The organism is Streptomyces sp. NPDC111628 (assembly GCF_055635195.1).
Genome location: NZ_JBVKBZ010000004.1, coordinates 1 through 111,359, shown reverse-complemented (window position 1 = coordinate 111,359; position 111,359 = coordinate 1). Strand labels below are relative to the sequence as shown.

Genomic DNA, 111,359 nt, shown 5'->3' with positions numbered 1-111,359 from the left:
CGGGGAGGAGGGGGGAACCTCGCGGAAAAAGCATTTGGTGAACACCAACACGCACTTTGGGGGGGCGCCCCCCCGATCCCGGGTGACCGCCCCACCGGCGTATAGAGGAGCGCCCCAAAGGGGCGCGGGGAACTGCGCGACCAGCCACAACGGGCCCGCAGCCGCGAAACGACCGCATCCCGAACGAACGATCCGCGCAGTCCCCGGCACTCCAAGCGGAGCGCCTACTTGCCCTTGGCGGCTTCCTTGAGCTTCGAGCCCGCCGAGACCTTGACGCTGTAGCCGGCCGGAATCTGGATCGGCTCGCCGGTCTGCGGGTTGCGGGCGGTGCGAGCGGCACGGTGGGTGCGCTCGAAGGTCAGGAAGCCGGGGATGGTGACCTTCTCGTCGCCCTTGGAGACGATGTCGCCGACAACCTCGGCGAAGGCGGCCAGCACGGCGTCGGCGTCCTTGCGGGTCACCTCGGCGCGGTCGGCCAGCGCGGCCACCAGCTCACTGCGGTTCATGTTGTTACTCCCGTGTTCTTCTTGCCGTTGAGGCGTGCCACGCGGCGGAGCCGCATGTTGGGCACAGCGATGCCGATGCTGCCAGGGCCCTCTGACATTCCCCGGACCCGGGTCGGTCGTCAGACCCTCGCGCCCAGGGAGGCATCCTGCCTCCACCTGCGGCGGTAAAGCCAATCCGGCACCCCCAGGAGTCGTGAGAACACCCTTGGGAGTCACACGCCGAGAGGGCCTGAGCCTTGCGCAACCCTAGAGGGCGATCCGAGGCCCGACATCCCGCGACGCGCCGGAGGGGCGGCCCGCCGTGGTGATCCTCACCACCACGCCACGGGCCGCCTTCCCCCGCCGGGGGAAACTACGCCACCACTCCGGCGGCCTTCGCCGCGTCCCGCACGGCGCCCGCGACGGCACCGGCGACCTTGTCGTTGAAGACGCTGGGGATGATGTAGTTCGGGTTGATCTCGTCCTCGGTCACCACGTCCGCCAGCGCGTGTGCGGCCGCAAGCATCATCTCGGTGTTGACGGTGCGGGACTGCGCGTCCAGCAGGCCGCGGAAGACGCCCGGGAAGACCAGCACGTTGTTGATCTGGTTCGGGAAGTCGCTGCGGCCGGTGGCGACGACCGCGGCCGTCTCGCGGGCGATCGCCGGGTCCACCTCGGGGTCGGGGTTCGCGAGCGCGAACACGATCGCACCGTCGGCCATGGCGGCCACGTCCTCGCCGTCCAGGACGTTGGGGGCGGAGACGCCGATGAAGACGTCCGCGCCGTGCACGGCCTCCTTGAGGGTGCCGGTGAGGCCCTCGGGGTTGGTGTTGTCGGCGATCCAGCGCAGGGCGGACTCGGGCGCGGCGTCCACCAGGTCGGCGCGGCCCGTGTGCACGACGCCGTGGATGTCGGCGACGACGGCGTTCTTCACACCGGCGGCGAGCAGCAGCTTGAGGATGGCCGTACCCGCCGCGCCGGCGCCGGACATGACGACCCGTACGTTCTCGATGGGCTTGCCGACCACGCGCAGCGCGTTGGTCAGCGCGGCGAGGACGACGATGGCGGTGCCGTGCTGGTCGTCGTGGAAGACGGGGATGTCGAGGGCCTCGCGCAGCCGGGCCTCGATCTCGAAGCAGCGGGGCGCGGAGATGTCCTCCAGGTTGATGCCGGCGAAGCCCGGGGCGATGGCCTTGACGATCTCGACGATCGCGTCGGTGTCCTGGGTGTCCAGGCAGATCGGCCAGGCGTCGATGCCGGCGAACCGCTTGAACAGGGCCGCCTTGCCCTCCATCACCGGCAGCGCGGCCTTCGGGCCGATGTTGCCCAGGCCCAGCACGGCGGAGCCGTCCGTCACGACCGCAACGGAGTTGCGCTTGATGGTCAGCCGCCGGGCGTCCTCGGGGTTCTCGGCGATCGCCATGCAGACCCGCGCCACGCCGGGCGTGTAGACCATGGACAGGTCGTCGCGGTTGCGGATGGGGTGCTTGGACTGCATCTCGATCTTGCCGCCGAGGTGCATGAGGAAGGTACGGTCGGAGACCTTGCCCAGGCTGACGCCCTCGATGCCCCGCAGCTGCTCCACGATCTCGTCGGCGTGGGCGGTCGAGCCGGCCGCGATGGTGACGTCGATGCGGAGCTTGTCGTGGCCGGAGGCCGTGACGTCGAGGCCGGTGACCGAGCCGCCCGCGGACTCCACCGCCGTGGTGAGCTGCGAGACGGCGGTTCCGCCGGCGGGCACCTCCAGTCGGACCGTCATCGAGTAGGAGACGCTGGGCGCCGTTGCCATGGCCGACTTCCTCTGCTTTCACCGTGTAACTGGGTTGTGCCGTCCGATCGTCGCACCTACCACTGGGTACGCGGTAGCCGCCCCGGATTGCGAACTTTTTGTTCGCTCCGGTTTCGGAAAACGACTTCCACCATACGAGAAGTAGCCCGTCGGGGGAAGGCCCGCCGGAAGACTCGGGCGGGGACGCGGCACGATCGCGGCGCGATGGCCGAAGGAACCCGCGGGACGGGAATTGTCTTGCGGGGATCGTTTGTTACCTTGGACGTGGCACCGGCTCGATCCAAGCCCCCGGGCCCAACCTTCGTCGCTACGAGCGACCACTTGCCGCGAGGCGAGCATGGCGGGTCGGTGCCACTTGAACAGAGCGGAAGGCCCGCGCCGTCGACGGCGCGGGCCTTTTGCACGTCTGCGGCCGGTTCCCCCGGCCCGGCGCTCAGTCGCGCAGCAGGTCCGGCACCCCCGAGGCGTCCGGCTCGTCCCGTTCGCTGGAGACGACCGTCAGCTGCTGGGTGGCCCGGGTCAGGGCGACGTACAGCACGCGCAGTCCGGCGGGCGACTCGTCGGCGATCTCGGCCGGGGAGACGACCACCGTGGCGTCGTACTCCAGGCCCTTGGCCTCCAGGCTGCCCAGCGCCACCACGCGGTCGCCGAGGCCGTCCAGCCAGCGCCGGGCCTCCTCGCGCCGGTTCATGGCGACGACGACGCCGACGGTGCCGTCGACGAGGCCGAGCAGCCGGTCCGCCTCCGCGCGGACCGTCCGGGCCAGGGACTCCTCCACCACCGCGAAGCGCGGCTGCACACCGGTCGAGCGTACGGCCGACGGGGACGGCGAGCCGGGCATGGCCAGTGCCAGGACCTTCGCCGCCAGCTCGGCGATCTCGGCCGGGTTGCGGTAGTTCACGGTCAGCTCGAAGCGGCGGCGCGGGCGGGTGCCGAGGGCCTCGTCACGGGCGGCCGCCGCCTCGTCGGGGTCGGACCAGGAGGACTGCGCCGGGTCGCCGACGACCGTCCAGGTGGCGTGCCGGCCGCGGCGGCCGACCATCCGCCACTGCATGGGCGTGAGGTCCTGCGCCTCGTCGACGATGACGTGCGCGTACTCGGTGCGCTCCTGCGCGAGGCGCTCGGCACGCTCCCACTGGGTCTCCTCGCGCTGCGGCATCAGCTCCTCCAGCCCGGTGAGCTGGTCCAGCGGGTCCTGCTCGCGCCGCTTGCGGGGGCGGGCCGGGGTGCCGACGATCGCCTGGAGTTCGTCGAGCAGGGCGATGTCGTGCACGGAGTAGCCCTCGCGCCGCAGCGAACGGGCGACCTTGCGGACCTCGCCCGGGTTCAGCACGCGCCGGGCCCAGCGGCCCAGGCGGCGCTCGTCCGCCATGGCGGCCAGCACGGCGCCCGGGGTCAGCTCGGGCCACCAGGCGTCCAGGAAGCCGGTGAAGGAGTCCTCGGAGCTGACGTCCTCGTCGAAGGAGGAGCGCAGCTCGGCGGCCAGCTCGGGGTCGCTGTGCCGGGTGCCGGCGCCCGACTTCTCCCACAGGGCGTCCAGGAGCAGCCGGCGGGCGCGCGGACGCAGCAGGTTGACGGGCGCGGTGCCGCCGAGGACGGTGCGGCGGATGCCGGCCAGCTCCTCGCCCTCCAGCTCGAGGCGGCGGCCGAAGGCGACGACCCTGAGCAGCGTCGGCGAGTCGGCCGGCTCCAGCGCTCCGCGCGCGGCCCTGCGCAGCACCCTGAGCATCCGGGCGGAGCCCTTGGCCCGGGCGGTGGCCGGGGAGTCGTAGAGGGTGGCCTCCGCGCCCGCCGCGTCGTCGGCCAGTGAACCGATCGCACGGATGGCGACCTGCCCCTCCTCGCCGAGCGAGGGCAGCACGCCCTCGGTGTACGCCACCAGCAGCGGCGTCGGCGAGACGATCAGGATGCCGCCCGCGTACCGGCGCCGGTCCTGGTAGAGCAGGTACGCCGCCCGGTGCAGCGCGACGGCGGTCTTGCCGGTGCCGGGGCCGCCCTCGACGTAGGTCACGGAGGCGGCGGGGGCGCGGATCACCTGGTCCTGCTCCGCCTGGATGGAGGCCACGATGTCCCGCATGGAGTGGGTACGGGCCTGGCCGAGGGCGGCCATCAGGGCGCCGTCGCCGACGACGGCCAGCTCCTCGCCGTCCAGCCGGGCCGTGATCTCGGGCCGCATCAGGTCGTCCTCGACACCGAGGACACGCCGCCCCTTGGAGCGGATCACCCGGCGGCGCACGACCCGGCCCGGGTCGACCGGCGTGGACCGGTAGAAGGGGGCGGCGGCGGGCGCCCGCCAGTCGATGACCAGCGGCGCGTAGTCCTCGTCCAGGACGCCGATGCGGCCGATGTGCAGGGTCTCGGCGATGTCGGCGGTGCCGTCGGGCCCGAGGGCGCCCTCGGCGGGCTCGACGGCCGTGTACGCGCCGTCCGGGCCCTTCTTGCCGTCCTTGCCGAGGAGCAGGTCGATGCGGCCGAACAGGAAGTCCTCGAACTCGTTGTTCAGGCGGTTGAGGTGGATGCCGGCCCGGAAGACCTGCGCGTCGCGCTCGGCGAGGGCGCCGGGCGTGCCGACGTGGCCGCGCTGCGCGGCGTCGTGCATGAGGAACTCCGCCTCGTGGATCTTCTCCTCGAGGCGCCGGTACACCCGGTCGAGGTGCGCCTGTTCCACGTCGATCTCTCGGTCGCGCACGGAATCCTCCCGCGCGGAGTCCCCTCGTACAGGTCGTACGGGGTCGTGCTCCGAGTCGACCGCTGAATCCTGTTGAGCCTGTGCGGCCACCGGGCCCCCTTCTGACGTGCTGGGCAGCCGTCAAAAATACGCGAAGGGGGCCCGGGAAGCTACGGCGCGCCTGCGGCCCGCGCTACGCGTCGACCTCCACGAGCCGCTTTCCGTCGAAGGTCATGACCTCGAAGTGGGAGATCTGGTTGGGTTCGAAGGCGGCGCCGCCGTGCACGTAGAGCGGCTTCTTGGCCTTCTCGGTGGTGGCGCCCGGGATGCCGTACCCCCAGTCGGGGACCGTCCAGGAGGTGAGCGTCTCCCGCTCGCCGTTCTTGCCGACGGCGATCAGGGAGCACTTCTGGGGGCCCTTGAGGTTCTTCAGCTCCAGGACCGTTTCGGTGCCCCAGGCCTTCTTCTCCAGGGCCACGGTCGCGCTGACCTGCGTGCCCGGGTCGGTGGCGGTGACCCGGTCCGGCATGGCGGCGAAGGCGGACTCGGCGGGGCTCGCGGCCTGCTGCGTCGCCTCGGCCCTGCGGCCGCCGCCGTCGTCACCGCCGCCCCCGCCGCCCGTGGTCGCCACGGCGGCGAACGGGCCGCCGATGATCAGCGCGGCCGCGGTGCCCACCAGGTAGAAGTTGCGGCGGCGTTTGCTCGCGCGGCGTTCGGCGACCTCGTCGACGAGCTTCTCCGAGAGCCGTGCGCTGGGCTTCACGGTGAGCGACTCGGCGACCGCGGGGGTGCCCGTGCCCGGCAAGTCCGCGAGCGCCGCCATCATCGGCTCCATGCCGGCCAGCTCGTCGAGCTGCTGGGCGCACCACTCGCAGGTGGCGAGGTGGGCCTCGAAGGCCGTCGCCTCGGCGTCGTCGAGGATCCCGAGGGCATAGGCGCCGACGGTCTCGTGCTCGTTCGGCGCCGGTGTTCCCTGCATGGGGACAGAGTTACCCGTGTCCCCCGGGCCGAATCCCTGGACGCCCCCGTACCCGCTCATCACGCCGTCACCCCCCGCTCCTCCAGAGCCAGCTTCATCGAACGCAGGGCGTAGAACACCCGGGAGCGAACGGTGCCGCTGGGTATGCCCAGTGTCTGCGCCGCCTCATTGACGGTACGCCCCTTGAAGTACGTCTCGACGAGGACCTCCCGGTGGGCCGGGGTCAGGTCGTCGAGCGCGTCCGACAGCGTCATCAGCCACAGCGCCTTGTCGATCTCGTCCTCCGCGGGGATGACCTCCAGCGGCGACGGATCGACCTCCTGCGGCCGGGCCTGCCGGCTGCGGTGGCCGTCGATGACGATGCGGCGTGCGACCGTCACCAGCCAGGGGCGTACCGATCCGGTCGCACGGTTGAGCTGACCGGCGTTCTTCCAGGCACGGATGAGCGTCTCCTGGACGACGTCCTCGGCGCGCTGGCGGTCCCCCGCGACCAGCCGCAGCACGTAGGCCAGCAAGGGGCCGGCGTGCTCGCGGTACAGCGCGCGCATCAGCTCCTCGTCGGGTTCCGAGGACGACTGCGACATGCGATGTCGGGCCCTCGCACCACGTTCATTGGCCACGACGGAATCCTTGCGCACGCCCACCTCCGATGTCCGGGGGTTCCCCCAGTCGGTCGCTCGCCCATTCGGTACGGACGCGAAGTGCGGCGTGTTCAAAACGAGATGAGGGATTTCTCGAAGGCGCCGCACGAAGGGGGCGCGGGCGGACTTACCGGGACAGCGCGACGCGGCGGCGGTGCCGGGCGACGCGCTCGCGGTTGCCGCAGATCTCGCTGGAGCACCAGCGCCGGCGGCGGCCGCGGGAGGTGTCCACGTACACGATGGGGCAGTTGTCGCCCGCGCACTGCCTGAGGCTCGCCCGCGCGACGGGGTCGGTGAGCAGTTCCACGGCGTCCCGGGCCAGCGCCCCGAGCAGCGCGGCGCACCGCGGTGGCCCGGTCAGCTCCCGCACCAGGGTGCCGTCCTCGCCGGGCACCGCACGGGGTGCGGGGGGTGCGGCGAGGGCGAGTTCGTTGACGCGGGCGAGGGCGAGTTCGTAGGGGCGGTTGCGGGGCACCGGCCTGCCGCGCACCAAGCGGGCGGTCTCGCCGCGCAGTTCGCGGAAGCCGGTCAGCCAGGAGAGGTCGGCGTGGGCCAGCGGGGTGCCGGGCGGGACGAGTCCGGAGCCGGTGATCCAGGCGCGCAGGGCGTCGACGGAGTCCAGGCGTTCCGCAGGGTGGGTGGTGGCGATGAGGTCCAGACTGATCCGCCCGGTGTCGAACCGCAGCTCGTACGGGTCGGTGGCCGTACCCAGTGCCATGTTCCTGTCACCGCCTAGGGCTTGCCCGCTCAGGCACGGGCCCGGAAAGGGGAGCAGGGAGACCGCGCGCGGACCGCTTGCGGAGCGCTCCCCTCTACAGTGCCTGCCCGCACCCGCGCCCGGAACCCCTCGTACCGCCCCCTCGTGGACGCTCGCGTATGCGCCCGCGCGCCCGGGCCATGTCCGGCGCGCCGCGGGGCCCGTTGGCTGGACGCATGACAGACATCAACGGGGAACGGCGGGCCCGAGCCGCCGGTGGAGTACTGGTCGCGGCCACGGTCGCCGCGGGTCTGATGGCCGGGGCCTTCTACGTCTTCGCCTGCGCCGTGATGCCGGCGCTGGCGCGCAGCGAGGACCGGGTGTACGTCGACGTGATGCGCGACATCGACGACGTGATCCAGAACCCGGTGTTCCTGCTGGTCTTCATGGGCGCACTCGCCCTCGCGGGCCTCGCGGCGTGGCAGTCGCGCGGGACGCCGGGCAGCCGGTGGATCTGGGCGGGCGCGGCGGCGTACGTGCTCGCGTTCCTGGTCACCGTGGTCGGCAACGTCCCCCTCAACGACGCCCTGGCCCGCCCCGGCGACCCGGCGACGCTGCGGGAGCGGTTCGAGGACCCGTGGGTGGCCTGGAACGTCGTCCGCGCCGTGCTCTCGACGCTGGCGACGGCCTGCCTGGCCGCAGGCCTGGCGACACGCGTCCGACGACCGGCACAGTCCACGCCCCGCACGCCCCGACAGCCCACGGCGACCCACGGCACACCCCACCCGACCGGCCACTGAGCACGGGCCCAGACGGACACCTCACGTCGGGCACCCGCAGCCTGCCTGACCGCCAGCCCTACGACACGGTGCCACCAACCGCCCTCTGACGTCCCGGACGCCACGGCGACCCACGGGACACCCCCACCCGTCCGGCCACTGAGCACCGGGCACCGCGGGCGTCTCGCCGGTGGGCGGCCGGTCCGCGGTGTGGCCGCCGGCCGGCCGCGTCGTATCCGGCCTGGAACGACCGTGCCGCGCAGGGCTCAGTCGGTCGTGTACTTGGCGTCCGTGGCCGGGTCCAGGGCGAGGCGGTAGCCGCGTTTGACCACCGTCTGGATCAGCTTCGGGGTGCCCAGGGACGTGCGCAGGCGGGCCATGGCCGTCTCGACGGCGTGTTCGTCGCGGCCGGTGCCCGGCAGGGCCCGCAGCAGCTCCGCGCGCGGCACGACCCAGCCGGGCCGCCGGGCCAGGGCGCGCAGCAGGGACATGCCGGCGGGCGGCACGGTCCGCAGCTCCCCGTCGACGAGCACCGCGTGGCCGCGGATCTCCAGCCGGTGCCCGGCGACGGGCAGGGCACGGGCGCGGGCCGGCAGTTCCTGGCAGAGCAACTGGACGAGGGGCCCGAGCCGGAAGCGCTCGGGCTGGACCGTGTCCACGCCGTGCGCCTGGAGCGGCACCGCGGTGACCGGCCCGACGCAGGCGGGCAGCACGTCGTGGCCGAACGCGGCGAGCAGCTCCGGCAGCAGGCCCCGTTCCTCGGCCCGGCCCAGCAGGGACACCGCGGCGGGCGCGCTGGTGAAGGTCACGGCGTCCACGCCCCGCGACACCGCGGCGTCCAGCAGCCGGTCCACCGGACCGAGGTCCTCCGGCGGCAGCCACCGGTACACGGGCACGCCCACCACCTCGGCCCCGCCCTCCCGCAGCGCCTCCACGAACCCCGGCAGCGGCTCGCCGTGCAGTTGTACGGCGATCCGGCGGCCCGCCACGCCCTGCTCCAGGAGCCGGTCCAGGACCTCGGCCATGGACTCCGAGGCGGGCGACCACTCCTCGGTCAGCCCCGCGGCCCGTACCGCGCCCTTGACCTTGGGCCCGCGCGCCAGCAGTTCCACCGTGCGCAGCCGCTCCAGCAGGGTGTCGCCGAGCCCCCAGCCGTCGGCGGCCTCGACCCAGCCCCGGAACCCGATGGCGGTGGTGGCGACCACGACGTCCGGCGCCCGGTCGACGATCCGCTTGGTCGCGGCCATCAGCTCGCCGTCGTCGGCCAGCGGCACGATCCGCAGCGCCGGCGCGTGCAGGACGGTGGCCCCGCGCCGCCCGAGCAGCGCGCCCAGTTCGTCGGCCCGGCGGGCGGCGGTCACGCCCACGGTGAACCCGGCCAGCGGGCCGTGGCCGGGCCGCCGCGCTCCGTCGTCCACGCCACCCGCGCCACTCACGTCGCTTACGTCGTCCATCGCTCGCCGCGCTCCGATCCGTTCACACCCACGTGCACAGTCACGTGGCGACCGAGCCTGTCAACCGTGCGTGACGGGCTCGGTTCCGCCTCATGTCACCAGTGTTACGTCACACCTCGGCGTAGCTGCGCCGCGTCTCCGCCTCCGCCGGTCCCACCCTCGTCCCGCCGCGCACGGCGGGACGGCGGAGGTATACCGACCAGGTCACCACGATGCACACGGCGTAGCAGGCCAGGAAGGCGACGAAGGCGCCGGTGCCCGAGCCCGAGGAGAGGAAGGACTGACGGAAGGCGAGGTTGATCCCGACGCCTCCCAGGCCTCCCACCGCGCCGATGAGCCCCATCGACGCACCCGACAGCCGCCGCCCGTGCCGTACGGCCTCCTCTCCCGTCAGCCCCCGGGCCAGCGCCTTGGAGTGGAAGATGTGCGGGATCATCTTGAACGTCGAGCCGTTGCCGAGCCCACTGAGCATGAACAGCACCACGAACACGGTCACGAACAGCGCCAGCGACTTCTCCCTACTCGCCACGACGAGGACGGCGGTGGCCGCGGCCATGGCGACGAAGTTCCACAGGGTGATCCTCGAACCGCCGTACCGGTCGGCGAGCCTGCCGCCCAGCGGGCGGACGAGCGAACCGAGCAGCGGTCCGACGAACGTGAGGTAGGCCGCCTGCAGCGGTGTCCGCCCGAACTGGGTCGTCAGCACCTGTCCGAAGGCGAAGCTGTAGCCGATGAAGGAACCGAAGGTGCCGACGTACAGCACCGACATGATCCAGGTGTGGGCGTCCCTGGCCGCGTCCTTGGCCGCTCCGGTGTCGTTCTTCACCGTGGTGAGGTTGTCCATGAAGCGCGCGGCGAGGACGGCGGCCACGAGGATCAGCGGAATGTAGATGCCGAGCAGCACCCGGGGCCCGCCGCTCGCCCCGATGATCGCGAGCGCGACGAGCTGGATGACGGGCACACCGACGTTCCCGCCGCCGGCGTTGAGGCCCAGCGCCCATCCCTTCTCCCTGAGCGGGAAGAAGGCGTTGATGTTGGTCATGGAGGAGGCGAAGTTGCCGCCGCCGATCCCGGCCAGCAGCCCGACCAGCAGGAACGTCGAGAAGGACGTCCCGGGCTCCATCACGACGAAGGCCGCGAGCGTCGGGACGAGCAGCATGCTCGCCGAGACGACCGTCCAGTTCCGTCCGCCGAAGACGGCCACCGCGAAGGTGTACGGCACCCGTACGACGGCACCGACGAGGGTCACCACGGACGTCAGCAGGAACTTGTCGGCCGGGGTCAGCCCGTACTCCGGGCCCATGAAGAGCACCAGCACGGACCACAGGGTCCAGACGGAGAACCCGATGTGCTCGGAGAGCACGGAGAAGAAGAGGTTCCGCCGGGCCGTTCGCCGTCCCGTCTCCTTCCAGAAGGTCTCGTTCTCGGGATCCCAGTACTCGATCCAGCGTCCGCCACGGGCTTTCATCGCGCCTCCACGGTGCTCCACAGCTCGGTGGCACCGACGCTAGGCAGGACGCGTTTCGGGCCGGTGGGGCTGTGGATGACCGGGAGGGAACGTCGCTCTCACCCGGCTCGGGCGCGGGGTGAGAGATCGCGGTCAGCCCTGCGGGGGCCGGGGCTGCCAGTGCGGGTTCTGCTGCGGGTGGCCCTGCGGCGGGTACGGCTGCTGCGGCTGCGGTTGCTGCGGCGCGTACGGCTGCTGCTGCGGCTGGGCGTGCGGCTGCGGGGGCTGCTGCGGCGGATACGGCTGCTGGGCCTGCGGGGGCGCGTAGGGCTGCTGGGCCTGCGGAGCCGCGTAGGGCTGGGCCTGCGGAACCGGCTGCGGGGCGTACGGCTGCTGGACCTGCTGCGGCCCGCCGTACGGCTGCTGCTGCGGCGGCTGGGCGGCGTACTGGCCGGGGGCGGGCTGTCCGTAGCCCCCGGGCACGGCACCGAACGGGTTCCCGTGCCCCGGCAGCTGCCCGCCGGGCGGCAGGTACCGCATCCGCCCCGTCTCGTCGGCCATCGGCACGAACCCGGCGGCCTGCAGCCGGGCCGCGAACTTGGCGTTGCGCTTGCGGGTGACGAGGAAGCCGATGCCCAGGGCCGCCATGAGGACCAGCCAGATGATCCCGGAGAGGACGAAGTCGTCGGACGAACCGCCCTCGCGGAAGGCGATGGCCACACAGGCGACGGTGCCGCCGAGCGCGCCGTAGCCCATGTTCTTCTGGGCGTTCTTGCCGGTGAGGTCGAAGTTGATGCGCGCCTTGAGGAGTTCGAAGGCGTCCGGCACGAGCGGCGGCAGCGACACGCCGTCGCCGGCGTTCGGGTACTGCGCCCAGTTCTGCGCGGCCCGGGTGCGGGCCTGCGGGCTCGGGTCGGGGACGAGCAGCATGGTGAGCGCGGCGTTGTTCCCCCCGCTCTGGCGCACGTCGGCGTATTCGTACCCGAACTGCTGGGCGACGAAGGCGAGCTTGGCGAGCTTCTTCACCGAGGACATCCGGCTGGTGAGCTGGACCGGCTCCCCGCTCGCCATCAACTCCAGCATCTTCCGCGTCTGCCGCTTGCTCATCCCGCTGCTCCCCCTGACCGGCTCACGCCACCCTGTTCACTCCCGCAACCGGGGCAGTCTCGCACGGGACAGGACGGGACGGTACCGGCGGGCAACGCGAACCACGGACGCGCTCCGGGCCGTCAGCCCGCCGCCCACATGCGCCGCGCGACGACCAGCCGCCGCCCCTCCGTGAGCAGCGCCGTCCCCACCAGCGCCGAGCTGCCGAGCGGCAGGGCCAGCCAGGGCCAGGCCACGGACCGCGGGTCCACGAGCGCCTGGGCGACCTGCACCATGAGGGTCACGGACATGGCGGCGGCCATACAGATCACGGCCGTCACCGACGCCCGGTAGCGCCACCGCTCGCTGTTCTGCCGGGCCAGGCTGCGCACGCCCTTGGAGAACACCCAGGCCAGCAGCGCGCCCACGATGGTCAGCAGGGCCGAGACCCCCAGCACGTTCGCCGCGACCTCGACTCCGGGCGAGGGCCGCGGAAAGGGGTCGCGCACCCGCTGGGAGAGCACCGCCCACCAGGTCGCCACCAGAAGGGGCACGCCGAGCAGCACCACCGTGCCGACCCGCTTGCCCGTGGCGTGCAGCGCGGCGCGGGCGTAGGCCCCGGCGACCACCCGGGCGCTGCCCCACTCGGTGATCGCGGTCCGCTGCGCCGCCGTCGGGTTCATGCCCTGCTCCCGGCAGGCGGCCGCCGTCTCGGCCAGGCCGTCCCGCACCTCCTCGACGATCTCCTCGCGCCATCTGCGTGACCCGCACAGACGGGCCGCGACGTCCCTGAGGTAGTCGTCGATCAGGCCGGGGTCTTCGTTCGGGCCGGGGTCGTCGGTCAGGTCGAGACGGTCCATGTCCCGGGTCCCCCCATTACACCGGTGATCACTTCGGCGGCTCGGTGCCAGGCCTGGCGCCGTTCCTTCAGCGCCTCGACCCCGGAGGGGGTCAGTTCGTAGGTCCGGCGCCTGCGTCCCCCGACCTCGCTCCAGCCGCTGGAGACGAGACCGGCGCTCTCCAGGCGGCGCAGGGCCGGGTAGATCGTGCCGGACGGCAGCGACACCTCGCCGTCGCTGCGCTCCCGCAGCGTCTCGATGACCGCGTACCCGTAGGTCGGACCGGACTCGAGGACGGCCAGGATCATCCCCTCCAGGTGGCCCTTCAGCACTTCAGCCCTCATAGATAGCCACACTACATGAGCAGGGAGGACCAGTCGATGCCCTCGTCGTGGCCGTCGCGCTCGCCCCGCCCGTCGCTCACGCTCCGGTAGGAGCCGCCGTAGTAGAGGAGGGGACGCACGGCCGGTCCGTCCACCGCCTTGGTGGCCCTCCTGACCCGCCCCACGACGATGTCGTGGTCCCCGGCGCGCACCACCTGCTCGGACCGGCACTCCAGTACCGCGAGGGCCGCCGGCAGCAGTGGGGTCCCGTCCTCGCCCGACCCGAACTCCTGCCCGTCGAAGCGGTCGAGGCCCGGGGCGGCGAAGCGGGCGGACACCTCCCGCTGGTCCTCGCCCAGGACGTGCACCGCGAACGGGCCGGGCCGGGTGAACGCCGCGTGCTGCGAGGAGGACCGTGCCGCCGCGAACAGCACCAGCGGGGGGTCGAGCGAGACGGACGCGAAGGAGTTGACGGTCATGCCCCGCGGCCCGTGCGGGGTCATCGCGGTCACCACCGCGACGCCGGTGGCGAACCGGCCGAGGACACGGCGCAGGGCGCGGGCGTCGTCCACGGGCACGTCGACGACGGCGGCCGCGGCTCCGGTGCTCACGGTCACGGCCGGACCACCTCGGTCAGCCGGTGCACGACGCCGTCCAGGCGCGGCAGGGCCCGGAACTCGTCCCCGACCCTCCGGACGGCGCGGCCGAAACTCTCCTCGGTCAGCAGCCGGCGGACGCCCGACCGGACGGCGTCGGGGTCGAGGCGCTCGGGGTCGAGCACCGGGAAGGGTCCCTTGGACGCGTTGGTGCAGCAGATGCCCATCCCCAGGTTGGCGAGGTTCATGCCCACCACCGGCTGGTCCGCGCCCAGCGGGAGGGTGAGCATCGGAAGCCCGTGCGCGATGCCGTTGAGCACCGAGGTGTAGCCGGCCTGGTTCATGAAGACCGAGCAGTGCGCGAGGAAGGCCCGGTGATCGATGTACGGCACCAGCCGGGTGTTCGCGGGCAGGGCGCCGAAGCTCTCCGGGTCGGAGCCGCGGCCCGTGCCGACCACCAGGTCGATGTCGTCGTCGGCGAGGGACCCGACGACGGTACGGATGACCCGGCGGCCCGCGTCGCTCGCCACGAAGGTGGTACCCAGGGACAGGTGCACGACCGGCCGGTCCCCCAGAGCGGCGACCCAGTCCGGCAGCTCTCCTTCCCTGCCTTGGCCCGCGTTGTCGAACTCCGGGGGGCAGTAGCGGAACTCCTGGGGATAGGGCTCCCCGAAGGGGAAGTCGAGGACGCGGGGCCTGCGGTGCACGTAGAGGTAGCCGTAGAGCCTGCGCAGTTCGGGGTCGGGGTCCAGGCCGTAGCGGTTCGTGAGAGCGGACACCGCCTCGCCGGCCATCGCCAGCATGACGTTGCGCTCCGCCCCCATGCCGGGGGTGAAGCAGGCCAGGGCGACGCCGGCCCGCTCCGCCGCCACCCAGGCCCCGAACTCCAGGGCGTCGCGGACGACGAGATCCGGCTTGAAGGCGTCGATCACGCCCGCCAGGTCGTCGACCATGCCCCGGGTGGCGACCTCGGCGAACGCCGCGAGTTGCCCGTCGCCGCCGTGGCGGTGGAACTCGGGCAGGGAGCCGGGGTCCGCCTGGGACCAGTCGGCCCCCGCCCCCACGGCGGGGATCCGGCGAAGCGTGAAGTGCTCCTGGAAGGAGGGTGCGGTGGCGACGAGGACGGTGTGCCCGGCCCGCTCCGCCGCCCGGGCCAGGGGTGCCATGGCGTGCAGGTGCGCGATGCCCGGCACGCAGGTGAACAGGATTCTCATCTGATGTCCGTTCCTTCCTGTGCTCAGACCGACAGCCGGTAGGGGACGAAGGTCTCGGCGTACCGCATTCCGAGGGAGCCGCCCGCCGCCGCGTCCACGCGGCGGACCTGGGCGATGCTGCGCGGGTTGCCGTCGGACCGCATCTGGGTGCCGTAGGCGCGCAGGGCCTCCTCCTTCGCCTCCCAGTGCGCGGAGATGTCGACGTGCACCCGCCACGGCTCCGCGTGGGAGGACCAGGCCTCTTCCGCCCCGCTGTACCCGAGCACCGCACGGGGGGTCGGCTTGAGGTCGGGGCTGTGCACCCGGCAGGCCGCGAACGCCGCCCGGTGGACGGCCTGGTGGTCCTGGTGGAAACCGCCGGCCGCCGGGATCAGCGCGGTCGCCGGGCGTACCGCGGCGAGGGAGACGGCTGAGTCCCGCTCGATGAGGTTGACCAGGTCACGCTGGCGGGTGGTGATGTCGAGGCTGCCCTCCTCGTCCCGCCAGGCGAGCTCCGCGGAGGTGACGCCGAGCGCGGCGCAGGCCAGTTTGAACTCCGAGGTGCGTACGTCGCCGTCGCTGTGTCCGCCCCACATGCGGCCGACGCGGACGGTGACCGCGAGGACGTGGACGCGGTGGCCGGCGGCGGCCAGCCGGGCGATGGTGCCGCCGCAGCCCAGGGTCTCGTCGTCGGGGTGCGGGGCGATCACGAGCACGTCGGGGCCCGGCAGCATGGAGAAGTGGTCGCCGGGCGTGCCGTCCCGGACGGGCGCCGGCGTGGACGAGAGGTCAGACATGCGGTCTTCCTTCCGTTGGGTTGCCCCGTGGGTTCCCCTGCGGGTCTCCCGGTGGGCTTTCCTCCGGGCTCCCCTTCGGGGGAACGGACGGTTCGAGGTCGGGGCCCGCCTCGGCGTCCAGGCCCTGGCGCAGGGCGGCGACCGCGGCCACGGTCAGCGCGGCGGCGGTGCCCGTCTGTGCGGCGACGGCCACCGGGGCGTTCCAGGTGTCGGCGGCCCAGCCCGTCAGGTAGGCCCCGAGGGGGCGGCTGCCGAGGAACACCATCAGGTAGACGGCCATGACCCGGCCGCGTACCACCGGCGTCGTGGCGAACTGCACGTAGGTGGCGGCGGTCGAGACGAAGGCGAGCTGGGTCGCGCCGACCACCGCCATCAGTACGGCGAACACCCACAGGGACGGCGACAGGGCCGCGACCAGCTGCACTCCGCAGAACAGCAGGGCGCACGTCACCAGCCTGCGCAGGGTCACGGAGGACCTGGTGGCCGCGACGGCGGCCCCGGCGAGCGAGCCGACGGCCATGCAAGCGCCGAGCAGCCCCAGCTGTCCCGGTCCGCCGCCGAACTCCTGGGTGCCGATCAGGGTGATGACCAGCTGGGAGTTGAGGCCGAAGGCCGCGACGGCGCCGACCACGGCCAGCACCAGCCGTATCTCGCGGTGCCCGCGGACGTAGGCGAGGCCGCCGCGCACCAGCCGCCCGCCGGTGGCCCGCGGGCCGGGCCTGAGCGCGGCCCGGTCCATGCGGAGCAGCGGCCACACGGAGGCCGCGATCACCAGCCCCGCGACGAGGAGCACGGGACCGGTGCCCCAGAGCCCGATGAACAGCCCGCCGGCCCCCGCGCCCAGCAGGCGGGTGACGTTGAACGACCCCGCGCACAGGGCGACCGCGCTGCCCAGGTCCCGCGGCGGCACGGTCTCGGGCACGAACGCCTGGGCCGTGGGCTGCCACAGCGCGTTGCAGGCGCCCATCAGCGAGGCGATCGCGAAGACGTGCCAGAGCCGGCCGGCACCGGCGGTCACCAGGAGGCCGAGGGTCAGCCCGCCGAGGGCGGTGGCGAGTTGGGTGGCCACGACGGTGGCCCACTTCGGGTAGCGGTCGGCGACCACGCCGCACAGCGGGCCGAGGACGAGGAAGGGGACGAACTGCAGGGCCGTGACGACGCCGAGCGCGGTGCCCGAGCCGTCGGTCAGTTCGAGCACCAGCCAGTCCTGGGCCAGCCAGTGCACCCACAGCGCGGAGCTGCTGAGGGACAGATGGGCGAACCAGTACCGGAAGTTCGGCCGCCGCAGGGCCCGCAGTCCCGCGTCGCTCATCCGGTGTCCGCTCCCGCCCCGCCCGGTCCGCGCAGCACCGCGGCGGCGTTGAAGCCGCCGGTGCCGCGCGCCACCACCAGGGCGGTGCGCAGGCCGGGGACCTCCCGGGGCGAGACGACCAGGTCGAGGTCGGCGTACTCCGCGGCGGGGTCCAGGTTCACCGACGGGGGGATCACCCGGTGGGCGAGGGCGAGGGCGGCCCAGGCGATGTCCAGTGACGCACCGCCGCTGCACAGCCGCCCCGTCATGGTCTTGGGGACGGTGACCGGGACGGGGCGCGTGCCGAACACCGCCCGGACCATGTCGGCCTCCTGCCGGTCTCCCACCGCCGTGCCCGCGCCGTCGGCGAAGATCACGTCGATGTCGTCGGGAGTGCGGCCGGCCTGGCGCAGGGCCTCACGGACCGCGCGGGTGAACTGCGCGCCGTCCGGGGACGGCTCGGCCGGGTCCCAGCCGTCCTGGGTGGCGGCGGTTCCCAGGATCTCGGCGTAGACCCGCAGGCCACGGCGGCGTACCCGCTCCTCGGACTCGACCACCAGCATCGCCCCGCCCTCGCCGGGCACGAACCCCTCGCCGCCGAAGGGCCGGTAGGCCGTCAGCGGGTCCGGATCACGGCTGATGCCGGGCTGGTCGGACTGGCAGACCAGCGCGTACGGGGAGAGCGGGGCCTCGGTGCCGCCGACCAGGACGGCGCCGGTACGCCGCCGGATCAGGCGACGGGCCTGGGCGAGGGCGTCGATGCCCCCCGCGCCGTCCGACACCAGAACGCCGCAGGCGCCCTTGAGCTGGTGCCGGATGGAGATCTGGCCGGTGCTCGCCGCGTAGAACCAGCCGATCGACTGGTAGGCACTGACCTTGCGCGGCCCCTGGCTCCACAGTGCCTGGATCTCCCGCTGGCCGAAGGCGTTGCCCCCCGATCCGGCGGCGGTGACCACGGACAGGTCGAAGGGGAACTCCTGGTCCGGGGTGAGCCGGGCGTCGTCCAGGGCCAGCCGGGCGGCGGCCAGCGCCATCCACGTCCCCCGGTCGGTCTGCACAGCCAGCCGGCTGTCGACGAACGCGTCGGGGTCGAAGCCGGGCACCTGCCCGGCCGTGCGGACGGGGGCGGGGTGGCCGCCCGCGCCCGGCTCGGGCAGGGTCCCGATGCCGGACGCTCCGCGCAGTGAGTTCTCCCAGTGCGCCGTGGTGCCCACTCCGGTCGGCGCGACGACGCCGAGACCGGTGATGAAGGCGCGATTCGTCCTCATGCCGCCTCCCCGAGACCGGAGAAGACCATCGCGGACTGGAAGCCGCCGAAGCCGGAGCCGACCGACAGGGCGTGGCGGACATCGGCGTCCCGGGCCTCCAGGGGGGTGTAGTCCAGGTCGCACTCGGGGTCGCGGGTGGTGAGGTTCGCCGTCGGCGGGACCGTGCCGCGCTGGATCACCAGGGCGCAGGCCGCCATCTCGATCGACCCGATGGCTCCCAGCGAATGCCCCACGACCGATTTGATGGAGCTGATCGGCACGTGGTAGGCCGTCTCGCCCAGGACGCGCTTGTACGCGGCTGTCTCGTGCCGGTCGTTCTGCCGGGTGCCGGAGCCGTGGGCGCTGATGTAGCCGAGGCCCTCGGGGGCGAGACGGGCCCCGTCCATCGCGTGCAGGATCGCCTCGCTGAGTTCGAAGCCGTCCGGGCGCAGTCCCGTCATGTGGAATCCGTTCGCGCGGGCGGCGTACCCGGTGATCTCGCAGTAGATCTCCGCGCCGCGTGCCCGGGCGTGCTCGTACTCCTCCAGCAGGAGTACCGCGGAGCCCTCGCCGAGGACGAAGCCCGAGCGGTCCGCGTCGAAGGGCCTCGACGCCTGCTCCGGCTCGTCGTTGCGGTTGGTGGTGGCCCGGATCGCGTCGAAGCACGTCACGGTGATCGGTGAGATGGGCGCGTCGGACGCGCCGGCGATCATGACGTCGGCGGAGCCCTCCTCGATGACCATCAGGGCGTGCCCGATGGAGTCGATGCCGGAGGTGCATCCGGTGGAGACCACGGCCGCCGGTCCGTGCACGCGGTAGCGGGCGGCCAGTTCGGCGGCGGCGCTGGAGGGGACGAGCGACTGGTACATGAACGGCAGCACGTGGCGCCCGTCGACGTGCCAGTCGGCACCGTGGTTGCTGGCGACGACGTACTCGTCCTCCAGCCGGATGGTGGCGCCGACCGCGGAGCCGAGGGTGACGCCGATCCGGTCGGTGTCGGTGGCGGCGGCCGCGAGGTCGAGTCCGGAGTCCTCGAGCGCCTCGTCGGCGGCGGCCACGGCCAGCTGCACGAACCGGTCCATCCGCCGGACCTCGCGGGCGGTGAGACCGTGGGCGGCCGGGTCGAAATCGCACTCGGCGGCTATCTGCGAGCGGTACGGGGACGGGTCGAAGGCCTGGATACGGCGGATCGCGGGCTTTCCGTCCACGATCCGCGCCCAGAACTGCTCACGGCCCGGGCCGCCGGGTGCCATCACCCCGACGCCCGTGACGACGGTGCGCCTCATGCCCGTTCCCCCTGTGCAGGGGCGGCGGCCGGTGCGGCGGCCGGTGCCGCGTCGCCCGGTCCCGGTTCGGTGTCGACGTGCCCGAGTTCGGGACGCGGGGCGAGCGGGCTGAGCTGGAAGACGGCCAGCGTCTCGCCGGCGGCCGTGCTGGTCAGCCGGTGACGGACGTTGCGCGGGATGAGGAGGGCATGGTCTTCGGCCACCTCGACCGCCTCGCCGTCGAGTTCGGCCTTCAGGCGGCCCCGGGCCACGTACAGGTACTCCTCGGAGTAGGGGTGGTAGTGCTCGGTCACGGTCTCGCCGGGTGCCAGCCGCACCGCTCCGCAGAAGCCCGAGGAGCTGCCGGCGGTGACCGGGGTGACCATGGCGCGCAGGTCACCTCCGCGGCGGGTGTTGGCGGGTACGTCGTCGAAGCCGACGACGGTGCGCCTGCGCGCTTCCAGACGGTCCTTGAGGATCTTCATCTGGACGACGCTGTTGCCGTTGATCCGGTCGGTCATGGCGGCGGTGTCCAGGGGCGCCTCGGGGCGCATCCAGAAGTCCTGGGTCCAGCGCATGACCGTGCGGTCGGGTGCCTCCTCGTGGAAGGTCCACACGATGTTCATGAACTCGAAGGGGCCGGTCTCCACCCGGCGCGCCCGCACCACCCGCCGTTCCTCGTCCCAGTGCCGCTCCGACACCCAGGACCACACCCGGCCCTGCTCGTCGGGGTGCATGGTGAGCCGGAAGCGGACGGAGTCCGCGCTCTCGGCCAGCACTTCGACGGACGCGTACTCGGTGAACAGGTCCGGCCAGGACCGCACGTCGTTGAGGTGCGTCCAGACGAACCCGGCCGGTGCGTCGACGGTGATCTCGTTCTCGGTGTGTCCTATCACGGTCGGTTCCCCCTTCACGCCGCGGCGTCGGCGAGACGCCGGGCTATCCCGCGCTGCAGCGCCCGGGGACTGGTCTGCGGGCCGATCTGGTCCTCCATGTCGAGGCCGACCAGGTCCTGGACCCGGGTGGCGATCTCCAGCCGGGCCAGCGAGTCGAGACCCAGCTCCTCGAAGGTGCGGGCCAGTTCGGCGTCGGTGATCGACGGATTCACCCCCGTGGCCACCAGGGCGCTGCGCAGCTGCTCGTCGGTCAGAGGCTGATGAGTCATCGCGGTACTCCTTGCGTGTGTCGGGCGGGACGGGGGTCAGGGGGTCGGGCCGGCGGCGGCAGCGGCGGCGCGGAGCTTCTCGTACTTGGGGCCCTCGGCGAGGTAGCGCAGCTCGGGCGGCCCGTCCACGGCGAGCCAGCGGACCATGTCGTCCAGGGAGCCGGGGTCGGGGTGGATGAAGCGGCGGTCCCGGTCGCCCAGGCCGATCCCCGGGATCACGCCGTCGGACTGAGCGACCCGCTTCATGAGTTCGCGGCCCGCGTCGGCGGCGTCCCGTTCACCGGCGTCGACGGCGTCGCACAGCCGCACCATCTCGTCGAACAGCCGCTTGTGGGGGTGGTTGTCGGGCACGAGGTAGCCGAGGTACGGAACCTCTTCCATCTCCTGGAACAGCCGGTCGTCGGGGTGCTCCCGGTAGCGCTCCAGATAGCGCTCGAACCGGAGGTTGACCGGTACCTCGGCGGCGCCCCACACCCGGTAGACGGCGTTCCACAGCTCGTAGTCGCCCAGGCCGACGAACGAGCAGTTGACCAGCTCGTCGTTGTACTTGATCAGGCCCTTCTGGAGCCGGTCGACGTACGCGAAGCGCTCCTCGGCGAAGTCGTCCTCGCGCAGGGCGTCGAGCAGCCGCCGGGCGAGCGCGTTGATGACCTCGCCGGTGTTGGTGAGCCCGCGGGAGTAGAGCGGGTCGATGAAGCCGGCGGCGTGGGACATCAGGCACCAGCGGTGTCCGACGGTCTTGGTCGAGGAGTACTGGAGACGGTCGGTGGAGACCCACGGCCGTACGGTCTTGGCGTCGGCGAAGATCCGTTCCAGCACGGGGAACCGGCCCGTGAAGGCGCGGAACTCCTCCTCGGGGGTGACGCCCTCCGTCTTGGGGTAGCGCCGTTCGTCGTAGGTGAGGCCGACGCTCACCAGCGGGTTCTTGGAGCGCGGCTCGTTGTTGAACGGGATGATCCAGAGCCAGCCCCGGTCGAAGGTGTGGTGCATGGTGCCGTCCACCCAGGGGATGGGCGGCAGCTCCTCGGCCGGCATGCGCAGGCAGTCGTCGGTGGGGCGCACGTCCAGCATGTGGGTGAACAGTGAGCGGGAGTGGTGCTTGAGGTCGTTCGGCTGCCGGCGCAGGCCCAGCTTCCGTGCGACCGGCGAGCGGAACCCGCTGCCGTCGACGAGGTAACGGGCCGTGTGGCGGGAGCCGTCCTGGCCGACGACCGCGACCTGGTCCGCGCCCAGCTCGACCTCGGCGACCCGGTAGGCCTGCTTGGCCACGCAGCCGTAGCGGACGGCCGCGTGGAACAGGTACGCGTCACTGTCCTGCCGGTGCAGGTGGCTGGTCTGGAGCAGCGAGGACGGCGGGGCGAACTGGTTGACCTCGCGCGGGTCGGGCTCCTCGCCCTCCCGGTGCAGCATGAAGCCGAAGTGCCGCTTGCGTCCCACGCTCGGGCCGATGTGCTCCAGGCAGCCCTCGACGGTGGAGAACGGCTCCAGCTCCGGGATGCCGTACCGCTCGGCGAGCACCCGGAAGACGTTCAGGGTGTAGAGGGTCGTCGACTCCCCCACCGCGAACCGCGGGTGCACCCCGGCGTCGACGAGCAGCACACTCGCACCGTTCTTCGCCAGAATCGCGCCGAGCGTCGAACCGGCGATACCGCTCCCCAGAATGATGACGTCGAAATCGTTCCCGGCCGTCCTCGGGTGCTGCGAATTCTGCGAGTTCTGCGGGTTCTGCGGGTCTTGCGGCATGTCAACTCCTCTCGTTCTCCGCGGAATGTGCGGGCCATTCGAATGGGCCGGGCGTCACGCTAAAAGGTTCGGTGCGGGGCGGTCTTCCACCGCCGTGATGAGAATCCGCCCCGGCTCCGGGAGGAGGACGCAGCACCCGGGACGAGGCCGCTCTCCCTCCGCCGTCGCCGCCGGCCCGGTCCAGGAGCGCCAGCAGCGGGCCGGTCATGACGGTGGTGGCGACCGCCATGATCACCAGCGCGGTGAACATCCGGCTGTCCAGGGCCCCCAGCGCCAGTCCGACGTTGAGGATGATCAGCTCGGTCAGGCCCCGGGTGTTGAGCAGCACCCCCAGCGTCGCGGCCTCCCGCCGGGTGGCACCGGTCAGCAGGGCCGCTCCCGCGGCCCCCGCGAACTTTCCGGCACAGGCCACCGCCAGCACGGCCAGCAGGATGAGCAGACCGCGCCCGCCCAGTCCCGTGACGTCGACCGAGAGCCCGGTGACGACGAAGAAGACCGGCAGCAGCAAGAGACTGGTCTGCTCGATGCGTTCGGGCACCTCCGGGGTCGCGGCGTCGACCGAACGGCGCGGCACGACCGCACCGAAGGCGAAGGCGCCGAAGACCGCGTGCAGCCCCATCGCCTCGGTGGCCCACGCGCTCAGCAGCAGGCCCACCAGCAGTACGGCGTGGTTCACACCGCCACCGGACCAGCGCCGTCCGGGGGCCAGCAGCCAGTTCAGGCCGGGACGCGCGAGCGTGAGCAGACCGCACACGAACACGCCGGAGACGAGCAGCATGCGGGCCACGGGCCAGGGCCCGGTGCTGTTCGCCAGGGCGACGACCACCGCCAGCACGCCCCAGGCCAGCACGTCCTGAATCGCCGCGCAGGCGACGGCCACGGCGCCGACGCGCCGCCTCTGCAGTCCACGCTCGACGATGATCCGGGCCAGTACGGGGAACGCCGTGATGGACATGGCCGCCCCCAGGAAGAGGGCGGGCACCAGGAGTCCCGACGTGCTCATCTCCGCGGTGACGAACCAGGGCCGCAGCACCCACGCGAGCGCGGCGCCGAGGGCGAACGGCAGTGTGAGCGACGCCAGCGAGGTCGCCACGACCTGACGTCCGTGCCCCCTGAGACGACCGGCGTCGAACCGGTAGCCGACGCCGAACATGAAGAGCACCAGGCCCAGGTGCGCCAGCACCTCCAGGGCGGACCGGACGTCCGCGGGGAACAGGAGGGCGACCGGGTCCCCCGGCAGCAGCCCGAGGAGGCTGGGGCCCAGGGCGAGGCCGGCGACGATCTCGCCGACGACGGCCGGCTGACGCATCCGCCGGGCCAGCCGGGAGAACAGCGCGGCCGCGGCGAGGATCAGTGCCACCGCCGCGAGCAGGCTCCCGGTGGCCGCCTGCGGTGCGCCCGCGGCCGACAGCTCGGGCACCGCCCTCAGCCGGCGGGCCGGGGCGGCACCGCCGAGGCGGTCCAGGAGTAGAACTCCTCCGCCATGGCCGACTCGGGGCCGCGCCAGGTCGCCGGTTCGAAGGGCAGCACGAACGGGCTCAGTTCCTCGCTGAGCCGCTGGAAGTCCGCACGGCCGCGCGCCACGTCCACCGGATCGGTGTGGGTGCCGTCGAATTCGACGAGATGGAAGTACAGGCCGTGATAGCGAAAGAGCCGACGCCCGCGTACGCCGAGGTCGTGCGGCAGCGAAGTGGCGTCCGAGGCTGAGAACAGCCTCGACACTTCCGAGGAATTCGCCGCGTCCATCCGCGCGACGACCAGAGCCGTCCTGCGGGCCGTTTCGTTCGTTTCCGACATCGAGCATCTCCCCTGTCCGGGACTTCGGGACAGGGGAGATGCTAGGAAGGAGTTCTTCGGCCGTCTTCCACCGCGGAGGGGAGAAGGACAGCCCTCAGGAGGAGAACCCGTTCACCCGGAAACGGGGTACTCGGGCCCCTGCCCTCCGGGTTGGACCAGGCCATTCTCGTAGGCATAGATCACTATTTGCACGCGATCACGCACACGGAGCTTCTGATAGAGGTGCTGGACATGGGATTTGACGGTACTTTCCCCCAGGACCAGCATCCGGGCGATGTCCTCGTTCTTGAATCCACGGATCAGCAGCTTGAAAACGTCGAGTTCCCGATCGGTCAGCTGGTCCAGATCCGGGGCCGCACCGGCCAGCATGGGCCGGCGGGCGAACTCCCCGATCAGCCGCCGCGTTACCGACGGTGACAGCAGGGCCTCGCCGAGGGCCGCCAGCCTGACCGCCTCGGCCAGCATCTCGGGCGGACTGTCCTTGATGATGAACCCGCTCGCACCGCTGCGCAGCGCCTCGTAGACGTGCTCGTCCTCGTCGTACATCGTGAGGATGACGATCCTGACGTCTTCCGCACCGGAGAGCTCACAGATCTCCCGGGTGGCCTCGAGGCCGTTCATGTGGGGCATGTTGATGTCCATCAGCACCACGTGCGGCCGCAGCCGGCCGACCAGCCGGACCGCCTCGCGGCCGTTCACCGCCTCGCCCTCGACCCGGATCCCCGGCTCGGGGCTGAGCGTGGCCCGCAGCCCTCTGCGGACCAGCGGCTGGTCGTCCACGATCACGACGCGTATATCACCGGGCACGCCGGCTCCTCCTTCGGGGATACCGCTCCGGTCACCGGCGGCCGGTCCGGCAGTCTGCCCTTGAGGAGGAATCCCCGGCCGCCCGCCACCGGCCCGCAGTCGAAGGATCCGCCCAGGTCCGTCAACCGCTCGCGCAGCCCGGTCAGCCCACTGCCGCGCAACGGCCGTTCCATGGCCTCGGGCACCGCGTGGAGCTCCCGGGCGTCGCCGGTGAGCACGGTGACGACCACACCGGTGCCGTACTCCACGACCACGTGGACCGGGCTGTCACCGGCGTGCTTCATCGCGTTGGTGAGCCCCTCCTGGACCAGTCGCAGGGCGGCGTGGCGCACCGCCGGGTCCAGCTCCCGCTCCAGTCCCGCGATCTGCAGGTCGACGGTGAGCGCGCGCCGCGGCAGCCGGTTGATGAGGTCCGCCACCTGGCCCGACAACGGGCGCCTGGACATCCTCGAAGGCGCCGGCACGGCCCGCAGCACGCCGACCATCCGGCGCATCTCGGTCAGGGTGTGGTGCACGGTCTCGTCGATGGCCCGGGCCGTGGGGCCGTGCTGCGGCGACTGCGCGGACAGGCTGCGGGAGTGCATGGCGATGACGAGCAGCCCGTGCCCGACGCCGTCGTGGAGCTCGCGGGCGATGCGGCGCCGCTCCCTGATCAGGGTGTCGCCCGCGGCGCCGGGTGCCCGCCGTCCCGCGCCGGACGCCCTGCGGCGGCGCCTGGACGTCAGCATGATCATGCCGCCCACTAGCAGCCCGACCAATAACTCCGGGTAGTCGACTTCCTGGTATGCGACGCTGATCACTCTGGTCTCACCCGCAGTGTGTTGTGTGGTGATGCGGCCATTGCTCCCCCTCGCATACCTGCACACGCCGAGCGCGGACGGAGAATTGACCAAAGCCGGGCCAAGGCTTTTGAACTCCATTCAGACCCGGTGGTGCGGACTTGGTCCGTCGAGCAACTCAGCGTTCCCCCGTACGAGTTACCCTCAAGTGAGGACTCGCGTTTATCCTACGGGACCATCCACGGCAAGGCAAAGATTTGTTCTGCCAAGTACTGAACGAAACGTTCCGTATTCTTCCGAAGAGAAGACGGCACAGGGCCTGACCGCGTCATACACGCCTTACTTCGAAGTAGTAAGGGGCCAAAGGGAAGACCGCGGCCCCCGCCGGGGCGGGGGACTGCCCGGGAGGGCCGCGGCGTTTGCGGAAGGGGCTCAGCCCCTCGGTACGGAGTCGACCTCGGTGTCCGGACGCGCCGAGCCGTCCGGCAGCGACTCCGCCGGGTCCTGGACGCCCGTCCCGCCCGGCGAGCCCGGGAGCGGATGACCGGCGCCGGCCGCGAAGGCCCTGTCCGGCCACCAGGTGCGGGCGTCGAGCAGGGTCATCGCGGCGGCCACGAGCACCGGTTGCACCACGAAGGTGGCCAGCAGCACACCGAAGGCCACGCTGAACCCGATCTGGACCATCGGCACCGACGGCATCGCGGCCAGCACTCCGAAGGTGGCGGCGAGCACGACTCCCGCGGACGCGATCACGCCGCCGGTCGCCGACAGCGCGCTGAGCAGCCCCAGCCTCGTGCCGACCCGCTTCGCCTCCTCCCTGACGCGGTGCGCGAGGAAGATGCTGTAGTCGACCCCCAGGGCCACCAGGAACACGAAGGTCGTCAGCGGGAGGTTGGGGTCGACCTCGTCCACGCCGAAGGCCTTGAACACCACGTTCGTGGTCCCCAGCGCGGCGAGATAGGTGAGCAGCACCGTGCCCATCAGCAGCAGGGGCGCCACCACACTGCGCAGCAGTACGCCCAGGATGAGTGCGACCACGATCAGGACCAGCGGAATGACGACGGTGCGGTCGTCCGCGGTGGTGTCGGCCTCGTCCATCTTCTCGGCGCTGGCACCCCCGACCAGGGCGTCGGCCCCCTCGACCCGGTGCAGCCGGTCCCGGAGCCGTTCGATGGTGGCGCGTTCGCCCGCGGTCTGGGCGCGGTCCCGCGGGAACGCCTCGACCGACGCCCACGCGGTTCCGGCGCGGGCGGCTTCGGCGCGGGCGATCCCCGGCGTCGCGCGCGCGGCCTCCAGCACCTCGTCCACCCGGTCGGCCCGGGTCATCACCGTCAGGGGCTGCCCGGCCTGTTCGGGGTAGTGCTCCCCGAGGAGCTGGAAGCCCGCCACGGAGTCGGGCTTGCTGGTGAACGAGTCCTCCTCGGCGAGGTTCGGGGAGATGCCGATCAGCCCCAGGGACAGCACCCCGAGGAGCAGGAGGACTCCACCACCGGCCGCAACCGTACGGCGGGAGACGAACTGCCCGACCCTGGACCAGATTCCGCGCGTTTCCGACCCGAGGGCACCGACCTCCGGCACGAAGGGCCAGAACACCTTGCGGCCCAGGGCGGTCAGAATCGCCGGGAAGAGCGTGAGCATGGCCAGCAGAGAGGCCAGGATGCCCACGGCGCCGACGGGGCCCAGCCCGCGGTTGCTGTTCAGGTCCGCCGCCAGCAGGCACAGCAGGCCGCCGACGACCGTTCCGGCGGAGGCCAGGATGGCCGGGCCCGATCCGCGCAGGGCGGCGGTCATGGCGTCGTGCGGATCGGCGTACCGGCGCAGCTCCTCGCGGTAGCGGGAGACCAGCAGGAGCGCGTAGTCGGTCCCCGCTCCGAAGATCAGCACGGTCATGATCGAGCCGCTCTGGGTGCTGACGGTGAGTCCGAAGTCCTTGGCCAGCAGGTACACGGTGGCCATCGCGAGGACGGCGCCCGAACTGACGGCGATCAGCGGCACCAGCCACAGCGTGGGGCTGCGGTAGGTGAGGATCAGCAGCAGCGCGACGACCCCGACGGTGGCCAGCAGCAGCTTGGAGTCGATGCCGTCGAAGACCTCGTCGAGGTCGGCGTTGAGCGCCGCCGGTCCGGTCACCTTCACCGTGAGGCCGGCCGGAGCGTCCGCGACGCGGTCGCGGATGTCGACGACGGCCTCGGCCTCCTCGGTCTTGGTGAGGTCCACGTCGACGGGGAACATCAACGCCTTGCCGTCCGCGGACTCCATCAGCGGTGGGCCGTCCGCGCCCTCCTGCCGCTCCTCCCCTTCTTCCTCGCCCCGCCCCTGCCCGCCCGCGTCCTCCGGGTAGGCCCGCGTCACGGCCGCGTGGTGCTTCCCGACGGCGGCCCGGTCGGCGTCCGTGATGCCGGAGCCGCGCTCGTAGACCACGAGGACCGTGGTCGTGGCGGTGCCGGGAAGCTCGTCCTCGAGCTCGATGACCTTGGTCGACTCCGCGCTGGCCGGCAGGAAGTCCACGGGACTGTCCCGCTGCACGTCCCCCATCTTCCCGGCCAGCGAGACCGCGAAGAACGCCAGGATCAACCAGGCGCCGATCACGGCCCACTTGCTCCTGCGGCCGGCCGGGATCGCGACCAGCTTCCCCATGTCCATACAGAACACCTCTCCTGAGCGCGGTCACGCGCCCGTCATCCCTGGAGTCGCCCCGCGGTTGTGTAGCGTGGCAACACAATGACGGTAGCATCGCTACAGTAGTCACGCTACCTATTGCGACCTGTTGCGAGGAACCGAGCAGGAAAGGCCGTCGCCGGCAGTCTCGGAGGACGACTGCCGGCGACGGCCCGGGGCGGGGTGCGGCGGGGGTTTCACAGCAGTTCGACGGACACCTCCGACGCGCCCCGGAAACGGCCCCGGGTGTCCAGGAGCGGCGGATGACCCGCCGTCAGGAGGCCCGGTGCGTATTGCGCGTGGTCGGTCAGCAGGACGACCAGGTCGGCCGCGTCCAGGGCCCGTGGCAGGTCGTCCTGGCGGCCCAGCCTCCTGCCGTCGACCTCCCACTCGGCCACGTGCGGATCGTGGAAGGAGAGCCTCGCCCCCAGCCCCGACAGCCGGGTGGCGACCGGGAGGGCCGGTGACTCGCGCTGGTCCCCGACGTCCGCCTTGTAGGTGACGCCGAGCAACAGCACCCGGGAGTCCTTCAGCGCCTTTCCCCGCCGGTTCAGCATCTGCTGGGCACGGCGCACCACGTACTCGGGCATCCGCGCGTTGATCTCCTGAGCCAGTTCGACGAACCTGAACGGGTACCCCAGCGTGCGCACCTTGTAGGACAGGTAGTTCGGGTCGATGGGGATGCAGTGGCCGCCGACGCCCGGGCCCGGCCGGAAGGGCTGGAACCCGAAGGGCTTGGTCCCGGCGCAGTCGATCACGTCCCAGATGTCGATCTCCAACTCGTGGCAGAACATGGCCATCTCGTTCATCAGCGCGATGTTGATGTGCCGGTAGGTGTTCTCCAGCAGCTTCGCCATCTCCGCCTCGCGCAGCCCCCGGGCCGGCACGACCCGCTCCACGAACCGTCCGTAGAAGTCGACTCCCGCGCGGGTACAGGCCTCGGTGAGACCGCCGACGATCTTCGGCGTGTTGCGCAGCCCGAACTCCCTGTTGCCCGGGTCGATGCGTTCCGGGGAGAAGACCAGCGGAAAGTCGGCACCGGCCACCAGTCCGCCCTGTTCCAGCACCGGCCGGACCACGTCCTCGGTGGTCCCGGGATAGGTCGTGGACTCCAGTACCACCAGGGTGCCCGGCTCCAGGTGGGCCGCGACCGCCTCCGCCGCCTCCCGTACCGCGCCGAGGTCGGGCCCCTGGGCGTCCGAGAGCGGAGTGGGAACGCAGATGACCACGGTCCCCGCCCCGCGCAGCACCGCCGTGTCCAGGGTCGGCCGGAACCCCTCGGCGAGCAGGGTCTTCACCTCGTCGTCCGACACGTCGTCGACGTGCGACGTGCCGCTCTCCAGCCCCTCGACCACGTCGCGGCTGCGGTCGAGTCCGGCGACGCGCAGGCCCGCCCCGACCGCTTCCCGCACCAGGGGCAGCCCGACGTAGCCGAGCCCGATGACCACCAGATCCATGCTCGACTCCTCAGTCACCGGGCACGTCCACGGCGCCCGGGGTGACGGTGCGCCGCGCGGGTGCCGTGCCGACCAGCGGGCGGATCTCCTGACGGGCCGACTCGCGCAGTCCGCGCAGCGGCGCGGTGACGCGGTCCTGCTGCGCGCTGCCCTCGAAGGCGCGGAACGCCGGCTCACTGGTCCAGTCCGAGGTGATCACGTAGACCAGCGGATCCGTGGAGACCCGGCACAGCGCCTGCCCGAGGCAACCCGGCAGGTCGGCGGTCCACCGGGCCGCCGCCGACCAGGCCCGCTCGAACTCCGCCCCGCCTCCGGGCCGTACGGTCATCGTGAGCTCGGCCCGTACCGCCTGCGCAGGACCCGCCGGCGGGCCGGTCCCCGAGGAGGCGTCGGCGTCCAGACCGAACAGCCGGCGCGCGTTCCCGGAGCACACCAGGGCACGCTCGCGCTCTGCGAGCACCGGGCCCGACACCAGGTCCACCAGGGGGCGCAGCCCCTCCATGACCGGCGGCGCGTCGGACCCGAACAGGACGTTCTCCGCGCCGAACACGGCCAGGTTCGCGGCGAGCTGCTGCGTGCTGGGGCAGGAAGTCTCCACGTGGACGCGGCGCAGCAGCGCGCTGGGCGGAGTACGCCCCGCCCCGGAGCCGCCGCCGCCCGCGACGGCGAAATCCAGCTTCCGGCCGAGCAGCGCCAGCGATCCGCCGCCTGCCGCGGCGATCAGCCGCAGGCCGGGATGCCGCTCCAGCCAGCCGCCCGTGACCACGGTCCCGACGCCGACCGTGACGTCGCAGGGCCGCACCAGGTGCTCGACCAGCCCGCGGTCGCGCACCCCGCCGATGCCGGCCGGGTCGGCCGGCGGATGCACCAGCACCGGCGCACCGGTCTCCTCGGCCAGCGCGAAGAACTCCTCGGCCCGGGGCGAGCCCAGGTACTCGCCGTCCACACTGCTGTTGACCATCAGCCCGACGAAGCGGGGGTCCTTCAGCAGTTCCGCGGCCTGTTCCAGCATGGCCGGGCCGCCGAATGGATCGAGGTACGCATAGGCCCGCAGGGCGTCGGGGAACCGGTCGGCCAGGTCTCCCATCAGCTCGTTGTGCGCCCGCACCCGCCCGGCGTCCTGAGCACCGGCCCGGCGGCCGGTACCGGGTTCCATGGAGCCGCCGCCGGCCGGGCTCCCGATGACGGTGAGCCCGATGCCCAGGTCCCGTTTGGCCGCGATCGCCGCCTCCGGGTCGCGCAGGCTCGGCGGCCCGCCACCGGCCTCGCCGTACGGCGCCAGATGTCCGTGTACGTCGATGATCATCCGTCACAGCCGTTCCGCGGACGGGCCGCCGGCCGGGGGACCACCCGCGAGTCCCGTGGTGAACCCGAACCTGCCGAGTACCGGCACCGAGCTGCCGTAGAGCCCGTCGGACGCCTCGCTCGTGAGGAAGTCCACGACCCTGGCGACCAGTTCCGGGGTGACGGCCTGGCCGAAGTCGGCGCCCGGCCGTTCCCGGCGGGCGTCCGGAGTGTCGGCCATCGTCACCATCACCGCGTTGGCGTGCACCCCCCGGTGCTTGACCTCGTGCGAGAAGGACCGGATCCAGGCCGCCAGGGCCGCCTTGCTCGCCGCGTAGAACCCCAGGCCCGGCAACGGCTCGTGGACGAGGGGCGTCGTGAAGTAGACCATGCGCGCCACGCCCTCGGCCTGCGCCAGCACGGCGAGCGAGGTGTGCACGGCGGACAGGAAGTTGGCCCGCCACAGCCGGTCGGGTTCGGTGAGGTCCGCCAGGTACGAGGGTCCGGCGTGGAAGGCGCCGACCATGTGGACCAGCCCGTCGAGCGACCCCATGCGCTCCCGTGCCTCGGCCGCGGCCAGCCGCGCCCCCAGCGGATCGGACACGTCCGCCGTGAAGGTCTCGACGACGCCCGGCGAGCCGAACTCCTTGTCCAGTACGGCCATGCGCGCCTCGTCCCGTCCGACCAGCAGCAGCCGGTCCCCCCGCGCGGCCAGCCGGGCCACCGTGGCCGGTCCGAGCTGCCCCGTGGCCCCGGTGACCAGCAGAACGGGTGGCTCGCCCCCGAGGGTGCTCACGACGAGGACCCGTCGGCCGCCGCTGCCCGCTCCGGCGCCCTGCGCGTGGTGACGTGCTCCATGAGCGCGCGCCGGAAGAACGCCCGGGCTCCGTCGGGCGTGTCGGCGGCGCGCTTGTCCTCCTCGATCACGTACTCGTCCAGACGCCGCTCCACCTCCTGGATGCTGGCGTCCTGCGAGAGGTGCTCGATGAGGCCGTCCAGAGTGCCGTCGATCTCGATCATCCGGACGATCTGGCCGTCCTTCATGAACACCGACCCGCCCAGCAGCCGTGTCCCGTCCGCCGCGTGCAGCTTGGGCGGCCGGTACGACCGCAGCAGTTCCTTCACGGCCTCCTCGGTGCCGGGACGTACCCGGAAGGTGATCGCATAGCGCTGCATGGTGCCTCCGTCTCGGCCGGCCCGTGGTTCCGCGCGCTCCGGTGGCGGGGGACGGGCCGGAAGGTGGTCGGCCCGAGCCTTCCCGCAAGGCGCGGGCCCCGTCTTCCCTCCGCGTGACGATGTCGCGCCTCCCCTGTCCGGTGGATGCGCTGACCCGGCGGAGGTAGACACCGCTGATAGCCATGGGTCCAGGACGGCAGAACCGCCACTCAGCCGAGGGAGCGCCCATGACCGACTCAGCGATGTCCCGCGGCGCGGGACGCACACCCCCGCCCGCGACCGCGAACGACCAGTTCGAGGCCGCCTACCGCGGCACCGCACGGACCGGCAGCATGCTGGCCGAACTGCCCTGGGAGATAGGCGAGCCACAGCCCGTGGTCGTCCGGCTGGCCGCGGAGGGCGCCTTTGCCGGCGACATCCTCGACGTGGGCTGCGGCACCGGCGACCACACCCTGCACCTCGCGGCCCTCGGGCACTGTGTGACCGGCGTGGACTTCGCGCTGAGCGCCATCAACACCGCACTGGCCAAGCAGCGCCGACGCGGCCTGAAGGCCTCCTTCGCCGTCGCCGACGCGTGCGAACTCGGCGGCTACGAGGCGGCGTTCGACTGCGTCCTGGACTGCGGCCTGCTGCACAGCCTTCCGGTGGAACGGCGCGCGAGCTACCTGTGGGCGCTGCGCCGGGCGACCCGTCCGGACGCCGTTGCGCACATCCTGTGCCTCACCGACCGAACGGCGCCGCACGGCACCCTCCAGCCGCTGTCCGAGGAGGAGTTGCGCAGGCTCTTCGGCAAGGACTGGAAGGTGGAGTCCCTCACCCCGGAGACCCTCGTCGGGCGCCGGGCGGGAGAACCCACCACCCTGCCCTGCTGGCATCTGACGGTTCGCCGCCTTCACTGACCCCGCGCACATCCCCTTGCCGGAGATCGGAGGAACACCGTGAACATACCCGTACCGGGAAAAAGGGTCCTGGTGACCGGGGGCACCCGGGGCATTGGACGGGCCGTCGCGCTCGGCCTCGCCGCCGGGGGCGCCGACGTCGCCGTCTGCCACCGGCAGGCCGGCCCCGCCGCCGACTCGCTCGCCCGGGAACTGAAGGACACCGGCGGAGACCACCTGGTGGTCCGGGCCGACGTCGGGCGGCCGGACGACGTCGAGGACCTGCTCGGCGCGTGCCGGGACCGCTGGGGCGCCCTGGACGCCGTGGTCTGCAACGCCGGGAGCATCTCGCACGTCCCCTTCGCCCGGCTCCCGCGGGCCGAGTGGGACCGCACCCTCGCCACCAACCTCACGGGGACCTTCTCCGTGGTGCAGGGCGCGCTGCCGCTGCTGGCGTCCGGTGCGTCCCTGGTGCTGATCGGCTCCAAGGCGGCGGCGGTCGGCGTACCGCTGCGCGCGCACTACACCGCCACGAAGTCGGCCCTCACCGGATTCGCCCGGAGCCTGTGCAAGGAACTGGGACCACAGGGGGTCCGGGTCAACGTGCTGGCCCCCGGGATCATCGACACCCAGGAACTGACCGCCGAACAGACGGCACGCTACGAGTCCCTCATCAGCCTGCGCCGGCTGGGCGATCCCGAGGAGATCGCCCGCGTCGTGGCCTTCCTGGTGTCCGACCTGTCCTCCTACCTCACCGGAGAGACCATCAATGTCGACGGAGGCACCTGACGTGAGCACCACACCCGACATGAGCACACCGAGTCCCGGGTTCCGGGTCCTCTTGACGATGACCGTACGGGCAGGCCGCGAGGCGGAGTTCGAGACCGCGTGGCGGACGGTCGCCCGGTCGGTGACCGCCCGCCCCGGCAACGCCGGGCACTGGCTGATGCGGGACGCCGGCGACCCCTCCGTCTACTACCTGGGCAGCGACTGGAGCGACGAGGCCTCGTTCCGGGCCTTCGAACGCGACCGCTCCGACACGGGCCCCGGCGCCCACCGGGACCTGTTCCAGCCGCTGCGCACCACCGGTTCCATCGCCACCATGCACGTGGTCGGGCACACGTCCCGGCGTCCCGGGGAGGCCTGATGGCCGCCGTACGGGTACTGCTGTGGCACCGGGCACCCGCCGAGGGGCTCGCTCCGCTGCTGACCGCCTATCACGAGGTCAGCGCGAGGCTGGCCGCGCTGCCCGGCCTGGTGCGCAACGAACTGCTCGTGTCGCCGCACGATCCGGACAGCGTGGTGATCGCCAGTGAATGGACGGACCTGACCGCCTACCGGGCCTGGGAGGCCGACCCCGCGCACCGGGACATCTCGGCGCCGCTGAGGCCGTTCCGCGACCCGGAGCGATCACCCGCCTGGCAGGTACTCGAAGTCGTCGCCGAGCACTGAATCCCCGCGGGAGGTTTCACGATGGGCAGCCTCTGGGCCGGCCTGCTGCGCCGGATGCTGCGGGAGGTGTGGCAGGCGCTCCAGGCGGCCGGCTCGATCTGGGTGGCGCCGGAGTACGCGCCCCAGCCGTACCGGCCGCCGGACGACCCGCGCGACCCCTACCGCTCGACGGCGTGGGGCGTGCGGGCCCCGTACGTCCCCGGTGCCCTCCCCGGGGACCGCCATCCCGAGCGGGTCGTCGCGCACGTGCCGCCGACCGACCGGGAACGGGAGCTGTGGCGTCAGCTGGAGTAGGGCGGCCCGTCAGGCCCGGTGCGCCGCGCCGGGCCTGTCCCGCCCGCCCCGTCCTCCCTGTCCGCCGGCGGGGCGCTTCCCGCCGTCCGGCCACAGCTGGGGGCTGCGCTTGGCCGCCACGTCCTCCATCCAGCCGAACCAGACGATGCAGCTCCCGATGAGCAGCCAGGCGATGGCCAGGACCGGCCAGGGGCTCTCCAGCAGCCACGGGACGTTCTCGTACATGACCTCGAAGCCCCACAGCTGGTCCCAGAGCGTGGCCGCGATCAGGATGCAGACGTTGTGCCACAGGTAGATCGTCACCGCGCGGGAGTTGAGCAGGGTGATCAGCCGGTCCCAGCGGCGCAGCCGGCGCGGCCACTCGGTCCACGACGGGCTGACGTGCAGGAGCAGCAGCACCGTGGCGAAGGACCAGACCGCCTGCGCGAAGGGGATGGAGTCCAGGTCGTACCCGGTCTTGAAGCCCTCCCGGAAGGCGTACCACAGGCCCAGTGCGGCGATCACCGGGGCCACCGAGGGCACGACATAGCGCGGCAGCCGTTTCAGGACGCCTTCCTGGTGGGCCATGCCGAGGATCCAGCAGGCCCCGAAGGTGCTGAAGTCCGTGAGCGCGGACGGGAAGCGCTCGCCCGGCAGGTTCAGGTAGCCGAACTGGAAGGCGGCCGACAGGGCGAGGGGCGCGAGGATCGTCAGCCACGGCAGGGCGCGCAGCGCGCGCAGCAGCACCGGGGAGAGCAGGACGTACCAGAGGTAGGCGCGGATGTACCACAGCGGCCCGCCGAGTTCCGCGGCCCAGTCCGCGCCCAGGATGCCGTGGATGCCCGGCACGCTCTCGGCGAAGGGCGGGTCGCTCAGCGGCAGGATCCAGTAGAGGAGGTGGAACCACCACCAGCCCGGGTGCCCGTCCTCGTTCGGTCCCCAGCCCTGGAGCACCATGCCGGTCACGCCCACGGCGCCCAGCAGCCACAGCGGCGGCAGCAGGCGGCGCATGCGGCTGCGGACGACCTGGACGGCCGGCCGCTTGAGGCTGCGGGCCATCAGGTTGCCCGCGAGGGCGAACATGACGCCCATCGACGGGAACACCACCGGCAGCCAGGCCCAGCCCATCAGGTGGTAGAGGACCACTCGGAAGAGGGCCACCGCCCGCAGCAGGTCGAAGTACCGGTCGCGCACGGGAGCGCGCCGGGCCTGCTTCTGCCGGGGCCCCGCCGGCACGTCGGTGTCCGTGCCCACGAGCGGGTGGAGGGGTGGTGCGGTCATGTGCGGGGCGCTCCGGGGCGGGGCAGGCGTGGCCGGGAAGGGCGTGGTGGGGAAAGGCGTGGTCGGGCCCGGTGCGGGGGTCGGTCGCGTCGGGTCGTACGGCGGGGTGGTCATCCGACCGGCCTCCCGTCCATGGCGCCGGACCGCCGCTGGGGCGGCACGCCGTCGCCGCCGGGCGGCGGCGCGGACACACCGCCACTGCGCCGCAGCTTCTGCCAGCGCAGCCGGCCGCCGGTGAGCGCCGTGATCCAGGACTGGAGCAGCACCACGTACATGATCTGGCGGTACAGGATCTGCTGGAGGGGCAGCGAGATGAGCGGGGTCAGCTTCTCCCGGTCGAGCCGGAAGGCGTACGCCGCGCACACCGCCTGGATGGCCAGGACGCCCAGCCACGCCACGATCGTCTTCTCGGTCGGGCCGAAGACCAGGCCGTAGAGCAGGAAGACGTCGATCAGCGGGGCGAGCAGCGGGGCCAGGACCATGAACAGGGAGACGAAGGGCAGGCCCACCCGGCCGAAGCGGCCCGAGGGACCCTTCTCGATCACCGCGCGGCGGTGCTTCCAGATGGCCTGCATGGTGCCGTACGACCAGCGGTAGCGCTGGGACCACAGCTGGCCGACGGACTCCGGGGCCTCGGTCCAGGCGCGGGCGTTCTCGGCGTAGACCACCCGCCAGCCGGCGCGGTGCAGCGCCATGGTGACGTCGGTGTCCTCGGCGAGCGTGTCGTCGCTCATGCCGCCGATGGGTTCCAGGGCGGAACGGCGGAAGGCGCCGACCGCACCGGGGATGGTCGGCATGCAGCCGAGGACGTCGTACATCCGGCGGTCCAGGTTGAAGCCCATCACGTACTCGATGTGCTGCCAGGCGCCGATGAGGCTGTCCTTGTTGCCGACCTTCGCGTTGCCCGCCACGGCGCCCACCCGCCGGTCGCCGAAGGGCTGGACGAGTTCGCGGACGGTGGAGGGCTCGAAGACGGTGTCGCCGTCCATCATCACGACGATGTCGTGACGGGCGTTGGCCAGGCCCCGGTTGAGCGCGGCGGGCTTGCCCGCGTTGAGCTGCCGGATCACCCGGACGCCCGGCAGGCCGAGTCCCTCCACGATCCGGGCGGTGCCGTCGCTGGAGCCGTCGTCGATGACGACGACCTCGATCGGGTGGTCGCTCTCCATGAGGGAACGCACCGTGTTCTCGATGCACTTGGCCTCGTTGTACGCCGGGACCAGCACCGTGACGGGTTCGGTGATCGCCGGTCCCCAGCGGAAGCGCCTGCGGCGCACCCGGCGGGCGTGGACGCCGGACAGGAGCAGCATCAGCACGAAGCGTCCGATGACCAGCGTGCCGATGATCGCCAGGCCCACCACCAGGACGTCGGTGAGCTTCTCCGAGGCCTGGACCAGGAAGACCCAGGCCTTGCCCTTCCACAGGTCGGCGCCGGTCACCGGGGTCATGGCGCTGGGCGCTTCCAGGGCCTCGGTGAGGTTGTCGAACTCGTAGCCCTTCTTCTTCAGGTCGGGCAGGAACCTGTCCAGGGCCTGCACGGTCTGGTGGCGGTCGCCGCCGGAGTCGTGCATCAGGACGACGGCGCCCTTGCCGCCGTGCGGGGTGGCGCGGCGGATGATCTCGTCGACGCCGGGCTTCTTCCAGTCCTCGCTGTCGGTGTTGTTGACGACGACGAGGTAGCCGCGGCTGCCGATGTACTCGGTGACCGGCCAGGACTTGTTGTCCATGGCGTCGGCGAAGGAGGAGTACGGCGGTCGGAACAGCGAGGTGCGCACCCCGGCCGCGCCGGTGATCGCCAGCTGGTTCTGCGACAGCTCCCAGTCGATGCGTTTCTCGGACTGGAAGGAGAGGTCGGGGTGGTTGAAGGTGTGCAGGCCCACCTCGTGGCCCTCGTCGACCATGCGCTCGACGAGGTCCGGGTAGCGGGAGGCCATGGTGCCGGTGACGAAGAAGACCGCGTGCGCGTCGTGCTTCTTGAGCACGTCGAGGACCCGCGGTGTCCAGGTCGGGTCCGGGCCGTCGTCGAAGGTGAGGACGAGCCGGTGGTCGGGCACGCTCAGGCTCTCGGTGCGGCCGCCGCGCACGTCGATGACCGGGCCGCCCTCCAAGATCTTCTCGGGCACGTCGGTGGTCGCGGCGGGCGGCTGGACGCGGTGGTCGGCGAGGATCTCGCTGTGCACGTATCCGCGCAGCATGAGCATCGCGACCAGGGCGACCAGGACGAGCAGCGGAAGCAGCAGGCGCAAGGGCAGGCGACGGCGGGAGCCCTCACGGGCGCTGCGCGCGGCCCCGTGACGGCGGGTGCTGGATGCCATCAGAGGGTGTTCTCCGGGGACAGGGAAAGGGTGGGGGACGTGGCGGTGTCGGCGGCCGGCTCGGCGACCACGACGGATGCGCCGGCCGGACCCGCGACGGGGTCCGGGGCGCCCGCGCCGTTGGCGTTGGTGCCACCCGCGCCCGGGTCGGTGTCCGTGGTGGTGCCGCCGGTGGGCTGGGTCGGGTCGACGGAGGGGTCGCCGCCGCCGGTCGGGGCCGACGGGTCCGTGCCGGTGGACGGCGGCACCTCGGTGGACTGCGTCGGGTCGGGGCCTGTGGCGCCGGAGCCGCCCGGGTTCTGGCCGCCGCCGGTCGCCGGGGACTCGGGGTCGGCGCTCGTACCGGGCTGCCCCGTGCTGCCGCCCGGCACGCCGGACGTGCCGGACGCGGGTGCCTCGACGCCCGGTTCGGTCGTCACGCCGGCGTCGGCCGAGGGCGTGGCCTGCGGGGTGGTGGCGTTGCCGGTGCCGGAGGGCTGTGCCGACTGCGAGGGCGCCGGGGTGGTGTCGACCTGGCCGGCCGGTGCGCCCTCCTCCTGGCCCGGTACGGGCATCCAGGGCGCGTCGGAGTTGCCCGAGAGCAGCGTGGAGACGATGACGACGGCGTAGACCGCGCAGGCGATGCCGACCAGGATGCCGAGTCGGCGGTACAGGCGGCTGCGGCGGCCGGACGCGTCGACGAAGACGGGCCCGTCGGAGGCCTCCGGGCCCCGCTTGCGGTGCCCGCTGTCGGCCCGCAGGAGCACGCCGTCGCCGAGGTGGACGGCGTCGAGCTGGACGGTGACCTCGTGCGGGTCGTGGGTGTGCCCGGCCGCGCCGGTGCCCGCGTCGCGGTCCGTGTCCGGCGTCTCCTGCCAGGGGTCGCGGAGTGCGGCGGTGGCGGGGCCGGGGGAAGGCGGGGGCACGGGAAGAGGCGCGGGTGCCGGTGCGGGTGCGGGTGCGGGTGCGGGGAAGGCGCGGGTCGGCGTGACCGATGCGGCGGGACCGGCCGACGGGAGGACGTCCGTCCGGTCGGGGTCCGGGCCGGTGCCGGTGCCGGTGCCGCGAGGGTGGCCGGTTCCGGGCGCCGGGGCGGCATTGTCGTGGTTCGCCCCGGCCGGGTCGGTTCTGCCCCAGGTTATCCGCGCCTGGGCCAACGGGTCCTGGCCCCGCTCGCGCGGAGCGCGGCCGCCTATTCGGGAACCCAGGATCTGCGTCCGGTCGGCGTCGGAACTCCCGCGGCCACGGGGGCTCTCACCGGACTCGCCGAACCACCCCGGCCCCGACGCGGTCATCGGGGGTCCCCCGGCCGGCGGGACGGCCCGGGTAGGGGGCAGCACCTCGGTGGCGTCAGCATCTCGTCCAGCCTCCGAGAGATCACGAGCCCCGGACTCGACCTCGGGCCACTCCGGTTGGGCGTCTTTTTGCCAATTCTTCACGCGCGCGCACTTCCCCCCACGGAACACTTCCGGGTGCGCATACGACTCCGAGCACTCGTCGGCCGAACCGGCCCCCACCAGGTTCGAGCGCCCCCTGTATCACACCGTGCTCAGGCAAAGAATGTAGCGCACGCGGAGGATGTGTGGTTGCCGCGTGTCACTTGTGGGTGGACATCACAGCGGCGTCGGCGGCCGGAATCCATCCTTCGCCGGGGCCCCCGAGCCAACCCTTTTCGGTCGCGACCTGGGCCGCTGCCCGGCGCAGCGCGTCGAGCGCGGGATGCACCAGTCCCTTTCGCCAGACGAGGGAGACAGGGGACAGCGGCACGGGGTCGACGAGCGGGCGCACCACGGTCGAGGGCATGGCCGGAAAGCTCTCCACGGCGAGGATGGGATTGCGCGTCTTGTCCATGATGCGCTGGAACTCCTCCTCGCCGACCGCCAGCGGTACGGGGGACGCCACCTGGATGCCGCGTCCCTCGAACAGGCGGTGCGCGAGGTCCGTCCACTCCGGCGTGCGCGGGTTGCCGGCCCCGGCGTACACGGTCTCTCCGGCGAGAGCGGCGAGCGGCACCCGCTCCAGCCGGGCCAGCGGGTGGCCCTCGGGCAGGACGACCGCCATGGGCTCGTAGCGCACCGGCTGGTGGCCGAGCCCCGCCCGCAGCGCCGCGGGCAGCCCCGCGAACCGGCCGAAGGAGGCGTCGAGGCGGCCCGCCACCAGTTCACCGGCGGCGTGGGTCAGTCCGCTCTCGTAACGCGCCATCAGCTCCTGCTCGGGCGCGAGCGACCGGGCCCGCTCCAGGACCCGGCGGCCGGTGACCAGACCCGGGGAGTTGAGGTCGACCAGCAGCGGGCGGGCCTGTCCGAAGGCGGCCAGCAGGTCGTCCTGCGCCTGGAGGACCCGGCGGGCGTACGGCAGCAGCCGCTCGCCGTCGGCCGTCGGCGTCACCTGCCGGGTGGTCCGGACGAACAGCTCGGCGCCCAACTCCCGCTCCAGGCGCCGCACGTCCCTGCTGAGCGCCTGCTGGGCGACGTAGAGGCGGGCGGCGGCGCGGGTGAAGTGCAGTTCCTCGGCGACGGCGACGAAGGCGCGCAGGAGTCGCGGGTCGAGGTGGGCGGGTGCGGGCATCGGGCGAACTTACAACGCCGGTGCGTGAATGGCCACGGAGAAGGTGTTGGACCCCCTGATCGCCGCCGGGCGACGGTGGACCCATGCCGCAGCCGACCCCAGCACGCCCCTCCCGAGCCACTCCGGCCTCCCCCGTCCTGACCGTCACCGCCGACACCCTGGTCGCGGCCGACTTCCGCCCCCGCACCCGGCGCCGGCCACCCGGCCCGTACCGGCGGCTCCTGTCCACGCCCGGCGCCCGGGCGTTCACGATCGGGAATCTCATCGCCCGGCTACCCATGGGCATGTTCAGCGTCAGCGCCGTCGTGATGATCGCCGGCGCCCGTGGCTCGTACGCCCTCGCCGGCGCCGTCACCGCGACCGGGCTGGCGGCGACGGCGCTGGTCGCCCCGTGGACCGCGCGGCTCGTGGACCGGTACGGCCAGGCCAGGGTGGCCGTGCCCGCCACCCTGTTCGCCGCGCTGGGCTCGGTCGCCCTGCTGCTGTGCGTGCGGTACGGGGCACCCGCCTGGACCCTGTTCGCCGCGTACGCCGCCACCGCCACGACGCCCAACACCGGCGGCATGGCCCGCGCCCGCTGGGCCCACCTGCTCGCGGGAGACGCCGACGCGCTGCACACCGCCAACTCCTTCGAACAGGCCACGGACGAGCTGTGCTACATGTTCGGGCCGGTCCTCGCGGCGTTCCTGTGCACCGCGCTGTTCCCGGAGGCGGGCACGCTGGTGGGCGTGGTGCTGCTGGTGACCGGCATGCTGCTGTTCACCGCCCAGCGCGCGACCGAGCCGCCGGCCCGCCCGCGCCCGACGGCGAAGGCTCCCTTCCGCGCGCCGGGCATCCCGTCCCTGCTGGTGGTGTGCCTGGCGATGGGCGGGGTGTTCGGCGCCATGGAGGTCGTCACCATCGCGTTCGCGGACGCACAGGGACACCGTGCGGCGGCCGGCCTGGTCCTCGCGTTGCAGGCGGCCGGTTCGTGCGCGGCGGGTCTGCTCTACGGCGCGGTCAAGCCCGCCGGGCCGCCGGAGCACCGGCTGCCGTGGTGCGTGGCCGCGATGACGGCCCTGCTCATCCTGCCGCTGCTCGCGGCCTCCCTCAGCGGCTCCCTGCCCCTGCTGGCGCTCACCCTGCTGATCGGCGGGATGGCGACGGCTCCGACGATGGTCACCACGATGACGCTGGTCCAGCACCGCACCCCGCAGGGCCGCCTGAACGAGGGCATGACCCTCGCGGTGACCGGCCTCCTCGGCGGCATCGCCTGCGGCAGCGCGGCGGGCGGCTGGACGGTGGAGCACGTCTCCCCCACCGCCGCCTACGGCATCCCGGTCACGGCGGCCGCGACGGCCCTGCTCCTGACCCTGCTGCCGACCAGACGGTCACCGTGAGGGGGTGCGGGTGGCGGAGCCCCCGCGTCGCGCGGCGAAGCCGCGCAAAAACGACGAGGGCGACGTGGCTCGCGCTTACGCGAGCACACGTCGCCCTCGACCTCGTGGAGATGGCGGGAATCGAACCCGCGTCCAACGGTGCGGAATCAGGGCTTCTCCGTGTGCAGTCCGCTTCGATTTTCTCAGCCCCGGAGATCACGCGGACAAGTCTCCGACGGGCTCAGTCACTGTTTGGTTTCCCTCTTCACCCCGTGACCGGGATCAAGGTTTAGTCCCCTAGCTGATGCCAGGATCCGGGTCGGGAACAGCCCCGGGCTGACACTCCCTTAGTAGGAGGCTCGCTTCGCTACCTGAGATCAGGCAGCGAGGGCGAAGGCCTGCTGGGAGGAATCGCGCTTGGTGTTGGCGATTATTTTTTCGGCCTGTGGTTTACGAGATCATGGCCGCTTCCTCGACACGCTTCCCCTGCTTCGACAGCCGCTGTCGAAACCGATCATCCCCATGTTGATTTTTCAAGTCCTCCGAAGAGGGGTTCGCACCCTCTGTGGGGTGCAGATGCCATCGTACGTGACCAACGCACGCACGTGCCAGCCTATTCCCGCGGCTCAGGCCCGCTGCTTGCGCTTGATCGCGGAGATCGTCCGCTCCGCCTCGCGCCGGTCCTGCTTCTCCCGGAGGGTCTGACGCTTGTCGTACTCCTTCTTGCCGCGCGCCAGCGCGATCTCGACCTTGGCCCGCCCGTCCTTGAAGTAGAGCGCCAGGGGCACGATCGTGTGACCGGTCTCCTGGGACTTCGACTCCAGCTTGTCGATCTCCACGCGGTGCAGCAGCAGCTTCCGCTTGCGCCGCGCGCTGTGGTTGGTCCAGGTGCCCTGGCTGTACTCCGGCACGTGCACGTTGTGCAGCCACGCTTCGTGACCGTCCAGCTGCACGAAGCCGTCGGCCAGCGAGGCCCGCCCCTGGCGCAGCGACTTCACCTCGGTACCCGACAGCACGAGGCCTGCCTCGTAGGTGTCGAGGATCTGGTAGTCGTGCCGCGCCTTCTTGTTCTGCGCGATCAGCTTGCGCCCTTTTTCCTTAGCCATAGTGCGGTCCATTTTGGCACTACGGAGGGGCCTGGCGGAAAGCCGTTTACGCGGTCGGCCCGAGCCCGCTCAGCACCGTCCGGGCCCGCGCGAGGGCGGCCGGGTCCGCCGGGTCGACCTCCAGGTCGGGCGTGATGCCCGCGCCGTCGACGCCACGGCCGGAGGGGGTGCGGTAGTGCCCGACGGTCAGCTCGGCCACCGAGCCGCCGGGCAGCCGGCTCGGCATCTGCACCGAGCCCTTGCCGAAGGTGCGGGAGCCCAGGACGACCGCCCGGCCGCGGTCCTGGAGGGCCCCGGTGAGAAGTTCGGCCGCGCTCATCGTGCCGCCGTCGACGAGCGCGACCAGGGGTCTGGTGGTGTCGCCGCCGGCCTCGGCGTGCAGGGCCCGCTGGTCGCCGTCGACGTCGTAGGTGGCGACCAGGCCGCCGTCGAGGAAGGCGGAGGCGGCGGTGACGGCCTCGGTGACCAGGCCTCCGGAGTTGCCGCGCAGGTCGAGGACGACCCCGCCCCCGGACGGCAGCCGCGCCACGGACTCGCGCACCTGCTCGCCCACGCCCTTGGTGAAGGAGGTGACCTTGACGACGGTGAGGCCGTCGGCGAGCGTGCGGACGGTCACGGGGTCCGTGGACAGCCGGGCGCGCCGTACGGTCTCGGTCCAGGCGCGCGTGCCGCGCTCCAGGCCGAGCCGGACGGCGGTTCCGGCGGGCTCCTGCTCGCCGTCGCCGCGCAGTATGGAGACGACCTCGGTGACGGGCCGTCCGTCGACCCGCTCGCCGTCGACACTGCGCAGCCGGTCGCCCTCCCGGATCCCGGCGTCGGCGGCGGGCGATCCGGAGCGCACCCGGGTCACCTCGATGCGGCCGTCGCGCTGGCGGCGCGCGGAGAGCCCGACGCCGGTGTACCGGCCGTCGAGGGCGTCCTCCAACTCCTCGTACTCGCCCTCGGAGTAGACGGCGCCCCAGCGGTCCCCGCTGCGGCTGACCGCGCGTTCGGCGGCCTCCACGGGGGACTTGCCGTCGGCCATGGCCTCGGCGGCCGCGCGGGCGACGTCGTCGTGGCGGACCTGCTGACCGGCGGGGGCGGCCGAACGGGCCGTGCCGGGCTCAGACTTCCGGTCCGTCCCGGGCAGCGAGCCGGTGGCCGCGCCCGCGACGAGCACGCTCGCGAACACCAAGGTCAGGGCGGCCCCGTGGCGTACGCGGCGGGGCTGACAGAACAGGTCACGACCTGACATGCCGGTGAGTCTAGGACAACGGATAAGGGCCGCACGGTCCCTTGACCGCGCGGCCCCCTTGGTATGTGTCACACCTTCAGGTACTTGCGCAACGCGAAGAACGCGGCCAACGCGGGCATCAGCAGGCTCGTGGCCAGGATGAGCGGCAGCTTCGTCAGGACGGCGTCCCAGCCGATGAAGTTGATCAGGTTCAGCTTCTCGGACAGCGCGAGTCCGTGATCGATGATGAAGTACCTGGCGATCACCAGGAATCCGCAGGCGACACCACCGCCGATCAGACCGGCGACGGCCGCCTCCATGATGAACGGCGCCTGGATGTAGAAGCCCGACGCGCCCACGAGGCGCATGATGCCGGTCTCACGGCGCCGGCTGAACGCCGAGACGCGCACGGTGTTGACGATCAGCATCAGGGCGACGACGAGCATCAGGGCCATCACCGCGCGGGCGGCCCAGTTCATGCCGTTGAGGAGCCCGAAGAGGTTGTCCAGGATGCCCTTCTGGTCCTGGACGGACTGCACGCCGTCCCGGCCGTCGAAGGCGGTCGCGATGACCTGGTACTTCTCCGGGTCCTTCAGCTTGATCCGGTACGACTCCTGCATCTGGTCCGGCGTGAGGGAGCTGGCCAGCGGAGAGTCGCCGAACTGCTCCTTGTAGTGCTTGTACGCCTCGTCCTGCGACTCGTACGTCACCTTCTCGACGACGGCCATCTCGTCGAGGTCGGACATGATCTGCTTCTTCTGGTCCTCGGTCACCGCGCCCTTGGCGCAGTTGGGGTCGGACTCGGCGTCGCTCTTGTTGCAGAGGAAGACCGAGACGTTGACCTTGTCGTACCAGTAGCCCTTCATGGTGGTGACCTGGTCGCTCATCAGCAGCGAACCGCCGAACAGGGCCAGGGACAGGGCGACCGAGACGATGACCGCGAAGGTCATCGTCAGATTGCGGCGAAGACCGACTCCGATCTCCGAGACTACGAACTGGGCGCGCATGGCGTCTCGTTAAGCCTTTCGTTCCTCGTCGTCAGTGGCTCGTCAGTGCTGGTAGCCGTAGACACCGCGTGCCTGGTCCCGGACGAGGCGGCCCTTCTCCAGCTCGATGACGCGCTTGCGCATCTGGTCCACGATGTTCTGGTCGTGCGTGGCCATCACCACGGTGGTGCCCGTCCGGTTGATCCGGTCGAGCAGCTTCATGATGCCGACCGAGGTCTGCGGGTCGAGGTTGCCCGTGGGCTCGTCGGCGATCAGCAGCTTGGGCCGGTTGACGAAGGCGCGCGCGATGGCGACGCGCTGCTGCTCACCGCCGGACAGCTCGCCGGGCCTGCGGTCCTCCTTGCCGCCGAGTCCGACGAGGTCGAGGACCTGCGGTACGGACTTGCGGATCTCGCCGCGGGACTTGCCGATGACCTCCTGGGCGAAGGCGACGTTCTCGCCGACCGTCTTGTTCGGCAGCAGGCGGAAGTCCTGGAAGACCGTCCCCAGCTGGCGCCGCATCTGCGGCACCTTCCAGTTGGACAGGCGGGCGAGGTCCTTCCCGAGGACGTGCACCTGTCCGTGGCTGCACCGCTCCTCGCGGAGGATCAGTCGCAGGAAGGTGGACTTTCCGGAGCCGGAGGACCCGACGAGGAAGACGAACTCGCCCTTCTCGACCTCCAGGGAGACGTCCCTGAGGGCTGGGTGGCTCTGTTTGGGGTAGACCTTGGAGACGTTGTCGAATCGGATCACGGATGCACCACGGGTCGCCGGGGGTAGATGTGCGTGACCATACGCGAACCGGGGAGCGGACCGCAGTCACCGGTCGGGGTTGCGTATCAGTTGCGCGTTTTGTCCCCACGGGAGGGCGCGCGGGGCCCTGCGGAACCTGGCACAGTGGAAGGGGAACGTTCGTGTCGTCGCGGGCGTTCTCGAGAGGGAGCCGGTGGCAAGGAGGGTGAGCGCATGACGTACGACCGGTTGGTGTGCGCGAACTGCGCGGCGCCCGTGAATGAGGGCAGGTGCCCGGTCTGCCGGGCCAACCGCGAGCGGCTGCAGCAGGAGAGCAACTTCTTCGCGGGGCTGAATCCGACGACGCTGATCGCGCTGCTGGCGGTACTGATCGCCGCGGTGGCCCTGCTGGCCCACCAGACCGTCTGACGGCCCTGGAGCGGCCCTGGAGGCCGTCAGGACCCGGACGGGCGCGGACGCGGGCACCGAAAGTGGCGGAAGACACGGGAGGGGCCCGGAGCGATGTCGCTCCGGGCCCCTCCTTCTGCCTGTTCTGCGTGCGCGGTGCGTACGCGGACGGCTACCGTCAGGCAGCTGCCCCGCGGCCGTTCATCAGACGCGGCAGGAAGCGGAAGCCGATGCCGCCGGCGATCATCGTCGCGGCGCCGACCAGCAGGAACGTGGTCTCCGCGGCGCCGGTCTCGGCGAGCTCCTCACCGTTGCCCTGGGCAGCGGTGTCGGAGGAGGCCGGGGCCTCTTCGCCGGTGTCGGTCAGCGCGGAGGAACCCTCCTCCTGAGCGACGTTGTCGTTGCCACCACCGTCGGGGGTGGTGTTGTCGCCGCCGGTCGCACCGCCGTTGCCACCGGTGGTGTCCGAGCCGCCGTTGCCACCGGAGTTCCCGTTGCCACCGGAGTTGCCGGAACCGCCGTTGTCACCGTTGCCACCGGAGTTGCCGGAACCGCCGTCGGTGGTCCCGCCATCGGTCGTCCCGCCGTCGGTCGTCCCGCCGTCGGTGGTCCCGCCGTCCGTGGTGCCACCGTCGGTGGTCCCGCCGTCCGTGGTCCCGCCGTCGGTGGTCCCGCCGTCCGTGGTGCCACCGTCGGTGGTCCCGCCGTCCGTGGTCCCGCCGTCGGTCGTCCCGCCGTCAGTCGTCCCGCCGTCCGTGGTCCCACCGTCGGTGGTCCCACCGTCCGTGGTCCCGCCGTCCGTGTCGCCCGGGTCACACTCAGGGTCGACGACGATGTCGCAAGGGTCGCCTTCACCCTCGCCCAGCCCAGTCTTCAGGCCAACACTTACGCCGTCGACACCCGCGTCAACGCCGATCTCGAGCGCCGAGGCCGCACCCGCGGCGGTCAGGGAGGCGCCGGCCGCGATCACGGCGCCGGCCGCTATGCGCGCGACACGGATGCGCGTCTTCTTCGTCATGTAGTTGCTACCCCCAGTAGCCGTTTTAGTCGTCGAGGCCGCACTCGGGGGCCGTGATCGACGGGGGTGGCTGCATGTGCACTCAAGCCCCCCGGTTCACATGCGCCCCAGAAATACGCATGCCGCGCCTCACCATTCCGAATGTTCAAAGCAACGTCAAGGCCATTGCGTACGCGATGTCCGGGTACGGGACGTATGCCGGACACAATGGGTGTGAGTGTGATGCAAAACCCAGACATCACCGGCGAACGGGGGCCAGAGAAAAGGCAACCGCCGCCGGAAGGGCGGCAGTTGCCTTGTCGACAAAGCGGTGGTTCCGCCTCGCGTTACTTCTCCCGCTGCTTGCGCCAGCGAATGCCGGCCTCCAGGAAACCGTCGATCTCGCCGTTGAACACGGCCTCCGGGTTGCCCACTTCGTGCTCCGTGCGCAGGTCCTTGACCATCTGGTACGGGTGCAGCACGTACGAACGCATCTGGTTGCCCCAGGAGTTGCCCCCGTCGCCCTTGAGGGCGTCCATCTTGGCCTGCTCCTCCTGGCGGCGCCGCTCCAGGAGCTTGGCCTGGAGGACGTTCATGGCGGTGGCCTTGTTCTGGATCTGGGAGCGCTCGTTCTGGCAGGAGACGACGATGCCGGTGGGGATGTGGGTCAGGCGCACCGCCGAGTCGGTGGTGTTCACGCCCTGGCCGCCGGGGCCGGAGGACCGGTACACGTCCACGCGCAGCTCGGACTCGTCGATCTCGATGTGGTCGGTCTGCTCGACCACGGGGAGGATCTCGACGCCCGCGAAGGAGGTCTGGCGGCGCCCCTGGTTGTCGAAGGGCGAGATGCGCACCAGCCGGTGCGTGCCCTGCTCGACGGAGAGGGTGCCGTAGGCGTAGGGCGACTGCACGGCGAAGGTGGTCGACTTGATGCCGGCCTCCTCCGCGTACGACGTCTCGTAGACCTCGGTCTTGTAGCCGTGCTGCTCGGCCCAGCGCAGGTACATGCGCTGGAGCTTCTCGGCGAAGTCGGCGGCGTCCACGCCACCCGCCTCGGCGCGGATGTTGACGAGCGCCTCGCGCGCGTCGTACTCGCCGGAGAGCAGGGTGCGGACCTCCATCTCGTCCAGCGCCTTGCGGACGGCCGCGAGCTCGGACTCGGCCTCGGCGCGGGTGTCCGGGTCGTCCTCCTCCTCGGCCATCTCGAAGAGCACGCCGAGATCGTCGATCCGGCCGCGCAGGGCCTCGGCCTTCCGCACCTCGGCCTGGAGGTGCGAGAGCTTGCTGGTGATCTTCTGCGCCGCCTCCGGGTCGTCCCACAGGGAGGGCGCGGCCGCCTGCTCCTCGAGCACGGCGATGTCTGCCCTCAGCCTGTCGAGGTCCAGGACGGCCTCGATCGACTCCATGGTCGAGGAGAGGGACTTCAGCTCTTCGGATACATCGACGACTGCCACGCATCCAGCGTAACGGCTCCGTCCACCGGTCCACGCCGGGCGGGTGCGGGCGCGGACTCCGGCGGGGGACCGGGCCTTAGGGAGCGGCCGGTGCCGAGTTCCGCGTGTCCTGGGGTCCGCCGCCGTCCTCGTCACCACCCGTGGCCAGCCAGGTACCGACGCCGATCGCCGCCACCAGGGCGACGGCGCCCGCGCCGACCGCGATCCGGCGCCGCCGCGTGGCGGCGCGGTTGCGGGCCGAGCCGGGGCGCGGGGCGCCCGACGCGCGCGGGGCGCGGGCGGTGCCGCGGGCACCGCCGGCCAGCTCGTCGGGGGCGGGTACGCGCATCGACGTGTGGGTGTCGCGGTTGGAGTCGGCCGGCTTGGCCCCCGGCACCAGGGGCACCGCTCCCCGGCGCCGTACGGGTTCCGCGGTGGACACGGGGGCGGCCGGGGACTCCCCGGACGCGTCGGGTTCGTCCTCCGGCTGCTCGGCGTCGGGCTCGTCCACGTCCAGCGGGGCCATTCCGGCGAGCATCGGCAGCAGCTCGCGCAGCCGGGCGCTCAGCTCGGAGGCGCGCAGCCGGGAGGCCGGGGCCTTGGCGAGGCACTGGACGAGGAGCTGCCACAGCTCGTCCGGGATGCCCGGGAGCGGGACGACGGTCTCGGTCACGTGGCGGCGCAGCACGGCGCCGGGGTGGCCGCCGCCGAACGGCGTGAAGCCGGCCAGCAGCTCGTACAGGACCGTGGCGAGGGCGTAGATGTCGACCGCCGCGCGCGGGGGCAGGCCCTCGACGATCTCCGGGGCCAGGTAGTCGGGCGTGCCGATGATCTTCGTGGCGCGGGTGCGGCGCGGGGTGTCGATGAGCTTGGCCACCCCGAAGTCCGTCAGCAGCGCCGGGTGCGAGCCGCCGGGGCCGAGCGGGCCCTGCATGTCGAGCAGCACGTTCTCCGGCTTGACGTCGCGGTGCACCACCCCGGCGGCGTGCGCGGCGGCCAGCCCGTCGGCGACGTCGGCGACGACGGCCACCGCGGCCTCGGGCGCCAGGCGCCGCTCCCGGTCGAGGCGGGTGCGCAGGTCCGTGCCGCGGACCAGGTCCATGACCAGCGCGAGGTCGTTGCCGTCGACCACCAGGTCGCGCACGGAGACGACGTGCGGGTGGTCCAGGCCGAGCAGGGCGGTGCGCTCCTGCACGAAGCGCGAGACGAGTTCCTGGTCGGACGCCAGGTCCTCGCGCAGCAGCTTGATCGCGACGGGCCCGTCGGGTCCCTCGCCCAGCCACACCGTGCCGGCGCTGCCCCGCCCGAGGATCTGGTGGGCGGTGTACCGGCTGCCGATCTTCCGTGCCAAGACTGCTCCTACCGACGCGTGTTGCGCCTAAAAGTACGCGTCCGAGGAGCCGGCCTTCACCGTGGAGGCGGAAATCACCCTCCAGATGTCGACAAGTCTCCAGACTCAGCCTCCGCCGGAGCCGCCCAGGTCCCCGATCCAGTCGGTCACGGTGGTGAACCAGTCGGTGAGCTGGTCCCAGTAGCCCTTGCCGGTGCCGATCCAGTCCTGCAGCGGGCTCAGCTCCCAGACGAGCCAGCCGGCCACGAACAGGATGACGACGGTGAACAGGCACCCCTTGAGGCAGCCCAGGCCCGGGATGCGCATCGGGTTGGCACTGCGCTGCCGCGGCGGCCTGGGCTCGCGCCGCGGCTGCTGCGGCTCGGGCGTGGGCGGCGGGGCGTACCGCTGCGGCTGGGGGCGCTGCGGCTGCTGGGGCTGGGGGGTGGCGTACCGCTGCGGCTGTTGCTGCTGCGGATAGCCGTAGCCGGGCTGCTGGGGCGGCGGGCCCTGCGGGGCCTGGCGCGGCTGCTGCGGCGGGCGGGAGACCTGCCGCTGGGGGCGGCGGCGCAGCGGGTCCTGGTTCGGGTCGAGGTACTGGACCTGCGTCTGCTCATTGCGGTCGCGGGCGGCGCGCAGCTGGTTCTGCCAGGGGTGCGGGTCCTCGGGTCCGCCCTGGCCCGGGGCGCCGGGCTGCCCCGGCGGCACCGGCGGCATGACGGCGGTCGGGTCGGGGGCCCCGGTGCTCGGGAGTACGGCGGTCGGGTCGGCGGCGCCCGCGGGGCCCGAGGTGTGCGGCAGGACGCTGGTCGCGCCGTTCGGGTCGTAGGCGGCGTCGGGGGCGCCCGGGACCTGCGCGGGCGCCGGGTCGGGGGCGAGGAGCGCGCCCACGTTCTCGGCGGCGCCGATCTGCGCGCTGTTCGCGTGCACGCCGATGCCCTCGGCGACGACACGCAGGCCGCGGGCGAGGTTCTCGGCGCTGGGACGGTCGTCGGGGTTCTTGCGCAGGCAGCGCTCGATGACCGTCCACAGCGGGTCGGGGACGGTGGAGGGGCGGCGCGGTTCGGCGCTCAGGTGCTGGTGCAGCACCTCCAGGGCGGAGCCCCCGCCGAACGGGGGGCGGCCGGTGACCAGCTCGTAGAGCAGGATGCCGGCGCCGTAGACGTCGACGGCGGAGGTCTGCGGGCGGCCCTCGGCGGACTCCGGCGCGACGTACGCGGGCGTGCCCACGAACTCGTGGGTGCGGGTGAGGCCGGGCGAGTCGGCGAGGCGGGCGATGCCGAAGTCGGTCAGCATCGGGTGCATCTCGCCGCCGGTCTGCTTCAGCAGGACGTTGGCCGGCTTCAGGTCGCGGTGGACCACGCCGTCGGCATGGCTGGCGGCGAGGGCGTCGGCGATCTGCGCGGTGAGCAGGGCGGCGGCAACCGGGGTGAGCGGCCCGTTTTCGCGCAGGTACCGGTGCAGGTCCGGTCCGTCGACGAGGTCCATGACCAGGGCCAGCAGCTCGCCCTCGACGACCAGGTCGCGGACCCGGACGATGTTGGGGTGGGTGAGCCTGAGCAGCACGGAGCGCTCGCGCAGGAAGCGCATCACGATGTCGGCGTCGCTCGCGAGCTCTTCCTTGAGGACCTTGATCGCGACGGTCTCGCCGGGCTGTCCGGCCACGGCCGCCTCGGCGCCCGCGGTCTCCCGCTGGCGGGCACGCCAGACGGTGCCCGTGGCACCGCGGCCGAGGGGCTCCTCGAGGAGGTACTTGCTGCCTACCGGCCGCACGTCATGCGCTCCTAGTTGCTTGCTGGCTGTTCGGACCCACTGTTACAGACCCAGTCGCTGTCCCAGACCCAGTCGGTCCCAGTCGGACCCAACTGTAGTGCCGCCCCCCGGACCACGTTCGAAGGAAAGACGCTCGACCCGGTCCCTTGGTTGCCGCTGCCCGCACGTGACCGATCTCAAGCGGACGGCATTCGATCATCCGCAGGGCACCCGTCAGGCATTTTTGGGGGCAGAGCCGACCAATCAAGATCATTTGACGGCGGGCGGCGGGCGCGTTGTCAGTGGCAGGTGCGAGGATGCGTGCAGTACTGGCCGACGTGCTCGTGTGACGGTGGGGGAAGTCCGCGGTGGGGGGACCGCGGTGACGGCTTCTGTCCCGGCGTGCGGGCGCCCGCGCGAAGGGACCGCTTACGGCGATGCAGATCCGGCTGACCGTCGTAGACCCGCTGGGCCCGCATGCTTCGGCTGCTTCGGCTGTCCCGGCGGGGGACCGCACCGCGCGGTGTGACGTGCTCGTGACCGCCCCGGCCGGCACGGCCCTGGCCGCGGTCGCCTCCGCCCTGGCCGCGGCGCTCCCCGGCGAGGGACCGGGCTCCGGCCAGGTGGTGCTCTATGCCGGTGCGCAGCGGCTGGACGCCCAGCGCAGCACCCTGGGCGAGCCCCCGCTGATCGACGGCGCCGTGCTCTGCCTGGGCGCCCCGGGCGAGCCCGACCCGCACACCGAGCCGGCGGACGTCCCCGCCCAGCTCCACGTGGTCGCGGGCCCCGACGCGGGCGGCGTCCACCTTCTGCACGGCGGCCAGATCCGGCTCGGCCGCTCCGCCGACGCCGACGTCGCGCTCGACGACCCGGACGTCTCCCGCATGCACTGCGCCGTGACCGTCGGTCCCGACGCCCGCGTCTCCGTGGCCGACCTCGGCTCCACCAACGGCACCACCCTGGACGGCGCCCGCGTGGGCGACCGCCCGATGCGCTTCGCGCCGGGCGCGCTGCTGCGGATCGGCGAGTCCGCCCTGCGGCTCGTGCCGGTGCCGCCTGCGGCGGAGGTGCGGGTGGCGACGACGCCGGACGGGGAGGGGCACGTACGGCTGTCCGGGCCGAGGGCGCCCTCGTCGGGCGCCGGGGACGGCGACGCGGTGGTCCACGCGCGCGTGGCCGACGGGGCGGAGGGACAGGTGCGCGACGCGGACGGCCGCTCCCGCGCGACCGGCCCGGCCGATGGCCCCGCGAATGGCCCGGGCGGACCGGGCGGACCGGACGGACAAGCCGGACCGGACGTACCGGACGGATTCAGCCGGGTGGCGGATACGGGCGGGCGAGCGGACGGTCGCGGGTTCGTTGCGGCGGACGGAGCCGCACCGGACCCCGCACCGCGCGGCACCGGTCCGGACGGGACGGTCCGGCCCCGCGGGCGCACCCACCACGCGTACGGCACGTCCGGGTACGACAGGGGCGGGGCACCCGCCGAGCCGCCGCAGGTCCCCGGCCAGGGTGGCGCACCCCGCATCGAGAGCCACGGCACCGGCCCCGCGGCGGGCCTGCCCCGGCAGTTCCCCCCCGGGGGTGAGACGCACGGCGGCGCGCGGGGCGCGGGGGCGTACCCCACCGGCGGCTCCGGCGCGGGCGGACACGGCGCTCCGGCCCCGCGGACAGCCGGCCGGGCCCCGTACCCCGAGGGCCCTTCGGCGCCGGGCGCGGACCGTACCGGCGCCCCCTACTCCGACGGGCCCGGCCCAGGCGCATACGGCACTTCTGCCCCCGGCACACCCGGGAGCGACCCGCACGGCATGGACGCGTACGACAGGGACGCGTACGACAGGGACCCGGGCGGCAGGGGTGCCTACGGCCGGAGCCCCTCCGGGCCGGACCGAACAGGCCCGGACGCCGACGCGGGCACCCCTCGCGCGGGAACGTCCGGTGCGGCGGCTCACCGCCCCTCCGCTGCCCCCGGCGGTGCGGCGGGCGTCGGCCCGGACACCCGCACCGGACGCAAGGGGACTCCCCTGCGGGGTACCGACGTGCCGCAGGAGGTGCGCAGGCGCGGGGGGATAGGGGCGTGGGCTCGGCGGCTGACCGGCGGGCGCGGAGGTGCCCCGGAGGCCCCCGCACCCGGCGCGTACGCGACCGACGGGGCGGCGACCGGGCCGGGCCCGGCGTCCCCGCCCGGCACCTCGGGCGCTCCGGAGACCTGGCCGGACCCCGCGTCGCTGCTGCTGACCGCGCTGGGACCGGGGCCGCGGCTGTGGGAGCGCGGCCCGGGCCACCCGGAGGCGCTCACCGTGCGGCTCGGTACGGCCGACCGGGTGGCGCCGGGCGGAGACGCCCCGCTGCCCGCGGTGCCGGTGACCGCCGGCCTGCGCGAGGTCGGCGCGCTCGGCCTCGCGGGTCCGCGTGAGCGGCTCACCGGGCTGGCCCGCTCGGTGCTGGCCCAGCTCGCCGCGCTGCACTCCGCCGACACCCTGGAGATCGTGCTGATCAGCGCGGACCGCTCCCGTCCGCTCGCCGAGCGGACGGCCGAGTGGTCCTGGCTGGGCTGGCTGCCCCAGGTGCGTCCGGGGCACGGCCAGGACTGCCGCCTGCTGCTGGCCCACGACCGCGAACAGGCCACGGCCCGCGCCGCCGAGCTGCTCCGCCGCCTGGACGACCACCTCGGGGACGAGGCCAAGGACACCACCGCGGCCACGGAGGCCGGCCGGCCGCAGCCCTCCTGGGCGCGCCCCGACGACGGCACCGACCCGGCAGGCGGCTTCGCCGGGCCGTACACCGTGGTCGTCGTGGACGGGGATCCCGGCGGTGCGGACGTGCGCGACGCGGTGGCGCGGCTGGCGCTGGAGGGACCGCGGGCCGGTGTCCACGTCGTGTGCCTCGCCGAGACCGCCGCCACCTCCCCCACCTCCCCGGTGACGCGGACGTACGAGGCGGCCTGTGCGGTGTCGCCGGTGTTCCGGGAGTGCGGCGCCGTGGCGCTGCTCAGTGGCGACGTGGCGACGACCCTGCGTCTGCTGCGCGTCGCCCGTACGGGCACCAACCCGGGCACGGGCGCCCCGGCCGCTCCCGCCGGTCCGGTCGGTCACGGCACCCTCGGCACGGTGGACGCCGTGTCCCTGCCCTGGGCCGAGCGGTTCGCGCGTGCCCTGGCCCCGCTGCGCACGGACGGCGCCGCGGGCGGCGGCGAGCACCACGCGCGCGTGTCCGCACCGCTCCCCCGGACGGCCCGGCTCCTGGACGAACTGGGCCTGGCCCGCGCCACCCCCGCCTCCCTGATGGCCCGCTGGGCCGCCGCCGCCGACGACACGGAGTCCCTCGGGGGACGCGCGCAGGCCGTGCTGGGCGCCGGTCCGCGCGGCCCCGTCCTGGCCGACCTGGCCGCCGAGGGCCCGCACCTGCTGATCGAGGGGCCCTCCGGGAGCGGCCGCACCGAGCTGCTGCGGGCGTTCGTCGCCTCGCTCGCCTCGGCCGAACGCCCCGACCGGCTCGGCGTCGTCCTCATCGACGGCCGCGACAGCGTGAGTTCGGGCGGCGCCCGCGGCGAGGGCCTGCACGTGTGCACGGACGTACCGCACGTCACCACGCACCTCACCGCCAACGACCCCGTGCGGATGCGGGAGTTCGCCCAGTCCCTGAGCGCCGAGCTGAAGCGGCGCGCCGAGCTGCTCGGGCGGTCGGACTTCGCCGAGTGGCACACCGGGCGCGAGGTGTCGGGCCGGCTCGTCGCCCAGCGCGGCCCGGCGCCCGCGGGGCCCGCACCGGTGTCCGACTCCGGGGACGTCGAGTCCCCGCCCAGCTCCACCCTGCGGCTGCGCCCGGCCGCCGCCAGGCGCCGCACCGGCCCGGTCCCGCCCCTGCCCCGCCTGGTCGTGGTCGTCGACGACCTCGACGCCCTGGTCACTCCCCCGCTCGGTTCCCCCGGGCGGCCCGCGGCGGGGTCGGTGATGCGGGCGCTGGAGGCCGTCGCGCGGGAGGGCGAGCGACTCGGCGTCCACCTGGTGGCCGCCACCGCGCCCGACGGCCGTACCGTCCGGACGGAGCCCGCCCTGCGCGCGACCCTGCGCGTCACCCTGGACACGCCGGTGCCGGGCCCGGACGAACCGGCGCCCGGACGCGGGCGGTTGGCCCGCCCCGACGGACGCACCACCGCCTTCCAGGGCGGCCGCGTCACGGGCCGCATCCCCCGCACGGCGACCCTTCGCCCCACGGTGGTCCCCCTGGAGTGGCACCGCATGGGCGACCCGCCCACCCGCCGCCCGGTACGCGAACTGGGCAACGGCCCCACCGACCTGGCCCTGCTGGCCAGCGCGTTGGAGCGGGCGGCCCGGGAGGTCTCGGCGGCGGAGGTCCCGTCACTCCTGTGACGCCGGCCATCCCTCAGCCCGTCCGGCGTTTGAGGACGAGGCCGTTCGGGCCGAGACGGGGGCCCGGGGGCGGCAGCCCCCAGCCCCCCGCGACGCCCGCACCGGCGCCGGGTGCCTGATCACAGTCACGACGCGGTCACGATCCCCCCGTTGACGGCGGACGCGCTCTTGCCGCCCTCACCCCCCTGGCGTACACCAGAGCGCACGGAACAGCGCCGAGCGTTCGACGAGGAACGAAGAACGGGGCAGTGATGCGCACGAGCAGCACCATCCGGACACGCGGAACCGTCAAGAGGACCACCCGGGCCGCAGCCGCCCTGGCCGCGGGAGCGCTCGCGCTCTCGCTCACCGCGTGCGGCGCCGACGAGGACGACGGCGGCGGCGACAACGACGACAAGGGCGGCGGCAACAAGCAGCCCGGCGCCTCCGTCGTCCTGCCGAAGCTGGACGGCGAGAGCCTGGAGGTCGCCGCCGTCTGGACCGGCACCGAGCAGGAGAACTTCAAGAAGGTCCTCGCCGAGTTCGAGAAGCGCACCGGCGCCAAGGTGACCTTCGTGCCGGCCCAGGACCCGATCATCAACTTCCTCGGTTCGAAGATCGCGGGCGGCGCCCCGCCGGACGTGGCGATGCTTCCGCAGCCCGGCGCCATCAAGCAGGCCGTGGACAAGGGCTGGGCCAAGCCGCTGGGCGCCGAGGCGACCAAGGAGCTGGGCGAGAACTACTCGCAGGGCTGGCAGGACATCGGCAAGGTCGGCGGCAAGCAGTACGGCGTGTACTACAAGGCCGCCAACAAGTCGCTGATCTGGTACAACGCGCAGGTCTTCGAGAACGCGGGCGCCGCCGAGCCCAAGACCTGGGACGAGCTGCTCAACGCGGCCCAGATGGTCTACGACTCGGGCGTCACCCCGTTCTCGGTGGGCGGCGCGGACGGCTGGACGCTCACCGACTGGTTCGAGAACGTCTACCTCTCGCAGGCGGGTCCGGAGAAGTACGACCAGCTCGCCAAGCACGAGATCAAGTGGACGGACCCGTCCGTGAAGGAGGCCCTCACCACGCTCGCCGAGATCTGGGGCAAGAAGGACTTCGTCGCGGGCGGCGCGTCCGGCGCGCTCCAGACGGAGTTCCCGGCCTCGGTGACGCAGACCTTCACCGGCGGCGACCAGCCCAAGGCGGGCATGGTCTACGAGGGCGACTTCGTCCAGGTCAACATCGGTGAGACGAAGGCGAAGGTCGGCACGGACGCGAAGGTGTTCCCGTTCCCGGCCGTGGGCGACACCGCCCCGGTGGTGTCCGGCGGCGACGCGGCCGTGGTCTTCAAGGACTCGAAGGCGGCGCAGGCGCTGGCCACCTGGCTGGCCTCGCCGGACGCGGCGGGGATCCAGGCGAAGCTCGGCGGTTTCCTCTCGCCCAACAAGAGCATCGACTCCTCGGTGTACCCGAACGAGGTGCAGAAGAAGATCGCCGAGGCGCTGGTCGCGGCCGGTGACGACTTCCGCTTCGACATGTCGGACCAGGCCCCGCAGGCCTTCGGCGGCACCCCCGGCAAGGGCGAGTGGAAGACGCTCCAGGACTTCCTGAAGAACCCGAAGGACGTCGCGGGTGCCCAGGCGAAGCTGGAGGCGGACGCGGCCGCCGCCTACGGCGGCTGACGCGATGACGTCGGCCACGGCGGCGGGAACCGGCCAGGCCCCCGAGGGCCCACCGGTCTCCGCCGCCCCCAAGTCACCCAAGTCGCGCAAGAGCGTGACCGGCACCCGGAAGTCCGTGGCGGCACTGTTCCTGCTGCCCGCCCTGGTGCTGCTCGGCGCGCTCGTGGTCTACCCGATCGGGTACTCGCTGATCCGCAGCTTCTACGACCAGTCCGGCGACTCCTTCGCCGGGTTCGACAACTACGAGACGCTCTTCACCGACGACGGCATCCGCACCGCCCTGAAGAACAACATCATCTGGGTGGTGTTCGCGCCGACGGTCGCCACCGCGCTGGGCCTGATCTTCGCGGTCCTGACCGAACGCATCCGCTGGGGCACGGCGTTCAAGCTGGTCGTCTTCATGCCGATGGCGATCTCGATGCTGGCGGCCGGCATCATCTTCCGCCTGGTGTACGACCAGGACCCGGACAAGGGCGTCGCCAACGCGGTGTGGGTCGGGGTGCACGACACGTTCGCCGAGTCGTCCGCGTTCCCGAAGGCGCACCCGGGGCGCGACTCGCCGCTGAAGCCCGCCGGCGGGGGCGCGTTCATCACCAAGGCGCCGGTCGGCCTGGGCACCCCGGTCGTCCTCCCCCTCGTCGGCGTCGCCCCCGACCTGATGCCCGACGGCGCGAAGAAGGCCGTGTCGGCCGAGCCGGAGGACGGGAAGGTCACCGGCACCACCTGGCAGGACTTCACCCGCGGCAAGGGCGTCGGGAAGCTGGGCGGCGTCGACGCGGCCGAGCTGGGCTATGCCGGGATGAAGATCGAGGCGGTCAAGGACGGCGAGGTCGTGGCGTCGACCACGGCGGCCGGGGACGGCACCTTCACGCTGCCCGCGGCGGCCGACGGGGCGCTGCTCAGACTGCCCGCCGACAACTTCAAGGAGCCGTACAACGGCCTGAACTGGCTCGGCCCCTCCCTCGTCACCCCGGCGATCATCGGATCGTACGTATGGATGTGGGCGGGCTTCGCGATGGTGCTGATCGCGGCGGGGCTGGCCGGGATGCCACGGGAGCTGCTGGAGGCCGCCCGGGTGGACGGCGCCAACGAGTGGCAGGTCTTCAGACGGGTCACGGTGCCGCTGCTGGCGCCGGTCCTCGCGGTCGTCGTCGTCACCCTGATGATCAACGTGCTGAAGGTCTTCGACCTGGTCTTCATCATCGCCCCGGGTTCCTCCCAGGACGACGCGAACGTGCTCGCCCTGGAGCTGTACCGCAAGGGCTTCGCCTCGGACCAGCCGGGCGTCGCCAGCGCCATCGCGGTGTTCCTGCTGCTCCTGGTCATCCCGGTGATGTGGTTCAACGTACGGCGGCTGCGGCGGGAGGTCAGGCGATGAACTCGCGTCCACGGCGGAACGGCTGGGGGTCCGGGGGTCGCCCCCCGGGATGGCGCAGTAACGTACGGCGACTTCGGCGGGAGGTGCGGCGATGACCGCGGACACGGGTGCCCTCACCGCCAGGCGGTCGCTCGGGGCCCGGCTCGCCGAAGCCGTCAGCGGGGGCGTGCTGCGGGTGTTCCTGATCGTGGTGGGCCTGTTCTGGCTGGTCCCGACGATCGGGCTGCTGCTGTCCTCGCTGCGCACGCCGCAGGACATGGCGGCGAGCGGCTGGTGGAAGGTCTTCACCGAGCCGTCCCAGCTGACCTTCCAGAGCTACGAGGAGCTGCTGAAGAACGGCGACATCACCTCCTCCCTCCTCAACACCGCGCTGATCACCGTCCCCGCGACCGTCCTGGTGGTGGTCATCGGGGCGCTGGCCGGATACGCCTTCGCGTGGATGGACTTCCCGGGCCGCGACTGGTGGTTCCTGGCCGTGGTCGGGCTGCTCGTCGTGCCCGTGCAGGTGGCCCTGATCCCGATCGCCGAACTCTTCGGGAAGATCGGCCTGTTCGGGTCGATGCTCGGCGTGATCCTCTTCCACGTCGGTTTCGGTCTGCCGTTCGCGGTGTTCCTGCTGCGGAACTTCTTCGCGGAGATCCCGCGGGAGCTGCTGGAGGCGGCCCGCCTGGACGGCGCGGGTGAACTGCGGCTGTTCGTGCGGGTGGTGATGCCGCTCGGCGGGCCCGCGATCGCGAGTCTCGGCATCTTCCAGTTCCTGTGGGTGTGGAACGACATGCTGGTCGCGCTGATCTTCTCGGACTCCGGGAGCCAGCCGATCACGGTCGCCCTGCAGACGCAGGTACGGCAGTTCGGCAACAACATCGACGTGCTGGCGCCCGGCGCGTTCATCTCCATGGTGATCCCGCTGGCCGTGTTCTTCGCGTTCCAGCGGCAGTTCGTCTCCGGCGTGATGGCGGGCGCCGTCAAGTAACCGCCGCGACAACACCCTTGAGGGGGCGGGCCGGTCACCGGCCCGCCCCCTCATCCGTACGGGCACAACGTCCCCCGAATGCCCCGGGGACCGTAACCAAGCGGCTCCACCGGCCGTTGCCGGGCAGAACGCCCGCACGATCCCGCCGACCGATGGATGTCCCCGTGCCCAGGTTCAGTGTCATCGTTCCCGCGTACCAGGTGCAGGCCTATCTGCACGCGTGCCTGGAGTCGGTGCTGGCCCAGTCGTACCCGGACTTCGAGGTGATCGTGGTCGACGACTGCTCGCCGGACGCCTGCGGCGCGATCGCCGACGAGTTCGCGGCCCTCGACCCGCGCGTCCGCGTCATCGGCCTGCCGCGCAACGAGGGCCTGGGCCCCGCACGCAACGCCGGTATGGAACGGGCGGGCGGCGACTACCTGGTCTTCCTCGACGGCGACGACACCCTCACCCCGCACGCGCTGCGCGGCATCGCCGACCGGATCAAGGAGACCGGCGAGCCGGACGTCCTGGTCTACGACTACGCCCGCACGTACTGGACCGGCGAGACGGTCCGCAACCAGGCCGCCGCGCACCTCACCGAACAGGGCCCGGCGCCGTTCCGGCTCGCCGGCCGGCCGGGGCTGCTGAAGCTGCTGATGGTGGCCTGGAACAAGGCGGTGCGGCGGGAGTTCGCCGTGCGCGAGGGCTTCGCCTTCCCGCCGGGCTACTACGAGGACACGCCGTGGACGTACCCGGTGCTGATGACGGCGGGCTCCGTCGCCACCCTGGACCGCGTCTGCGTCCACTACCGGCAGCGGCGGCGGGGCAGCATCCTGGGCACGCCGGACGAGCGCCACCTGGACGTCTTCACGCAGTACGACCGCGTCTTCGCGTTCCTCGAGGCGCGCATGGAGACGCACCCGGAGTCACGCAAGGAGCTGGCCCGCTGGCGGCCGCTCCTGTACCGCCGCATGGCCGACCACCTCACGACGGTGTACACCCGCCCCGGCCGTCTCCCGCGCTCCCTGCGCGCCGAGTTCCTGCGCCGGGCCCGGGTCCACTGCCGCCGCTACCGGGTCCCCGGCGCCCCCGCCCCGCTGCCCGTCCGGCTGCGCCACGCCCTGCTCCGCCTGGGCCTGCGCCGCACCTACGGCGCCCTGCGGCTGGCGTCGGCCCTGCGCCGCCGTACCGCGAGGGTCACCGCGGGGCTGCTGCGCGCCGCCCGGACCGGCGCCCTGCGCCTGCACTACCGCGTCCAGCGCTGCCTCCCGCTCCGCACCGACCGGGCCGTCTTCGCCGTCGAGGGGAACCGTGGGTACGGCCGCGACCCGGGCGCGCTGGAGGAGGCGTTCCGCCGTCTCGCGCCGCACGTGCGCACGGCGTGGGCGGCCGACCGGGTGCACCACCACACCGTGCCGCCCGGCACCCGCCGCCTGGCCCCGGGCTCGGCCGCCCACTGGACGGCCCTGGCCCGCTCCCGCTACCTGGTGTGCGACGCGGCCTTCGACCCGGGCCTGGTCAGGCGGCGGGGCCAGGTCCTGGTGCAGACGCAGGCCGGGACGCCCCTCAAGCACATGGGCCTGGACCTCCAGGAGCGCCCGGCCGCCGCCCGGGGCACCGACTTCGCCCGGCTGCTGCGCGAGGTCGACTCCTGGGACTACGTGGTCTGCGCCAACCGCCACTCCACCCTGACCTGGGAACGCGTCCACCCGGGCGACTGGACCGCCCTGGAGTACGGCCAGCCGCGCACCGACGTCCTCCAGCGGGCGACGGCCGCGGACGTGGCCCGGCTGCGCGAGACCCTCGGCATCCCCGAGGGCACGGTCGCGATCCTGTACGCGCCCACCCACCGGGACTACCGGCGCACCCAGCGCTCCGCGCTGGACCTGGAGCGCGTCGTGCGCCGCCTCGGCCCGCGCTTCGTGGTGCTGGCCCGCGCCCACCCCCGGCACGGCGGCCCGCTCGCCGCGTCCGCCGGCCGGGTGCTGGACGTCAGCGACCACCCGCACGTGGAGTCGCTGTGCCTGGCCTCGGACGCCCTGGTCACCGACTACTCGTCGCTGATGTTCGACTACGCGGGCCTCGACCGCCCGATCGTGATCCACGCCGCCGAGCCGGAGGCGTACGAGGCGGCCCGCGGCACCTACGTCGACCTGCGCTCCTTCCCGCCGGGCGCGATCGCGCGGGACGAGGACGAGCTGATCGGCGTGTTCGCCGGCGGCGACTGGCACGGCACCCGGTCGGCACGGCTGCGGGCCGCCTTCCGCGAACGGTTCTGCCCCTACGACGACGGCCGCGCCGCCGAACGCGTCGTACGCCGGGTGGTCCTGGGCGAGACGGAGCTGCCGCCGGTCGTCCCGCTCGCCGGGCGCAGCCCCGCGCCCTCGGCCGCCGCGGCTCTGGCGCGGGCCCCGCTGACCACGGTGCCGCAACCGGCGGGTCCGCGCACCGTCACCGACAGCCTCTGACCGCGATCACGAGAGAACACGAGAGAAAGAGCAGTATGCCCCGCTTCAGCATCATCGTCCCGTCCCATGGGGTCGCGGGGCGGCTCTCCCAGGCACTGGACTCGGTCCTCGGCCAGTCCTTCGGCGACTTCGAGCTGATCCCGGTCTGCGACGGCCCGGACTGCGCCGCGGCGGACGTCGCCGGGGAGCACGCCGAGCGGGACTCCCGGGTGACGCCGGTGCACTCGCCGCCGTCGGCCGGACTGGCCGGGGCGCGCAACGCCGGGATGCGGGCGGCGACCGGCGCGTACCTGCTGTTCCTCGACGGCGACGACGCCCTCGTGCCGGGAGCGCTGGCAGCCCTGGACGCACGCCTTGCGGACACCGGCGGCGTCGACGTCCTGTACTTCGAGCACGAGCGGGTGCCCTGGTGGGAGGGCGAGACCACCAACCCGGCCGCGCCACTGCTGGCGAAGACCCCGGACGGCGCCTTCGCCCCCGACCGCGCCCCGCACCTGACCGGCGTGCACCTGCCCGCGTGGAGCGCGGTCCACCGCCGCACCTTCCTCACCGAGCGCCGACTGGACTTCCCCGGGGGGCACTTCACGGACGTCGGCTTCGGCGCCCGGGTCGCGGCGCGCGCCGAGCGCGTGGCCGTGCTGCGCGAGGTGGTCGTACGGCACCGGGTGCGGCGCCAGGGCAACCGGCTGAACCTGCCCGGCGAGCACCACGCGGACCTGCTCGACCAGACCGAACTCGCCCTCACGCACGCCGTCGAGCGGGGCCTGCCGCCCGAGCGGCGCGGCCCGCTGTTCGAGCAGCTCTTCGCGGCGGTCCTGAAGACGGCCACCCACCCCCGGCGGCTGACCCGGCGGGGGCGCCGCGCCTTCTACCGCCGGGCGAGCCGCCTGTACCGGCGCCACCGCCCCGCGGGCTTCCGGCCGCCGGGCGGACGGCTCGGCGTGCAGCACCGGCTGCTGGCGTCGGGGTCGTACGCCGGATTCCGCGCGCTGCGCGCCGCCAGCCGGGCGGCGACCGGAGTCCTGCGCCGCCTGCCGTGGCCGCGCGGGCTGCGCACCCGCCTGCGCTACCGCCGCCACCTGCGCCGCCCGCTGGATCCGAACCTCGTCGTGTACTGCGCCTACTGGGGCCGCGGTTACGCCTGCAATCCGGCCGCGATCCACGCCAGGGCCCGCGAACTCGCCCCGCACCTCAGGTCGGTGTTCCTGGTCGAGCCGGACCAGGCGCACACCCTGCCGGCGGGCGTCGACCACGCCGTCATCGGCAGCCACCGGTACTGGGAGGTGCTGGCCCGCGCCACGTACCTGGTGAACAACGCCAACTTCGCCGAGGGCGTGGTCAAGCGCCCCGGCAGCGTGCACGTGCAGACCCAGCACGGCACGCCGCTGAAGACGATGGGCGTGGACCAGTCGACGTACCCGGTGGTGGCGGCGGCCACCGGCAGCTTCACCAAGCTCCTTGCCCGCGTCGACCGCTGGGACTACAACCTCTCCGCCAACCGGCACTCCACCCAGATGTGGGAGCGCGCCTTCCCCGGCTCCTACGAGCACCTGGAGTACGGCTACCCGCGCAACGACGTCTACTGCACGGCGACCGCCGAGGACGTGGCCCGGGTGCGGCGCGAACTGGGCGTCCCGGAGGGGAAGACGGCGGTCCTGTACGCGCCCACGCACCGGGACTGGGAGACCGGCTTCGGCGCGGGCGGCCTGGACCTGGAGGCGTTCTGCGAGGCGGCCGGCGAGGACGTCGTGGTGCTGCTGCGCGCCCACTACTTCTACGACCGGGGCGGGAGCCGGGAACGCACCGGCCGGGTCGTCGACGTGACCGCGCACCGCTCCTCGGAGGACGTGTGCCTGGCCGCGGACGCGCTGGTCACCGACTACTCCTCCATCATGTTCGACTACGCCAACCTGGACCGCCCGATCGTCGTGTACGCCGACGACTGGGACGTGTACCGGGAGACCCGCGGCGTCTACTTCGACCTGATGGCCGCGCCCCCGGGACCGGTGGCGCGCACGCCGGAGGAGCTGGCCCGCGTCTTCGCCGACGGCACCTGGGCGGGTCCGGAGTCGACGGCGCTGCGGGCGGTCTTCCGGGAGCGGTTCTGCGAGTTCGACGACGGCCGGGCCGCCGAGCGCGTCGTGCGCCGGGTACTGCTCGGCGAGCCGCCCGAGGCGCTGCCGCCGGTGATCCCGCTCGCGGAGCGCGTCCCGGCCCCCGCCGCCGCCACCCTCGTGAGGAGCTGACCCCGCCGTGCCCCGCTTCAGCGTCATCGTCCCCTGCTTCAAGGTGCAGGGCTTCCTGCGCGAGTGCCTCGACTCGGTCCTGGACCAGTCCTTCCGGGACATCGAGGTGATCGCCGTCGACGACTGCTCCCCGGACGGTTCGGGGTCGATCCTGGACGAGTACGCGGCCCGCGACGACCGGGTGCGCGTGCTGCACCTGGAGGAGAACGTCGGCCTCGGCCGGGCCCGCAACGCGGGCATGCCGCACGCCACCGGCGACTACCTCTTCTTCCTCGACAGCGACGACACCCTCACCCCGGGCGCCCTGCGCGCGATGGCCGACCGGCTCGCGGAGACGTGCCGCCCGGACGGCCCGGACGGCCCGGACGTGCTGGTCTTCGACTACGCGCGCACCTACTGGTGGGGCGGCACCCGGCGCAACGTCCTGGCCCGGGTGCTCGCGGAGGCGGGCGACGGCACGTTCACGGCGGCCGGGCATCCCGAGATCCTCGACCTGCTGATGGTGGTGTGGAACAAGGTCTACCGCCGCGACTTCGTCGAGCGGGAGGGCTTCACCTTCCCGTCCGGCTACTACGAGGACACGCCCTGGACCTTCCCGGTCATGTTCAGCGCGGAGCGGATCGCCGCGCTGGACCGCATCTGTCTGAACTACCGCCAGCGCCGCCAGGGCAACATCCTGTCCACGACCAGCCGCAAGCACTTCGACGTCCACGCGCAGTACGAGCGGGTCTTCGCCTTCCTCGACGCCCGTCCGGAACTGGCGGCCAGGTGGCGGCCGTTCCTGCACGCCAAGATGGGTGAGCACTGCCTGGACATCCTGTCCAAGCCGGACCGGCTGCCGCCCTTGGACCGGGCCGAGTTCTTCCACCGCACCGCCGAGATGTTCCGCACCCACCGGCCCGGGGGCGCGGCGGTCCCGGCCGAACTCCGGGTACTGGAGGGGTCGTACGCCGCCTACCGGGTGCGCCGGCAGTCCGGGCGGGCGGCGCGGGAGCTGGAGCGCCGGACCCGGCAGGCGCGCGCCGCGGCCGCCGGGCGGCTGCGCCGGACGGCGAGCACTGTGCACGTGCGCCGCCCCCTCGACCCGGACCTCGTCGTGTACTCGGCGTTCTCCCACCGGGGCGTGCTCGGCGACCCCGCCGCGATCCACCGCGCGGCCCGCGAACTCGCCCCGCACCTGCGCGGGGTGTGGGTGGTGCGGGACGAGGAGTGCGCGGCGGACCCCGCGCTGCTGCCGCCGGGCACCGAGCACGTGGTCCTGGGCAGTGCCGCCTACCGGCGGGTGGCCGAGCGGGCGGCGTTCTTCGTCAACAACGTCAACTGGCCCGGCACGGTGACCAAACGGGCGGGCAGCGTCCACCTCCACACCCACCAGGGGACGCCTCTCAAGCACATGGGCGTCGACCTGCTGGACCGGCCCGGCGCCCGGCACGGTCTGGACGTGCCGCAGATGCTGCGCCGGGCCGACCGCTGGGACCACAGCCTGGTCGCGAGCCGGTACGCGGAGCGGGTCTGGGAGCGGGCCTACCCCTGCCACTTCGCGTCCGCGCGCACCGGCAGCCCGCGCAACGACGCCCTGGTCAACGCCGGTCCCGAGGACGGGCGGCGGGTCCGCGAGCGGCTCGGTGTCCCCGACGGCCACACCGTGGTGCTGTACGCGCCGACCCGCCGCGAGTACCGGCGCGGCGGGCTCGTCGAGCGCCTCGACGTGGCCCGGCTCGCCGCCGACCTGGGCGAGGGCCACACCCTGCTCGTCCGCCTGCACCCGTCCCTCGCCACCGGTCCGGCACGCGGCCTGGGCCTCGCGGAGCTGCACCGGCGGGGCGTGGTGGTCGACGCGACGGACGAACCGCACGTCGAGGACCTGATGCTCGCCTCGGACCTGCTGATCACCGACTACTCCGCCCTGATGTTCGACTACGCCCTCCTGGACCGCCCGATCGTGATCCACGCCGAGGACTGGGGCCCGTACGCGGCGGCCCGCGGCACGTACTTCGACATCACCGAGGAGGCACCCGGGCACGTCTCGCGCTCCTACCGGGAACTGGCGTGGCTGCTGGCGTCCGGGGCGTGGCGGGACGAGGAGGCGGCGCGGCTGCGGGCGTCCTTCCGGGCCCGGTACTGCGAGTACGAGGACGGGAGGGCCGCCGAACGGGTGGTGCGGACGCTGCTCCTGGGCGAGCCGATGCCCGCGCCGGAGCCCTCCGGCGTCCCCGGCGCCCGCGCCGTCCCGGCCGGACGCGACCTGCTGCCCTCCACATGAGACCCGGCAGCCGGGTGAGCGGCCGGGGCGCCGTCGTCGGGGTGCTGCTCCTGGCCGCCGTGTTCGCAGCCCTCCAGCTGGCGAACGTCACCGGCCGGGACACCCCCGACACCAGGAACTACCTGTCGTACGCCCTGAGTCTGACCGGGCAGAGCAAGCACGCGGCGGCGACAACCACCATCGACTACGTGTGCGCGGGCCGGGCGGAGCGGGCCCGCCGGGACCAGAGCGTGCACGTGGTCCGCTTCCATCGCCCCGACCCCACCGCCGAGGCGCTGGCCGAGTGCCGCGAGCAGGAGTGGGCGGCGGTCCGGCCGCGGCTGGCGGCCGGGCAGACCGGCGGGCACACCGTGCCGTACATGTCGGAGCGCTTCATGGCGATCTTCGAGGCGCGGCCGGGCTATCCGGCGTTCCTGGTGCCGTTCGTCCTGGCCTTCGGGGTGACGTGGGGCCTGTGGACGGCGGGCGTCGTCGTCGCGTGCGCGGGCGGGGTCCTGGTCTTCCTGCTCCTGCGGACCCTGTCGGTGGCGGTGCCGCTCGCGCTGGCCGGGCAGGCGCTGTACTACGCGCTGCCGTGCGGGACGACGGCGATGCGCCCGATGACCGAGGGCCTGCTGATGGCGCTGACCCTGGCGTCGGTGTGGGGCTGCGCGCTGGTGCTGCGGGCGGGGCGGACCCGTGTCGGGCTGCTGCTGGTGGCCGGTTCGCTGATCGCCCTGTTCACGGTCAAGCACTCCCAGGCGCTGTTCCTCGGCCTGTGCCTGGCGGCGGCCGGCGGGGTGATCGCCGTGCGGCGGCACCGGCGGCGGGCTCGGCAGCTGCGGGGGCGGGGCGGCCCGGCGTCCCGGGAGGTGCTGGCGCTCGCGGCGGTGGGCCTGGCCGGCGCGGCCGCCACCCTGCTGCTGGCGCGGCTGCTGCACTACCCGTCCGAGGCGGACAGCCTCCAGGACCTGCTCACCGACCACTTCGCCCGCCCCGACCGGGAGCACCCGTGGCCGGAGTTCTGGCAGTTGCAGGGCAACTTCTGGGTGGAGTGGCTGCGCCGGCAGGCCTGGCAGCCGCTGTTCGTGGCGGCGCTGGCCGCCGGGGCGTGGGGCGCGCTCCGGCGCGGGGGCGCGGTCGGCGGCTTCCTGGTGGCGGTGGCGTGCACCGGGCTCCTCACCCAGGCCGGGCACCCGGACATCAACATCTGGGGCGAGCGGCTGATCGTGCTCGCGTGGCTGCTGCCGGTGGTGGGGGTGCCGCTGCTGCTGGAGCCGGTGGTGCGCGGCGGACGGGTGCCGCTGCCGGCGCAGGAGCAGCGGGACCGGGCGGGCGCGATCGGCTGAGCGTCCTGGGCGTCCTGGGTGTCCTGGGCGTCCGCCGCCCGGGTGACTTGGACCGGTGAGCGATTGGCGGGGGTGACCCCACCGGGAACATACGCCAAATGTCCCGAATGCCCCACACCTCCTCTGCTTCGTGAGCGCCGACGTCCTCGTCCGGCGGCCCGTGCGCGGTGCGACGGCACTGCGCGGCGGACGCGCCTGGCGCCCCACCCCCTACCAGGTCGCCGGATTCCTCATCTTCCTCGTGATGACGCTGGCGTACTGGGCGGTGCCGCTGTGCTGCGACGCGGGCCAGCACGCCGCCGTCGTCGAGCGCCTGAAGGCGGACCTGCTCCGCCCCCGCCACCCGATGGCCGACCTGCCGGGCGCGGGAAGCGCGTACTACTCGCCGTACGCGGTGGCGCAGGGTGCGTTCGCCCGGCTGACGGGGCTGGGCGGCTGGGAGGTGGTGCGGCTCGCCGGACCGCTGAACCTGCTGGTGCTGCTGACCGGCCTGAACCGCTTCGTCCGGGTACTGACCCCGCGTCCGTGGGCGCCGGTCCTCGCGCTGGGCGCGATGACGCTGCTGTGGGGCACCGAGCGGGCCTGGTGGAGCGGCTACCTGGGGCTGATGTCGATGACGGGCAACCTCGGCTACCCGTCGACCTTCGCGATCGGGCTGACCTTCTGGGCCTGGGCGCTGACCGGGGCGCGGGCGCGGGACGGGCGCCGGGTGCGGTACGTGGGGCCGAGCGGACTGCGGGGCCTGCCCGGGTACGGGGCGCTGGGCGTCCTGTACGGCCTGATCCTCCTCGTCCACCCGATCACCTCGGTGGCGGCGGCGCTCGGCGCGGTGGCGCTGGTGGCCGGATGGCAGCGCGGGTGGCGCGGCCCGGTCGTGGGGCGGTGGGCGCTGACGGGCGCCGTGGCGGTGGGGGCGGCGGCGGCCTGGCCGTACTTCGACGTGTTCGCGCTGGCCGGCGACGACAGCGTGGACGCCATGCACCGGGTCCTGTACCTCGACCTGCCCGGGGAGTTCTGGCTGGCCCTGCTCGGCCTGCCGGCCCTGTGGGCGCGCGGCCGCCGCTCACGCCGGGACCCGCTGGTGCTCATGTTCGCGCTGGACTGCGCGGTGGTGGCATACGGCTGGCTGAGCGGGCACTACACCTACGGCCGGATCCTCGGGCTCACGCTGGTGCCGTTGCAGTTCGCCCTGGCGGTGGAGCTGGCGGCGCCCCGGCCGTGGGGGCGGTGGCGGGCCGCACTGGGCTGGACCGCGACCGCGGGCGCCCTGCTGGGGTTCCTCGCGGTCCACGCGGGGGCCGTGGTGCCGCGGGCGCTGGACCCGGTCGGCTTCGAGCAGCCGCCGAACTGGCCGACGTACGCGTGGGCGGCCCGGCACATCGGCCCCGGCGAGGTCGTGATCACCGACGGCTACTACGCCGGGCACGCCATCGCCGGGTACGGGCCGAACCTCGCGGCGCCCGCCTGGCCGGACCCGGCGCTGGACGAGCGGGAGCGCGGGCGGCGGGTGGCCGACGTGAAGGCGTACCTGGCGCCCGGCTCGACCCGCGCCGAGCGCGCCGCCGTCGTCCGCCGCTACCACGTCCGCTGGCTGCTGCTGACGCGCTGGCACCCGGTGCCCGAGGAGGCGGTGGTGGTGGCGTGGAGCGAGCGGACGGGGGAGGTGCTGGCGCGGGTCGGCCGAGCCGCCGCCCCGTCGTGACTACTCGATGACGAGGTCGACCGGGATGTTGCCGCGGGTGGCGTTGGAGTAGGGGCAGACCTGGTGGGCCTGCTCGACCAGCTTGCGGCCGGTCTCCTCGTCGAGGCCCTCGGGCAGCTCGACCCGGAGGGTGACGGCGAGCGCGAAGCCCTCGCCCTGCTTGCCGATGCCGACCTCGGCGGTCACCGCGGAGTCGCTGACGTCGACCTTGGCCGCCCGGCCGACCACGCCGAGGGCGCTGCCGAAACAGGCCGCGTACCCGGCGGCGAAGAGCTGCTCGGGGTTGGTGCCCTGCCCGTTGCCGCCCATCTCGACGGGGATGCCGAGGGCGAGGTCGAGCGTGCCGTCGGAGCTGACGGCACGGCCGTCGCGGCCGTGGGTGGCGGTGGCGGCGGCGGTGTAGAGCGCGTCCATGGGAGAACCGTCCCTTTCAGGAGTTCGGGAGGGGCTGCGTGCCTGACAACTACAAGTAGAGCACGCCATTTGATTGCATGCAACTAGATTGCACGCAACTAAATCGTGGACAAGGTCGGTCGGTTACCCTGGAGCGCATGACCACGCCCGCGACCGAGCCCGCGACGGAGCCCACGACCGACTGGCTCCGCCTGGACCAGCAGATCTGTTTCTCCCTGAGCGCCGCGTCGCGCGCCTTCGGCAGCGTCTACCGCGTGGTCCTCAAGGACCTGGGGCTCACCTACTCCCAGTACCTGGTGCTGCTGGTGCTGTGGGAGCACGGCGAGCTGCCCGTGAAGCGGCTCGGCGAGCACCTCCGTCTCGACTCCGGCACACTGTCGCCCCTGCTCAAGCGGCTGGAGGCGGCCGGCCTGGTCCGGCGCGAGCGGAGCAGGCGCGACGAGCGGTCGGTGGAGGTGGGGCTGACCGAGGAGGGCACGGCGCTGCGCGAGCGGGCCGTCGAGGTGCCCCGCCGGATCGCCGCGGCGACCGGCCTCGACCTGACCGAGGTCCAGGACCTGCGCGCCCGCCTCGACCGGCTCACGGCGGCGCTGGACGCGTACGGCACCGGTCCGGCACCCGAACCGTCCTGACGGGTGCGGGCGCCCGGCGGGCGCCGCGATGACGGATCATGGCTACCAAGGACCACCGAACGAAGGGGACAGCCGCAATGACCTGGCTGATCACCGGCGGCGCCGGATACATCGGGGCGCACGTCGTACGGGCGATGACCGAAGCGGGCGAGAAGGCCGTGGTGTACGACGACCTGTCCACGGGGATCGCCGAGCGCGTGCCCGACGGTGTGCCCCTGGTGGTGGGCTCGGTCCTGGACGGCGAGCGGGTCGCCCGCGCCCTGGCCGACCACTCCGTCACCGGCGTGGTGCACCTGGCCGCCAAGAAGCAGGTCGGCGAGTCGGTGGACCTGCCGCTGCACTACTACCGGCAGAACGTGGAGGGCCTGCGCGTCCTGCTGGACGCGGTCACCGCGGCCGGGGTCCCGTCCTTCGTCTTCTCCTCCTCCGCCGCGGTGTACGGCATGCCCGACGTCGACCTCGTGACCGAGGAGACGCCCTGCGTGCCGATGTCGCCGTACGGCGAGACCAAGCTGGCCGGCGAGTGGCTGGTCCGGGCCACGGGCAAGGCGACGGGCCTCGCCACGGCCTCCCTCCGGTACTTCAACGTGGCGGGCGCGGCGAGCCCGGAGCTGGCCGACACCGGCGTCTACAACCTCGTCCCGATGGTCTTCGAGAAGCTCACGGAGTCCGCGGCCCCCCGGATCTTCGGCGACGACTACGCGACGCCGGACGGCACCTGTGTGCGCGACTACATCCACGTCGTCGACCTGGCCGAGGCCCACGTGGCCGCGGCCCGCGCCCTCCAGTCCTCCCCCGGCACCACCCTCACGCTGAACATCGGCCGCGGCGAGGGCGTCTCCGTCCGCGAGATGATCGACCGCATCAACGCCCTCACCGGCTACGACCAGCCGCCGACGGTCACCCCCCGCCGCCCCGGCGACCCGGCGCGCGTCGTCGCCTCGGCCGACCGCGCCGCCGTCGAACTGGACTGGAAGGCCAAGTACGACGTCGAGGACATGATCGCGTCGGCATGGGCCGGCTGGGTACGGCTCCACCCGGAGGCGGCGCGGGACTGACGCCCCGGGGGGCGCCCGGTCAGCGGGGCGACGAGACCTGCTCGCGCACCCACGCCGGGTCGGGATTGGTATGGGCCCGGCCCGCCACGAACAGCGTGGGCACGGTCTCGTTGCCGTCGTTGACCTCGCGCACCGCTGCCGCCCCGGCCTCGTCCCGCCAGATGTCGACCCAGTGCAACCGCCGGGCCTTGCGCCCCAACCGGAGGCGCAGCCGCAGGCAGTAGGTGCAGCCCGGCCGCCAGAACACCACCGGCCGCCCGTCTGCGGCACTGCGCCGCCGCGCCTCCACCGCACCGACCGACCTCGGGAACACCAGGGGCGAGATCAGCCCCGCCAGCAGCACGAACACCACCACCAGCACGGCACCCGTCCCCGGGCGCCCCTGCACGATCGGCCCGGTCGCGGCCCCCGCTCCGGCGATCAGCAGCAGCACCGGGCCCGTCCACGCCCGCCTCATCGGGCCCGCCCCGGGGTCCCGCGGTGCCCGGCTTCCCGAGCGGCGTGCTCGACCCGGTCCCGGTACGTCTCCCACCACGCCGCATCGACCGCCGGCACACCCGCGTTGTCCTCGCGCATGCCCACGGCACCGTCCATGAGCTCCCGGACGATGTCGGCGTGCCCGGCGTGCCGGTGGGTGTCCGCGATCACCCGGGTCACGGCATGGTGCAGCGTCACCTCGTCCTTCCCCTCGGTCCACCACGGCACCCTGCCGACCGTGTCCAGCGCCAGCGCGTCGATCGTCGCGTCCGCGTGGGCCCACGCCCGCCGGTACAGCTCCACGACGTACGCGCGCGACTCTTCGGCGGTGACCCACATGTCCGCGCCTGGCTCGGCACCGTCCGCGAGCCAGGGCAACGGCTCACCGGACGGCCGCCCGAAGGTGTCGCCGAGATAGCCCAGTTCCACGGTGGCGGCATGCTTCACCAGCCCGAGGAGGTTGGTACCGGTCGGCGTCGCCGGGCGCCGTATGTCGTACTCGGAGAGCCCCTCGAGCTTCCAGAGCAGGGCGTCGCGGGCGGACTGGAGGTAGCAGCGGAGATCGGCCTTGGGATCTGTCGGGGTCATGGGGCCAGTCTCCCGCTCCCGCCCGGGGAACCGTCACTCACCGGGGTGAGGCATCGCTCGCCACGCGTTATGCGCCACGCTCGGCGCTCTTGCGCGGATCGTCCGCCAGGATGCGGGCCGCGAGCCGCCGCGCCTGCTCCTGCGGGGACTGATCGGGGTCGAGCAGCAGCTCGTACCGGTAGGAACATGCCGGCGTCCCGGGGGCCGCGGATGCGCCGAACTCCACGTCGACGCCCTCGGGGAGGGCGAGTTCCTCGGGGACGCCGGGCTCCTCGCGCCGGGGCCAGACGCCGGTGAGGACGCAGTCCCACCGCTCGAACCCGCCGCTGTCCACCAGGGTCTGCTCCAGCAGCCGGGCCACGGTGTCCACCGGCTCCTCCCAACTGCGGTCCGCCGCGGCCCGCGCCAGCTCGGCCTCGTACTGGGCCGCGTCGAAGTGGACCTCCGCGGGCACGGCGTCGATGTCGCTGGTGTTCTCCCAGGCGTCCCAGATCACCCGGTCGCCCTCCCGGCGCACGGTGACGTACAGGCCGCCGCAGCAACCGACGGTGCAGGTCGGTTCACTGATCAGCACCCTGCGCGGCACCGCCGCGACCGCGAGCGGCCGGCTCTCGTCCGGCCCCCGCCAGCTCCGGCAACCGGGCGCCATCCCTCCCGGGTGGGCCTCCCCCAGAACGTCCACCCCGTCGACCAGCGGCCGTACCTCGGCCCAGGGGTCGGCAGTCCAGTCCTGCGGGATCCGGTACTCCAAGGTCAGCGTGCTGACCCTCGGCCGGTCTGTCGTCGGCATGACCCCCAGTCAATCAGCGGCACGTCACAGGGCGATGAGCCCTGCCGACGTTTCCTTGAAGCCGCATGCGTCGAGGTAGAACGGGCGCAGATGGTCCTCGAAGTCGACGTGCAGCCACTCGCACCCCGCCGCCCGGGCCTGTTCGGCGGCGACCGCGACCAGGCGGGCGCCGACTCCGCGTGACCGGCAGTGCCGGGCGACCACCGTGTCCAGGAGGAAGGCGTGTGCGCCGCCGTCCCAGGCGACGTTGACGAAGCCGACCAGCGAGCCGTTCTCCCAGGCGCAGACCCAGCCGAGGCTGTGCCGCTCCAGCTGGGTCCGCCAGTCGGTCCCGTCGGCCGGGTGGCCGAAGCCGTCGGCGTGCAGTGCGTTGAGGAGCGCGTTGTCGACGTCTCCCCGCCACCGGTAGGTGATCGTCACGGTCCGATCGTATGCCGACCCGGTCATGACGCACACTGCCCGCATGGACCAAGAAGCCAGCACCTACGACCTGTTACTCATCGGCGGCGGCTCCGGCGTCGGCAAGAGCACCGTCGGCCGGGAGGTGTCCGCGCTGCTCCGGGCGGCCGGAACGGCACACTGCCTGATCGAGGGGGACGGCATGGACCAGATCCATCCCGCACCCGACGGCGACCCGCACCGCACGGCGGTCACCGAGCGGAACATCGCCGCGGTGTGGGCGAACTACGCGGCGCTCGGTCAGCGCCGGCTGCTCTACACCAACACCGTGAGCATCCTCGAGGCGCCGATGATCGGGCGGGCCATGGGCGGGGACGAGGTCAGGGTCACCTGCGTGCTGCTGACCGCCGACGAGGCCACCGTGCGGCAACGGCTCGCCGTGCGCGAGACCGGATCGCAGCTCGGCGTCCACATCGAGCGGAGTCTGCGCATGGCGCGGCGGCTGGCCGAGGAGGCCCCCGTGGGCACGGTGCGGGTACCCACGGACGGCCGGGCGGTGCCGGACATCGCGGCGCAGGTCGTCCGGCTCGCCGGCTGGTGAGGGGGCGAGCCGGCTACAGCGGTCGCACGAAGGACGCCCGCCACTGCGGGGACGGGTCCGAGCCCAACTCCGTCCCGTACTCACGGCCCCCGGTGATGCGTCCGTCCCGTACGGTCCACAGCGACAGGGCCCGGTGGACGCCCATCGTCTCGTGCGGGACCTCCACCTCGGAGACCACGGTCGCGCCGTCGGCCACGATGCGTATCACCTCGATCGACCAGCCCTCCGGATACTCCGCGTTGACCCCTACGAAGTTCGCCCGGCCCTCGATCCGCTCGGCGCTGACCGGCCACTCCACCACGGCACGTCCATGGGCTGCGTCGGTTCCACTCGTTCCATGGGGCATCGTCACAGGACCCACTGACAACCGCCCCGGGCTCAGAGCGCCTTGAGCCCCTCCGCCGTGGCGCGTGCCAGCGATCCCAGGTAGCCCTTGGGCGGCTTCGCCCCGCGGACGACCACCGAGCGCCAGTACAGCGGGCCCGAGATCAGGTCGAGGGCCAGGTCTGTGTCGAGGCCGGGGCCCAGCTCGCCGCGTTCGGCCGCCGCCGCGAGGATCCTGCTGGCGACGCCGTCCTGGCCCTCCCGCAGGGTCTTCTGCAGCGCCTGCGCAATGTCGGCGTTGCGGGCCGCCTCCGCCTGGAGGTCGGGGATGATCTGCGAGGCCACCGGGTGGCGCAGGGCACGGGACGTCACCTCGTACAGCAGCCGCAGGTCCCCCTCCAGGGAGCCGGTGTCCGGCGCGGGCAGACCCTGCACGGCGAGCGCGGAGACGATGTCGAGCACCAGGTGCAGCTTGGAGCGCCAGCGCCGGTAGACGGCGGTCTTGCCGACCCCCGCACGGCGCGCGATGCCCTCGATGGACATGCGGGCGTAGCCCACCGCCGCCAGCTCCTCGAAGACCGCCGCGCGAATGGCCTCGGTCACGTCCTCGCGGAGCACCGCCGCCCCGGCGGGGGCCCGGCGGCGGCGCGGGCGCGGCGTCGGCTCGTCGGCGGCGGCGTTGGTCGTCATGCGAGTCAAGCATAGGGCGTAACGACGAAACGGTTGCGTTCCGGCGTCACGACGGCCTACGCTCACGTCACGACGATACGGTGCCGTCCCGACGTAGATGAACACACACGGTCACCCAGGTGAACGACGGGCGTCGCCCTCTCGCCCCCTCCCCCGAGCGAAAGCACCGGATGTGAGCCAGGTCCTCGACCCCCCTCCCCCGACCCGGGCATCGGCCCAGGCCACCCCCCTCACCACCGAACCCGGCCCCGCCGCCGGGACCGACCTCGCGGCGCTCGCCGCCCGGCACGGACTGACGGTCAGCGGCGCCCGCCCCTCCCTGCTCCAGTACGTCCGTGAGCTGTGGGCGCGCCGGCACTTCATCGGCGCCTTCTCCACCGCCAAGCTCACCGCCCAGTACAGCCAGGCCAAGCTGGGCCAGCTCTGGCAGGTGATGACGCCCCTGCTCAACGCGGCCGTGTACTACTTCATCTTCGGCCTGCTGATGGACACCAAGCGCGGCGTGGAGGACTTCGTCCCGTTCCTGGTCACCGGCGTGTTCGTGTGGACGTTCACGCAGAGCTCGATCATGGCGGGCACCCGCGCCATCTCCGGCAACCTCGGCCTCGTACGCGCCCTGCACTTCCCTCGCGCCGCGCTGCCGGTGTCGTTCTGCCTCCAGCAGCTCCAGCAGCTGCTGTTCTCGATGGCCGCGCTCCTCGTGATCCTGCTGGCCTTCGGCGTGCCGCCCGCCCCGTCCTGGGTGCTCGCCCTTCCGGCGCTGGTGCTGCAGTTCCTGTTCAACGCGGGCGTGGCGATGGTCATGGCCCGGGTGGGCTCGAAGATCCCCGACATGGCCCAGCTGATGCCGTTCCTGCTGCGCACCTGGATGTACGCCTCGGGCGTCATGTTCAGCATCGAGCACATGACCGGCCCGGACAGCGGCCTGCCGTCCTGGGTCGGCACCGCCCTCCAGCTCAACCCCGCCGTGGTCTACATCGACCTGATGCGCTTCGCCCTGATCGACACCTTCGGCGGAAGCCAGCTGCCGCCCCATGTGTGGGCGCTCGCGGTGGGCTGGGCCCTGGTCGCCGGGATCGGCGGCTTCATCTACTTCTGGAAGGCCGAGGAGACCTACGGTCGTGGCTGACACCCCCGCTGACAACAGTCCCGCTGACAACACCCCCGCCGAGCGCGTGCCCACCGTCGTCGTCGACGGCGTCGACATCGTCTACCGGGTCAACGGCACCGGCGCCGGCCGCGGCTCCGCGACCGCCGCCCTCAACCGCATCCTGCGCCGCAAGAAGACCGAGCGGGCCGCGGGCGTGCGCCGGGTGCACGCCGTGAAGAACGTGTCCTTCGTGGCGTACCGGGGCGAGGCCATCGGCCTGATCGGCACCAACGGCTCGGGCAAGTCGACGCTGCTCAAGGCGGTCGCGGGCCTGCTCCCCGTGGAGAACGGCCGCATCTACACCGACGGGCAGCCCTCCCTGCTCGGCGTCAACGCCGCCCTGATGAACGACCTCACCGGCGAGCGCAACGTGTACCTCGGCGGCCTGGCGATGGGCATGTCCCGCGCCCAGGTCAAGGAGCGGTACCAGGAGATCGTCGACTTCTCCGGGATCAACGAGAAGGGCGACTTCATCACCCTGCCGATGCGCACGTACTCCTCCGGCATGGCGGCCCGCCTGCGGTTCTCCATCGCCGCCGCCAAGGACCACGACGTCCTCCTCGTCGACGAGGCCCTGGCCACCGGCGACCGCTCCTTCCAGAAGCGGTCCGAGGAACGCATCCGGGAGCTGCGCAAGCACGCCGGCACGGTGTTCCTGGTCAGCCACAGCAACAAGTCCATCCGCGACACCTGCGACCGGGTGCTGTGGCTGGAGCGCGGCGAACTGCGGATGGACGGGCCGACGGAGGAGGTCCTCAAGGAGTACGAGAAGTTCACCGCGGGCCCGGGCCCGGCGGCGAAACCCAAGGCCGCACCCAAGCCCGCCCCCAAGGCCAAGGCGGTCGCGTGAGCGCCGTGTCCCCCGGGAGGCGTACTCGCGGCGGCCACGATTAATCCTTTTGCCTGATTGATGTCACTATGTCGGAATAGAAGCCGACCCAGAGGAGTGCTCCGGGAGCGACGCGGCGAAGGCCAAGGCGAAGGAGTCCCGCGATGCCCGAGACGGCCCCCGATACGGCCCCCGATGCCCCCGACCTCAGCGTCATCGTCCACGGCCGCAACGTCCAGGACCACCTGCCCGCCCTCCTCGACTCCCTGGACGCCCATCCCCTCACCGGCGTGGAGGTGATCGTCGCCGCCGTCGGGGACTGGGCGCGGGAGGTCGCCGAACGGCACGCCCCGGCCTTCACCGTGCTGCCCCTGCCGGACGGAGCCGGTGACGCCGCGGCCCGCTCGGCGGGGGCGGCCCGGGCGCGGGGCCGGTGGCTGCACTTCGTGCACGCCAAGGACGGGCTGCCCGTCGGCGCCCCGCCCGCCGTCGCCGAGCGCGTCGGCACTCTCCCCGACGCCGTGGAGGTCCTGCTCCTCGACCACGTCCGCGGCTCCTGGCGGGCCTCGGGCCTCCCCTCCCCCGACGGCCCCCGCCTCGCCCGCGCGGGCCGCGCCGATCTCGCCCTGGACGACCGCGCGGGGTTGCTCCGCCTCACCCCACTGCTCGGCAACCGTGCCGTGCGCGCCGCCTTCTGGCGGGCCCACGAACGGCTCCTGACCACCGAGGACGAGCCGTTCGCCGCGTACGCCGCGCTGCTGCTCGCCGACCGTGTCGCCTGCCTGCCCCACCCGGCGTACGAGGACCGCCGGCTGCGCCCCGAGAGCCTGCCGCCGCCCACACCCGCCGAGCGGTACGCGCTGGTCGACCGCTACGAGGCGCTCCTGGGCCTCACCGCCGACCGGCCCGCCGTCCACGGCGTCCTGTACGACCTGATGATCCGCGACTGCCTGCACACCTTCGCCCGGGCCGGGATGCCGGACGACGTGGCGCGGGAGTTCTTCCACCGGGCGTCGGTGACCGCCCGGCGCCACCGCCCCGAGCGACTGAGGCGCCCGGCCGGACTGGAGGGCGTACGCCGGTCGCTCCTGGAGGAGGGCGCCTACGGCAAGTACCGCGCCCTCCAGACCGCCAGCCACGCCCGCCGCGGGGTGCGCTCCGCCGTACGCACCGGCAGACGCCGGGCCGGCACCCGCCTGCACACCCTCCAGTACCGCGCCGCCCTGGCCCGCCCCCTCGACCCGCACCTCGCGGTCTTCTCGGCGTACTGGAACCGCGGGGTGGCCTGCAACCCGGCCGCGATCGCCGCCAAGCTCGCCGAACTCGCCCCGGGCGTCCGCCCGGTGTGGGTGGTCACGGCGCAGGGCGCGGCGCTGCTGCCGCCCGGCACCGACCACGTCGTCCCCGGCACCCGCCGCTACTGGGAGGTGCTGACCCGCGCCAAGTACCTGGTCAACAACGTCAACTTCCCGGACGCGGTGGTCAAACGCCCCGGCACCGTCCACCTCCAGACCCACCACGGGACCCCGCTCAAACGCATGGGCGTGGACCAGCTGCCGTACCCGGCCGCCGCCCACGGCCTGGACTTCCAGGCGCTGCTCGATCGCGTCGACAAGTGGGACTTCAGCGTCTCCGCCAACAGCCACTCCACCCGCATGTGGCAGCGGGCCTACCCGTCCCGCCACCTCTCCCTCGACCACGGCTATCCGCGCAACGACGTGTACTACACCGCCGGTCCCGCCGAGGTCCGCGCGGCCCGCGAGCGCCTCGGCATCGCGCCCGGCCGCCGCGCGGTCCTCTACGCGCCCACCCACCGCGACTACGAGGCCGGCTGGACGCCGCGTCTGGACCTCGCGGCCCTGGCCGACCGACTCGGTGAGGAAACGGTTCTGCTGGTGCGCGCCCACTACTTCTACGACAGCGCCGCCGCCCCCTCGGCCCCGCTGGCGGGCCTGCGCCGCGCGGGCCGCCTCGTCGACGTCTCCTCCTACGAACCCGTCGAGGAGCTGTGCCTGGCCGCCGACGCGCTGGTCACCGACTACTCGTCGATCATGTTCGACTACGCCAACCTCGACCGCCCGATCGTCATCCACGCCGACGACTGGGAGACCTACCGCACCACCCGCGGCGTCTACTTCGACCTGATGGCCGAGGCCCCCGGACCGGTCGCCCGCACCCAGGCGGAGCTGACGGAGGTCCTCGCCTCCGACGCCTGGCACGACGAGCGCGCGACGAAGGCCCGGACCGCCTTCCGGCGCCGGTTCTGCGAGTACGACGACGGCCGTGCCGCCGAACGCGTCGTGCGCCGGGTCTTCCTCGGCGAGGACGAGCGGACCCTGCCCCCGGTCCTGCCGGTCGAGGACCGCACCCCGGCCCCGAGCCCCGAGGAGGCGACCTCGTCATGAGGACAGCCACGAGCCCGAGCCCGGCCACGGGCACGCTCCTCCCGTTCAGCGTCCCGGACGTCACCGTCACGGTCATCGTCTACAACGACGCCGAACGCCTCCCCCGTGCCGTCGCGTCCGTACTCCGCCAGACCCACACCAACATCGAGGTCGTCATCAGCGACGACCACTCGACCGACGCGACCGAGGAGGTGGCCCGCGAACTGGCCGCCCACGACCCGCGGGTCGTCTACCTCCGGCTGCCGGAGAACAGCGGCGGGTGCAGCGCCCCGCGCAACCGCGCCCTGGAGATCGCGCGGGCGCCCTACCTGATGTTCCTGGACAGCGACGACGAACTCCCCGAACGCGCCGTCGAGGTCCTGCTCGCCGCCCACCGCGAACGCGACCTGGACTTCGCCATGGGCGCCGTGCACCGCATCCGCGTGGACGGCGGACGCCGCACCACCTGGATGCCGCACCTGGTCGCCGAACGCCGCACCCTCGACGGCATCGAGGCCGACCCGCGGCTGTTCTTCGAGCACCTCTCCACCAGCAAGATGTACGCCCGCGCCTTCCTCGACCGGCACGGCCTGCGCTTCCCCGAGGGCATCCACTACGAGGACCAGCTCTTCTCGGCCCAGGCGTACTGCCTGGCCAAGACGTTCACCGTCGTCCCCGAGCCGGTCTACCGCTGGTACATAGCCCCGTACGCGGCCTCCGACTCCGCCTCCATCTCCAACCAGCGGCACAAGCTCACCAACGTCCGCGACCGCGTCCACGTGCAGCGGCTCATCGACGCGTTCCTGGCCGAGAGCGGACACGAGGCGCTGCGCGAGGACAAGGACTTCAAGTTCCTCAAGCACGACTTTCGGATGTACGCCGGTGACCTCCCCTACCGGGACGACACCTGGCTGGCCTCCTTCGCGGACCTGATGAACCCGTACCTCGACACGCTCGCCGAGGGCGCCTACGCCCGGCTGCCCCGCGCCGAACGGGTCGTCCTGCGGCTGCTGCGCGACCGGCGCCTGTCCGACGTACGCACGGCGGCCCGCGGCCTCGGCCACGACGTGGCACCGCGCCGGGTGACACCGGACGAGGAGAGCGGCCGCGTGTACTGGGGCGAGGAGGTCCCGGCTTCCCCCGAGGCCCGGCGCGAGCTGGACCAGACCGACCTCGAACTGGACACCCGCCCGTTCTTCACCGCCCTGCTCCGGCACGAGATCACGGAGATCACGCGCGGCCCCGGCGCGTCGGTCACCCTCACCGTCCGCACCTACGACCCCGCCCTGCGCCTCCCCGTCGGCCCCCAGCGCGCGGTGCTCCACCTCTCCCCCGGCCGCCGCCGTCTCACGGTCCCCTTCCGCCTGTCACCTGTCCGCCCCGGCCTCTTCGAGGGCCACGTCCGCCTGGACCTGGCGGCGGCCCGCCTCCCCCTGCACGGCTTCGCGGGTACCCGCCATCCGGTGCTCCGCCTCCGGCATCGCGGCCGCACCCACACGGGCATCCTCCTGGCGCCGCTGGCCTTCCCGCCCCTCACGGCCCGCGTCCCCTACCGCACCGGCCTCACCCCCCACCGGATCACGCTCCGCCCGGAGGGCCACAACCCGGGCCGCCTCCAGATCACCTGGCACCCGGTGGGCGCCACCTCCGCGGTACTCCGCCCCGCCGCCCGCCGCCTGTCGACACCCCGCACGCGGAGAGCAGCCCGCCTGGTGGCCAACGTCCTACGTTGACCCGCTCCCGTACCTGCGGGCAATCGTGCCGCTGGGGCGGCACGGGTGGGCGCAGGCGGCACCCCGCAACGCCGGGCTGCGCACCCACCCCCGCCCAGCCCCCACCCCACCCGCACACGCCAAGGCGCCCCGGACCGACCCCGGCCCGAGGCGCCTCTCACGGCAAACGACGCAAACGCCGCCCGCCTACGAATGCGTGCGCAGCAGCGTCCGCATCGTCCGCATAGCCACCGAAAGGTTGGACAGATCAAACGCGTCCGACCCGCGGATCTCCTCCAGCGTCGTCCGTGCCCGCCCGAGAATCGCCGCGTTCTTCTCCTCCCACGCCTTGAACCGCTGCTCCGGCGTAGACGACCCGTTGCCGACCGCCAGGACGTCCGCGGTCAGCGCCGCGTGCGCCGCGTACAGGTCCTCGCGGATCGCCGCGCGGGCCATGGACTGCCAGCGGTCGTCCCGCGGCAGGTCACTGATCCGGTCCATCAGCTGGGTGACACCCAGCCGGTCGGCGAGGTCGTAGTACACCTCCGCGACGTCCAGCGGCTCCTTGCCCATGCGGTCGGCCACCGACACGATGTCCAGCGTCGCGAAGGCCGAGGAGAACCCGGCCACCCGCGTGGCCGGCTCGTCCGGCACCCCGACCGCGGTCAGCTCGTCGTGGATGTGCTGGTACCACTCCGCGTCCGCGCCGCGCAGCAGCTTCGGCAGCTGCGACCACACCTGCTCGACCCGCTCGGCGAAGAACTCCACCGTCTCGGCCAGCTCCAGCGGCTGCGGCCGGTTGTTGAGCAGCCAGCGCGTGCCGCGCTCGACCAGGCGGCGCGAGTGCAGCCGGATCCGGGTCTGGACGGCGGCGTCGACCTTGGTGTCCAGAGCCTCCACCGCGTCCCACACCGGGGAGGAGCTGAAGATCGCCCGCGCCACGGTCTGGGCCCGCACGATCTCCTCGAGCGACGCGCCGGTCTCCTCGCGCATCCGGTGCAGATACGTCGTACCGCCCGTGTTGACCGTGTCGTTGACCAGGACGGTCGTCGTGATCTCGCGGCGCAGCGGGTGGCTGTCGACCTGCTCGGCGAACTGCTCGCGCAGCGCCGTCGGGAAGTAGGCGTGCAGCAGACCCTTGAGGTACGGGTCGTCCGGCAGCGAGGTGTGCAGCAGCTCCTCGGCGACGGTGATCTTCGTGTACGCCAGCAGCACGGCCGTCTCCGGGCCGGTCAGGCCGTGCCCGCTGCTCAGCCGCTCGCGGATCTGGCGGTCGGTGGGCAGGAACTCCAGGGCCCGGTTGAGGTGGCCCTCCCTGACCAGGTGCCGCATGAAGCGCTGCTGGGCGTGGAGCATGTCCCTGGACTGCGCCAGCGCGTTGGCGATCGCCGTGTTCTGCGCGTAGTTGTTGCGCAGGACCAGCGCGCCGACCTCGTCGGTCATCTGGGCGAGCAGCTTGTTGCGCTGCTTGACGGTCATGTCGCCGTCCTTGACGAGACCGTTGAGCAGGATCTTGATGTTCACCTCGTGGTCGGAGGTGTCCACGCCCGCGCTGTTGTCGATGGCGTCGGTGTTGATCCGGCCGCCCTGCAGCGCGAACTCGATCCGGCCCAGCTGGGTCAGGCCCAGGTTGCCGCCCTCGCCGACGACCTGGACCCGCAGGTCCTTGCCGTCGACGCGGATGGCGTCGTTGCCCTTGTCGCCGACGTCCGCGTTGGACTCCGTGGACGCCTTGACGTACGTGCCGATGCCGCCGTTCCACAGCAGGTCCACCGGGGAGCTGAGGATCGCCTTCATCAGCTCGGCCGGGGTCGTCTTGGTGATGCCCGCCTCGATGCCCAGGGCCTCGCGGACGTGCGCGTTGACCGGGATGGACTTGGCCGTGCGCGGGAAGATGCCGCCGCCCGCCGAGAGCAGCTCGGTGTTGTAGTCCTCCCAGGAGGAGCGGGGCAGCTCGAACAGCCGGCGGCGCTCGGCGTAGGAGGTGGCCGCCTCCGGCGTCGGGTCGATGAAGATGTGCCGGTGGTCGAAGGCGGCGACCAGGCGGATGTGCTCGCTCAGCAGCATGCCGTTGCCGAAGACGTCGCCGGACATGTCGCCGATGCCGACGACCGTGAAGTCCTGGGTCTGGGTGTCCACACCCAGCTCCCGGAAGTGCCGCTTGACGGACTCCCAGGCGCCGCGGGCGGTGATGCCCATGCCCTTGTGGTCGTAGCCCGCGCTGCCGCCGGAGGCGAAGGCGTCGCCGAGCCAGAAGTTGTAGGACTCGGCGACCTCGTTGGCGATGTCGGAGAACTTGGCGGTGCCCTTGTCGGCGGCGACGACGAGGTAGGTGTCGTCCTCGTCGTGCCGGACGACGTCGGCGGGGTGCACGACCTCGCCGGCCACCATGTTGTCGGTGATGTCGAGCAGCGCCGAGATGAACGTCTTGTAGCTGGCGATGCCCTCCGCCATCCAGGCGTCGCGGTCGACGCTCGGGTCGGGCAGCTGCTTGGCGACGAAGCCGCCCTTGGCGCCGACCGGCACGATGACGGTGTTCTTCACCATCTGCGCCTTGACCAGGCCGAGGATCTCGGTGCGGAAGTCCTCGCGGCGGTCCGACCAGCGCAGACCACCGCGGGCGACCTTGCCGAAGCGCAGGTGGACGCCCTCGACGCGCGGGGAGTACACCCAGATCTCGAACGCCGGGCGCGGTGCGGGCAGGTCGGGGATGGCCTGCGGGTCGAACTTCATGGAGACGTAGTCGTGCGGCACGCCGCCGCTCGCCTCCTGGAAGAAGTTGGTCCGCAGCGTCGCCTTGATGACGGTGAGGAAGGACCGCAGGATCCGGTCCTCGTCGAGGCTCGCCACCTGGTCGAGGGCCGCGTCGACCTCTTCGAGCAGGGCGTCCACGATCTCCCGCCCGGCACGCTGCCGCTCCGGCGCCATCCGCGCCTCGAACAGGTTGATGAGCAGGCGGGTGGTGTGGACGTTGTTGCGGAGGGTGTCCTCCATGTAGTCCTGGCTGAACGTCGAACCGGCCTGCCGCAGGTACTTGGCGTACGCGCGCAGCACCATCGCCTCGCGCCAGGTCAGTCCCGCGCTGAGCACGAGGGCGTTGAAGCCGTCGTTCTCCGCCTTGCCGGTCCAGGTGGCGGCGAAGGCGTCCTGGACGCGCTCGCGGGCGTCGTCGCCGAGGTAGTCGGCGCCACCGGACGGGGCCTTGGGCATCCGCAGGCCGAAGTCGTAGATCCAGGCAGTGGTGCGGTCCGCGCAGCGCAGCTCGTAGGGGCGCTCGTCGGTGACCTCGACGCCGAGCCGGCTGAGCACCGGCAGTACGGCGGACAGGGAGACCGAGCCGCCCTTCTGGTAGATCTTGAAACGCCGCTCCTCGGGCGCGGCGCCGACCGGCTCGTACAGGCTCAGCGCGAAGGTCTTCTCCTCGTCGAGCTGCTCCAGGTGGCCGAGGTCGGCGACGGCGGAGCGCGGGCCGTGGTCGGCCTTGTAGCCCTCGGGGAAGGCGGACCCGTAGTGGCGCAGCAGTTCAGCGGCGCGTTCCTCGCCGAACTCGGCGGTCAGCGCCTCGCCGAACCCGTCGGCCCAGGAGCGGGCGGCCTCGACGAGCCGGGCCTCGACGCGCTCCTTGTCGACGTCGGACAGGTGCGGCAGCTCCGTGCCCTGCGGGACGCGGACCACGAAGTGCAGCCGGGACAGGATCGACTCGGTGTTCCAGGCCGTGAAGTCGACGCTGGTGCCGCCGAGCTCCTCCTTGAGGATGTCGATGATCCGCAGCCGGACACCGGTGGTGTAGCGGTCGCGGGGGAGGTAGACGAGGGCCGAGTAGTAGCGGCCGTACTCGTCCTGGCGCAGGTAGAGCCGCAGGCGGCGCCGCTCCTGGAGGTACAGCACCGAGGTGACGATCGGCTCCAGCTCCTCCACGGAGGTCTGGAACATCTCGTCGCGCGGGTACGTCTCCAGGATCTGCAGCAGGTCCCGCCCGTCGTGGCTGTTGGGCGAGAAGCCGGCCCGCTCCAGCACCTCCTCCACCTTGCGCCGCACCACCGGCACCCGGCGGACGGACTCGGTGTAGGCGGCGGAGGAGAACAGACCGAGGAAGCGCCGCTCGCCGACGACGTTGCCGTTCTCGTCGAACTTCTTGACGCCGACGTAGTCGAGGTACGAGGGACGGTGCACGGTGGCCCGGCTGTTCGCCTTGGTCAGCACCAGCAGCCGGTGCTCGCGGGCCTTGGCCCGGGCGTCGGCGGGCAGCCGCTCGAAGGAGGGGCTGACGGGGTGGCTCTCGTCGGCCGCGTGGTGCGGGTCGGAGCGCAGGATGCCGAGGCCGGTACCGGCGACGGCGGCGAGGGAGTCGTCCTCGCGCAGCTGGTACTCGCGGTAGCCGAGGAAGGTGAAGTGGTCGTCGGCCAGCCAGCGCAGCAGTTCGCGGGCCTCCTCCAGCTCGCGCGCGGGGAGGTCCTCGGGGGTGGCCTCGGTCGACAGCTGGTCCGCGATGCGGACGGCAGCGTCGCGCATCTTGCCCCAGTCCTCGACGGTCTCGCGGACGTCGTTCAGGACACGCAGCAGGTCGGCGGTGATCTGCTTCAGGTCGCCGCGGTCGGTCTCGCGGTCGATCTCGACGTGGATCCAGGACTCGACGTGCGCGTCGTGCGGCAGGTCGGCGGCGGGCGGACCGGCGAGGACCTCGACGAGCTTGCCGGCGACATCGCGCCGCACCACGATCTGCGGGTGGACGACGACGTGGATGCCGCGACCCTGTCGGGTCAGCTCGTTGGTCACGGAGTCGACGAGGAAGGGCATGTCGTCGGTGACCACCTCGACGACGGAGTGGCTGCACGTCCAGCCGTTCTCCTCGACCGTCGGAGTGTGCACCCGGACGTTCGCCGTGCCCTGCGGGCGGTTCTCGGCCAGCCGGTAGTGCGAGACGGCGGCCCCGAAGATGTCGACCGGGTCGCGGTCGGCGAGGTCCTCCGGGGCGGTGTGCCGGTAGTAGCGCTGGAGGAACGCGAACACGGATGCGTAGTCCGGGGCGCCGTCCGGGCCGTCCGGGGTGCCCGGAGTTCCCTCGCCCGTCGTCCCGGTCGGTAGGTGCCCCCCGACCGGGCTGTTCTCAGCTACCCGCGCAGCCCTTTCGAGCAGCTCGGCCTTGGCTTCGTCCAGCTTGGTCTGCATTGTCCTCTGACTCCTGTCGCGCGCCGTTGCGTGACGTAGAAGGAAGTACGGTCTCCTGCCTTCCGGCATGACGTCGGGACACGGGGTGTCCGGTCTGCTCCGACGCTATGCCGCAAGATGAGAGGAGCGGGGGCATATCAGCCAATGTCGCCGCTCCCACCGGGTGTGACTTCGCTCTCGCCGTCACCGTCCGGGGAGTGCGCGGCGCCGTACCGGGGGTCTTCGATGCCCCGTCCCGCCCGCGAGGATCAGCGACCGCCGCCCGGCCACGGATGTCGTCCGCGGGTGCCGGGCGCAGGGCAGGGGCACCAGTGCCCCCGCGAGCTATCGCGCTGATCACGCCACAAGGCTATCGCCCCGCACGGGCTCCTCGTCATGAGCCGCATGTGTACAAAACCGGGCCCTCGACTTGGACGTTCCGCACAGCTACGCCCGGGTAACGGCGTGGTCCGGGGTACCGGACGCCGCGGTCACCCCGCCAGCCGCTCCGCCACCGCCACGGCCTCTCCCAGCGTGTCCACCACCGGCACCCCGACCCCCTCGAGGCTGGCCCGGCTGTGCGACCCCCCGGTGTAGAGCACCGCCCCGGCGCCCACGTGGCTGGCCGCCACCGCGTCGTCGGCGGCGTCCCCGATCACCACCGTGCGAGCGGGCTCCACCCCGGACAGCGCCAGCTGCGCGAGGTGCCGCACCATGTGCTCGGCCTTGCTGCCCCCGGACGGCCCGGTCCGGCCGTCGACGCGTATGAAATGCGTCTCGATCCCGAGGCCCTTGACCAGCGGCACCAGCTCGTCGTGGCCGTACATGCTGAGGATCGACTGGCTGCGCCCCGCCGACCGCCACCGGGTGAGCAGCTCCGTGGCACCGTCCGCGAGCGTGCACCGGCTCCGGTGCACGCTGTAGTGGCGCTGGAAGGCCGCGTCCATGACCTTCCACTCGGCGTCGGTGGGCAGCCGCCCCATCAGCCGCTCGTAGAACTTCGGCACCGGCACGCAGTACAGCGCCCGGTACCGCTCCAGTGTGATCGGCGCCAGTCCCAGCTCGGCGAACGCCGCGTTCGTCGCTCCGATGATCGCGTCGTTGTCGTGGAACAGCGTGCCGTTCCAGTCCCACACGATGTGTGCGCCCGTCTGCATCCCCATGCCCGAAAACGTACCCGGCGCCACTGACAATCGGGACACCGAGTCACGTTCTTCCTGCTCAGACCAGGTTCGGGATCTCCTGCGTCGCGTACCAGAGCAGCTCGTGGTCCTCCGTGCCGTCCACGACGAACTGGGCGTCGTCGTCCCCGCCGTCCGCCGCGGCGAGGGCCTCGGCCGCGGCGCGCACGTCCGCCTCGGCGTCGGCGGAGTCGACGTGCACCGCGGCTGCCTTGGCCAGCATCAGCGGTCCGGCGACCCGGACCTCGCCCAGCGCCGCCGGATCGAGTCCCCGGTCCGGGTCGGCCACGGCGGCGCCGTCGGGGACGTCTGCGGCGAGCACGACCCGGCGCCGTGCCTCGGCCGGGTCGGCCGCCAGCACGCGCAGCGAGGCCAGGGCGGCCTGGTTGAGGGCGGCGTACTCCAGCTCCTCGATGTCGTCCGACAGGTACCACTCGCGCAGCGCCGGTGTGACGGCGTACGCGACGAGCGGCCCGGCCCCCAGTTCTCCCGCCCGGTGCGCCTCGGCGAGGCCGGACAGGGTCAGGGGGACGTAGACGCGCATGAGTCTGCCGCTTTCGTGGTCGGGGACGCCGGGGGAACGCCGTCGGAGCACTCGGCGCGACCCGGGGAAGAGCCTTCAGGATACGTGCGGGTGTCCCCTTTCGAGTCCCCACCCGTGCCCTCCGACACGTCCACCCCGGTCCCGGAATTCACCCTCCCCACCCCGCAGTCCCGGCCTCTCCACTCCCCCGCATCACTCTGATAGGTGAACCTCCCGACCCCCGCGACCCGACCGCCCGCGTCCTTGCCGTGCCGCCCCTCCACCCCGTACAAGATCACCGACCGCGAAGTTACCGCCCGGTATCACCCGGGCCGCCGAACGGGGACCCCCATGCGCAAGGTCATGACCCGAACCCAGCCCCGCCCCACCGCCCCCACCTCCCCTCCCACCTCACCGCCACCGCCCTACGGCGACCCGGGTGCCACGTCCTCCTGTGCCCCGGCGGCCACGCCGTCGTACCGCCCGGGGGCCTCGCCGTCGTACGACCCGGGGGCCACGCCGCCCGGCGGACCCGGCGGCGCCCCGTCCCGTAGGCCCGGCGACACCGAACCCCGCGTGTCCGGCGGGCCCGAAGACACCCTGTCCGGCGAACCCGGCGGTATCCCGCCCCGTGCGCCGGGCAGTGTGCCGCCTCGCAGGCCGGGCGCGCGCGGGGTGCGTGCCGCGGCGTCCGGTGGGCGCCCGCCGGGGTCTCCGGGCCGGTCGCAGCGGTCGCGTACGCGGCCGGCGGACACCCGCCCGCCCACGGCCGGACCGGGCCGGGGCGCAGGGCCCGCTCCGGTCACAGGGCCCCCGGGCGCCCCCGCCCCGAAGTCGGCACCGGACCCGGCCACGGCCTCCGCCCCCGGCCGCCCGACCACGGTCCCGGTCGCCGACCGCCCGACCACAGCCTCTGTCGCCGCCCGCACCGCGAACGCCGCCTCGGCCCTCGTCGCAGCCCCCGTCCAGGGGCTGATCGCACCCGGCGGCCACCCACAGATCGCCCGGCCCTCCGCGGCGCCCGTCGTCCCCGCTCAGACGCCTCGCCGGCCCGTCCCACAGCTGCGCCCCACCGACCACTTCGCCGAGCTCCTGCTCGGCGTCCTCAGCGGTCGGCGCCCCGTCCACTCGATGCTCCGCCACACCGTCGGCCGCGCCTACGACGACCTGGCCCACCTCGCCGAACGCGGACCGCTGCGCACCCGCGGCACCTCCCCCGTCGTCCGCGACATCGGCTACTTCGAGCCCCGGCCGGGCGCCCTGGAGGTCTTCGCGCGCATCGGTGCGGGCGACCGGCTGCGGGCCATGGCGTTCCGCCTGGAGCGGGGCCGGGACCTGCGCTGGCGCTGCACGGCGGTGGAGGTGGGCGGCCCCCGCAGAACCCGCGCGGACGACGACTGACCGTCCCGGCCGGCCCGCCGGAACAAGGCCGCCAGGAGACACGACCGCCGCCAGGACAGGCCGAAGGGCCGGTCACCCCGGGTGACCGGCCCTTCTCACCGCCACGGCGCCCGCGGGCGCCGCGCCGTCACTTCTTGCGGCGCCGCCCGCCCTTGGCCTGCTTGCGGCGCTCCGCGCGCGTGAGCCCGTCGGACTGGGCCTGGGCGGGCTCGCCGTCGGTGAACTCACCCTCGACGACACCGCCCTCGCCGTCCACGGTCGGAGCGGAGAAGTGCAGGTCACGGCGCTGCGGCGCGTCGAGGCCCTTGGCCCGGATCTCCGGACGGGCACCCGCCTGGGCCGGAACCGCGTCCTGCGCGCCCTTGTCGAGCGACGGGGCCGCGTCCTCGACCGGGACCTCCTCGACCTGCTGCTCGACCTGGACCTCCAGGTTGAACAGGTAGCCGACGGACTCCTCCTTGATGCCCTCCATCATGGCCTGGAACATGTCGAAGCCCTCGCGCTGGTACTCGACCAGCGGGTCCTTCTGCGCCATCGCGCGCAGGCCGATGCCCTCCTGGAGGTAGTCCATCTCGTAGAGGTGCTCGCGCCACTTGCGGTCCAGGACCGACAGGACGACCCGGCGCTCCAGCTCGCGCATGATCTCGGAGCCGAGCTGCTTCTCCCGCGCCTCGTACTGCTCCTGGACGTCGTCCTTGATGGACTCCGCGATGTAGTCGGCGGTCAGTCCGGCCCGGTCGCCCGCCGCCTCCTCCAGCTCCTCGACGGTGACCTTCACCGGGTAGAGCTGCTTGAAGGCGCCCCACAGCCGGTCGAGGTCCCAGTCCTCGGGGAAGCCCTCGGCGGTCTCGGCCTGCACGTACGCGTCGATCGTGTCGTTCGTGAAGTGCTGGATCTGCTCCTGCAGGTCCTCGCCCTCCAGGACGCGGCGACGCTCGCCGTAGATGACCTCGCGCTGGCGGTTGAGGACCTCGTCGTACTTCAGGACGTTCTTGCGGGTCTCGAAGTTCTGGGTCTCGACCTGCGACTGGGCGGACGCGATCGCGCGCGTGACCATCTTGTTCTCGATCGGCACGTCGTCCGGCACGTTCGCCATGGACATCACGCGCTCGACCATCTGGGCCTTGAACAGCCGCATCAGGTCGTCGCCCAGCGAGAGGTAGAAGCGGGACTCACCGGGGTCGCCCTGACGGCCGGAACGACCGCGCAGCTGGTTGTCGATGCGCCGCGACTCGTGCCGCTCGGTACCGAGGACGTAGAGGCCGCCCAGGTCCTTGACCTCTTCGAACTCGGCCTTGACCGCCTGCTCGGCCCGCTCGAGCGCGGTGGGCAGGGCCGCGGCCCACTCCTCGATGTGCTCCTCGGGGTCGAGGCCGCGCTGGCGCAGCTCCGCCTCGGCGAGGTCCTCGGGGTTGCCGCCGAGCTTGATGTCCGTACCACGGCCGGCCATGTTGGTGGCCACCGTCACGGAGCCCTTGCGGCCCGCCTGGGCGACGATCGTCGCCTCCCGGTCGTGCTGCTTGGCGTTGAGCACCTCGTGCTGGACGCCGCGCTTGCTGAGCTGCTGCGAGAGGTACTCGGACTTCTCGACCGAGGTGGTGCCGACGAGGATCGGCTGGCCCTTGCGGTGCTTCTCCTCGATGTCGTCGACGACGGCCTCGAACTTCGCGACCTCGGTGCGGTAGATCAGGTCCGACTGGTCCTTGCGGACCATCGGCCGGTTGGTCGGGATGGGCACCACGCCGAGCTTGTAGATCTGGTGGAACTCGGCGGCCTCGGTCATCGCCGTACCGGTCATGCCGGACAGACCGGGCTGTTCCTTGTCGTTGTGGTCGTGGCGCTTGTAGAGGCGGAAGAAGTTCTGGAGGGTGATCGTGGCGAGCGTCTGGTTCTCGTCCTTGATGTCCACCCCTTCCTTCGCCTCGATCGCCTGGTGCATGCCCTCGTTGTAGCGGCGGCCGGCGAGGATACGGCCCGTGTGCTCGTCGACGATCATGACCTCGCCGTCGATGACGACGTAGTCCTTGTCCTTCTTGAACAGTTCCTTGGCCTTGATGGCGTTGTTCAGGTAGCCGACCAGCGGGGTGTTCACCGACTCGTAGAGGTTGTCGATGCCCAGCCAGTCCTCGACCTTGGCGACGCCCGACTCGTGGATGGCGACGGTGCGCTTCTTCTCGTCGACCTCGTAGTCGCCGGTCTCCTCGATGCCCTTCAGGGTGTTGCCGGCCTCGCCCTTCTTCAGGCGGGTGACCAGCTTGGCGAAGTCGCCGTACCACTTGGTGGCCTGGTCGGCCGGACCGGAGATGATCAGCGGCGTACGGGCCTCGTCGACGAGGATGGAGTCGACCTCGTCGACGATGGCGAAGTTGTGGCCGCGCTGGACGAGCTCGTCCTTGGACCACGCCATGTTGTCGCGCAGGTAGTCGAAGCCGAACTCGTTGTTCGTCCCGTAGGTGATGTCGCAGCCGTACATCTCGCGGCGCTGGGCCGGCGTCTGGTTGGCGAGGATGCAGCCGACGTCCAGACCGAGGAACTTGTGGACGCGGCCCATCATCTCGGAGTCGCGCTCGGCCAGGTAGTCGTTGACCGTGACGATGTGCACGCCCTCGCCGGACAGGGCGTTGAGATAGGCGGGCAGCGTGCCGACGAGGGTCTTGCCCTCACCGGTCTTCATCTCGGCCACGTAGCCCATGTGCAGGGCGGCGCCACCCATGATCTGCACGTCGTAATGCCGCTGGCCCAGGACGCGCTTGGCGGCCTCGCGGACGGTGGCGAAGGCTTCGGGCAGCAGGTCGTCAAGGCTCTCACCGTCGGCGTAGCGCTGCTTGTACTCGTCGGTGAGGGCACGCAGCTCGGCGTCGGAGAGGTCAGCGAAGTCCTCTTCGATGGAGTTGACCTGGTCCGCGATGCGGTGCAGCTTGCGCAGGATCTTGCCTTCGCCTGCACGCATGAGCTTCGAGAGGACGGACACGGGGGTTGGTCTCCTTGCCGGTCGGGCCTGGGACGGTCGGTTTCCTGTGACGGATCGGGCAACGGCCATCGTATGCGAGGACCCCGCTGCCCCGGGAGGCCTGCTGCGACGGGGACCGTCCGCTCCTTGCATCCAGCATCCCTGTCTGCTGTCACCCCTTTCAACGTCCGGGCCCCGCGGATGGTGCCGCACCTTCCGGCGAATCGCACGAGAGGTGACCGGATGTTCACGCACGGCAAAAATATTGGCGCCTCCACGGGGCGCCGCGCAGAATCGGCCGATGGAACCCGTCACCCTCACCACCGACCGCCTCGTCCTGCGCACGGTCGGCCCCCGGGACGCCGAGGCCGTGTACACCGCCGCACAGGATCCCGACATCCAGCGCTGGACGACGATCCCCTCGCCCTACCTCCCGGAGCACGCGCGGGGCTTCACGGAGCAGATGGTCCCCGACGGCTGGGCGAACGACTCGATGTTCACCTTCGGCCTCTTCCTCCCGGCCGGGGACCTGGTGGGCATGCTCGCCGTCACGATGATCTCGCTGGGGACCGGTGAGATCGGGTTCTGGAGCACCAAGGAGCACCGCGGCCGGGGCTACATCACCGAGGCCTCGGTCGCCGCCGCCCGCTGGGCCTTCACCGAGCGGGCCGTGGACCGCCTGGAGTGGCGCGCCGAGGTCGGCAACACGGCCTCCCGCGCGGTGGCCCAACGCGCGGGCTTCACCGTGGAGGGCACGTTGCGCTCCGCGATCAACAACAAGGGCGTCCGCCGCGACTGCTGGATCGGCTCCCTCCTCCCCTCGGACCTCGCCCTCCCGTCCACGTCCCCGTACCTCCCGACACCGACGTAGCTCCGGGCAGTCGCCCCGCACCGGTCCCCAGCCGCGGGCAGTCATGCCGCACCCTCCCCCCAGCCGCGGCCAGTCGTGCCGCACCCTCCCCCCAGCCGCGGCCAGTCGTGCCGCACCCTCCCCCCAGCCGCGGCCAGTCGTGCCGCACCCTCCCCCCCAGCTGCGGGCAGTCGTGCCGCTGGGGCGGCACGGGTGGGCGCAGCGGCACCCCGCAACGCCGGGCCGCGTCCCCACCCCCGCCCAGCCCCCACACCGGGCACCCGCGAACGCCGTCCCCCGCACCGCCCACGCCTCACCGCGCCGTACCTCACCGCACCGCACGCCCCACTGTCAGACCCACCCCCTATCGTGCGGACGTATGACGACCCTCCCGCCCCCCGCCACGGAACTGTCCGCAGACGAGGCCCGCCGCCTCGCCCTCCGCGCACAGGGCTTCCTCGGTGCCCCCGACCGCCGCGCGGGCGTCCGCGGCGTCCTCCGTCACCTGGGCGCGGTGCAGCTCGACACGATCTCGGTCCTGGCCCGCTCCCACGAGCTGATCCCCTACGCCCGCCTCGGCGCGGTCGGCCGCCGGACCGTCGACGACTCCTACTGGACGGACACCCACGCCTTCGAGTACTGGTCCCACGCCGCCTGCATCCTCCCGATCGAGGAGTGGCCCCACTTCGCCTTCCGCCGCCGCGCGTACCGCAACCGCCCGCACTGGAACCACCACCTCCCCGACGGCGACTACGACCGCGTCGTCAAGCAGCTCCGCGAGGAGGGCCCCCTCACCGCGACGGACCTGGGCGGCGCGAAGAGGACCAGCGAGTGGTGGGACTGGTCGGGCACGAAGGTCGCCGTCGAGCGCGCGCTCATGTACGGCGAGGTGGTGTGCGTGGAGCGCCGCGGCTGGAAGCGGGTGTACGACCTGGCGGAGCGCGCCGTCCCGGCCGCACTGCTGCACGACGACCTGGACGACACGGAGTGCCTGCGCCGCCTGGTCCGCCTGGCCGGCCAGTCCCTGGGCGTCGGCACGCGCGCGGACATCGCGGACTACCACCGTCTCAAGGCCGAGCAGGTCGACGCGGTGATCGCCGACTCGGGCCTGGTGCCGGTTACGGTGGCGGGCTGGGGCCGTCCCGCCTGGGCGGACCCGGCGGCCCTGGTGACGACCCCGCGGGGCCGTCACCGCACGACGCTGCTCTCCCCCTTCGACTCGCTGATCTGGGAGCGGGCGCGCACGGAGCGGATCTTCGGCTTCACCCACCGGCTGGAGGCCTACGTACCCCGGCAGAAGCGGGTGCACGGCTACTTCGCGATGCCGGTCCTGGCCGGCGGCCGGCTCGTCGGCCGGGTGGACCCGGCCCGCGAGGGGCGCACCCTGGTCGCCAAGCAGGTCACGCTGGACGGCCCGAAGGCGGCCCCGGCGGTGGCCCAGGCACTCGTCGAGGCGGCGAGCTGGGTGGACTGCACGAACGTACGTGTGGAGCGGGTCGAGACTCCGGATCTGCGTGAGCCACTGGTCCGGGAGCTGGCCCGGCTGCTCGACTGACCGGAACGGCTCACCGGGTCACCAACTCACCGGATCTCGAGAATCTTCTCCCGCATCGCGTACACCACGGCCTCCATCCTGGAGTGCAGCTGGAGTTTCTCCAGGATGTTGCGCACGTGGTTCTTCACGGTGTTCTCGGAAATGAACAGTTCCTTGGCGATGTCCCGGTTGTTCATTCCCGTGGCGACCAGCTTGAGGACCTCCAGCTCGCGATCCGTGAGCCGGGGCGCGGGCACCAGCCGGCGTTCGTCGGTGCGCTGGATCATCGACTTGAACTCGGTCAGCAGTTTCGAGGCCATGGACGGACTGATCTGGGACTGTCCGTCGGCCACCGCGCGAATGGCGGTGGCCACCTCGTCCGTCGAGATCTCCTTGAGGAGATAACCGGTCGCGCCCGCCTTGATCGCGTCGTAGAGGTCGGCCTCCTCGTCGCTGATCGTCAGCATGATGATCTTGGCACTGGGGGCCACCTCCTTGATGGAGGTGCAGGCCTCGATACCGCCCCGCTTGGGCATCCGCACATCCATCAGGACGATGTCCGGCAGCAGGTCGGCCGCCTTCTCCACGGCCTCGGCGCCGTCACCGGCCTCTCCGACGACCTGGATGTCCTCCTCGGCCGCGAGCACGATCTCCAGGCCGCGGCGGAAGAGGGCGTGGTCGTCCACGACCAGCACCCTGATCGGCTCCTCGCGTGCGGAGCCCGCGTCCGGGCCCATGCCGGCGACCCTGTCGTCGATCCCGTGGTCGACGCCCGCGCCCCGCATCGGTCCGAAACTGTCCGCCATCGTTCCTCCCCCTGAAGGCTGTGGCACGTGGTCCTGAGCCATCGCCAACCCAGAGCAACGACCCACCGGTTGGGCCGTTGCCGCCATGATTCCATGCCCGGCCGACAGCGGGGTGACCGAACGGGCAGCTCTGGGGTCGCACACCCTCGCGCACCGTCGCACACCGGTGCCCCTGGGGGCGCACACGCGCTCCAGGGGCACCGAACCGCTGTCACCCGGCGGCGTGTGTCAGCCGCCGAGCGCATCGCCCGCGTCGGGGGCGTGCGCCGAAGTGACCATCGTGTCCGTGGTCAGGTGGATCACGCCGTAGTCGTAGGCGTGCCGCCGGTAGACGACACTGGGCTCCTTCGTCTCGGAGTCGACGAACAGGTAGAAGTCGTGCCCGACCAGCTCCATCTCGTAGAGCGCCTGGTCGAGGGACATGGGTGCGGCCACGTGGGTCTTCTCCCGGACGACGAGCGGACCGTCGCCCTGGACCTCCAGCGAGCCGATCTTCTTGGTGGGTACGCCGTCCTGCTTCTCCGTCGGGACGACGTCGCCGTTCCCGTTGAGTGTCGCCGCGCCGGGTACGTGGTCGGCGACCTCGGCCGCCGAGATCCGGCGTGCGCCGCGGCGCGAGAAGCGCTTGTCGTGCTGCTTGCGCAGCCGTGCGCCGAGCTTCTCCGCCGCCAGGTCGAGCGCCGCGTAGGGGTCGCTCGCCGCCGCCTCCGCCCGGATCACCGGACCGCGGGAGCGGAGCGTGATCTCCACTCGGTCACAGCGGTCGGCCTGCCGGGGGTTCGGCTCCTTGGACACCTCGACGTCGAGGCTGATCACCTTGCCATCGAGCTTCTGGATCTTCTCCAGCTTCAGCTTCTCGGCCACGTGCTTCCGGAACCGCTCGGGCACCTCGGTCTTGCGGCCCTTGACGACGATGTCCACGCAGAACTCCGTTCCCGGATCGCTCCGCTTCGACGGCGGAGCATCTCCCTTTTGCACCAGGTTCCGGTCCATCCCGAAACCTCGGACTCGGTGACGTCCACCTCCTCCCCCGCGGGCGGGATCTCCACTCCACCGGTGCGGGTGATGACGGTAAAACCCGCAGCACGGCATTCGGATTTGAGAGGTGTGGCCTGCGGCTTTGCCTCACAACCGAACATATCTCGCCCGGACGGATGTCGTCACCCTCTACCGCGGCGTACCTCCGTTCCGGTGAATTGACTCCCTCATTACCTGCAACGACGTAAGTTCTCAGTCAGTTCCGGTTTATTTCGAAAGAATCTGGTGAAGCCGCGACCACTGCCGCGCAGATCGCTTCACGGATCACGCCACCGCCTCCGTATGGACCCGCCATTCGGGGTCCGGTCTTCCGTTCCTCTCTGCCTTCCCCTGCCTCGGCCGGATACACAGCCGATCTCGCCGTCCCGTACGCGGCCGGACCCGCCCGCGACTCAACGGGGGCGGCCGTCGCCGCCCGCACCGCACGGGCCGCCTCGGCGAGCGACGCCCCCGTCGTCATCAGGTCGTCGACCAGGACGACCGTCCCACCGCCGCGCAGCAGCCCGCCACCGCCCGGAGCCACCGCCAGCGCGCCGGCGAGATTGTCCAGCCGCCGCCGGGCGTCGAGCCCCGACTGGTCGGCCACGGCGTACCGCTGCCGCAGTACGGCGAGCACCCGGGCGGACGTCCCGGTGCGCCGCAGCTCCGCCGCCGCCGCGAGGGCGATCCGCCGCGCCGGATCGTGCCCCCGCGTCCGCACCGCTCTGCGTGCCGACGGCACGGGCACGAGCAGCACCGGTCCCCGCACCCGAGCGGGACCCGCCACTCCGGCCCCCACCGCACCGGACCCCACGTCACCGGCGTCCGTCCCCGCCGCCCTGAGACCCGCCCGCACCGCTTGCGCCAACGCCACGCCGAGCGGTGCCGCGAGGGCCAGCACGCCCCGCTCCTTGTGGGCCAGCAAAGCCGCCCGCACCTCGTCCGCGTACGGCGCCGCCGCGTGCACCGCGGGCAGGCCGGGCGGCTCCGGCTCCGGACGCACGCGGCACGGCGGGGCTCCGCTCAGCGCCGTACGGCACCGGGGGCACAGCACCGCCCGAGAGGTGCCGCAGCCCCCGCACTCGGCGGGCAGCACCAGGTCCGTGAGGTCCGCCCACCCTCTCCGCCATGTCCGCCCTGTGAGGCATGTCCGCAATCCGCGCATGGCCACCACTGTGCCCCTGCCTGCGAAGCCCCGCCAGGCCTGTGGAAAACGTCGGCCGACCGCCTGTGGAAAACCCGTCGGGCCACGAAACGGCGGACGCCCCACCCCGCTGACGGGACGCCCCACCCCGGCCGGACGGGACGCCTCACCCCGGATAGACCGGCGCGGTCCCCTCCGTCACCTTCTGCCACTGCAGCCCGGACGGCAGCCGCACGATGAGGTCCTCCGAATACGCCACCAGCGGCAGCCGCTCGTCCTCGGTCGCGGCGATCTCCTTGACGCCGGTCAGGGCCGCTGGCACCGATGCCTCCGGCGTCGAGCCGTCGACCTGGACGTATCCGATCTGCTGGACGCCCCCGCGCTCGCGGCCCACCACTACGAGCCGGGCGTCGCCGGCCCAGGACATGGCCGTGACCTCCTCCAGCTCGGGGGTCGCGGAGCGCAGTTCGAGCACGGTGACCGCGGGCACGTCGCCCGCCTTCCCGTCCCGTTCGATCCGCCCGATGAGCAGCGACCGCTCGCCGTCCTTCTCCACGACGAGCGCGATCCGCACCCCGTCTGCGGCCACCCGCACGGCCTGGACACGCCCGTCGAGGCCCGGGGTCCGCACCTCCACCGGATCGCCCGCGCCCTCCTGCAGCAGCAGCAACCGCGGGTCGGCCGGGTTGCGGTCGGCGATCCACAGGTCGCCCTGCGCATCCCAGCTGGGCGGGGTCAGCCGGTCCGACTCCGTCTTGCCCTGGCTGGTCAGCACGGGGTCGCCGAGCGAACCGCCCGACACCAGCGAACCGACGTACAGCAACTTGTTGTCGAGACCGATCCCGGCGGCGCTGTGTTCATCGCGCGACACCGCCACCGACCGCAGGGCCTGCTGGCCCTCGCCCAGCGGTCCGGGCACGGGTTCGGCCCGGGTCCCGTTGCTGCCGGCCGCGATCCGTACCAGGCGGTCCTGGTCGTCGACGAAGTACAGGTAGTCGGGCGGCTGCGCAGAGCCGCGCGTCGCCACCGTCTCGGCGCGGTCCTCGGAGAGCGAACACAACGGCTTACCGCCCGAGCGCAGCTCGACCTCCTGCACCGCCGGGGTGAGGTTCTGCAGCGTGAACAGGAGCTGCGCGGCCATCTCGTCGCACTTGTCCGCACCGGCCCGCGCCGCCTTGTCGTTCAGCGGAACGGTCAGCTTGCTGCGGTCGTCGGGGGTCAGCGAGCCGGCGTTCTTCGCCAGCGCCGTCCCGGTCGGGAAGCTGGACCTGACCACGGGGCCCAGCAGGCTCGTCGGCCCGCTGAGCAGGGAACGCACCACCTGGGTCATCGGATCCACCCGCCGGCGCACGTAGACGGGATCGGCGACGGCCGCCGGCTCCCGCACCGGTCCCGTCTCGGCGTCCGCCCTCACCGGGGTGTTCGAGGCGAAGTAGTACCGGTTGACCGACATGTAGTTGCGCTGGAAGTCCGACTTGCCCATGACGACGCCCGTCGGCAGCGAATCGATGCGCCACTGCTTGGACTTGCCGTCCCGGGTGAGGTGCACCGACTCGCGGTACGTGCCGTCGGCCGGCGCGTACGACTGCTGCGCGTCGACCGTGGCGACCTTGGTGCCGGTCAGCGTGACCGAGTAGTCGTTGGCGTCCTCGCGGTTGCCCGAGTGGTCGGACTCCGTTCCCGGCCCGCCCGCGAGCACCGTCGCCGAATCGTCCGGCCGCCAGTTCTTCGCGGCGTCGCCGGTCAGGTACTTGCGCGCCGTCTCATAGTGCGGATCGTCGCTGGTCAGCGCCTCCAGGAAGCCCTGCACAATGTCGGCGGGCGGGGCGTCGTCCCGCGGCGGCATCGCGAACACCCGCACCTGCGGGTCCTGCCGGGGCGTGGACTCCACACCCCTGAGATCCCCGCTGTCGGGCATGGCCGCACATCCGGCCAGCAGTACGACACCGCCGACGGCGTACGCCACCACGCGTGCCGGCCCCCGCCGACCGCCCCTCCCGCGGTCAGCGCCCACGAGATGCCTCCCCTTGCCTGCTCGAGTCCTCGGGACCGGCGTCCTGGCGGCCCGCCGCCTCCGGTGCCGGCCCGCCGTCCTGCCTCCGCGCCCCCGACACGGGCCTCGGCACCACGCGCGCGCCGTTGCCCGGCAGTGCCGTCGGATCCGCCGTGGGTGCCACCGTGGCCTGCCTCGGCGTTATCGGCCCCCGCGCGGGCACCGCGGAGACCTGCCCCGCCGGCACCTGCGCCGGGACGCCGACCGACTTGACCGTGCCGCGCGCCACCGCCGGGTCGGCGAGGCCGGCGTCGTTGAGCCCGCGGTTGCGGCGCGAGTCCGTCGGCTCCAGCGGTATCGGCGAGCCCCTGAGCGGCTCGTCCGCCGTCCTGGGCAGCGTCAGCCGGAACTGCGAGCCACCGCCGGGCTCGCCCCAGGCCTGCAGCCAGCCGCCGTGCAGTCGCGCGTCCTCCAGGGCGATCGACAGCCCCAGCCCCGTACCGCCGGTGGTACGCGCGCGTGCCGGGTCGGCCCGCCAGAAGCGGCTGAAGACCCGGGTGGCCTCGCCCGGCTTGAGTCCGACGCCGTAGTCGCGCACCGCGACGGCGACGGCGCCCCCGGCGGCGGCGAGCTTGACGACGACGTCCCGGCCCTCGCCGTGCTCGACGGCGTTGACGACGAGGTTGCGCAGCACGCGCTCGACCCGCCGGGCGTCCGCCTCGGCCACGACGGGCTGCTGGTCGCCGGAGAGGCGTATCTGCGTCCCCTTGCGCTCGGCGAGCGGCTCCGCGCCGCTGACGACGCGCCGTACGACCTCCCTGAGGTCTATCGGCTCCGCCTCCAGCGCGGCGGCGCCCGCGTCGAACCGGCTGATCTCCAGCAGGTCGGCGAGCAGCGTCTCGAACCGGTCCAGCTGGTCGGCGAGCAGTTCGGCCGACCGCGCGGTCACCGGATCGAAGTCCACGCGCGCGTCGTGAATGACGTCGGCCGCCATCCGTACGGTCGTCAGCGGCGTGCGCAGCTCGTGCGACACGTCGGAGACGAACCGCCGCTGCATCCGCGACAGGTCCTCCAGCTGGCTGATCTTGAGCTGGAGGTTCTGAGCCATCTTGTTGAAGGCCTCGCCGAGCCGGGCGATGTCGTCCTCGCCGGTGACCTTCATCCGTTCCTGCAACCGCCCCGCGGACAGCCGCTCGGCGATGCTCGCCGCCATCCGAACCGGCGTGACGACCTGGCGCACCACCAGCCAGGCGATGGCGCCGAGCAGCACGACGACGAAGAGCCCGGCGGTCGCCAGAGTGCCCCTGACCAGGCTGAGCGACTTCTCCTCCTGGGTGAGCGGGAAGAGGTAGTACAGCTGGTACGGCTCGCCGTTCGGGTCGTTGACCTGCTTGCCGATGACCAGTCCCGGCTGGGACGCCTGGTCGGAGTTGTAGACGATCCGGGTGTAGCTCTGGGCGGCCGCGGTGTCGCCGTCGATCCGCTCCCGCAGGGCCTCGGGGACGCTCACCGCCCAGTCGACCGATCCGGAGGCGCGCGGACCGCGTCCGCTGCCGCTCTCCCCGCCCATGGGGAGGGTGACCACGTCGAAGGCGCTCTGGCCACCGCTGGAGAGCGACTTCACCAGCTCGCTCATCCACTGGATGACGTTCTGCGAGGGACGCCCGTCCGCGGGAGTGCCGTCGTCGCCGTTGGTGCTCGCCGCCTCCTCGGCCTTCTGCTTGGCCGCCGTGAAACCACCGGTGGCCTGGCTCTGGGAGGCCTTCACCTTGGCGTCCAGCAGTCCGTTGCGGACCTGGCCGATCACCACGAAGCCGAGCAGCAGCACGACGCCCAGCGACATCAGCAGGGTGGTGGCGACGACCTTGAGCTGGATGTTGCGCCGCCACAGCCGCATGACCGGCAGCAGGGGACGGCGCACCCAGCGCATGAACAGACGGAGCACCGGGCTGCCCTGCACCCCGCCGTGCAGCAGCCCGCCCTCCAGCACACGGCCGAAGAGGCGGGAGCCGGCGCTCCGGTGGCCGACAGGCCGTCCGGCGCGGGCCCCGGACCCGGGCGCCGAAGCGGCACTGTCCCTGGCCATGTCAGCTCGGTCCGGCCTTGTAGCCGACGCCGCGGACGGTCACCACGATCTCCGGCTTCTCCGGATCCTTCTCGACCTTGGAGCGCAGCCGCTGGACGTGCACGTTGACCAGGCGGGTGTCGGCGGCGTGCCGGTAGCCCCAGACCTGCTCGAGGAGCACCTCGCGCGTGAACACCTGCCACGGCTTGCGGGCCAGCGCCACCAGCAGGTCGAACTCCAGCGGCGTCAGCGCGATCGACTGTCCGTCCCGCTTCACGGAGTGACCGGCCACGTCGATGACCAGATCGCCTATGGCGAGCTGCTCCGGCGCCGGTTCCTCCGACCTCCGCAGCCGCGCCCGGATCCGGGCCACCAGCTCCTTCGGTTTGAACGGCTTCACGATGTAGTCGTCGGCGCCCGACTCCAGACCCACCACGACGTCGACGGTGTCACTCTTCGCCGTCAGCATCACGATCGGCACACCCGACTCCGCCCTGATCAGGCGGCACACCTCGATGCCGTCCCGTCCGGGCAGCATCAGGTCGAGCAGCACCAGGTCGGGCTTGGTCTCCCGGAAGGCGGCCAGCGCCTTGTCGCCGTCGGCTACGAAAGACGGCTCAAAACCCTCACCACGCAGCACAATGCCGAGCATCTCGGCCAGTGCGGTGTCGTCGTCGACGACAAGGACTCGTCCCTTCATAAACGACATCATCCCATTAGCTAATCGTTACCTGGCGTGACCTGGCACACAGCGAGGCCAGGGCCTCGGTCGTCACGGGCGAAACCACACCCTCCTCGGTGACGATCGCCGTCACCAGTTCGGGCGGAGTCACATCGAACGCCGGGTTGTACGCCTGGGTCCCCAGGGGTGCCACCGGAATCCCGCCTCCCGCTCCCGCCACCGGCACCTGAGGTGCTGTGACCTCGGTCACTTCATATCCGGGGCGCTGTTCCACTTCGATGGACGCCCCGTCCGGCGTGTCCGTATCCACCGTCGTGACCGGAGCCACCACGACGAACGGCACATGGTGGTACCGCGCGAGCACCGCGAGCGGATAGCTCCCCACCTTGTTCGCCACCGAACCGTCGGCCGCGATGCGGTCCGCACCGATCAGTACCGCGTCCACCTCACCCGCCGCGAACAGCGAACCCGCCGCGTTGTCGGTGAGCAAGGTGTACGCCATGTCGTTGCGGGCCGCCTCGTATGCCGTCAGGCGAGCACCTTGCAGCAAGGGACGCGTTTCGTCCACCCACAGGCGTCGCAGCCGTCCCGACCGATGTGCCGCGAGCGCCACCGCGAAGGCGGTCCCCTCACCGCCCGACACCAGCGACCCGGTGTTGCAGTGCGTGAGGACGCGGTGCCCTCCGGCGGGCAGCAGCTCGTCGAGCAGCGCCAGTCCGTGCGCGGCCATCCGGGCGCTGGCCTCGGTGTCCTCCCGGTGCAGCGCCCTTGCCGCGGACAGCGCCGCCCGGGCGGCCTGCCGGGTGTCACCGGTCCTGCCGAGCGCCTCCCGGTGCGCGGCCTGCGCCCGGCGCACCCCGACGGCGAGGTTCACCGCGGTCGGGCGCGCCCCCGCCAGCGCCACCGCGGCCTCCTCGACCTCGAAGCCCCGTACGGCGGCGAGCGCGACCCCGTAGCCGCCCGCGATGCCCAGCAGCGGTGCCCCGCGCACGGCGAGCGAGCGGATCGCCTCCACCAGCGCGGCCGGGTCCGTGCAGACCAGCTCGACCTCCTCGGCGGGCAACCTGGTCTGGTCCAGCAGCACCAGCACCGGACCCTCGGGGGGTTCCTCCCAGCGAAGGGCCGGTATCCCGGTGGGCCGCTTGCCCTCGCCGTTTCGCGCGTCCTGATCAGCCATGCGGTCAGTCTGCCCCCTGCACGACGGACAATTGAAGGTGCGCAGCCCCCACCGCGGCCGGTCCGCACCCGACGCCCCCATGGCACGATGGCTGCCAACCTGCCGCCGCGACCGCGGACGCGCACCGTGAAGGAGCGACGATGAACGACACTCCGGGCTGGGCATCGCCCGGATCCGCCCCGTCCGACGGGCACGAGCCCGGCGCGTCCGGCCCCGCCGAGCCCGCCGACCGCCCCGCCGGCCCCGATCAGCCCGCGCCGCCCGCGGACCGGCCGGGTGCGGAACCGACGAGCCCCGGCACGAAGTGGTCCAAGGAGCAGCCGCCCCCCGGCCAGTGGTCCGCTCCCACCGGCCCCGGGGACCGGGGCCAGGCCCCGCCTCCCCCACCGCCCGGCCCGGGCTGGGGCACCCCGCCCCCCGGACCCCCCGGAGGCGGCTACGGAGGCTACGGCGGCCCCGGGCGCCCCGGCGGCTACGGCGGCCAGGGCGGGGGCTACGGCGGCTACGGCGCCCCCGGTGGACACGGCGGTTGGGGAAGCGGCTGGGGCGGCCCCCCGCCCGCGGCCAAGCCCGGCGTGATCCCGCTCCGCCCGCTCGGCGTCGGCGAGATCCTCGACGGTGCCGTCTCGACCATGCGCACCTACTGGCGCACCGTCCTCGGCATCTCCCTGACCGTCGCCATCTTCACCGAGGTCATCGTCGTGCTGCTCCAGGGCCTCGTCCTGGACGACACCGGCAGCGAGGCCCTCAACGACCCCGACGCCACCCTGAGCGAACTCGGCGACGCGCTGGCCGACACCACGATCAACTCGGGGGTCATCTTCCTGATCTCCCTGATCGGCACCGTACTGGCCACGGCCCTGCTCACCACCGTCACCAGCCGCGCCGTACTCGGCAGGCCGGTGACCACCGGCGAGGCCTGGCGAGACGCCCGCCCCCAGGTGCTGAAGCTGTTCGGCCTGATCCTCCTGCTGCTCCTCATCGTCGCCGGACTCGTCACGGCCGGTATGACACCCGGTCTCCTCGTCACCGCCACCGCGGGTGGCGAGGCCGGAGTGGCCCTGACCGCCCTGGGCTTCCTGGCGGGCGGCGTCGTCGCGGTCTGGCTCATGGTCCGCTTCTCGCTGGCGTCCCCCGCGCTGATGCTGGAGAAGCAGGGCATCAAGAAGGCGATGGGCCGCTCGGTGAAGCTGGTGCGCGGCTCCTGGTGGCGCGTCTTCGGCATCCAGTTGCTCGCCACGGTCATCGCCAACGTCGTCGCGTCGATCATCGTCATCCCCTTCGCCTTCCTCGCCGCGACACTCGGCGGCGACGGCATCGGCGGCTTCCTGGAGGGCACCGGCGACCTCGGCTGGACCTTCCTCGTGGTCAGCGGCATCGGCTCGGTGATCGGCTCCATGATCACCTTCCCGATCACTGCGGGCGTGACCGTGCTGCTCTACATCGACCAGCGCATCCGCCGCGAGGCCCTCGACCTCGAACTGACCCGCGCCGCCGGGCCGCAGGGATCCGGCCCGCAGGGCTCCGGTGCCTCCGGCGCCGTCCCGGGGAGCTGACGGGGTGAGTCCGGCGGGGGGAGTGCTCACGGAGGTGCTGGCACGCACCGCCGCACGAACGGTGTCGCGCTCCGGCGACGAACCACCGGTGACGATCCCGCGCGACCCCGCGCGGGACGCCGCGCGCCGCGAGCTGTCCAAGCGGATGTACCACGAGAACGACCCCAGCTGGTTCCAGCGGGCCCTGAACGCCTTCTGGGACTGGATCGAGGAGCTGTTCGGCAAGGCGTCCACCGCGACGCCCGGGGGAACGCTGGGCCTGGTGGTCGTCGTCGTGGCCGTCCTGGCGGCGCTGGGCGCCCTCTGGTGGCGCCTGGGCACCCCGCGCCGCGGACCCGTCTCCGCCCCCGCCCTCTTCGACGACCGTCCCCGCAGCGCCGCCGACCACCGCGCCGCCGCCCAGGCACACGCCTCCCAGGGACACTGGAACCAAGCCGTCCAGGAACGCATGCGGGCCGTCGTCCGCGCCCTCGAGGAACGCGCCCTGCTCGACATCCGCCCCGGCCGCACCGCCGACGAGGCGGCCACCGAGGCAGGCCGGGCCCTGCCCGACCACAAGGACCGGCTGCGCGCCGCCGCACGGGACTTCGACGACGTCGCGTACGGCGGCCGGCCCGGCAGCGAGGAGTCGTACCGGCACCTCACCGAACTCGACCACGATCTGGACCGCAGCAAACCGCACCTGGCGAGCAGCACGGCCGGCCGCCGCACGGGCGACGCCGCGGACCGGGACACCCGCCGGGGAGCCGCCGAATGACCACCGAGGCCACGCTCCCCACCACCGCGGCCTCGCCCACCGCCCGCCAGGTGTGGACCCGCGCGCGGGGCATCGCACTCGCCCTCGTCCTGCTGCTCGTCGGGGCCGTCGGCATCGCGGTCGTCCGCTCCGACGCCCGGCACGGCGAGCTCGACCCGCGCTCCGCCGACCCCTACGGCAGCCGCGCCGTCGCCGAACTCCTCGCCGACCGGGGCGTCTCCACGCGCGTGGTCACCACCCTGGACGAAGCGCGGGCCGCGGCCGGACCCGACACCACCCTGCTGGTCGCCGTGCCCGACCTCCTGACGGAGCGCCAGCAGACGGGACTGCACTCGGCGACGTCCGGCTCCGGCGGACGCACCGTCCTGGTCGCCCCCGGCGGCGCTGCCGTCGAACGCCTCGCCCCCGGCGTCACCGCCGACCCCGCGCTCAGCGTCGACTCGACGCTGGCCCCCGCCTGCGACCTGCCCGCCGCACGGCGCGCGGGCAGCGCCGACACCGGCGGCATCCGCTACAGCACCCACCTCGAAGCCGACGCCTGCTATCCCAGCCGGCGCCTGGCCACCCTCCTGCGCATCCCCGACCCGTCCGCGACGGCGTCCGCTGAGGGCACCCCCGGCGACACCGTCGTCCTCGGCGCCCGCGACATCCTCTTCAACAACCACCTCGACGAGCACGGCAACGCCTCGCTCGCCCTCCAGCTCCTCGGCTCCCGCGACCACCTGGTCTGGTACCTCCCCTCCCTCTCCGACCTCCCGGACCCGGACGACGAACGCGGCTTCTTCGACCTGCTCCCGTCCCGCTGGCTCTGGGGCACCCTGCAACTCTTCATCGCCGCTGCCCTCGCCGCCCTGTGGCGGGCACGCCGACTCGGCCCCCTGGTGCCCGAAAAACTCCCCGTCGCGATCCGCGCCTCCGAAACCGTCGAAGGCCGCGCCCGCCTCTACCGCAAGGCGAACGCCCGCGACCGCGCCGCCACCGCTCTTCGCTCCGCCACCCGCACCCGCCTCGCCCCTCTCGTAGGCGTCCCCGTCCCCCAGGCAGACTCGCCCGAGTCCCTGCTTCCTGCCCTGTCCGCCCACCTCCACGGCGCACACGGCGACGGACAAGCCCTGCACACCCTCCTCTTCGGCCCGCCGCCCGGTGACGACGCGGCCCTGATCGCACTCGCCGACCAACTCGACGCCCTCGAAAGAGAGGTACGCCGTCCATGATGGACCCGACCACTGACAACGCCGGGCAGACCGCGGCCCCGGGCAACGCCCGCGCCGCCCTCGAAGCCCTGCGCGCCGAGATCGCCAAGGCCGTGGTCGGCCAGGACGCCGCCGTGACCGGTCTCGTCGTAGCCCTGCTCTGCCGCGGCCACGTCCTCCTCGAAGGCGTCCCCGGGGTCGCCAAGACGCTGCTCGTCCGCACCCTCGCCGCGGCCACCGAACTCGACACCAAACGCGTCCAGTTCACCCCCGACCTGATGCCGAGCGACGTCACCGGCTCCCTGGTCTACGACGCCCGCACCACCGAGTTCTCCTTCCAGCCCGGCCCGGTCTTCACCAACCTCCTCCTCGCCGACGAGATCAACCGCACGCCCCCGAAGACCCAGTCCTCCCTCCTCGAAGCCATGGAGGAACGCCAGGTCACGGTGGACGGCACGCCCCGCCCGCTCCCCGATCCCTTCCTCGTCGCGGCCACCCAGAACCCGGTCGAGTACGAGGGCACCTACCCCCTCCCGGAAGCCCAGCTGGACCGCTTCCTCCTCAAACTCACCGTCCCCCTGCCCACCCGCCAGGACGAGATCGACGTCCTCACCCGGCATGCGGCCGGCTTCAATCCGCGCGACCTGCACGCCGCCGGCGTACGCCCCGTCGCGAGCGCCGCCGACCTGGAGGCCGCCCGCGCGGAGGCCGCCAAGACGACCGTCTCGCCGGAGATCACCGCCTACGTCGTCGACGTCTGCCGCGCCACCCGAGAGTCGCCGTCGCTCACCCTCGGCGTCTCCCCGCGCGGCGCCACGGCCCTGCTGTCGACGGCCCGCGCATGGGCCTGGCTCACCGGCCGCGACTACGTCACCCCCGACGACGTGAAGGCTCTGGCCCTCCCCACCCTCCGGCACCGCGTACAACTCCGTCCGGAGGCCGAGATGGAGGGCGTGACCGCGGACTCGGTCATCAACGCGATCCTCGCCCACGTCCCCGTTCCCCGCTGATGGCACTCACCGGACGCGCCGCGCTCATCGCGGCCCTGGCCTCCGTCCCCGTCGGCATCTTGGACCCCAGCTGGACGGGCATCCTCGCGGTCAACGCCCCGCTGGCCGCGGTCTGCGCCTGCGACTTCGCCCTGGCCGCCCCCGTACGCCGCCTCGGCCTCACCCGCTCCGGGGACACCTCCGCCCGTCTGGGCGACACCGCCGACGTGACCCTGACGGTCACCAACCCCTCGCGGCGCCCGCTCCGGGCCCGCCTGCGCGACGCCTGGCCGCCCAGCAGCTGGCAGCCCGGTACCGAGACGGCGGCCTCCCGCCACAGCCTGACCGTTCCCGCCGGCGAACGCCGCCGGGTGACCACCCGCCTGCGCCCCACCCGCCGCGGCGACCGCCACGCGGACCGCGTCACGATCCGGTCGTACGGCCCCCTGGGCCTCCTCACCCGCCAGGGCACCCACCGGGTCCCCTGGACCGTCCGCGTCCTCCCCCCGTTCACCAGCCGCAAGCACCTCCCCTCCAAGCTGTCCCGGCTCCGCGAACTCGACGGCCGCACCAGCGTCCTCACCCGCGGCGAGGGTACGGAGTTCGACAGCCTGCGCGAGTACGTCCCCGGCGACGACACCCGTTCCATCGACTGGCGCGCGACGGCCCGCCACTCCACCGTCGCCGTACGCACCTGGCGCCCCGAACGCGACCGGCACATCCTGCTCGTCCTCGACACCGGCCGTACTTCGGCCGGTCGCGTGGGAGACGCCCCGCGCCTCGACGCCTCCATGGACGCCGCCCTGCTCCTGGCCGCCCTGGCCTCCCGCGCGGGCGACCGCGTCGACCTCCTCGCCTACGACCGCCGGGTACGCGCCCTGCTCCAGGGCCGCACCGCGGGCGACCTCCTTCCTTCCCTGGTCAACGCCCTGGCAACCGTGGAACCGGAGCTGGTGGAGACAGACGCGCGTGGCCTCACCGCGACCACTCTCCGGTCGGCCCCTCGCCGGTCCCTGATCGTCCTCTTCACGACCCTCGACGCGGCCCCGATCGAAGAGGGGCTTCTCCCCGTCCTGCCACAGCTGACCCAGCGCCACACCGTCCTCGTGGCCTCGGTGGCCGACCCGCACATCTCGGCCATGGCCGAGGCCCGCGGCCACACAGATGCCGTGTACGAGGCCGCGGCGGCCGCACAGGCCCAGTCGGAGCGCCGCCTCATCGCCGACCAGCTCCGCCGGCACGGCGTCACGGTCGTCGACGCGACCCCTGGCGAGCTTCCTCCGGCACTCGCGGACGCCTACCTGGAACTCAAGGCCGCAGGCCGCCTATAGAAAAAGGCGGGGCCTTGTGGCCCCGCCCAGTTCAGTATCGCTTCAACGACCCCTGAACGCAGAAAACCCCGCACCGTTCCCGGTGCGGGGTCTCCCAGCAATAATTGTTCGGCGGCGTCCTACTCTCCCACAGGGTCCCCCCTGCAGTA

General features: G+C 72.7%; 91 protein-coding genes and 1 other RNA gene. 32 read left to right on the top strand and 60 right to left on the bottom strand.

What is annotated here, in order from left to right; translation table 11 throughout:
* Positions 1 to 224 precede the first annotated feature (224 nt).
* The 6 genes from ACZ7MF_RS22440 to ACZ7MF_RS22415 all read right to left on the bottom strand — a co-directional run bounded on the left by ACZ7MF_RS22440 (position 225) and on the right by ACZ7MF_RS22415 (position 7,280).
* Entirely contained in the window at positions 225 to 506 is a 282-nt protein-coding gene (locus ACZ7MF_RS22440; RefSeq protein WP_003950507.1) for an HU family DNA-binding protein, read from the bottom strand.
* Positions 507 to 858: 352 nt separating this feature from the next.
* Positions 859 to 2,274 (bottom strand): NAD-dependent malic enzyme, encoded by a 1,416-nt coding sequence (locus tag ACZ7MF_RS22435; protein ID WP_356858589.1) that lies wholly within the window; start codon positions 2,272 to 2,274, stop codon positions 859 to 861.
* A gap of 433 nt (positions 2,275 to 2,707) precedes the next feature.
* Positions 2,708 to 5,053 carry a HelD family protein gene (locus ACZ7MF_RS22430; RefSeq protein WP_471479106.1) on the bottom strand — a complete coding sequence of 782 codons (2,346 nt, stop codon included), beginning with the start codon at positions 5,051 to 5,053 and terminating at the stop codon, positions 2,708 to 2,710.
* Positions 5,054 to 5,135: 82 nt separating this feature from the next.
* Entirely contained in the window at positions 5,136 to 5,921 is a 786-nt protein-coding gene (gene rsuA, locus ACZ7MF_RS22425; protein WP_471479104.1) for an anti-sigma U factor RsuA, read from the bottom strand.
* A 59-nt stretch (positions 5,922 to 5,980) separates the two neighbouring features.
* Entirely contained in the window at positions 5,981 to 6,505 is a 525-nt protein-coding gene (locus ACZ7MF_RS22420) for a sigma-70 family RNA polymerase sigma factor (RefSeq protein WP_007450155.1), read from the bottom strand.
* A 184-nt stretch (positions 6,506 to 6,689) separates the two neighbouring features.
* Positions 6,690 to 7,280, bottom strand: coding sequence for a CGNR zinc finger domain-containing protein (locus ACZ7MF_RS22415; protein WP_471479101.1), 591 nt, complete (start codon positions 7,278 to 7,280; stop codon positions 6,690 to 6,692).
* 215 nt (positions 7,281 to 7,495) lie between these two features.
* On the opposite strand from ACZ7MF_RS22415, the gene ACZ7MF_RS22410 reads away from it, so the two are divergent.
* Positions 7,496 to 8,059 (top strand): anthrone oxygenase family protein, encoded by a 564-nt coding sequence (locus ACZ7MF_RS22410; RefSeq protein ID WP_471479098.1) that lies wholly within the window; start codon positions 7,496 to 7,498, stop codon positions 8,057 to 8,059.
* Positions 8,060 to 8,304: 245 nt separating this feature from the next.
* On the opposite strand, the gene ACZ7MF_RS22405 is transcribed toward ACZ7MF_RS22410, so the two are convergent.
* The 23 genes from ACZ7MF_RS22405 to ACZ7MF_RS22295 form a co-directional block, all read right to left on the bottom strand.
* A complete protein-coding gene (locus tag ACZ7MF_RS22405; RefSeq protein WP_471479096.1) occupies positions 8,305 to 9,492 on the bottom strand; it encodes a uroporphyrinogen-III synthase in 1,188 nt (395 codons plus the stop codon).
* A gap of 109 nt (positions 9,493 to 9,601) precedes the next feature.
* Positions 9,602 to 10,960: an MFS transporter gene (locus ACZ7MF_RS22400; protein WP_471479092.1), complete on the bottom strand. Its 1,359-nt coding sequence runs from the start codon at positions 10,958 to 10,960 to the stop codon at positions 9,602 to 9,604.
* A gap of 132 nt (positions 10,961 to 11,092) precedes the next feature.
* A complete protein-coding gene (locus tag ACZ7MF_RS22395) occupies positions 11,093 to 12,046 on the bottom strand; it encodes a hypothetical protein (protein ID WP_471479089.1) in 954 nt (317 codons plus the stop codon).
* Positions 12,047 to 12,168: 122 nt separating this feature from the next.
* Positions 12,169 to 12,885, bottom strand: a complete 717-nt coding sequence (locus ACZ7MF_RS22390; protein WP_471479087.1) for a permease prefix domain 1-containing protein — start codon at positions 12,883 to 12,885, stop codon at positions 12,169 to 12,171.
* Positions 12,867 to 13,208 carry a PadR family transcriptional regulator gene (locus ACZ7MF_RS22385; RefSeq protein WP_042822343.1) on the bottom strand — a complete coding sequence of 114 codons (342 nt, stop codon included), beginning with the start codon at positions 13,206 to 13,208 and terminating at the stop codon, positions 12,867 to 12,869. Before ACZ7MF_RS22385 ends, ACZ7MF_RS22390 begins: the two co-directional genes overlap by 19 nt.
* A gap of 11 nt (positions 13,209 to 13,219) precedes the next feature.
* Positions 13,220 to 13,804 carry a flavin reductase family protein gene (locus ACZ7MF_RS22380; RefSeq protein ID WP_471479084.1) on the bottom strand — a complete coding sequence of 195 codons (585 nt, stop codon included), beginning with the start codon at positions 13,802 to 13,804 and terminating at the stop codon, positions 13,220 to 13,222.
* Positions 13,801 to 14,997 carry a glycosyltransferase gene (locus ACZ7MF_RS22375; RefSeq protein ID WP_471479081.1) on the bottom strand — a complete coding sequence of 399 codons (1,197 nt, stop codon included), beginning with the start codon at positions 14,995 to 14,997 and terminating at the stop codon, positions 13,801 to 13,803. Before ACZ7MF_RS22375 ends, ACZ7MF_RS22380 begins: the two co-directional genes overlap by 4 nt.
* Positions 14,998 to 15,020: 23 nt before the next feature.
* Positions 15,021 to 15,773, bottom strand: coding sequence for a PIG-L deacetylase family protein (locus ACZ7MF_RS22370; protein WP_471479078.1), 753 nt, complete (start codon positions 15,771 to 15,773; stop codon positions 15,021 to 15,023).
* Positions 15,766 to 17,085: an MFS transporter gene (locus ACZ7MF_RS22365; protein ID WP_471479076.1), complete on the bottom strand. Its 1,320-nt coding sequence runs from the start codon at positions 17,083 to 17,085 to the stop codon at positions 15,766 to 15,768. The genes ACZ7MF_RS22370 and ACZ7MF_RS22365 overlap by 8 nt, the downstream gene beginning before the upstream one ends.
* Entirely contained in the window at positions 17,082 to 18,332 is a 1,251-nt protein-coding gene (locus ACZ7MF_RS22360; protein WP_471479074.1) for a beta-ketoacyl synthase N-terminal-like domain-containing protein, read from the bottom strand. The genes ACZ7MF_RS22365 and ACZ7MF_RS22360 overlap by 4 nt, the downstream gene beginning before the upstream one ends.
* Entirely contained in the window at positions 18,329 to 19,597 is a 1,269-nt protein-coding gene (locus ACZ7MF_RS22355) for a beta-ketoacyl-[acyl-carrier-protein] synthase family protein (RefSeq protein WP_471479073.1), read from the bottom strand. The genes ACZ7MF_RS22360 and ACZ7MF_RS22355 overlap by 4 nt, the downstream gene beginning before the upstream one ends.
* Positions 19,594 to 20,472: a cupin domain-containing protein gene (locus tag ACZ7MF_RS22350; RefSeq protein ID WP_471479071.1), complete on the bottom strand. Its 879-nt coding sequence runs from the start codon at positions 20,470 to 20,472 to the stop codon at positions 19,594 to 19,596. Before ACZ7MF_RS22350 ends, ACZ7MF_RS22355 begins: the two co-directional genes overlap by 4 nt.
* 14 nt (positions 20,473 to 20,486) lie before the next feature.
* Positions 20,487 to 20,741 carry a phosphopantetheine-binding protein gene (locus ACZ7MF_RS22345; protein ID WP_471479069.1) on the bottom strand — a complete coding sequence of 85 codons (255 nt, stop codon included), beginning with the start codon at positions 20,739 to 20,741 and terminating at the stop codon, positions 20,487 to 20,489.
* A gap of 36 nt (positions 20,742 to 20,777) precedes the next feature.
* Positions 20,778 to 22,484, bottom strand: coding sequence for an NAD(P)/FAD-dependent oxidoreductase (locus tag ACZ7MF_RS22340; protein WP_471479067.1), 1,707 nt, complete (start codon positions 22,482 to 22,484; stop codon positions 20,778 to 20,780).
* A 1-nt stretch (position 22,485) separates the two neighbouring features.
* The gene (locus tag ACZ7MF_RS22335) at positions 22,486 to 23,904 is read right to left on the bottom strand and encodes a cation:proton antiporter (RefSeq protein ID WP_471479064.1); all 1,419 of its coding nucleotides are present in this window, start codon (positions 23,902 to 23,904) and stop codon (positions 22,486 to 22,488) included.
* Positions 23,905 to 23,909: 5 nt separating this feature from the next.
* Entirely contained in the window at positions 23,910 to 24,281 is a 372-nt protein-coding gene (locus tag ACZ7MF_RS22330; RefSeq protein ID WP_471479061.1) for a TcmI family type II polyketide cyclase, read from the bottom strand.
* Positions 24,282 to 24,392: 111 nt separating this feature from the next.
* Positions 24,393 to 25,076 carry a response regulator gene (locus tag ACZ7MF_RS22325; protein ID WP_471480087.1) on the bottom strand — a complete coding sequence of 228 codons (684 nt, stop codon included), beginning with the start codon at positions 25,074 to 25,076 and terminating at the stop codon, positions 24,393 to 24,395.
* Positions 25,064 to 25,888 (bottom strand): sensor histidine kinase, encoded by an 825-nt coding sequence (locus ACZ7MF_RS22320; protein WP_471479057.1) that lies wholly within the window; start codon positions 25,886 to 25,888, stop codon positions 25,064 to 25,066. Before ACZ7MF_RS22320 ends, ACZ7MF_RS22325 begins: the two co-directional genes overlap by 13 nt.
* A gap of 411 nt (positions 25,889 to 26,299) precedes the next feature.
* Positions 26,300 to 28,510 carry an MMPL family transporter gene (locus ACZ7MF_RS22315; protein ID WP_471479055.1) on the bottom strand — a complete coding sequence of 737 codons (2,211 nt, stop codon included), beginning with the start codon at positions 28,508 to 28,510 and terminating at the stop codon, positions 26,300 to 26,302.
* A 212-nt stretch (positions 28,511 to 28,722) separates the two neighbouring features.
* On the bottom strand, positions 28,723 to 29,982 hold the full coding sequence (locus ACZ7MF_RS22310) for a nucleotide sugar dehydrogenase (RefSeq protein WP_471479052.1): 1,260 nt from the start codon (positions 29,980 to 29,982) through the stop codon (positions 28,723 to 28,725).
* Positions 29,983 to 29,992: 10 nt separating this feature from the next.
* Positions 29,993 to 31,288, bottom strand: coding sequence for an amidohydrolase family protein (locus ACZ7MF_RS22305; RefSeq protein WP_471479048.1), 1,296 nt, complete (start codon positions 31,286 to 31,288; stop codon positions 29,993 to 29,995).
* Positions 31,289 to 31,291: 3 nt separating this feature from the next.
* Positions 31,292 to 32,062, bottom strand: coding sequence for an SDR family NAD(P)-dependent oxidoreductase (locus tag ACZ7MF_RS22300; protein WP_471479046.1), 771 nt, complete (start codon positions 32,060 to 32,062; stop codon positions 31,292 to 31,294).
* The gene (locus tag ACZ7MF_RS22295; protein WP_471479043.1) at positions 32,059 to 32,442 is read right to left on the bottom strand and encodes a SchA/CurD-like domain-containing protein; all 384 of its coding nucleotides are present in this window, start codon (positions 32,440 to 32,442) and stop codon (positions 32,059 to 32,061) included. Before ACZ7MF_RS22295 ends, ACZ7MF_RS22300 begins: the two co-directional genes overlap by 4 nt.
* Positions 32,443 to 32,669: 227 nt before the next feature.
* On the opposite strand from ACZ7MF_RS22295, the gene ACZ7MF_RS22290 reads away from it, so the two are divergent.
* Genes ACZ7MF_RS22290 through ACZ7MF_RS22270 form a run of 5 tightly spaced genes read left to right on the top strand, consistent with a single transcriptional unit; the run spans position 32,670 to position 35,066 of the window.
* Positions 32,670 to 33,341 (top strand): class I SAM-dependent methyltransferase, encoded by a 672-nt coding sequence (locus ACZ7MF_RS22290; protein WP_471479041.1) that lies wholly within the window; start codon positions 32,670 to 32,672, stop codon positions 33,339 to 33,341.
* 39 nt (positions 33,342 to 33,380) lie between these two features.
* Positions 33,381 to 34,109 (top strand): SDR family NAD(P)-dependent oxidoreductase, encoded by a 729-nt coding sequence (locus tag ACZ7MF_RS22285; RefSeq protein WP_471479038.1) that lies wholly within the window; start codon positions 33,381 to 33,383, stop codon positions 34,107 to 34,109.
* A 1-nt stretch (position 34,110) separates the two neighbouring features.
* On the top strand, positions 34,111 to 34,467 hold the full coding sequence (locus tag ACZ7MF_RS22280) for an antibiotic biosynthesis monooxygenase family protein (protein ID WP_471479036.1): 357 nt from the start codon (positions 34,111 to 34,113) through the stop codon (positions 34,465 to 34,467).
* Positions 34,467 to 34,772 carry an antibiotic biosynthesis monooxygenase family protein gene (locus tag ACZ7MF_RS22275; RefSeq protein ID WP_471479033.1) on the top strand — a complete coding sequence of 102 codons (306 nt, stop codon included), beginning with the start codon at positions 34,467 to 34,469 and terminating at the stop codon, positions 34,770 to 34,772. Before ACZ7MF_RS22280 ends, ACZ7MF_RS22275 begins: the two co-directional genes overlap by 1 nt.
* Positions 34,773 to 34,793: 21 nt before the next feature.
* Positions 34,794 to 35,066, top strand: coding sequence for a DUF6059 family protein (locus ACZ7MF_RS22270; RefSeq protein ID WP_471479030.1), 273 nt, complete (start codon positions 34,794 to 34,796; stop codon positions 35,064 to 35,066).
* Between the two features lie 9 nt (positions 35,067 to 35,075).
* On the opposite strand, the gene ACZ7MF_RS22265 is transcribed toward ACZ7MF_RS22270, so the two are convergent.
* The 4 genes from ACZ7MF_RS22265 to stgR all read right to left on the bottom strand — a co-directional run bounded on the left by ACZ7MF_RS22265 (position 35,076) and on the right by stgR (position 41,188).
* Positions 35,076 to 36,326, bottom strand: a complete 1,251-nt coding sequence (locus tag ACZ7MF_RS22265) for an acyltransferase family protein (RefSeq protein WP_471479028.1) — start codon at positions 36,324 to 36,326, stop codon at positions 35,076 to 35,078.
* Between the two features lie 110 nt (positions 36,327 to 36,436).
* Positions 36,437 to 38,641 carry a polysaccharide deacetylase family protein gene (locus ACZ7MF_RS22260; RefSeq protein WP_471479026.1) on the bottom strand — a complete coding sequence of 735 codons (2,205 nt, stop codon included), beginning with the start codon at positions 38,639 to 38,641 and terminating at the stop codon, positions 36,437 to 36,439.
* The gene (locus tag ACZ7MF_RS22255) at positions 38,641 to 39,546 is read right to left on the bottom strand and encodes a hypothetical protein (protein WP_471479023.1); all 906 of its coding nucleotides are present in this window, start codon (positions 39,544 to 39,546) and stop codon (positions 38,641 to 38,643) included. Before ACZ7MF_RS22255 ends, ACZ7MF_RS22260 begins: the two co-directional genes overlap by 1 nt.
* Positions 39,547 to 40,216: 670 nt before the next feature.
* Entirely contained in the window at positions 40,217 to 41,188 is a 972-nt protein-coding gene (stgR, locus tag ACZ7MF_RS22250; protein ID WP_471479021.1) for a LysR family transcriptional regulator StgR, read from the bottom strand.
* 83 nt (positions 41,189 to 41,271) lie between these two features.
* Between stgR and ACZ7MF_RS22245 the strand changes: the two genes are divergently transcribed.
* The gene (locus ACZ7MF_RS22245; RefSeq protein ID WP_471479019.1) at positions 41,272 to 42,567 is read left to right on the top strand and encodes an MFS transporter; all 1,296 of its coding nucleotides are present in this window, start codon (positions 41,272 to 41,274) and stop codon (positions 42,565 to 42,567) included.
* A gap of 102 nt (positions 42,568 to 42,669) precedes the next feature.
* On the opposite strand, the gene ssrA is transcribed toward ACZ7MF_RS22245, so the two are convergent.
* The 5 genes from ssrA to ftsE form a co-directional block, all read right to left on the bottom strand.
* Positions 42,670 to 43,068: a transfer-messenger RNA gene (ssrA, locus tag ACZ7MF_RS22240) on the bottom strand.
* Positions 43,069 to 43,172: 104 nt separating this feature from the next.
* On the bottom strand, positions 43,173 to 43,652 hold the full coding sequence (smpB, locus tag ACZ7MF_RS22235; RefSeq protein ID WP_003975846.1) for an SsrA-binding protein SmpB: 480 nt from the start codon (positions 43,650 to 43,652) through the stop codon (positions 43,173 to 43,175).
* 46 nt (positions 43,653 to 43,698) lie between these two features.
* Complete coding sequence (locus ACZ7MF_RS22230; protein WP_471479016.1) at positions 43,699 to 44,886, bottom strand: S41 family peptidase; 1,188 nt, start codon at positions 44,884 to 44,886, stop codon at positions 43,699 to 43,701.
* 68 nt (positions 44,887 to 44,954) lie between these two features.
* On the bottom strand, positions 44,955 to 45,872 hold the full coding sequence (ftsX, locus tag ACZ7MF_RS22225; RefSeq protein WP_356858618.1) for a permease-like cell division protein FtsX: 918 nt from the start codon (positions 45,870 to 45,872) through the stop codon (positions 44,955 to 44,957).
* A gap of 42 nt (positions 45,873 to 45,914) precedes the next feature.
* Complete coding sequence (ftsE, locus tag ACZ7MF_RS22220) at positions 45,915 to 46,604, bottom strand: cell division ATP-binding protein FtsE (protein WP_003975843.1); 690 nt, start codon at positions 46,602 to 46,604, stop codon at positions 45,915 to 45,917.
* A 213-nt stretch (positions 46,605 to 46,817) separates the two neighbouring features.
* Between ftsE and ACZ7MF_RS22215 the strand changes: the two genes are divergently transcribed.
* Complete coding sequence (locus tag ACZ7MF_RS22215) at positions 46,818 to 47,012, top strand: hypothetical protein (RefSeq protein WP_115742402.1); 195 nt, start codon at positions 46,818 to 46,820, stop codon at positions 47,010 to 47,012.
* A gap of 157 nt (positions 47,013 to 47,169) precedes the next feature.
* Here ACZ7MF_RS22215 and ACZ7MF_RS22210 read toward each other — a convergent pair whose 3' ends face one another.
* The 4 genes from ACZ7MF_RS22210 to ACZ7MF_RS22195 form a co-directional block, all read right to left on the bottom strand.
* Positions 47,170 to 48,009, bottom strand: a complete 840-nt coding sequence (locus ACZ7MF_RS22210) for a hypothetical protein (protein WP_471479013.1) — start codon at positions 48,007 to 48,009, stop codon at positions 47,170 to 47,172.
* A gap of 326 nt (positions 48,010 to 48,335) precedes the next feature.
* Entirely contained in the window at positions 48,336 to 49,442 is a 1,107-nt protein-coding gene (gene prfB / locus ACZ7MF_RS22205) for a peptide chain release factor 2 (RefSeq protein WP_003975840.1), read from the bottom strand.
* Positions 49,443 to 49,518: 76 nt separating this feature from the next.
* Positions 49,519 to 50,772, bottom strand: a complete 1,254-nt coding sequence (locus tag ACZ7MF_RS22200; RefSeq protein ID WP_471479011.1) for a serine/threonine-protein kinase — start codon at positions 50,770 to 50,772, stop codon at positions 49,519 to 49,521.
* 105 nt (positions 50,773 to 50,877) lie between these two features.
* Positions 50,878 to 52,524, bottom strand: a complete 1,647-nt coding sequence (locus ACZ7MF_RS22195) for a serine/threonine-protein kinase (protein WP_471479009.1) — start codon at positions 52,522 to 52,524, stop codon at positions 50,878 to 50,880.
* Positions 52,525 to 52,940: 416 nt separating this feature from the next.
* Between ACZ7MF_RS22195 and ACZ7MF_RS22190 the strand changes: the two genes are divergently transcribed.
* The 9 genes from ACZ7MF_RS22190 to ACZ7MF_RS22150 all read left to right on the top strand — a co-directional run bounded on the left by ACZ7MF_RS22190 (position 52,941) and on the right by ACZ7MF_RS22150 (position 70,865).
* Positions 52,941 to 56,876, top strand: a complete 3,936-nt coding sequence (locus tag ACZ7MF_RS22190; protein ID WP_471479007.1) for an FHA domain-containing protein — start codon at positions 52,941 to 52,943, stop codon at positions 56,874 to 56,876.
* A gap of 251 nt (positions 56,877 to 57,127) precedes the next feature.
* A complete protein-coding gene (locus ACZ7MF_RS22185) occupies positions 57,128 to 58,525 on the top strand; it encodes an ABC transporter substrate-binding protein (protein WP_471479005.1) in 1,398 nt (465 codons plus the stop codon).
* A gap of 4 nt (positions 58,526 to 58,529) precedes the next feature.
* The gene (locus ACZ7MF_RS22180) at positions 58,530 to 59,903 is read left to right on the top strand and encodes a carbohydrate ABC transporter permease (protein ID WP_471479003.1); all 1,374 of its coding nucleotides are present in this window, start codon (positions 58,530 to 58,532) and stop codon (positions 59,901 to 59,903) included.
* A gap of 91 nt (positions 59,904 to 59,994) precedes the next feature.
* Positions 59,995 to 60,876 (top strand): carbohydrate ABC transporter permease, encoded by an 882-nt coding sequence (locus ACZ7MF_RS22175; RefSeq protein WP_356858631.1) that lies wholly within the window; start codon positions 59,995 to 59,997, stop codon positions 60,874 to 60,876.
* 164 nt (positions 60,877 to 61,040) lie between these two features.
* A complete protein-coding gene (locus ACZ7MF_RS22170) occupies positions 61,041 to 63,326 on the top strand; it encodes a bifunctional glycosyltransferase/CDP-glycerol:glycerophosphate glycerophosphotransferase (protein WP_471479000.1) in 2,286 nt (761 codons plus the stop codon).
* 35 nt (positions 63,327 to 63,361) lie between these two features.
* On the top strand, positions 63,362 to 65,572 hold the full coding sequence (locus ACZ7MF_RS22165) for a bifunctional glycosyltransferase/CDP-glycerol:glycerophosphate glycerophosphotransferase (protein ID WP_471478998.1): 2,211 nt from the start codon (positions 63,362 to 63,364) through the stop codon (positions 65,570 to 65,572).
* Positions 65,573 to 65,579: 7 nt separating this feature from the next.
* Entirely contained in the window at positions 65,580 to 67,835 is a 2,256-nt protein-coding gene (locus ACZ7MF_RS22160) for a bifunctional glycosyltransferase/CDP-glycerol:glycerophosphate glycerophosphotransferase (protein WP_471478995.1), read from the top strand.
* Complete coding sequence (locus ACZ7MF_RS22155; RefSeq protein ID WP_471478993.1) at positions 67,832 to 69,163, top strand: hypothetical protein; 1,332 nt, start codon at positions 67,832 to 67,834, stop codon at positions 69,161 to 69,163. Before ACZ7MF_RS22160 ends, ACZ7MF_RS22155 begins: the two co-directional genes overlap by 4 nt.
* A gap of 130 nt (positions 69,164 to 69,293) precedes the next feature.
* The gene (locus ACZ7MF_RS22150; RefSeq protein ID WP_471478991.1) at positions 69,294 to 70,865 is read left to right on the top strand and encodes a hypothetical protein; all 1,572 of its coding nucleotides are present in this window, start codon (positions 69,294 to 69,296) and stop codon (positions 70,863 to 70,865) included.
* Here ACZ7MF_RS22150 and ACZ7MF_RS22145 read toward each other — a convergent pair whose 3' ends face one another.
* Positions 70,866 to 71,279 (bottom strand): organic hydroperoxide resistance protein, encoded by a 414-nt coding sequence (locus tag ACZ7MF_RS22145; RefSeq protein WP_471478989.1) that lies wholly within the window; start codon positions 71,277 to 71,279, stop codon positions 70,866 to 70,868.
* 137 nt (positions 71,280 to 71,416) lie between these two features.
* On the opposite strand from ACZ7MF_RS22145, the gene ACZ7MF_RS22140 reads away from it, so the two are divergent.
* The gene (locus ACZ7MF_RS22140; protein WP_471478987.1) at positions 71,417 to 71,911 is read left to right on the top strand and encodes a MarR family winged helix-turn-helix transcriptional regulator; all 495 of its coding nucleotides are present in this window, start codon (positions 71,417 to 71,419) and stop codon (positions 71,909 to 71,911) included.
* A 77-nt stretch (positions 71,912 to 71,988) separates the two neighbouring features.
* Positions 71,989 to 72,969, top strand: a complete 981-nt coding sequence (galE, locus tag ACZ7MF_RS22135; protein ID WP_471478984.1) for a UDP-glucose 4-epimerase GalE — start codon at positions 71,989 to 71,991, stop codon at positions 72,967 to 72,969.
* A 19-nt stretch (positions 72,970 to 72,988) separates the two neighbouring features.
* On the opposite strand, the gene ACZ7MF_RS22130 is transcribed toward galE, so the two are convergent.
* The 4 genes from ACZ7MF_RS22130 to ACZ7MF_RS22115 all read right to left on the bottom strand — a co-directional run bounded on the left by ACZ7MF_RS22130 (position 72,989) and on the right by ACZ7MF_RS22115 (position 75,244).
* Positions 72,989 to 73,426, bottom strand: a complete 438-nt coding sequence (locus tag ACZ7MF_RS22130) for a glutaredoxin domain-containing protein (protein ID WP_471478982.1) — start codon at positions 73,424 to 73,426, stop codon at positions 72,989 to 72,991.
* Positions 73,423 to 74,034: a DinB family protein gene (locus ACZ7MF_RS22125; protein WP_471478980.1), complete on the bottom strand. Its 612-nt coding sequence runs from the start codon at positions 74,032 to 74,034 to the stop codon at positions 73,423 to 73,425. The genes ACZ7MF_RS22130 and ACZ7MF_RS22125 overlap by 4 nt, the downstream gene beginning before the upstream one ends.
* Before the next feature lie 67 nt (positions 74,035 to 74,101).
* Positions 74,102 to 74,824: a hypothetical protein gene (locus tag ACZ7MF_RS22120; RefSeq protein ID WP_471478979.1), complete on the bottom strand. Its 723-nt coding sequence runs from the start codon at positions 74,822 to 74,824 to the stop codon at positions 74,102 to 74,104.
* 24 nt (positions 74,825 to 74,848) lie between these two features.
* Complete coding sequence (locus tag ACZ7MF_RS22115) at positions 74,849 to 75,244, bottom strand: GNAT family N-acetyltransferase (protein WP_471478977.1); 396 nt, start codon at positions 75,242 to 75,244, stop codon at positions 74,849 to 74,851.
* Positions 75,245 to 75,287: 43 nt separating this feature from the next.
* On the opposite strand from ACZ7MF_RS22115, the gene ACZ7MF_RS22110 reads away from it, so the two are divergent.
* Complete coding sequence (locus ACZ7MF_RS22110; RefSeq protein ID WP_471478974.1) at positions 75,288 to 75,824, top strand: nucleoside/nucleotide kinase family protein; 537 nt, start codon at positions 75,288 to 75,290, stop codon at positions 75,822 to 75,824.
* Between the two features lie 13 nt (positions 75,825 to 75,837).
* Here ACZ7MF_RS22110 and ACZ7MF_RS22105 read toward each other — a convergent pair whose 3' ends face one another.
* Positions 75,838 to 76,125, bottom strand: a complete 288-nt coding sequence (locus ACZ7MF_RS22105; RefSeq protein WP_471478972.1) for a nuclear transport factor 2 family protein — start codon at positions 76,123 to 76,125, stop codon at positions 75,838 to 75,840.
* A 77-nt stretch (positions 76,126 to 76,202) separates the two neighbouring features.
* Positions 76,203 to 76,838, bottom strand: a complete 636-nt coding sequence (locus ACZ7MF_RS22100; protein WP_471478970.1) for a TetR/AcrR family transcriptional regulator — start codon at positions 76,836 to 76,838, stop codon at positions 76,203 to 76,205.
* A 172-nt stretch (positions 76,839 to 77,010) separates the two neighbouring features.
* Here ACZ7MF_RS22100 and ACZ7MF_RS22095 point away from each other — a divergent pair, with 172 nt between their 5' ends.
* The 4 genes from ACZ7MF_RS22095 (at position 77,011) to ACZ7MF_RS22080 (ending at position 82,934) form a co-directional block, all read left to right on the top strand.
* On the top strand, positions 77,011 to 77,967 hold the full coding sequence (locus ACZ7MF_RS22095; protein ID WP_356858655.1) for an ABC transporter permease: 957 nt from the start codon (positions 77,011 to 77,013) through the stop codon (positions 77,965 to 77,967).
* Positions 77,873 to 78,838 (top strand): ABC transporter ATP-binding protein, encoded by a 966-nt coding sequence (locus tag ACZ7MF_RS22090; protein WP_471478967.1) that lies wholly within the window; start codon positions 77,873 to 77,875, stop codon positions 78,836 to 78,838. Before ACZ7MF_RS22095 ends, ACZ7MF_RS22090 begins: the two co-directional genes overlap by 95 nt.
* Before the next feature lie 143 nt (positions 78,839 to 78,981).
* Positions 78,982 to 81,222: a CDP-glycerol glycerophosphotransferase family protein gene (locus ACZ7MF_RS22085; protein ID WP_471478964.1), complete on the top strand. Its 2,241-nt coding sequence runs from the start codon at positions 78,982 to 78,984 to the stop codon at positions 81,220 to 81,222.
* Complete coding sequence (locus tag ACZ7MF_RS22080; RefSeq protein WP_471478961.1) at positions 81,219 to 82,934, top strand: glycosyltransferase family 2 protein; 1,716 nt, start codon at positions 81,219 to 81,221, stop codon at positions 82,932 to 82,934. Before ACZ7MF_RS22085 ends, ACZ7MF_RS22080 begins: the two co-directional genes overlap by 4 nt.
* Positions 82,935 to 83,120: 186 nt before the next feature.
* Here ACZ7MF_RS22080 and ACZ7MF_RS22075 read toward each other — a convergent pair whose 3' ends face one another.
* The 3 genes from ACZ7MF_RS22075 to ACZ7MF_RS22065 all read right to left on the bottom strand — a co-directional run bounded on the left by ACZ7MF_RS22075 (position 83,121) and on the right by ACZ7MF_RS22065 (position 89,786).
* On the bottom strand, positions 83,121 to 88,082 hold the full coding sequence (locus tag ACZ7MF_RS22075) for an NAD-glutamate dehydrogenase (protein WP_471478959.1): 4,962 nt from the start codon (positions 88,080 to 88,082) through the stop codon (positions 83,121 to 83,123).
* A gap of 470 nt (positions 88,083 to 88,552) precedes the next feature.
* The gene (locus ACZ7MF_RS22070) at positions 88,553 to 89,224 is read right to left on the bottom strand and encodes an HAD family hydrolase (RefSeq protein WP_471478957.1); all 672 of its coding nucleotides are present in this window, start codon (positions 89,222 to 89,224) and stop codon (positions 88,553 to 88,555) included.
* Between the two features lie 58 nt (positions 89,225 to 89,282).
* The gene (locus tag ACZ7MF_RS22065) at positions 89,283 to 89,786 is read right to left on the bottom strand and encodes a DUF6912 family protein (RefSeq protein WP_471478954.1); all 504 of its coding nucleotides are present in this window, start codon (positions 89,784 to 89,786) and stop codon (positions 89,283 to 89,285) included.
* Positions 89,787 to 90,128: 342 nt separating this feature from the next.
* Between ACZ7MF_RS22065 and ACZ7MF_RS22060 the strand changes: the two genes are divergently transcribed.
* Positions 90,129 to 91,166, top strand: coding sequence for an Rv3235 family protein (locus ACZ7MF_RS22060; protein ID WP_471478952.1), 1,038 nt, complete (start codon positions 90,129 to 90,131; stop codon positions 91,164 to 91,166).
* Positions 91,167 to 91,293: 127 nt separating this feature from the next.
* Here ACZ7MF_RS22060 and secA read toward each other — a convergent pair whose 3' ends face one another.
* Entirely contained in the window at positions 91,294 to 94,137 is a 2,844-nt protein-coding gene (gene secA, locus ACZ7MF_RS22055; protein WP_471478949.1) for a preprotein translocase subunit SecA, read from the bottom strand.
* Positions 94,138 to 94,417: 280 nt separating this feature from the next.
* Here secA and ACZ7MF_RS22050 point away from each other — a divergent pair, with 280 nt between their 5' ends.
* Together ACZ7MF_RS22050 and ACZ7MF_RS22045 are read left to right on the top strand one after the other, a co-directional pair.
* Entirely contained in the window at positions 94,418 to 94,987 is a 570-nt protein-coding gene (locus ACZ7MF_RS22050; protein ID WP_471478947.1) for a GNAT family N-acetyltransferase, read from the top strand.
* Positions 94,988 to 95,345: 358 nt separating this feature from the next.
* A complete protein-coding gene (locus ACZ7MF_RS22045; protein WP_471478945.1) occupies positions 95,346 to 96,521 on the top strand; it encodes a winged helix-turn-helix domain-containing protein in 1,176 nt (391 codons plus the stop codon).
* A gap of 26 nt (positions 96,522 to 96,547) precedes the next feature.
* Here ACZ7MF_RS22045 and ACZ7MF_RS22040 read toward each other — a convergent pair whose 3' ends face one another.
* From ACZ7MF_RS22040 to mtnA, 7 genes are all read right to left on the bottom strand, one after another.
* Positions 96,548 to 97,306 carry a response regulator transcription factor gene (locus tag ACZ7MF_RS22040; RefSeq protein WP_356858677.1) on the bottom strand — a complete coding sequence of 253 codons (759 nt, stop codon included), beginning with the start codon at positions 97,304 to 97,306 and terminating at the stop codon, positions 96,548 to 96,550.
* A 228-nt stretch (positions 97,307 to 97,534) separates the two neighbouring features.
* On the bottom strand, positions 97,535 to 98,227 hold the full coding sequence (gene hpf, locus ACZ7MF_RS22035) for a ribosome hibernation-promoting factor, HPF/YfiA family (protein ID WP_356858679.1): 693 nt from the start codon (positions 98,225 to 98,227) through the stop codon (positions 97,535 to 97,537).
* A 313-nt stretch (positions 98,228 to 98,540) separates the two neighbouring features.
* A complete protein-coding gene (locus ACZ7MF_RS22030) occupies positions 98,541 to 99,488 on the bottom strand; it encodes a ComF family protein (RefSeq protein ID WP_471478943.1) in 948 nt (315 codons plus the stop codon).
* A 145-nt stretch (positions 99,489 to 99,633) separates the two neighbouring features.
* Positions 99,634 to 101,481 carry an LpqB family beta-propeller domain-containing protein gene (locus tag ACZ7MF_RS22025; protein ID WP_471478941.1) on the bottom strand — a complete coding sequence of 616 codons (1,848 nt, stop codon included), beginning with the start codon at positions 101,479 to 101,481 and terminating at the stop codon, positions 99,634 to 99,636.
* Positions 101,471 to 103,546, bottom strand: a complete 2,076-nt coding sequence (mtrB, locus tag ACZ7MF_RS22020; protein ID WP_471478939.1) for a two-component system sensor histidine kinase MtrB — start codon at positions 103,544 to 103,546, stop codon at positions 101,471 to 101,473. The genes ACZ7MF_RS22025 and mtrB overlap by 11 nt, the downstream gene beginning before the upstream one ends.
* A gap of 1 nt (position 103,547) precedes the next feature.
* Positions 103,548 to 104,237, bottom strand: a complete 690-nt coding sequence (gene mtrA, locus ACZ7MF_RS22015) for a two-component system response regulator MtrA (RefSeq protein ID WP_003975799.1) — start codon at positions 104,235 to 104,237, stop codon at positions 103,548 to 103,550.
* 4 nt (positions 104,238 to 104,241) lie between these two features.
* Positions 104,242 to 105,384, bottom strand: a complete 1,143-nt coding sequence (gene mtnA, locus ACZ7MF_RS22010; protein WP_471478937.1) for an S-methyl-5-thioribose-1-phosphate isomerase — start codon at positions 105,382 to 105,384, stop codon at positions 104,242 to 104,244.
* 140 nt (positions 105,385 to 105,524) lie between these two features.
* On the opposite strand from mtnA, the gene ACZ7MF_RS22005 reads away from it, so the two are divergent.
* From ACZ7MF_RS22005 to ACZ7MF_RS21985, 5 genes are read left to right on the top strand one after another with little or no spacing between them, the layout of a single operon-like run.
* Positions 105,525 to 106,940 (top strand): DUF7847 domain-containing protein, encoded by a 1,416-nt coding sequence (locus ACZ7MF_RS22005; protein WP_471478935.1) that lies wholly within the window; start codon positions 105,525 to 105,527, stop codon positions 106,938 to 106,940.
* 34 nt (positions 106,941 to 106,974) lie between these two features.
* The gene (locus ACZ7MF_RS22000; RefSeq protein WP_471478932.1) at positions 106,975 to 107,697 is read left to right on the top strand and encodes a DUF4129 domain-containing protein; all 723 of its coding nucleotides are present in this window, start codon (positions 106,975 to 106,977) and stop codon (positions 107,695 to 107,697) included.
* Entirely contained in the window at positions 107,694 to 108,911 is a 1,218-nt protein-coding gene (locus ACZ7MF_RS21995) for a DUF4350 domain-containing protein (protein ID WP_471478930.1), read from the top strand. Before ACZ7MF_RS22000 ends, ACZ7MF_RS21995 begins: the two co-directional genes overlap by 4 nt.
* A complete protein-coding gene (locus ACZ7MF_RS21990; protein ID WP_471480085.1) occupies positions 108,911 to 109,900 on the top strand; it encodes an AAA family ATPase in 990 nt (329 codons plus the stop codon). Before ACZ7MF_RS21995 ends, ACZ7MF_RS21990 begins: the two co-directional genes overlap by 1 nt.
* The gene (locus ACZ7MF_RS21985; RefSeq protein WP_471478928.1) at positions 109,900 to 111,210 is read left to right on the top strand and encodes a DUF58 domain-containing protein; all 1,311 of its coding nucleotides are present in this window, start codon (positions 109,900 to 109,902) and stop codon (positions 111,208 to 111,210) included. The genes ACZ7MF_RS21990 and ACZ7MF_RS21985 overlap by 1 nt, the downstream gene beginning before the upstream one ends.
* Positions 111,211 to 111,359: the final 149 nt, after the last annotated feature.

Bases quoted from the DNA above. Each gene is read 5' to 3' on its own strand.
- ACZ7MF_RS22440 (WP_003950507.1), bottom strand. From the start codon at position 506: ATGAACCGCAGTGAGCTGGTGGCCGCGCTGGCCGACCGCGCCGAGGTG.
- ACZ7MF_RS22435 (WP_356858589.1), bottom strand. From the start codon at position 2,274: ATGGCAACGGCGCCCAGCGTCTCCTACTCGATGACGGTCCGACTGGAG.
- rsuA (WP_471479104.1), bottom strand. From the start codon at position 5,921: ATGCAGGGAACACCGGCGCCGAACGAGCACGAGACCGTCGGCGCCTAT.
- ACZ7MF_RS22420 (WP_007450155.1), bottom strand. From the start codon at position 6,505: ATGTCGCAGTCGTCCTCGGAACCCGACGAGGAGCTGATGCGCGCGCTG.
- ACZ7MF_RS22415 (WP_471479101.1), bottom strand. From the start codon at position 7,280: ATGGCACTGGGTACGGCCACCGACCCGTACGAGCTGCGGTTCGACACC.
- ACZ7MF_RS22410 (WP_471479098.1), top strand. From the start codon at position 7,496: ATGACAGACATCAACGGGGAACGGCGGGCCCGAGCCGCCGGTGGAGTA.
- ACZ7MF_RS22405 (WP_471479096.1), bottom strand. From the start codon at position 9,492: ATGGACGACGTAAGCGACGTGAGTGGCGCGGGTGGCGTGGACGACGGA.
- ACZ7MF_RS22400 (WP_471479092.1), bottom strand. From the start codon at position 10,960: ATGAAAGCCCGTGGCGGACGCTGGATCGAGTACTGGGATCCCGAGAAC.
- ACZ7MF_RS22395 (WP_471479089.1), bottom strand. From the start codon at position 12,046: ATGAGCAAGCGGCAGACGCGGAAGATGCTGGAGTTGATGGCGAGCGGG.
- ACZ7MF_RS22390 (WP_471479087.1), bottom strand. From the start codon at position 12,885: ATGGACCGTCTCGACCTGACCGACGACCCCGGCCCGAACGAAGACCCC.
- ACZ7MF_RS22385 (WP_042822343.1), bottom strand. From the start codon at position 13,208: ATGAGGGCTGAAGTGCTGAAGGGCCACCTGGAGGGGATGATCCTGGCC.
- ACZ7MF_RS22375 (WP_471479081.1), bottom strand. From the start codon at position 14,997: ATGAGAATCCTGTTCACCTGCGTGCCGGGCATCGCGCACCTGCACGCC.
- ACZ7MF_RS22370 (WP_471479078.1), bottom strand. From the start codon at position 15,773: ATGTCTGACCTCTCGTCCACGCCGGCGCCCGTCCGGGACGGCACGCCC.
- ACZ7MF_RS22365 (WP_471479076.1), bottom strand. From the start codon at position 17,085: ATGAGCGACGCGGGACTGCGGGCCCTGCGGCGGCCGAACTTCCGGTAC.
- ACZ7MF_RS22360 (WP_471479074.1), bottom strand. From the start codon at position 18,332: ATGAGGACGAATCGCGCCTTCATCACCGGTCTCGGCGTCGTCGCGCCG.
- ACZ7MF_RS22355 (WP_471479073.1), bottom strand. From the start codon at position 19,597: ATGAGGCGCACCGTCGTCACGGGCGTCGGGGTGATGGCACCCGGCGGC.
- ACZ7MF_RS22345 (WP_471479069.1), bottom strand. From the start codon at position 20,741: ATGACTCATCAGCCTCTGACCGACGAGCAGCTGCGCAGCGCCCTGGTG.
- ACZ7MF_RS22340 (WP_471479067.1), bottom strand. From the start codon at position 22,484: ATGCCGCAAGACCCGCAGAACCCGCAGAACTCGCAGAATTCGCAGCAC.
- ACZ7MF_RS22330 (WP_471479061.1), bottom strand. From the start codon at position 24,281: ATGTCGGAAACGAACGAAACGGCCCGCAGGACGGCTCTGGTCGTCGCG.
- ACZ7MF_RS22315 (WP_471479055.1), bottom strand. From the start codon at position 28,510: ATGGACATGGGGAAGCTGGTCGCGATCCCGGCCGGCCGCAGGAGCAAG.
- ACZ7MF_RS22310 (WP_471479052.1), bottom strand. From the start codon at position 29,982: ATGGATCTGGTGGTCATCGGGCTCGGCTACGTCGGGCTGCCCCTGGTG.
- ACZ7MF_RS22305 (WP_471479048.1), bottom strand. From the start codon at position 31,288: ATGATCATCGACGTACACGGACATCTGGCGCCGTACGGCGAGGCCGGT.
- ACZ7MF_RS22295 (WP_471479043.1), bottom strand. From the start codon at position 32,442: ATGCAGCGCTATGCGATCACCTTCCGGGTACGTCCCGGCACCGAGGAG.
- ACZ7MF_RS22290 (WP_471479041.1), top strand. From the start codon at position 32,670: ATGACCGACTCAGCGATGTCCCGCGGCGCGGGACGCACACCCCCGCCC.
- ACZ7MF_RS22275 (WP_471479033.1), top strand. From the start codon at position 34,467: ATGGCCGCCGTACGGGTACTGCTGTGGCACCGGGCACCCGCCGAGGGG.
- ACZ7MF_RS22270 (WP_471479030.1), top strand. From the start codon at position 34,794: ATGGGCAGCCTCTGGGCCGGCCTGCTGCGCCGGATGCTGCGGGAGGTG.
- ACZ7MF_RS22265 (WP_471479028.1), bottom strand. From the start codon at position 36,326: ATGACCGCACCACCCCTCCACCCGCTCGTGGGCACGGACACCGACGTG.
- ACZ7MF_RS22260 (WP_471479026.1), bottom strand. From the start codon at position 38,641: ATGGCATCCAGCACCCGCCGTCACGGGGCCGCGCGCAGCGCCCGTGAG.
- stgR (WP_471479021.1), bottom strand. From the start codon at position 41,188: ATGCCCGCACCCGCCCACCTCGACCCGCGACTCCTGCGCGCCTTCGTC.
- ACZ7MF_RS22245 (WP_471479019.1), top strand. From the start codon at position 41,272: ATGCCGCAGCCGACCCCAGCACGCCCCTCCCGAGCCACTCCGGCCTCC.
- smpB (WP_003975846.1), bottom strand. From the start codon at position 43,652: ATGGCTAAGGAAAAAGGGCGCAAGCTGATCGCGCAGAACAAGAAGGCG.
- ACZ7MF_RS22230 (WP_471479016.1), bottom strand. From the start codon at position 44,886: ATGTCAGGTCGTGACCTGTTCTGTCAGCCCCGCCGCGTACGCCACGGG.
- ftsX (WP_356858618.1), bottom strand. From the start codon at position 45,872: ATGCGCGCCCAGTTCGTAGTCTCGGAGATCGGAGTCGGTCTTCGCCGC.
- ACZ7MF_RS22215 (WP_115742402.1), top strand. From the start codon at position 46,818: ATGACGTACGACCGGTTGGTGTGCGCGAACTGCGCGGCGCCCGTGAAT.
- ACZ7MF_RS22210 (WP_471479013.1), bottom strand. From the start codon at position 48,009: ATGACGAAGAAGACGCGCATCCGTGTCGCGCGCATAGCGGCCGGCGCC.
- ACZ7MF_RS22190 (WP_471479007.1), top strand. From the start codon at position 52,941: ATGCAGATCCGGCTGACCGTCGTAGACCCGCTGGGCCCGCATGCTTCG.
- ACZ7MF_RS22185 (WP_471479005.1), top strand. From the start codon at position 57,128: ATGCGCACGAGCAGCACCATCCGGACACGCGGAACCGTCAAGAGGACC.
- ACZ7MF_RS22180 (WP_471479003.1), top strand. From the start codon at position 58,530: ATGACGTCGGCCACGGCGGCGGGAACCGGCCAGGCCCCCGAGGGCCCA.
- ACZ7MF_RS22175 (WP_356858631.1), top strand. From the start codon at position 59,995: ATGACCGCGGACACGGGTGCCCTCACCGCCAGGCGGTCGCTCGGGGCC.
- ACZ7MF_RS22165 (WP_471478998.1), top strand. From the start codon at position 63,362: ATGCCCCGCTTCAGCATCATCGTCCCGTCCCATGGGGTCGCGGGGCGG.
- ACZ7MF_RS22155 (WP_471478993.1), top strand. From the start codon at position 67,832: ATGAGACCCGGCAGCCGGGTGAGCGGCCGGGGCGCCGTCGTCGGGGTG.
- ACZ7MF_RS22145 (WP_471478989.1), bottom strand. From the start codon at position 71,279: ATGGACGCGCTCTACACCGCCGCCGCCACCGCCACCCACGGCCGCGAC.
- ACZ7MF_RS22140 (WP_471478987.1), top strand. From the start codon at position 71,417: ATGACCACGCCCGCGACCGAGCCCGCGACGGAGCCCACGACCGACTGG.
- galE (WP_471478984.1), top strand. From the start codon at position 71,989: ATGACCTGGCTGATCACCGGCGGCGCCGGATACATCGGGGCGCACGTC.
- ACZ7MF_RS22130 (WP_471478982.1), bottom strand. From the start codon at position 73,426: ATGAGGCGGGCGTGGACGGGCCCGGTGCTGCTGCTGATCGCCGGAGCG.
- ACZ7MF_RS22125 (WP_471478980.1), bottom strand. From the start codon at position 74,034: ATGACCCCGACAGATCCCAAGGCCGATCTCCGCTGCTACCTCCAGTCC.
- ACZ7MF_RS22120 (WP_471478979.1), bottom strand. From the start codon at position 74,824: ATGCCGACGACAGACCGGCCGAGGGTCAGCACGCTGACCTTGGAGTAC.
- ACZ7MF_RS22110 (WP_471478974.1), top strand. From the start codon at position 75,288: ATGGACCAAGAAGCCAGCACCTACGACCTGTTACTCATCGGCGGCGGC.
- ACZ7MF_RS22100 (WP_471478970.1), bottom strand. From the start codon at position 76,838: ATGACGACCAACGCCGCCGCCGACGAGCCGACGCCGCGCCCGCGCCGC.
- ACZ7MF_RS22090 (WP_471478967.1), top strand. From the start codon at position 77,873: ATGTGTGGGCGCTCGCGGTGGGCTGGGCCCTGGTCGCCGGGATCGGCG.
- ACZ7MF_RS22085 (WP_471478964.1), top strand. From the start codon at position 78,982: ATGCCCGAGACGGCCCCCGATACGGCCCCCGATGCCCCCGACCTCAGC.
- ACZ7MF_RS22080 (WP_471478961.1), top strand. From the start codon at position 81,219: ATGAGGACAGCCACGAGCCCGAGCCCGGCCACGGGCACGCTCCTCCCG.
- ACZ7MF_RS22075 (WP_471478959.1), bottom strand. From the start codon at position 88,082: ATGCAGACCAAGCTGGACGAAGCCAAGGCCGAGCTGCTCGAAAGGGCT.
- ACZ7MF_RS22070 (WP_471478957.1), bottom strand. From the start codon at position 89,224: ATGGGGATGCAGACGGGCGCACACATCGTGTGGGACTGGAACGGCACG.
- ACZ7MF_RS22065 (WP_471478954.1), bottom strand. From the start codon at position 89,786: ATGCGCGTCTACGTCCCCCTGACCCTGTCCGGCCTCGCCGAGGCGCAC.
- ACZ7MF_RS22060 (WP_471478952.1), top strand. From the start codon at position 90,129: ATGACCCGAACCCAGCCCCGCCCCACCGCCCCCACCTCCCCTCCCACC.
- ACZ7MF_RS22050 (WP_471478947.1), top strand. From the start codon at position 94,418: ATGGAACCCGTCACCCTCACCACCGACCGCCTCGTCCTGCGCACGGTC.
- ACZ7MF_RS22045 (WP_471478945.1), top strand. From the start codon at position 95,346: ATGACGACCCTCCCGCCCCCCGCCACGGAACTGTCCGCAGACGAGGCC.
- ACZ7MF_RS22040 (WP_356858677.1), bottom strand. From the start codon at position 97,306: ATGGCGGACAGTTTCGGACCGATGCGGGGCGCGGGCGTCGACCACGGG.
- ACZ7MF_RS22030 (WP_471478943.1), bottom strand. From the start codon at position 99,488: ATGCGCGGATTGCGGACATGCCTCACAGGGCGGACATGGCGGAGAGGG.
- mtrB (WP_471478939.1), bottom strand. From the start codon at position 103,546: ATGGCCAGGGACAGTGCCGCTTCGGCGCCCGGGTCCGGGGCCCGCGCC.
- mtrA (WP_003975799.1), bottom strand. From the start codon at position 104,237: ATGATGTCGTTTATGAAGGGACGAGTCCTTGTCGTCGACGACGACACC.
- mtnA (WP_471478937.1), bottom strand. From the start codon at position 105,384: ATGGCTGATCAGGACGCGCGAAACGGCGAGGGCAAGCGGCCCACCGGG.
- ACZ7MF_RS22005 (WP_471478935.1), top strand. From the start codon at position 105,525: ATGAACGACACTCCGGGCTGGGCATCGCCCGGATCCGCCCCGTCCGAC.
- ACZ7MF_RS21995 (WP_471478930.1), top strand. From the start codon at position 107,694: ATGACCACCGAGGCCACGCTCCCCACCACCGCGGCCTCGCCCACCGCC.
- ACZ7MF_RS21990 (WP_471480085.1), top strand. From the start codon at position 108,911: ATGGACCCGACCACTGACAACGCCGGGCAGACCGCGGCCCCGGGCAAC.
- ACZ7MF_RS21985 (WP_471478928.1), top strand. From the start codon at position 109,900: ATGGCACTCACCGGACGCGCCGCGCTCATCGCGGCCCTGGCCTCCGTC.